We start from the raw sequence: 95,238 nt of genomic DNA, 5'->3' as shown, positions 1-95,238 counted from the left end.
TACTGGGACAGTATTGCCAAGATAACCCACGGTTTTGCATAAAGGGGAGCTCATTTTCGTTCATAATAACTTATATATTCACCTGAATTAATTGACGCTCTGTAATCTGAAATTGTTGATCTGCTGTATTTTCAATAAACCTCAGATCATGAGATACATACAGAATCGTTCCTTCATAGGCCTTGATAAAACGCTCCAACGCTTCCAATGCATGCATATCAAGAAAGTTCGTCGGCTCATCCAACAATAGAATGTTATATTGTCCAAGAAACAAGTGACATAATTGAAGACGAATCGCTTCCCCTCCACTTAATGTCCCAACATCTTTTAGCAAATCATTACCTGTGAATTGCATCGCATGCAACGCACTTCTGAGCTCTGATTCCTCATATTCCGAACGATTCTTCAGGAATTGTAATACGGTCTCTTTTGTCGTGAAACGATAGCTCATTTGCTGAAAATAACCAAGCTTTGCTTTTGGAGACATTGTGATGTGATCCCCAGCATGGAAAACATGGTTAAGCAATGTGCTTTTCCCACTGCCATTGGCTCCGGTTATCGCTATTTTTTGTTTTAATGGAACCTGAAAACTTACATCCTCCAACAATACGTTACCTTCCACTTCAAGTGTAAGGCGATCTGCCATAATCGGAAATCGATTATGCAGCTCCAGTGTCTTCGGCTGACGGAAGATCATAGGCCGATCCTCTTGCACCGCTTTTACCTCATGAAGTTGTTGCATCCGCTGTTCAATCGCTTTGGCTGCGCGGTGCACCGCTTTTTGACTGGTACCTTTGGATTTCGTTTCAACCATACGATTTGTTTTTGCCTTGGATTCTTTCTTGGACATGCTTCCGGCCTGCGTTATTTTCTCGGCTTTCTTCATCTTTTCCCGGGCGGCCAGCTCCAATCGTCTTTTATCCTTCAAGAACTGTTCATGGGCCTGATTTTGCTGTTCACGCTCCAGCCTCTTCTGTGCCTGATATTCGCTATAGTTGCCGGAATATACGTGAACCTCACCTTGATGGATTTCCCAGATCGTGGTCACCAGTTCATCCAGAACCGCACGATCATGACTGATCAGCACAAGCGCCCCATAGTAATAACGCAATTCATCCAGCAAAAATGTAATGCCCTCTTGATCCAGGTGTGTTGTTGGTTCATCCAGTAACAGTACTTCATGGTAATGAGTGAACATTTGAGCCAGTTTCAAACGGGTTTGTTCTCCGCCGCTCCCTAGTTGGTCATGTTGAGGTATAGCTAATTTACTCAGTAAAGCCCCGTCAACTTCCAGATTTCCATTAGACTGGGGAGGTTCCACCTGTTCCAAATAGCCAAACTCCGCGTACCGTTTTACCTTTCCGGCTGTTGGCTGGATCTGTCCTGCAATGAGTTTCAATAACGTACTTTTACCTTGACCATTCCCACCTACTACACCGATGCGATCTAATTGATGCACAGCCAGTCGCTCAATGTTCAGTACTGCTCTATCCAAATAGGTCATCTCAACCTGTTCTAATTCAAAACATATCTTTTCCATATTCGCTACCTCCGAAATAAGATTTATTTCGTATCGATAGCGAAGCATGCTTCTATCGATACGAGCTTATCGTGCCAGCTCGTATCAATAGAACAGTAACGTCATCATAGCGGTACCTCCAGTAGTTTGTATTAAACGCTATATTTAATCAGTTAAGTGATAAGAAAAACAAAAAAAATCACAGGCCAGGGCCTGTGATTCAATGTAAACGGGAAAACGAGTAAAACCATTATTATAAGGTCAGAATGATTGAAAATGACAGACTGATCCCGTTTACTCTGAACCAACGGTCAGAGCCTTTGAACGTATTCAATTACCGGTTCAAAGTGAGGAAGTGCAGTCTCATCGCATGTGTCATGTTCAATAATCCACCTTTCATTATCATGTAATAGATGTACAACTCCAATTATAATTTTCCAATTCCACCATGTCAACGGAACCATGAAAATACGACAGCATCGGATTAGTACGTCAATCTACTTTTGTTCCTGACCATTCCCACTACTTAATTTTAATAGAAGCTCTTGGCTACTAACTTTCCCTGTAGCCTGCGGAATCACTTCTTCGTAGTTGGAGGAATTCGTTACGATGATAGGCGTTACCGTGTGATAACCTGCGGCCTTAATCTGTGCAATATCGAACTCAAGCAACAGATCTCCCGCTTGAACCCGATCGCCTTCTTTGATATGGGAGACAAAATGTTGTCCGTCCAATTTAACGGTATCGACTCCAACGTGAACCAATATTTCAGCACCCGTGTCTGATACAACAGCCAAGGCATGTTTTTTCTTGAATGCAACGGTAACTGTACCGTCAAAAGGCGCTACGACTCTGCCTACAGCTGGCTCGATCGCAATCCCTTTACCCATTGCTCCCGATGCAAATGCCGGATCTGGAACTTCCGACAATTCCACAATTGTTCCTTCAATTGGGCTAAATACATCTTCGTCTGAAGCATTCGTTGCACGAACAGATTGCTGAGCGGATGTCGTAGATTCGGTTTTTGTTTCTTCTTCAACCGGATCTTTGAAGCCCATGATGTACGTCAGTACAGCCGAAACAACAAAGGATACTACGATACCCAGAATCAATCCTGGGAAACCTTGTCCACCTGGCCCGTAGAAGATCGGCAAGGTCAGCAAGCCCGGTGCGCCGGATGCGAATGCCAATGTACCCGCTTGACCAATGATAGCTCCACCAACTGCACCACCGATAACTCCTGCAATGAATGGACGTTTCAGTGGTAATGTTACCCCATAGATGGCCGGTTCAGTAATACCGAATAATGCGGTCAACGTGGATGATCCAGCCAGCGTTTTCAGTTTTTTGTTCTTGGTTTTCAGCATAACCCCAAAAGCAGCGCCCGTTTGAGCAAAGATCGAAGCTGTCGCAGCCGGTTTAACACCATCCTGTCCATACACTGCAACGTTGTTGATAAATACCGGAATCAGACCCCAGTGTATTCCGAAAATAACGAGCAGCTGCCAGCTTGCACCCATAACGGCTCCTGCGAGCAATGGACTGAATCCAAATGCGGCAACCAGTCCAGCTGCAATTCCATTACCAACGTATACGCCAAATGGTCCGAATACAAGTAATGTCAGTGGTACCATAATCACTAGCAAAAACAATGGTGTAACAAAGTTTTTCACACTATCGTGAAGTGTTTTATTAAAGAACTTCTCCAACTTACTCATGACAATGACAGCTAAAATAATAGGAATAACTGTAGATGAATAGTTCATCAGGATTACAGGAATTCCGAAGAAATCTGTGGGTGTTCCCTCCGCTTTTAGCGTAACGATCGAAGGATAGATCAACGCACCCGCAATCGTCATCGCTACAAACATATTACCCTGGAATTTGCGAGCTGTTGTAACCGCTAACAACAGAGGCAGGAAATAAAACAGACTATCTGCTGCTGCATACAGGATCTTATACGTTGTTTCTGTCGTTTCCAGCCATCCGATATTGCTTGCAATCAACAATAACCCTTTAAGAATACCGGCTCCTGCCATAACACCAAGGAGCGGTGCAAATATGCTGGATATGATATCGATAATACCTCCGAGCCCTTTGGCTGCTTTGCGAGGTTTTTCTTTATCTGACGAATCGTCCAGAATGTTACTGATCTGTCCAATGGCACTGTAGACTTCAGGCACCTTGTTACCAACTACCACCTGGAACTGGCCGCCATTTTCTTTGACTGCGATGATGCCTTCTGTTCTCTCCAGTTTGGCTTTGTCTGCCTTGGCATCGTCCTTCAATACAAACCGTAATCGTGTTGCACAATGAACCAGTGATTCCACATTTTTCTCACCGCCGACCAGTTCTACAATCTCTTTGGCCAGTTTCTCTTGACTCATGATCTGCACCCCCACTTTTTCTCAAACAGGCCATTTACCGATTTTTTTGCACGCAAAAAACCTAAGCCTTGAGTGAGGAGACACAATGGTCCTGACCTTCTCATGACTTAGGTTTTGCCTGCATAACCAGTAACAATCCCAGTTAAATCGTATTCAATTCCTGTTAATCACATATTATTATAATTAAGACATTTTTGTCAACATTTAAATATTATCGATTAACCACTCGTTCGATATGAACCGTCAGATACAATTTTTCTTCATTGGTCAGCTCATGGTTGTATTCCTTTTTGACAAACAATTCAATTTTCTCCGTGCACGCTGCCGCATCCGGATGCTTCTCTTTAATCATGTCATAGAAATGATCATAGTTGTTGTCGTAATGCGTACCACTAAGCACACGCTGAGAGAAGAACTTCAGATGTGTGATGAAGCGAAAATAACTGAGGGAATCCTCGTCAAATTCCATTTTGAAATGATATTTCGCTATATTAATAATTTGCTGGATAAACTTCGTAATATTCATCGTCGTTATGACTTCTTCATTCATCTCTGCGTTGACAATGTGAAGAGCAATATAAGCGGCTTCATCGGGTGGAAGCTCAATATTCATGCGAGTGTTGATCTGTTCCAGCGTTCTCAGGCCAAGTCCGAATTCAGGCTTGTACAATTGCTTGATCTCCCACATTAATGCGTTCTTGATCTCCACCCCTTCCCGATAGCGTTCAATCGCGAAGTTAATATGGTCCGTAAGCGATACATAGATGTTCTCATTCAGCTTTCGGCCCAGATGGTCACGCGCATACGTGATGATCTCTTCCACAATTTCAATCAGTTCCATCGGAACTTCGCGCAGCAGCATTTTGAAATTATCGGATGTTTGTTTGTTTTTCAATGCAAATACTTTCTGGATGCGGGTCTCGTCTACTTTATCCCCCGGCTTTTTCTTAAAGGCAATCCCACGTCCCATCACCACAAGCTCTGCTCCATCCGCCTGATAGATGCTAATGACGTTATTGTTGATAACCTTTGCTATTTTCACTTCAATCCCCCCGTCACGTTCCACTCTCTTGGCAGTTATACATCGTCTTTTGGGCATACAAAAAAAACCTGAAGCATCACAAAATAAACAAGACATGGTGGTCTGCTTTTTTTGGTGCTTAGGTTTTGCCTACGTCATGTAGTAACAATCCCAGAAACGATATAATTGCGTCAAGTATAGCGCGAACCTGACTATATGTCAACGCTTTCAATGAGGGGACAACCGGAAGTCCCATGGTTATATAAATTGAACTAGAGAATATTTACACTAGCTACTCCGATGACAGAACAACCTTCCGATCGATGTTATCCCCAGATTTTTTCTGTCCTCTCCGTTTTGTGTAAATGTTTCGTTCAATTTATATAGATGAAACTTCCGATGTTTTATTGCCGTACAAGGCCATTTTAATTCAGAAAAATATAAACTACGCGTCGCCCAGGTTCGTTCCGTTAGATTCGATCACATTTTTGTACCACTCAAAACTCTTCTTCTTCAGTCGCGTCAGCTCACCTTGACCTTGACCTTCATTATTACGATCCACATAAATGTAGCCATAGCGTTTTCTCATCTCTCCTGAGGAAGCACTCACAATATCAATAGGTCCCCAGCTGGTGTAACCAATGATGTTGACCCCATCCTGAATGGCCTCACCCATTTCAGCTACATGCCGTTTCAAGTAGTCAATCCGGTACGCATCATCCACTTCACCTTCTGGTGTAACTTCGTCATTGGCGCCAAATCCATTCTCAACGACAAACAGCGGCTTCTGATAACGGTCATGCAGTTGATTGGCTGTAATACGGAAACCTTTAGGATCAATCGTCCAACCCCACTCGGACTTCGCCAGATATGGATTGGCAACCGAGCCAAATACATTACCGCTGGTCATATTTTTGATAACTTCCGGATCGGTGCTGGTTGTACGACTTGAATAATAGCTGAACCCGATATAATCTACGGTATGATTCTTCAAGATTTCTGCATCACCCGGCTGCATAACGATGTTCAATTCGTGATCCTTGAAGAAACGTTTGGCATAACCCGGATATTCCCCACGCGACTGCACATCGATGAAGAAATAGGACTCTCTATCTTTTTCCATGCCCTGGAACACATCTTCCGGATTACAGGTATACGGATAGAAGCTTCCTGCGGCGAGCATGCACCCAATCATGGCACCAGGAATAATCTCATGACATGCCTTGACTGCCAGTGCACTTGCAACCAGTTGGTGGTGAGCAGCCTGATATTGAATTTCCTTGATGTTATCCCCTTCATTGAACGCCAGTCCCGCCCCAAGGAACGGAAGATGTAGCAGCATGTTGATCTCATTGAATGTCATCCAGTATTTCACCTTGTCTTTGTACCGAGTGAATACCGTTTTAGCGTAAGTCTCGAATAAAGTTACCAGTTCACGACTTCTCCAGCTGCCATACTTCTCGATCAGGTGCACAGGCACATCAAAGTGAGCCAATGTAACCACAGGTTCAATGCCGTTTTTCAACAATTCATCAAACAGGTTATCGTAAAATTGTAATCCGGCTTCATTCGGCTGCGCATCTTCTCCTGTCGGGAAAATCCGTGCCCAGGCAATGGAGACACGCAGTGCTTTGAATCCCATTTCGGCAAATAAAGCAATGTCTTCAGGGTAACGGTGATAAAAATCGATTGCTTCATGCGAAGGATAGAACTCGGTAGCGAGCGGCGTAAAGGCCGGAACATGACCTTTCATAATACTTCTGCGGTTCTCTCCTGTCGGAAGCAAGTCAACGATACTCAGCCCTTTGCCATCTTCCAGATACGCGCCCTCCGCCTGATTGGCAGCAATGGCTCCACCCCACAGAAAGTCTTTAGGAAATTTAAAATTCGTCATCATCATTCTCCTTCCAAATATGTAATTCAGCTACCCGCTCCAATCGTTAGAATATTAAAAAGACAAAATAGAAAAAACCCGAACCAGCCTGGGTACACGATTACGTGTAAACAAGCCAGCTCAGGTTATGCCCATATCGGTAACATTCCCAGATCATGATTATGCGGATTGGATAAAACTTTAGCAAGAATCAGAACAGTTGTCAACTTCTTGAAACCGGTATAGCTTCGGATTGCCCACTACGATATTTGATAGAACGCAGCACATGTGCCGCCAAGAATCATCTGTTGATCTGCTATAGGTAGGGCATTAATGTGAGTTGTAATGAGACCGTATACATCAGAATACGTAGCTGAAACGTTGCTCACGGGCCAGTCGGACCCGAACATTAACCGTTCCGCACCAAAGGCTTCTATGGCGATATTCAGATAGGGTGTAAAATCCTTTGGAGTCCAATTTGTCCAGTCTGCTTCCGTCACTATCCCTGAAAGTTTACAGTATGCATTCGGTTGTGCGGCCAATGACTCAAGTGCTTCTTTCCAGGGTGAGAGTATACCTGATTTTATGTCGGGTTTGGCTAGATGATCAAGTACAAATCGCTGTTCAGGAAATGCCTTAACCAGTTCAACGGCATAAGGCAGTTGCTCCTTGGATACTAACAGGTCATATGCCAAATCATACTCTTTGAGTAATGAAATCCCCTGCTGAAAGTCTTCTCGCAATACATACTTCAGATCAGGTTCATCCTGTATGACATGACGTACGCCCTTCAGATACGGATTGGACGCGAACAATTCAAGCTGAGTCCGAACTTCATCCGAACAAAGGTCCACCCATCCGACTACACCTTTGATACATTCGTACCGATCTGCCAGCTGCAGAAGCCACTCGGTTTCTGTCAGTGATTGTCTGGCTTGTACTGCAATACATGCGTCCATTCCTGATTGGACCAATAAAGGTTCAAGATCTTCCGGGAGAAAAGATTGACGAATGACTTTCATCTCTTCTCCAATCCATCCGTAATCGGCGACATTGTATTCCCAGAAATGTTGATGTGCGTCCAGCTTCATATTACATCCCTCCCAGGGTATTTAAATCTAATTATCACTAAAAAGCAACCTTATGATTTTCATTTCCAATGAAATACACGATCACTACACAATCTATTCGTATGACAAAATCACTGATTTTCACATGATTTTTATTCCAATTGTGCAGGTATTGTCCAATATTAAATCATGATATAGTAAATTACGAAAACGCTTTCAGTACATAAATCGGTGGTGATTCCAGTATTAAACAAGTAAACTATTGTTTACGTTGAGCTCTATTTTCACCCCTGCTTAACCGCTATTCAAGTTCAACCATTTTATACTCGAAGGAGACTATATTGATGAAAAAAAACCGTAAATCAGTCCTTTCTCTTACGCTTGTGACTGCCATGATTCTATCTCTGTTCTCTTCAGCTATGGCTTCCGCTGCAACTGACAACAGCGAACAGGCCGATGCACCAGCTGCTCCAAGCAAAATGCAGGCCTATGTAAACGACATGGAGCCTGGCTGGAATCTGGGTAACTCTCTCGACGCCGTTGGTGAGGATGAGACAGCCTGGGGCAACCCGCGCATTACGAAGGAACTGATTCAATCGATCGCAGATGAGGGCTATAACAGTATCCGTATCCCTGTGACCTGGGAAGCCCATATCGGCGACGCACCAGACTACATAATTGATTCCGCTTACATGAATCGGGTTCAAGAAGTTGTAGATTGGGCGCTCGATGCAGATCTCTATGTCATGATCAATCTTCACCATGATTCCTGGCGTTGGATCAGTTACATGGAGAAAGACCATGACAACGTGCTTGCACGTTACAACGCTGCTTGGACTCAGATTGCTGACAAGTTCAAAGATGCATCCGATAAACTCATGTTCGAAAGTGTGAACGAACCCCGCTTTTCCGAAGGTGGCACAACGGATGCAGCGACTGGATATCGCATGCTGGACGAGTTGAATACTTCTTTTCACAAGATCGTAAGAACTTCGGGTGGAAACAACGAGACACGTCCACTTGTGCTTCCGACGATGCATACCTCTTCTGCTCAACCGGATCTGGATGCATTGAATAAAACCATTCAAAAATTGAATGACTCCAATATTATTGCAACCGTTCACTACTATGGGTTCTGGCCATTCAGTGTAAACATCGCAGGTAACACCACGTATAACGAGGAAGTACAGAAAGACATTACCGATACATTCGATCGGGTACACAATGCTTTCACAGCCAAAGGCATCCCGGTGATCGTTGGTGAGTATGGCTTGCTTGGGTTTGACCAGCACACAGGTGTCATTGAGCAAGGCGAAAAGCTAAAATTCTTCGAATTCGTTGGACATTATCTGCGTCAAAAACAGATGGCAACGATGTTATGGGACAATGGACAGCATTTCGGACGCACAAGCTTCACTTGGTCTGACCAAGAATTATTCAATACGATGCAAGCCAGCTGGACTGGTCGATCATCCACAGCCGAAACGGACCTCGTATATCTTAAACAAAATGAAGCCATTCAAGATAAAAAAGTAAAGCTCAATCTGAATGGAAACAAATTCAATTCTTTGAAGAACGGCAATACCCCTCTTGTCAGAGGTAAAGACTATACGATCAGAAAAGATGTACTTACGTTAAAATCCAATCTGTTAACCAAATTGACAACCTCTGGTGATTTAGGTGTAAATGCCACACTCACCGCTGGATTCAACGAAGGTGCTGACTGGAACTTCAATATCATTAAATATGACACACCTACGTTGAGCGATGCAACAGGTACAACTAGTGCATTTGCCATTCCGACTACGTTTAACGGTAACCAACTGGCAACGATGGAAGCAACATATGCCAACGGAGAAAACGCCGGTCCACAGAACTGGACTTCGTTCAAAGAGTTCTCCTATACATTTAGCCCAGATTACGACCGTAATGTGATTGAGCTGAAACCAAACTTCTTTAATGAAACCAATGATGGTGAAGTCACCCTCAAGTTCCACTTCTGGAACGGAGATGTGATTACGTACAAAATCACGAAAAATGGAACCAGCGTTGTTGGCGTAGCTTCCAAATAAGAACTCATCTAACGTTCTGCTCAGAGCCTAAAGCTCTGGCAGAACGTTTTTCTTTCACAAACGACCCAATAACGTACAAGTAACCCTGATTATCAGGACATTGCTCTGATCTGGAAAGGTGTACATCCAACCGATGGTGGTAAACTGGAAGCTTTTGCGGGCTTGCCGGGTTATGGAGGACCGGTGCCTGAGCTACCTGATCTGCCGGAAGAATTTGCGCCAGGGATATCTGCGGAAGATTTGATGCAGATCACCGATGATCTGTTTCTTTGATTTCATACGAGTGTACACAAAAAAAGGGAAACGGGAGAGATGAATCTCTACCATTTCCCTTATAACGTGCCACTATTGTGGTTCAGTAAATTTTACGACCAGTACTGCTTCCCCATTAGCTTGAACATGGCCTAGTGATGTTGCTGTAACGGTCGCAATCGTTTCATTTCCACTTGGAATCAGCACAGGTGTAATCACCGGCAGACCCGCAGCCTGAATGACATCCATATCGAATTCAATTAACAATTGTCCTGCAGTTACACGATCTCCGCTATTCACATGCGCGGTAAAACCGTTTCCTTTCAGTCCAACCGTATTAATTCCGATATGAATTAGCATCTGTACACCTGTCTCATGCTCCAGAATCACCGCATGTTTACTCTTGTTCATGATATGTGCGATGACACCATCAAACGGTGCATATACTTTACCTTCAGATGGCTCAATCGCAATGCCCTCACCCATGTGTTTTTCCGAGAATGCCGGGTCAGGAACCTGCTCCAGAGCAACGATGGTACCGTTCATTGGCGAAGCTATTTCGAGCAAATCTACCTTAGGAAGATTGCTTGTAATAACATTGGTAGCTGAATCAGTGCTCGGATTAGAATCCATTGCACTAACTTCAGCTGATGTTACTCCACTGTTGTCATGGCTCACCGACTCCTCTGCAACTGGTTGATCCTTATATCCGAAGAACCAGGTAAGTGCAAAAGCAATGGCCATGGCGACCACGTTGGACAAGATGTACAACGGCAGTTGGCTATTCAGATAGAGCAATGTTCCCGGAATAACCGTTACAGCCATGCCTGTACCTTGCAGATGGAACAATGAAGCGATGAAACCACCTACACCACCACCAACCAGTCCCATAATAAATGGCTTCATATAACGCAAGTTAACTCCGAAGATCGCTGGCTCCGTAATGCCCAGAAATGCGGACAAGGACGAAGGTAATGCAAGTGCTTTGAGTTTCATATTTTTGGTCTTCAGACCTACGGCAAGACAAGCGGCTCCTTGTGCAGCCATAGCACATGTGATAATCGCGTTGAATGGGTTGAATCCCGTCTTCTCCAGCAATTGAATCTCCAGGAAATTAAAGATGTGATGCACACCGGTAACCACAATAATCTGATGGAAGAAACCAATGATAATACCTGCGATTCCGAACGGCAGATCCAATACGGCCGTCGTTCCATGCAGCACCCACTCTTCAAGGGAATGGAATACAGGACCAATGGCGAAAAGTCCGAGCGTAATCATGACTGTCAACGTAATAAAAGGAGTCAGAATTAAATCCAGTGCCTCAGGCACTCGTCTTCTTAAAACCTTCTCGAACTTGGCTCCAATCAAACCTACAAAGAACGCGGGTAGAACAGATCCCTGATAACCCACGACAGGTATGAAGCCGAACATATGCAGCGGCTGTGCTGATCCATCTGCCACCGCGTAAGCATTTGGTAATGCCGGATTGACGAGCATTAGTCCTAGTACGATACCCAATACCGGACTTCCGCCGAATACCCGGAATGCGGACCACGCTACGAGCGCAGGCAGGAATGCAAAGGCCGTGTCCGTCAGGATCTGAGTGAACAACAGGAAATTGGCCGAGATATCATCAGGTGTTGCACCGAACAAAGCCAGTATCTCATTCTGGGTAAGTAATCCGCGCAATCCCATAAACAAACCTGTGGCAACCAGTACAGGAATAATAGGTACAAATACGTCACCAAACGTGCGGATAGCCCGTTGAAAAGCGTTTCCTTCTTTTTTCCCCTGACTCTTCACATCATCCTTGGACGATCCTTCGATTCCCAGCTTCTCGACCTCTTCAAAGATTCGATTCACCGTTCCCGTACCGAAGATAATCTGATATTGACCCGAGTTAAAAAACGCACCTTTAACCTTCTCGATATTCTCGATCGTTTTCTGATCAATCTTCTCTTTATCTTTCACCATGATCCGAAGACGTGTTGCACAATGTGCAAATGATGCAATATTCTCTTTGCCCCCGATAGCATGAATGACTTCCTGGGCAATGCGTTGATTCTCCGACATGTTATCTCATTCCTCTCACGTAATACTTAATAATGCCATTGAGTTGCTTCAAAATCAGCCTTGCCGCCGTGTGCAAAGAATCGAATGTCCACGCTGTCCCGACTTGGGAAAATCCGGCTGGTAAAGACCTCTTCCCCATCATTCACAAAGATCTCGACCGAAGACGAATCTACGAACAGATGGAACTTAATCACGTCTGCAGTAAGTGTGCACCGCCGTATCGTACCATTTTGCTCTGCCAACTCGGCACCCGACATGGTCCGATCCAGAACAACTTTTTGCTGAATCCGATCATACAGAAGAACCGTTTTCTCAGCTCCATCTGCCCGGAATTCGATGCCTACAGTCTCTGCATCTACATGGCTCATCTCACATATCAGCTCATAGGCAATCCCCTCAAAACCAGCGAAGGATCGACTCTCATTGTCAATCGTTGCAAGAATATGAGTCCCTTCCTCTTGCAGACGCAATTGCACCATCTCTGCAACAGGTTGTTGAATTAACTTCCCGTCTCGCAGTGAAAGTTGCCGAGGAATGGTCAGGCAATGAGCCCAGCCACTATCATCTGTCGGGTATCGCAGATCGGGAAGTCCCATCCAACCAACCAGAATCCGTCTTCCGTCCGGGCCATGCATGGTCTGCGGAGCATAGAAATCGAATCCACGATCCAGTTCCTGAAATTCACCATGATTGAACTCTCTCGTCTGTAGATTCAGCGGGTCACCGATCAGATAACCAGACTGAAAAATATTCTGATAGTGATCTCCTGCAGCGTCTATGCCTTGTGGGGAAAAGACAAGCACACCTTTCTCGTCCATCTCCATATAATCCGGGCATTCCCACATGTAGCCAAAGGAGGTTAGCTGCGTACGAATTTCACCAAGAAACTCCCAGTTTCTCAGATCTGATGAGCGATACAGCACCGTACATCCCGTCTCATCTGCTCGCTGTGCTCCGATTACACAATAATACGTGTCTCCTTGTTGCCACACTTTGGGATCTCTAAAGTGTTCCGTGTATCCGTGTGGAACCGAAGAGATTATCGGATGATTCAGCTTGCTTACTGAACCGCTTTCATCCATGACTGCCAAGCATTGATACGGATTTCTGACCCAAGCCTCATCTCTCGTATTGCCTGTGTACAGCAAATGCAGCTTGCCGTCTTTTTCAATCGCGCTACCGGAATAAGCTCCGTGCGAGTCATATGGGTCACCAGGTTGAATGCCAATGCCGACATTTTCCCAGTTCACCAGATTCTTCGAGCGGGTGTGATACCAGTATTTCATGCCGTGTTCTGTTCCAAGTGGAAACCACTGATAGAACAGATGATAATAGCCTTGATAATATGCAAAGCCGTTAGGATCATTAAGCAGACCTGTTACGGGCTGAATGTGATAACTCTGTCTCCATGGACATTCGGATATCTGTGCTTCAAGCTTCGCAATCTCTCCAGGCTCCGCTTGCTCAATTCGTCTGTAGCGTTGCTCTCTAGTCATCTTCATAGCTGTTCTCCATTCAAATTATAGGAACCGGTTCCGTTCAACGCAAAAAAATAATTCCATATGGCATTAGTGCCTGCCCGTGTTCGTATATCCGAATTGGATATATATAATGGAACCGGTTCGATGGAATTATCATAAAGGATGTTTTTATATTTTGTCAACGCTTTCTCGAGGAATAAGTTCTACATCAAGTGTTGTTCGTTCCTCCACCGACTCGCCTTTGACCAGACGTATAATATGATTCGCTGCTACTTTGCCTGCCTGCAGATAGTGATATTTCACGGTCGTTAGCGTGGGATGAATCATCTCTGTAATATCGTATCCGCCAAATCCGGTAACAGATAATTCTTGCGGTATGCGGATTTTATTGGAGAACGCAATCTTCATCACACCCAGTGCGATATTATCCGTAGCCCCTACAATGATCGTTGGTGTAATCTCTTTCAGTATGGCTTCAGCGGTAACGATGGCTTCAGACATCTTGAAGCTCGTCTCATAATACTTCACTTCGCATTCACCACACTCGGCGATCGCTCGCTGGAATCCCTGTTTGCGATGAATACCCACCGCCTGATCCTTCTCGCTAACTCCCATATACACGATCTTGCGGTGGCCCTGTCCGACGACGTATCTTCCCATCTCATAGCCTGCCTGATCATCATTGTGAACCAAACTGTGTAGTTGCTCATGCTGCTGCCCCACCAATAACACGGGAATACCTATATCCTTAACGGCCTTCAGATGTGCTTCAGTTACTTCAGCCGCCAGCAGAATAATACCCGACACCTTCTGTCTTGCAAAATCATATATGGCATCAATCTCGCGCTGCATGTCCTGGCTCGTATTCGCAATCAGCATCTGATACTGATTACTCCGCAGTTCTTCATCAATTCCGATCAATGTCTGGGATGTCGCAAAAGAATCGAGTCGTGGCACAACCGTACCGATAATACTGGTCTTCTTCGCCTTTAGACTCTGTGCAAATGTGTTGGGAACATAATTGTATTGTTTGATAATGCGCTCAATCTTCTGGGCTGTATCCTCACTAACAGATCCTCCATTCAGGAAGCGAGAGACCGTGCTCTTCGCCACACCTGCCATCTGAGCGATATCAGAAATCGTTTTATTCATAAAGACTCCTCTTATTTCTATAAGCTAGTTTACCTTTTATTATACTTCGAATCGCAAACCCATGGCGAATTTGATTCAACTCAATTTATCGCACACCTATGTACAATTTGAACGGTTCCTATTACACAGCAAAAGCCCGATAATAATGTGACGTTCATACATAAGTATGATCCGACATTCATCAGGCTGTTAAATTTCAATATACACGTTTGCTCAGACCATCAGCACAATAATGCTCCCTATTCCTTACAGTTTCAGACTTCGATTATGATCGGCAGTATCATAGGTCTTCTCTTTGTTTGAGCGTAAATGTAGTGACCGATCTCGTCTTTAAGTTTTCTTTTGATCACATTCCACTGATTCACACCAGCGCCGGTCAACTCCCCCATTCGGTTCAGAACCAGCTCATGAATCTCATGCATGAATTCTTCCGAGTCCTTGACGAATACGAACCCTCTGGAGATAATTTCGGGTGAGGTTACCAAGTGTTTCTCCGTTTTGCTCAGTGTAGTCACAATCACCAGCATGCCATCGGATGACAGCTGCCTGCGGTCACGAAGTACAATGTTACCGACATCGCCCATGATCAGACCGTCTACGAGACTGTTGCCTGACGCAATTTTGGGACCCAGAGAAGCAGTGCCGTCTTTGTATTGGACCATATCCCCATTATTCACAATAAACACATGATCACGCGCTATACCTACGGACTCGGCAAGCAGTCTGTGCTGATACAACATGCGGAACTCACCGTGGATCGGAATCAGATAATCCGGCTTCATCAGGGTCAACATCAATTTGAGTTCTTCCTGACTGCCGTGTCCAGAGACATGCATTCCTGCCGCACCACTAGAACCATATATCACACGTGCTCCGAGAACATACAGATTATCAATCACATGTGCAAGATTCCGTTCATTGCCCGGAATGGCTCCGGCGGCAATAATAACCGTATCCCCGGCGTTAATTCTTACGTGAGGATGCTTACCAGATGCCAAACGTGACAATGCTGCCATCGCCTCTCCCTGGCTACCGGTACATAATACAACAACTTGTTCTGGTGGAAACTGATCCGAATCAATGGCCTCAATCAACAGTCCGTCAGGAACTTGCAAATACCCCAATTCACTTGCCACCGATACCACATTCACCATACTTCTGCCCAACAGTGCCAGTTTGCGCCCTGTCTCGAATGCTGCATTCACAATCTGCTGTACCCTGCTAACATTTGACGCAAAGGTCGAGATAAATACTTTTTGTTTCGCACGGATAAAGGCATCCAGAATGTGGTCTCCTACAATACGCTCGGAAGGTGTAAATCCGGGTCTTTCTGCATTGGTACTTTCGGAGAGCAATATATGAACGCCTTGTTTTCCAATCTCGGCCATACGGTGCAGATCAGGGAAAGGTCCATGTACAGGAGACATGTCGAATTTGAAATCTCCGGTGTGCACGACATTACCGGCTGGGGTCTGAAAGAAAATCCCAAGACAATCTGGAATACTATGACTGGTTGCGAAAAAGGAAACTTCGATCCCTCCCAGCGTAATGCTGGAGTGAGCATCGATCGTGTGCAGGTCCGCCTGGCGCAGCAGCCCATGCTCTTTCAGTTTAAGTTCGATCAGCCCGCGCGTGAGCCTGGATGCATACACCGGAATGTTCATTTGTTTTAACAAATAAGGAATGCCACCGATGTGATCTTCGTGTCCGTGGGTAACCACAAGACCCCTTACTTTATCCAGATTCTCCAGCAGATACGTTACATCCGGAATGATCAGATCAATACCCGGCAAGGTCTCATCGGGAAACTTCGAACCACAGTCAATCACGATGATGTCCTGATTGTATTGGATGAAATACATATTCTTTCCTATTTCATTCACGCCGCCAAGTGCAGCGATATACAGTTTGTTATGGGCCAGATTCAACTCTATTAACCTCCTCTGCGTAAGCAAACGTATGCGATTCGGATCTATATTCCTAGTATGGAAACAATCGCCTCACTTATGCATTTAAGCTTGATTATGCCAAAAAAACCACCACGGAATTTTCATTCCATAGTGGTTTATACGAAAAATAAATGCGGTTACACCAATGATTTATCACGCTGTAGCAATACGTCTTGTTCATAGGTTTTGATATCGGTGATCCACTTTTCACGAACTGGAACGCCTTGCTGAGCACAATAGTAGTCCCAGATCGCGCCAAACGGATAGGATTTGAACTCTTCCGTCAATGCTAGACGCAGGGTGTAATCTCCGTCCAACTCGGCTTGTTTCAAGGCATCCACCGGTTCCAGCATCGCACGCAGAAGAGCTTTGACAGTATTACGTGTACCCACAACCCATGCAGCTACACGGTTAATACTTGCATCAAAGAAATCCAGTCCAATATGTGTGGTCGCAAGAAGATCATGTCGAACCAGTTCACGGGCAATTTCCAGCAACTCATCGTCCATAATTACCACATGGTCACTGTCCCATCGCATCGGGCGGCTTACGTGAAGCAGAATGCCGCTAGTAAACAAAGATAGGGACGACAGTTTATTGGAGATAACTTCTGTTGGATGAAAATGACCAGCATCCAGGCAGATTAACGTATCATTTTGCAAACCGTAACCCATATAGAATTCATGAGAACCCACCACATATGCTTCCGAACCGAGACCAAACAACTTACTCTCTACCGCGTCCAGATTGTGCTCCGGGTTAAGTGGTTCGCCGAATACTTCATCTAGCGATTCCTTAAGACGTTTACGTGGTGTCAACCGGTCAACCGGATTATCCTTGAATCCGTCCGGCACCCATACATTGGTTACACAAGTCTGACCAAGCTGTTCCCCGAAGTATGCACCAATCCGGCGAGAAGCCTTGCAGTGATCAATCCAGAACTTGCGAATCTCAGGGTCCGGATGACTGAGCGTGAATCCGTCACTTGATTTTTCATGGGAAAAACATGTTGGGTTGAAGTCCAGACCAAGTCCTTGTTCTTTAGCCCATTTCACCCAGTTCTCATAATGCTTCGGCTCAATCCGATCCAGTTCAACCTTCTCGTCTGTATCCGTGTAGATCGCATGCAGATTGACCTTATGTTTGCCGGGAATCAGAGCGAAAGCTTGCTCCAAATCGTTGCGAAGTTCAGCAGGTGTGGTCGCAGCACCCGGATACTGACCTGTCACGGAAATACCACCTGTTAACTCTCCATCTTTGTTCAGAAAGCCTTTGACATCGTCGCCTTGCCAACAGTGTACGGATACTTTGATATCCGCGAGTTTGTTCAGCACCTCATCCGTATCAATTCCGTGCTGGGCATACAATGCTTTGGCTGCTTCATACGCTTGCTTGACTTGGTTATCCATCCGCAAGAACCCTCCTATTTAACGTGTAAATGCTGCCGGTACACCGCCATCAATGGTCATCATGCAACCGGTTGTTTTTTCGGATTTCGAAGAAGCAAAGAATGCAATTCCTTCCGCAATATCTCTTGGATAGATATTCACGAGCAATGTCGTCCGTTTACGGTAATACTCTTCTAATTGATCTGGCTCAATACCGTATGCCGCTGCTCGTTCATTTCTCCAGGAACCGTTCCAGATCGCTGAACCCTGTAGAATGGCATCCGGAAGGATTGTGTTGACACGAATGCCATACTCTCCGCCTTCTGCTGCAATGCAACGTGCCAGATGTGCTTCCAGCGCTTTCGCTGAGCTATAAGCAGAGGCACTTTTACCCGCATACACCGAGTTCTTGGACCCGATAAATACCATGCTTCCACCAATACCCTGCTGTTTCATCAGCTTGAACGCTTCACGAGCCACAAGGAAATACCCTGTACCCAGTACATTCATGTTCAGGTTCCATTCTTTCAGGGACGTTTCGTCGAATGGGCTGGATGTCGCGAGTCCCGCATTGTTCACGATGATATCTACCCCGCCATATTGCACCGCAACATCTGCATATGCAGATTGAACGGCTTCCTCATCGGTCACATCCATTTTCAGCGCATACGCACGATTCGCACCGTACTGATCATTGATTTCCTGTGCTACCTTCTGTGCGCCCTCCAGGTTGAGATCAGCAAGCACGACATGAGCACCTTCAGATACCAATCTACGTGCTGTTTCACTTCCGATCCCGCCTGCGCCCCCTGTGATAAACGCCACTTTGCGGGAGAATTCAGTTTCTGCTGGAGCCAGGGACAATTTGTACAATTCGAGCGGCCAGTACTCCACATTGTAAGATTCGTTTGCACTGAGCGATACGAATTGACCCAAGCTTGTAGCTCCACGCATAACAGCAATGGCTCTATGATATAATGCACCGCTTACTTGAGAGAGCGCCCAGCTCTTGCCTGTGTTGATCATGCCCACACCCGGAATGAGGATAACACGAGGTGCGGCTTCGAACATGACATCACCTTCGTTTTTGTTGCTCTCAAAATACTGCTGATATTGTTCTTTGTAGGCGGCAACGCCTTCTACCAGCTTGGCTTTCAAGCCTTCGATATCTTCCGCATCCGGTGTCCAATCGATGAACAGAGGTACGACTTTGGTATGTACCAGATGATCCGGGCAAGCCGCACCCACCTGAGACAATTGCGGAGAGTCCGCTCCGCCTACAAAAGCAAGCACATCCGCCTGATCATCAAAGGACAAAATCATTTTTTTACTATCCGATACCGCTCCACGAATCGTTGGCATTACACGTGATACGATCTGACGACGAACATCAGCGGCCAATGCTGGGTGTTTCACACCACCGAACAAGCTTCCTTCGTCCACCCGTGCTTCGATGAATGCTTCTGCTTCATTGATAATCTTGATCGTTTGAGCGTAACATTCCTCGGATGTTTCTCCCCAAGTCACAAGTCCGTGTTTTTCCATCAGTACGAGTTCGGCATTAGGATTCGAGAATACGCTTTCAGCAATCATTTTAGATAACGTAAACCCTGGACGAACGTAAGGCACCCATACGAAACGATCACCGTAGATCTCTCTTGCCAATTCCTTGCCGTTATGCGCACAACACAAACTGATAATCGCATCCGGGTGAGTATGATCTACATGCTTATATGGAAGGAACGCATGCAGCAGAGTCTCGATGGAGGCACGCGGGTGCTTGGCATCAATCATGCAATGTCCCAGATATTCAACCATCTCTTCATCCGACATGGATTCACGTTCAATTAATGGTCGAATGTCTTCGAGCCCAAGTCCGGTAAAATGCTTCGCTTCCATAGAACCCAGATCGGAGCCGCTGCCTTTCACATACATTACTTCTACATCACGACCACGAAAATCCTTCACTGTCGTTTTGGTAGATGTATTACCACCGAAAATGTTACATACACTGCGATCGGTTCCAATCAGGTTGGATCGGTAAACCAATTGCTCCAGTCCTGTTGTGTTCTCAGATGCCTGTGATGCATTCCATAAACTCTGTACCATTCGTTTCCCTCCGATAATGTTTGTTTTATTCCTAATTCGAGTTTATCATCTTTGTTTTGTTTTGAAAACAAAAGATTTTAAATATAAACGGAAAAATTCAAAAACCAATATGGATTAAGCACTTTTATTTAAAAAAACACCCTGACGTGAACGTCAGAGTGTTCCTGTTTCATCAGCGGATTAGAAAATCCCCGCTTTTTGGGAAGTGTTTTTAATTCCATAGGTATCATTCACTACGGTGTTTCCGAAGCTCGTCAAACTTCCGTTCGGACCTGTAGCCATGTCCAGGTAGTTCAGACCAGAACTGTTTCCATACCAGGACCAGGCCAGCCAGCCCACCCCTTTTTCCTGACCATATCTCATGATGGCATACTCGTCCACATCACCATTCGTGTGGTATCCCCCGAACTCACCAATGATCAGAGCCAATCCTTTGTTCAGCACATTTTCCATATTGGCTTTGACGGTTGCAGCATCTTTGCCAGCATACTCATACATATGAATGGAGAACACGGTATTTTTCTGTGAGTCGGCTGCGAATACACTTTGTCCATAATCGACGATGGATTGAGGGAATTGTCCCCATCCTGCTGCATCCACAATCAGCGTATTTTTGATTCCCGCGTTTCTTAATTTCGGAATGGCTTTTTTGTAACCATCGGCCCACGCACTTCCATTCCACGTTCCATACCATTCATTCGCAATGTTCACGATTACCCGATCTTCTTTGCCAATCAAAGCTTCCTTAATGCTAATCCAGTAGTTCACCGCCGCGTCCAACGAATTATAGTCATCTTTCCCTGTGGCGTCATGGACTTCAAGTACAGCTATCATTTTATTTTGGTTGACCACGTTAATTATATTTTTAACAGCGTTCAGATCATCTTTGGTGTACTGGGCACCATTTGAAAGAACAATGCGTACTGTATTGGCACCTGTTTTAGCGATTGCAGGGATAGCGGTATTTAAATCATTTTTGAACCAAGAATGTCCGTGATTAACACCTCTCATGACAAAAGCTTTACCTGTGGAATCATATAACTTGTTACCGCTTACATAAAATCCTGTAGCAGCAGATGCTTTGGGGGCTGCACTTCCCAGTACCATGAACATGAGAGCAGCAATAACCGTGAAGATTGTACACTTTTTCAGATTAACCATTCGTTTGGAACCTCCTGTATTTGTTTTTTATTTCAATTAACCCTGCTCAAGGCAAGAAGTTAACTAAAATCGTTGGTAATAGAATTAACCTGCCCCTAATTAAACCTTGATTACACACCCTAATTAATTTGCGTAATTATGTTAAATTAACTTTATCGATAAGGTTATGAGGTTATAATAAAATGAAAACGCTTACTAGTCAAGATGTTTTTACCATGATTAGGAATCATTTGTTTTTACATCACACAGCAAAAAAAGGCTCTCTCCCCTCACAATTGCTCGGAGAAAGAACCCCTCTGTATCATAAACATCAGTTAACTCTTGTTTAAGTCTTGTTTATCTGTTGTTTAACTCCTGATTTAGACTAAGCGTCTTCCCTAACTCCCACCAGTACCAGCCCCACCCGGTACTGTGGTTTCACCCGAATCTCATTAAATTTTCCGATCTCCACGCCCTCAAACCGCTCCACATAAGCCTGATTCACATAACTCTCAGTCGTCCCTTTTCGAATTGGGGTTATAGACAGACGAAGCGCGTGATCAGCCAACAAATGACGGGATTGCTTCAAACCAAGTATCCAGCTGTGCCCATAGTGAATATGATCTGTTAACATCTGATGATGAATATGTGCTGCAGCAACGTCTCCTTCATAATCAATCTCAACCCACACGTCATCTACTTGTTCCGGCCACGCTGTGTCCAATCTCAGTGTTACTGCATACTCTTTCGGATAATCAACCTCTACAGCAGGCTCGTAAGGCGAAACTTGGAATGTATACGTATCGAATACTCCTTGCTTAGACTGGGTTGAGACGGCATATTCAGAAGCGGTAATCTGTCCTGCTCCGGGATAAACGGATACCTCAAACTCTGCTTGCTCTACGGATGTGCATATGAGCATCTCATTCTGTAGATACAGATGACTGTTGCTGATGATAAGTCTCTCTTCTCCGCCCACATGGAAACGGTAGGCGTGCAATGCCTCTTCACGGGTCAACGTAATGATTCGTATTTCCACACCATCCGATGTTGTGATTCGCAGATGATGGTCCTTGCCAGCAATCGGGTGTATCGCAACTTCATTTCCCTGCTCCGATACTGTGCCTTCGGGCATATCCACATTCGTAACAGATGATGTATCAATAACATACTCAGGCGCCATACCTTCATGGGCATAAAAGACAGCCGTAAGCTCCTGATTTACCATAAATCGGGTCAGTGGCTGAACGGTAGCACTAATGATCTTCATTCCACTCAGATTCATATGGAAAGGCAGAATGGCTGCCATGCCGGATTTCAGTTGCATCGTTCCTTCTCTTGGATAAGAAGCAGTCCCTTTGCTGGTATGCAGCTCCAATTGTATATCACGATCAGGCATCGCCACATGATCCTGATAATTATTCATGAACAGGAATCCCGAGCCATCTTGTTGGCGAACAGACCAACGCATATCCATCGTGTTCTCCGGTGTTATCGCATGTTGACCATCCGGTACAACACAGCCCATTGGTGCAAGTAAATCACCGTATCCTTCCAGGAACATGGACAAGGTACGAATGCGGTCATACGATTCACCAACACGTCCAAATTCTCCGAGCGGGGCTTGGTAGTCATACGTCATTTTCGGCAATGCCTGTTCGTTCATATAAGATTTTTGCCCTACGGGATTGGTACCACCATGATACATGTAATATCCAACGAGATTACTGCCATTTGCCAGCTTCACAATGGTCATCGCCTCAACACTGTCCGCGTCTACAACTGGTCGAGCGTGATAACTGACCTGCATGCCGCCAGCAAGTTCGCAATATGCAGCAGGATACTCCAGACTGTCATAATCCACTTCCTCCACAGGATTCATATGCAGATCCCGGAATAAATACTCCCGGCTTGGAGGCTGATTGGGAATCCATGGTGTGTACGCATACCCCGCAAGCATCGGCAACGTGCCTTCTTCGGGCACCGCAGCATTACCCCAAGCCGTGGCAGTATAGAACATGGGTTTCATGCCGACTTCTTCGGCAATACGGCGAAGCACCTTTAGATGTTCCCGCCCGTCCCGGCCGGAGGAAATATACTTTTCACGTATATATCCCCAGGCGTCCATGGGTGCGCCAGCGTGCATGTACTCATTTTCCAACTGTACGGCTATAACGGGCCCACCCTCCTGGTGAAAACAGCCATTAAGCTGACGGGCAATCTCCCTATATAATCGCTTGGCATAATACAGATACCCTTCATCATTCGATCTAACTTCAAATGGGTAACTAAATAACCAATCTGGCATCCCTCCATTACGAACTTCCCCATGACAGAATGGACCAATCCGTACAATCAGAGGCAGCTGATGTTTGCCACACAGATCCACAAAGTGCCGCAAGTTCAGGTTTCCTGACCAATTAAACTCGCCTTCCTGCTCCTCGTGAAAATTCCAGAAGACATAAGAAGCGACGATGTTCACCCCGCCTGCCTTCATCTTCAGTAATTCTTCTTCCCACTGCAAGTAAGCGAATCTGGAGAAGTGAAATTCACCAACCACAGGAATGTAGGGCTTATCGTTATGGACCATATAATAGTTGGTAAAGTCATACGACTCCCCTCTTGGATTCTTGCCACCACTACCAGTCATGCGACCCGCACGAATCTCTTTATCTTCCGCATCCAATATAAAGCGAATATGGCTACCTGCTATATTATCATTCATGGATTATATAACTCCTTCGATATAAATGGGATGTGTTGAAACGATTATCGATGGACGATTGCCCCTTGATGATTCGGGTTCTTCTCCAGTACTCGCTCCAACTCATCTTTTGCCTCATTCGTCCGACCCAGTCCCAGAAGACCCAATGCCCGCATATACCGGCAATGTTCTTCATTTCGCTGATCTAGATCGTCGTCGAATACTAGAAAATCGGGCAGAGAGACCGCAAAGTAATCCATTCGGATGTGATCTTGCATATGTCTTTCGGCATAATCAATCAGTTTGTTGAAGCGCCTGTTTGCTTCCTTAACATTGCCAAGCTTATGCCAGGCCAGTCCCTGATAATAGATCGATTCCGGCGGCTGATCATTATAGAACATCGCGCTTGCCGGTTCGTTTAGACCAATTGATGCTCTGTGGAAATTCTCCTCTGCAGCCTGATTATTCTTCAGTTGCTGGTAGGCACAGCCCAGATAAAAGTACAATGGATTGTCTACAGCTCCCTCCAGTTTACCTTCACCTAAGTTCTCCGGGTAAACCAAAGCCTTCTGCAACAGCTCCAATGCTAGTTCAGGTTGTTGTTTCTCCAGATTTTGCTTCGCCAGTTCCGTCAGTGCCGTAACATATTGTCCTGTAACTTTGCCTTCTCCACCCTCCCAGGGATGAAACCGCCGTGCCTGAAGAGCATCCCATGCTTCCTGATGACTACCCTGCATATTTAATAGAGTCACCCACTCGATATACAGATCATCACGGTGATGAACCAACTCTATATGTTGTTCCAACAATTTAATTCGACGCTCACAAGAATATCCCATCTTCTTGCGCAATTGATCCAACTCGTAGAAGATTCGGGCATCCTGTGAATCCAACCGGAAAGCTTCCTCTAAAGATGCCAGTGCAAGATCGGGCCGATTCAGCTTGTTATAATAAGCCAGTCCCAGATTCCGATGTACAGTCGAATAGGCATCATCCGCCTCACGCGAAGTTTCCCAATGAGTGATCGCTTCCTCGTAGCGTTTATGATCATACAGCCAATTTCCCAGGTAATAGTGAGCACGCGCATCATTCGAATCCACTGCCAATACATCCTGAAGCACCAGGAATTCAAATAGCGTGTTAGGAAAACAATAATCGGTTGGAGCAGCTTTCCCCTGCTTTTGATATTCTCGTGCCTGTTCCACATCCCCCAACTGACGATACAAGTAGGCCTCCGCATAACCAACCATGGGATACTGTTGTGAAACTTCGGATTCAACATAGGAGAGTACCGTCAGTGCTTCTTCCCATAATCCACTCTCGGTATAATCCGCGGCCAGATTCAGATAATTATGAACGTCTCCTCGCATCAGACGATGGAAATGCTCACGAGCTTGCTCCACTTGCTCTTTCTCTGAAGGTACAGTCGCTTTGCTGTAGATCAGGGCTAATTCATGTGCAGCTCCAAATTCAACCTGGTCCAGTTCCAACGTTTCATGCGCATATTGAATGGCCCGTTTATCCTGACCCAATCTACGCAGCAGAGCCACCTTCAGATGACGAGCCTTGTAGTTTCTGGCGTTACGGACCAGCGAACGTTCAATGTGATCCAGCGCTTCGATATACCGATGTTGCCCCGTATCGATCTGAGCAAGCATGTAATAACCCGTATCCTGATACTGTGCAGACCATACGGCTTTATAGAGAGCTGCATAGGATTCTTCCTGTCTCCCCTGTAGTTTCAAACTGAGACCGAGCTGATAATAAGCTTCACTATCATATGGATTCGTATTTTTCCACGTCAGCGATTGTACGGCCTGTCTGAAATGCTTCTCAGCATCTTGTAACAATCCTCTACGCAGCAGTAATGTGCCATACGCAATGTTTAGACGGATATCCGTTGCATCACGCTTCAAGCCTTCCAAATAATAAGGTTCCGGTTCATACGTGGCATGCCGATATTGCTCCAGATGCAGACCAGCCAGATATAGTTGTTCATTCGTACGAATCTCGGATGGGAGCGGGAGTGGTTTTGCCGGATCGGGAACTTCCTGAATCTCGGACCGTTCAGGTTGATAGGCCACAAGCAGTCTTCCGTCCGCAGTTCGAACACTTAACTTCAACTGATGCCATTCATCTTGTCCGCTCCACGGGAATGAAGACTTATATAATTGCGTAGGTGAAATATTGCATCTCTCATGAATATATACCGCAGTTGGTCCTATCACTTCAACGGTCACTTGTTCAAAAACCGACGTCGCATATACCATCACAGTTACCGTTCCTGTCGTTTCGTCCATTTCCAGATTAACCGCTGCATCAATCGTTGCATTTTTGACCATGCCAATTCCTTTATACGGCATAAAATACTGCGAAAATGATTTCGCTTCATAGGGCTGTAACCATGTAAAATCAGGCTGATTATCGGTATAGATGCCTGTCATTAATTCAATATAAGGTCCATCCTCGTCCGTTAACTGTCGATCCCAGGCTTGCCCGAATGCCCCGTTCCCCCAGGTCCATTGTTTCTTGCCGGGTGAGATATGGTGATTGGCTACATGTAACAAACCTGCCTGAACTCCGTGGTCATAGCCGCCTACGAAATTATAATCCGACTTATACGCCATGTAGGATGTTGGAACCGGTATGTTTTTGTATCGCGAGATATCCACACCTTCGGAATAGTCCATCTTATAATAGGTTCCGGTTGCAATCGGAAACCGGGATACGTCCCGTTTGCCATGATCCAATACAGCCGTTACATCAGGTGGAAACACCGATTGCGTATGATCGTTGACGGCTACAGCCGGATTGGCCCACCATAGAAAAGTTTGAGGTGTGCTGGTGCGATTGTATACCTCAGCATGGATTTCAAGATAGGCTTTGCCGGGATGTAATGTGAAGCCCGCGGTCATTTTGGTACCATACATACGATCAATCTCACCCACCCATAAGGTAGCGCTTCCATCTTCATTACTGTCAAATGTATAATCGACTGGACCAAACGTGTTCGGCCGATGATGCTGTGGCCAGTTGAATTCAATTCCGCCTGAAATCCATGGCCCTGCCAGACCCACAAGCGCAGGTTTAATCACCCGGTTATAATATACAAAATCGTAGTCGTTAGTCCGATCCAACGCACGATAGATACGTCCACCCAGTTCAGGCATCATCTCGATACGAACGTATTCATTTTCGAGAATAATTAATCGATACGATTTCATTTTTACTTCATCTTCAATGCTGTCGATCACGGGATACGGGTACACCTTACCCGAACTGCCCTGATAGATTCGCTTTTCGAGAAACATCGGATTTTTGTCCGGTTTACCAGTACCATAGGTTGGAATGTCTCTGGTTTCTTCCCATATGCGTACGTTCGATTTCGCTGTCACGTGATTCAATTCCCTCACTCCTTGGCCTCGTGTATATGATGATCATACGCTCCAGCATGAAGGAAGAACATTGACATTAAGCGGTTCTTGATGGACGATCTTCGGATTTCCCCATAACCAAAGAGAGTACCGATCCACCAAATAATGCAGTGAAAGGTACTCTCTGATTGATCTTGATTAACTTATCTGCGACGTGCAAAATCTACAAATCTGAACTTGTCCGGTCGATGTCTCGACTCCGTATACTGAAATTGACTGGCATCCTCCAGATACACTTGGCTCCTCACCACAACTACATTGTGGAAACCTTCAAGGTCAAGTAATTCCCTGTCCTCAGCGGTGGGTTCTTCCACCAAAATCTCTTTCTTGGCAAACGAAATGGAAAGCCCTAACTCCTGTTCAATGTACTCATAGATGGAATCATTACAGATTTCTTTGCTGAGCCCAGGAACAAGCCGCTGGCTGATGTAATCTTTGTCCAGAATGACGTGCTCTCCATCCACTTTGCGCACACGTCTGATCTCCCAGACCTGTTCATTCAGACCAAAGTTGATTTTCTTGTGCAGCACCTGATCTACTTTTTGCTCCTCGAAAACCTTCACATACGTTTGAGCCCGATGCCCCATTTTTTTGGCTAATTCCTTGAAGCTAACCAAACCTGAGATGGGAAAATCGATCTTGCGTATGTCCAGTACAATCGAGCCCTTGCCTTGAATCTTCTGAATATAACCTTCTTCGTACAACATTTTCAGCGCTTTGCGAATAGTCTCTCGAGACGTTTGATAACTTTCCGATAGATCAAGTTCCGATTGAAGTAGCGTACCTGCCTCAATCTCTCCAGTCCGAATACGATCTGCAATATCTTCATATATCCGGATAAATTTATTATTCATTATTCATCACCATTGTTCATTACCCTTTTTTATCATATTGGCAACCTATTATAGCATTAAAAACCAATCAAGCGGTAATGACTTGCATCAGCTTATTTAAGCGGAAGATCAGCGCTGCAGCTTCGGATCGGCTCAAGTGCTGCATGGGACGGAAGCTGCCGTCTTCATATCCTGTAATCATGTACAAACCTGCAAGCTCTTCTACTTCTTCTTTGGCCCAATCGGATACATCAGTCTGGTCGGTAAATGCTTTTGGAGAAATCAGCCGTTCCGGTCTGATTTTACGAACAACGTTCGCTATAATCTTGGATGCCTGTTCACGTGTCACCAGCGCATGCGGAGCGAATTTTCCATTCCCCATGCCTTGAACCATCTCATGATGAACTGCTGCCTTGATCTCAGGAGCGAACCAATCATCGTCGTTAACATCCTGAAATCCATGCTGCTCATTTGCTGATGTGTCCACACCCATCAATCTTACGATCAGTGCGGTGAACTCTGCACGTGTGATTGGACGGCGCGGTTCGAAGTGAGTTTCGCTTACACCTTGAATGATATTTTGTTCTGCGAGCCAGGTGATCTGGTCTTTATTGAACGTTTGACCGATATCGATAAAATTGATATTTTTTGTCGTTGCTATCTCAGGTTGCTCAGAGGGTTCAGGTTGTGAACTCACCTCATCGGCTTTGACCGAAGTACCTGTTGGATTTGGGGCTATACTGCCACCGCCCCAGGTAGATGGTGGATACGGTAGAGTCGTAGCTGCTGCCCGTTTGCTTTCACTTTTTTCACCTGCTGAATTCTCCGTCCATACTTCCACCTCATACTGCTGCTCGGCATTCAGCCCCGTCCATATATAACTACGCTCCATGCCACGGTAGATCTCACGATCTTTATGGGTGATCACAATCACTTCATTCATCGATTCCAGTTCCCAAGTTAGCTTAATCGTGTTAGTACCTTGCGCTATGGCTGCTACTGCCAGTTCCTCGGAAGGTAGCGTCTCGAATTCCGGTACTTGAAGCGCCTCCCCCTCTCCTGCCTCGTTAAATGGAATAATGATGAAGTCAGGATAATGCTCTGCACTGTTCAAATCAGACACATGTATGGATGTCTCCGTGGTCGTTCCTACAAGCTCTTCATTTCGATAAACTCGATAACCCGCAGCACCAGGAACCAGTTCCCATACAATGTCTGCACCAGACATCGAACGCCCCTCTATTACAGCAGATGAAGCAGCACCACCGGGCAAAGTCATTGCATGAAGGTAATAACCACCATCACTACTGCCCGAGACATTTATGGTCTTGACCGTATAAATGTAGTTCACGCCTGGTTCGAGTCCCTCATCATCATAGAACAGTTCGTCTGCCGGAACACGAGCAATCTCCACACCATCCCGCTCAATAATAAACTGATCGGCACCTTCGACCCGGCTCTGTTCCAATAAAAGACGAATGTGGTCCTTCGCTGAATGAAACTCTACTTTGACAGGAGCTACTGGTTTGGTCAGAACGGAATACGCCAGCTTCTCCGACGCTTCTCCCTGATCATTTTCCGTGTAGATTTCAATTTGATACCGATTGCCTGCATCCAGTTGATTTAAAATAAACTCTCTTTGTTTGCCGCGGTATACTTCAGTACCATCTAGCATTACAACGAATGTTTCGTTCACATAAGGAAAGTCCCATTCCAATTTAGCGTGATCTGTCTCCGGATATATCTTCATTTCCAGTGAATCAACATGAGGTAGAGTGTAAAAAGCGGTCACAGTCATTGGGCTGCCTGAACCAGCCGTATTGTATGGAATAACCTGCACCTGATCATATCGGGTCGCACTCGCCAGATGGGTTAATCTCACCTCTGTGATATCCCCTTCTTCAATCGTGGTGATGATCTGATCTCCGATACGTATCGTATATCCCTCCGCACCTTGTACCTTTGGCCAAGAGATTAATCCTTCCTTTTCCCCAATCATGCTTGGATGTATAGGTTCAATAATGGTCGCAGGCAATGTCCGCAATTGAACTTCAAAACCGGAATCACTCTCCCCCGCTGCATTGGATGTTTTGATGGTATATGTGTAATGCTCTCCAGGTGTCAGTCCATGATCTTCAAATGAAGCTTGATCTGCTGGAATCCTCGCGACTTGCACGCCATCCCTCATAATGATGAATTGCTCTGCTCCCCGTGTGGAGCTTCCCGTCAGGTCAACTACCGCCGACTGATCTGTGATGTAGGCTATACCTGCCGTCTGAGGCGCGATGGGTTTCGTTAAAACCTGAATTTGAATGGGCTCCGACCGATGACCATCTTCGTTAATGGCAACGAGTTCGAATTCATACACTGTGCCATCCAGCATACTTTTGAGATGTACAGACGGGTCAGATACGCTCTGTACCTCTCCCGTTACCTGATTGTGAATTTCATAAGCAGCCGCTCCTTTTACAGCATCCCAAGCCATATCCAACGTATGTGTTCCAACTTTCACCGTGATATCATCTGCAACCAGTGGCAACGTTTGAGTCATTACACTGAAAGTAAGCGGCGCACTCGTTCCACTCCCATTGACTGCCCGAATCGCATAAGTATATTTCGTTCCTGGAGACAGATCCTTGTCTTCAAATTGGGTTTCACTTGAATCCATCTGAGCGATCTCTCTTCCATCCCGTTCAATGACGTAATGATCTGCCCCTTGGACACCAGTGTTGCTGAAATCCAGACCCAGGCTGTTTTTTGCCACATCATATATTGCTACCTTATCGGGTTTCTCAGGCAAAGTCAGCAGAGATACATCCGTCGCTTCAGAACGAGTCCCCTGTCTGTTGACAGCCCATAGTTGATAGTGATGCCACGTTCCATCCTGGAGACCAGTGATCGTTGCTTCATTCTCCATTCCCCTATAGATCTCCTTGCCATCCTGCTCAATCACGTATTCAACAGCACCTTCAACGACAGGCCAGGAAACTTTTGCACGATGTACTCCTGGATCAGCAAATACTTCGGCAGGCGACACAGGTTTGGACAATCGAATGAGCTGAGCTGTTTCACCTGATCCAGAAGCATTCACAGCCTGAACTTCCAAAGCGTACTCTGTACCTGGCAACAATTCCTCAGCCGTGTAGGTAAGCTCTGATGTTCTGCCCACTTCTGTTCCATTGATTTTCACAATATAGAGATTTGCCGTATCTACAGCTTGCCATGCAAGTCCCATACTCGTTTCACCAGTCGATGTGACATTCAGTCCTTCCGGCCTGCTGGGTAGCGTAAGAATTGTACTACTGTTTGATGCACCGTACCCAGCAGCATTGCCTGCATGTACTTCATAGGTATATTCACGACTGCTTGTCAGATGGTTGACTGCAAGTTGTGTATCTGATATCTCACGACTCTGCCCATCGATGACCACCCGATATTTTGTTGCCCCAACGACAGGCTCCCAGCTCAAGATCCCTCCCTGTTCAGTTACTTGAACAACGTGAAGTCCCGACGGGCTCTCCGGTCGTGTTGTTCCTGATACTGAACTTCGCACACCTTGCCCACTTCCGTTCACCGCTTGAACATCCAGTTGATATGATGTTCCTGAACTCAGTCCCGCAAAGACCCATTCTAGGGTTCCGGCAGGAACCGTTCCCGACTTCTCTCCATTCAACCATAACTCATAACGATCAGCTCCTCGTACTGCTTCCCAATTCAGACGAAGGCTCGCTGTTGAAGCATCTGATACCTGTAAGCCGGACACCTGCCCAGGTAACGTCTTGAGCAAAGGTAATCCTGCCAACGGCCCTGGTCCTGTCTCATTTCCGGCAATTAACGCATAGCTGTACTCCGTTCCGCTATCCAGACCCGAGTCCAGATACTCCGTCTGCTCTCCTTCATATATAGCTGTTCCATCGCGTGAAAGATCATAATACGTTGCAGAGGTCACGGTCTCCCACGTTAATGAAATATCATGCTCCCGAATCTGAACCGCCATAAACTCACCGGGCACTGCCGGCAATGTGAGAAATCCAGTTCTACTGCTACCGCCTGCTCCGCTTTCATTCATTGCCGTTACCGAAATGCTATGAATGGTTCCTGGAACGAGGTTGCTGACATAGGGAAGGCTACCAGGATCAGATACCGTCTGATCAAATACAGTGGCACCGTCCGAAGTAGTCGCGATGATGCGGTAAGCATCTGCTCCTCGTACTGAATCAAATTGAATTTCGGCCAAAGTGGGCTGGGAATCTACTTTTCGAACGTGCAACGTTCCTGGAGCTGCCGGGGTGGTCAATACATTAGCGGTGGCTGCATCACTTACTCCGGTATGGTTTCTCACTCTAACTTCATATTCATAGACCTGACCACCACTTAAGGAGTGATCAATTATACTGTGGTTAGGATAATCCAGTGTCCATGTCTGTCCTGTCGTTTTATTCGTTATCTCATACTGATATCCATCCGTATACCTTTCACCGGTCGGCAAGTCCACTGTAAGTTCAGCTGATGTCTCTCCGATCTGCGTCATTCTCACACCACTCGGTTGCTCGGGCTTACGTTGAATCTGATAAGTTGAGGATGTTGTCTCATATGTATTACCAGCTCTGTCCATGGTTTTGGCATGGATGTACCAGATACCTTCCGATTCAATGGATAATTTATGCTCGTCAGAACGGGCTTCAAGCCAGTGATCCGGTGATTCTGCACTGTTCGTAACCTGATAGAATCGTTCCAGCTCCTGAATGCCTGAGTGAGCGTCAGCATACTGAATGGTAGTGGATATGTCCGTGTCCGTCCAGGCATGTCCGTTCGGTGCCAATGTAATCGTGGGAGCGATCTGATCCACATAGGCGATTCGACTAACTTCCTTGCTCACATTACCAACGGCATCTTTTGCTCGCGCCCGAATGGTGGTAGCGCCGTTTGTACTAACTGTACCTGTATTTCCTGTCATATACGGGGCATCATTCATGCTATATTCATAGGATATCGCTCGTTCATCCACACTACCAGCGATCGTGAATTGCACATGTTCTTTACTCCATCCTGAAGAACTCAAACGAATTACCGGCTCGGTTGGAGCAGTCGTATCGATTCGAACCGTAGCCTGTGCGGGTATGCTTACATTGCCTACACGGTCAAGTGAGCGTGCATATACGATCGTTTCTCCCTCATCGGTAACCGTCACTTCGCCCGTGTAATCGATCCAGGGACCTTCTTTGTTAAGTCGATATTGGCTCTTGGCAAGCCCGCTGCCTATATCTTCACCACTGCTTATTGCAAAAGTTACATCCTGATTCGTCCAATGTTCTACACTTAACGTAATCGTTGGTTGCTCAGGCCCAGTCTTGTCGATTCTGGCTGTTGCCGAGGTGGAAGCACTGACATTGGCCGCCCGATCAACACTTCGTGCATAAATCTCGATTATCCCTTCTTTGTTCAGTGTAAAAGGGGTCCTGTAGTCGATCCATTCTCCCTCGCTTCCAAGCTTATACTGTGTCAGACCAATGCCACTCGCTTCGTCCGTACCCTCTGTCAATGTCACGATTACCGCAGCTTTTGTCCATTCTGTCGGATTTAGCGAGATGACAGGTGGCGTTGGTGCCGTCCGATCTACCCTGGCTGTCACAGCTGTTTCCTGTCCCGTATTACCGAACGCATCAATACTGCGTGCCATAACAGTTGTGTTGCCTTCACTGTTTACGGTAAACGGAGCGCTGTATTCACGCCATTCTCCTGCCGGACCGACTTTAACTTCAGTCTTCTGAGTTCCGCTCAAAGCATCCTTTCCTTCTTCAACCGTGACGAGAACATCTTCCTTTGTCCATGTGGATGGAGTGACTGTAACGGAAGGAGCAGTCGGACCCGTCGTATCTTTAATCATCTCTCCAGCGGATATAAATGGGGTCTGTATCCCTTCACCATTCATTGCCGCTACAAATACTTCATATTTTCCGTCCGCGAGTCCAGTCAGGGCAAACTCTGTACGTGTGGAGGTTGTTGTTCCTGATGCAAGGACCTGCCCGCCTGAACTGCGTATTTCCGTTTTGTATTGGGTGCCTGCAGGGTTGCTATTATTATTCCAACTCGCTGTAACGGAGTTGCCTGATTGTGTCACAGCCGCCGCAGCGGGTGGATTGGCCAATGTATATTTGGTGGATGGACTGGAATATCCGGTGAAGGAAGCACTTGAATTTTTGGCACGTACAGCAAAAGAATAATTGGTATTCGGAGTGAGCCCAGTCACCTGCCTACTGTTTGATATCCCTGTATCCACGATCTGATTCGTCGTCATATTCTTCAGTTCATACGTAACGGATGCATCATTGGCTTTCTTATCCCAGTTCACTGTCAAGTTATTAGGGTTAACCAATGTATATGTCGGCGTTCCCGGCACAACAAAACTTCGTACCGTAAAGTTAACGGTTCCTGCTGAGGACACCCCACCTTTGTCATCCATGACCCATACTTGCAACGTGTGTGTACCATCTGGCAGGGTGTCAGGCAAGGTGTAATTGGTGTTGAACGACTGATTCGAACCTGTCGCAGTCATCTGTGTCAGAATGTTCTCTGACCCACCATCAATGGACCATTTCACGGTCAACAGGTCACCTACATCCGTATCTCGCGTTGTACCGGAGATCTGAAGTTGCTCGCCCTTGTAATAGGTTTGACCCGAAGAGGGTGCTGTTAGTGAAAATGAAGGCGGAACATTTTTGGGGCCAATCCCCACAATGGTCGAAAATTTGCGCGAAGCCTGATTCGCTGTTGCCTTGGCATTCCACCAGAATTGAGCAGCTGTATCACTCGCCGTTACGGTCTGGCCTGGACTGAATGTCGAAGGTGAAGAACCCCCTGTAAGTTGCGCGCTGTCCGGACTGCTGTACTGGCCCATATATATGCGATCTGCATTCACAACATTGTACGTATTCGCATAAAAAGCCGTGACCTGAACACCACCACTATAATTGCGCCATCCATTCTCAATGACTTCAAACGGAGAAGCATCATTGCCATTCACCATCGTGTCCCAATAAAATGTTCCACCCAAATTCAGTGCCGACCCGCTGCGATTGATGGCTTCCAGTTCCACTTTCATGTAACCGCCCTGTGATGTGGCGTTGACGATGGATACTCGCAAAATATATTCGACATTGTCCTTTTGCCGGGACATTTCAATCACATTATTGTTAATTCGGTAATAATTAAGCGGTAATGTTTTGAAGTTCACGGGTGATCCATTGTGGTCGATAATCGTAGATACATTCCCTGTATCGCCACCGTAAAATACATTCGTGTTCGGTAGTAATACAATTCTGTATTTACCGTCACTGTTCATCTCCACTTTCACTTTGGAGGACTGTACAGCCTTCATGCTGGATGTATCGGCTACAACCCCAATCGTTTCAACCGTTTCAGCCATTACCGTGGCTACACCCCATTCAAGTAACAGGGCTTGAGGCGACAATAATGCAAATGCCAGCACCACTTTGGTTAACTGTTCCGCTTGTTTCTTCACTCGTTTTCCTGATTTCTTCAACGTCTGCTCTCCTTTTTGGCACACCAAAAAAGGGAGGCACCCCAACAAAGGAACGATGTCCTAAGTTGGGGTGCCTCCCCTAACAAGTGTCATTTTTTCTTGATTATAACGATTCAGCTCATGAATGTAAACAGTTGATCATGAACGTCTTACTTCTCATTTCTCATCTCTGATCTTCAATAACGCCTCGTCCAACGCGCCAACGACCTTGTCACACCACACATCAAATTCCGGATCTTCGGTCTGTAATTCAGGATGCTCCAGAATGTGCTCAATCGTACTTCGAATGCCCTGATCAGCTCTTGTAGTCGCTACAAATTCCGGAACAAGCCGTTTCAGCTTACTGTTATCGAATACAACGGTATTGGCTTTGTCACCTAGCAACCCGCCGCGCAAATCCTGGTCACTGCATGCTGCCAAGAACTCGGAGGGTACATGTACCGCATGAAGCTTAACGCCCAGCACGCTGGCTATAATCTCATGAATCTGATTCCACGTGACGGATTCATCTGAGGTGATATGTACTGATTCACCAATGGCATGGATATTTCCCATAAGCCCGATAAACCCTTTGGCAAAATCAGTATTGTGCGTAATGGTCCACAGTGATGTGCCATCTCCATGAATGATAACGGGTTTTCCTTCACTTATGCGCTTGAGAACCTGCCAACTGCCTTGAGCACCATGAACTCCGAGAGGTACGGATTGGTTCCCATACGTATGGCTCGGACGCACAATAGTCACCGGAAAGCCTTGCTCGCGGTATTGTTTCATCAGATAGTCTTCACACGCAATCTTGTTGCGAGAATACTCCCAATATGGATTCGATAATGGCGTCCCTTCCGTGATCCGGTAATCAGCCAAAGGAGTCTGATACGCCGATGCTGAACTTATAAAAATAAACTGCTTCGTTTTATCCTTAAACAAACGGTAATCTCTCTCCAATTGAGACGGTACAAAGGCGATAAAGTCTGCCACAACATCGAATTCCAGATCAGCAATCAGTTCCGCTACACGTGCCTCGTCATTAATATCGGCTTGAAGTACGTTGACTTCTGCCGGCAACTCATCGTTCCGATTACCGCGATTAATCAAATAAAGCTCACAGCCTTGCTGTGCAAGCATCTCCGTAATGGCCGTACTGATGGTGCCTGTCCCTCCAATAAATAGCGCTTTCATTTCGCCACCTCCTGATCGATTTTACCCACTTTTCCATGATATCACGCACCAAAAAAAGGAGCAAAGCTCGGTGACCCGAAACTTTGCTCCTTCTGCTTATACGACCTTAATCGTTGCGTATATCATGTACATACCGCAGTGAATCTCGTATTCGCCCTTCGGCAGATCTTTGTCGACCGTATAATAATTAGGCCCCTTTTGCATGTATAGATCCATGCCAAGCTTTTGTGATCCCACCGATTTGACATGTGTCACGGACCGGGTCAGAATAAAGTTGATTTTGGTCGGTACACCAGCTTTCACCTCGATAACGTCTGGTCCAAAACCATCGTTGCTCACGTCCACATCAATGACTTCATATCCCTTCAAATCCTCCGGAGTCTCAGCTTGTGCAGTTACCGCACTTCCCGATCCCGGGGATAGGTCTTTGCCCATAAAATAAACCAAAAATGATCCAAGCAGTACAACAACGGTCAGACCCAGCGTCAACCAAGGCCATGTTTTTCCAAACCAGCTTTTCATATAAACACTCCTCATTCGATGTCCCATCAATATTCAATTCACAGACGGATGTATTCTTTAAGCATACCTGATTCGCATGACAATGAAAATGACCCCTCTGGGCTATTGTGGTGAGCTATATAAGTGGAACTAAAGAATATTTACACTGGACACTCCGATGACAGAACAACCTTTCGATCGCTGTTATCCCCAGATTTTTTGATTTCCTTTTCAAAGGGTAAAATCCGAGAATAAAGGCACAGTATATGCTTCCGATGCAGCTTTCTTTCAGAAAGCTTTTAGCTTCGCTTCTTCAGGTTATTTCTGTCCTCTCCGTTTCGTGTAAATGTTTAGTTCAATTTATATAGAAAATTTAAATAAAAAAAGCCTGATTTCTCAGGCTTTACTACGGTTATTCCCGTTCATGTTTCGCCATATCCCTTTTCGTATAACTCAGGAATAGATCGGGGTACTTCGACTTCGTCTCATGCGTAATTTGTACAACTCTGGCAGGGCTACACCAATGAGCACAATGATAACCCCGAACCATTGCAATCCGCTGACATGCTCATGGAGCACGATAGAGGATAGCAGTACTGCAATTGGAAGCTCCACTGCACCCAGGATTCCGGCCATGTCACCACCAATATGTGGAACGCCGATAGCGAACAATACTGGCGGAATGAAAGCCCCGAAGAATCCAAGCAGCAATCCAAATACAAGCAACTGGCTCCAGATCAATCCGTTAAAGAGGAATGTCGGTGGGAACAAAATGCACAGCAGGATCAATCCGCCTGTAACCATCCACGCACTGCGGAAGGCCGGATGTGCCGAAGGAACTGCTTTGCCGCTGAACAATACAAACAGGGAATAACTAACGGCTGCCATTAGTCCAAGAGCAATACCTAGACCGTTGAACTCACCCAGTCCCTGTTCCAGGAAACCGGCTGCCAGCAAAGTTCCGCCGAACAGAATGATCAACGTCAGGAACGTGACTTTATCTGGACGTTGACGTTTGCTAATCGCCTGAATCAATACGCTAATCCATGTGAACTGGAACAACAGGATTATGGCAAGTGAAGCCGGGATATAACGTAAAGACTGATAATACACGAGACCTGTGATTACTGTTGGTGTTCCGGCAGCCATCAATAACAGACGTTGTTTCCACGTCAACCGTTTGAATACCTGTGCCACGGCTCCTGATGATTTGCCGTTTGCCTGTGACTTGCGTTTGGTTCTAAACCGTGTGTAAAGCGCCAGCATCCAGGATAGGAGAAAACCCGTAATCAGCTGTGTTCCCACAACTTCTCCAAGTTTGTACCCTTCGCCGTACGCCAGAACCACAATCGTGGATAATATGCCATAGCTCATCGCTCCTGCGAGAACGGACAGATAATATTTCATTTGTGAATAAACCTCCTGATGATCAAAAAAGTACGTCCGCATGTTTGGTTCATGCCAAGGTCACAGACACCATGCAAATGCAAAAAATCCTAACTACGAGCAAGGAATACATCGATTCCTTGGCATCGTAGTTAGGAAGTATAGGCTTCCCGTAGAGACCCTCGCCCTGTGTACACTTTCGGCCTGCGAGGTTATACGAAATGATATATGCAATTTGATGTAATTCGTGTGTGACGACTTTTCATATATTACATGGGAGGTGAGATGGTGTCAACCCTATTCCGTATAAAAATATTATTACGCAAAAACGTCATGTTCACTTGGAGCCTGAAGAGTCCCACTCCAATGTTTGCTGTAAACCTGCCTTCAATCCATCCAAATCCAGCCCATCCACGGCAAAAGCCTCACGGATCAAAGGAGGCGCGACGAATTCATCATACTTGCCCAGATAAGGTGCTTCGTCTTCAGCAAGTAACGCAGATGCGTCTTCAGCCGTCCGACACTCACTCATAATCTCGGCTAACAATGTTCGTTCATCGACCTTGCCCGACACCGCAAAATAATAGGGCTCCATAGGCACAACCGAACGCAAGGCAAGTTTCTTGGACAGGTTATGCTTCATCAGTCGTTCCAATGTACGGAACGATTTACTTCCCACCCAAGGAAGAACATACATCGAATCTCCCCCTGCCGGAATGACGACCTGCTTCAGCAGACCGCTTTCACGAGCGAGTCGGCGTGCCCGTTCCAGTCGATTGACGGCTTGCGGTGACAGGTAGGGATAGATGGTCGAGTCGGATAACACTTCACGCATTTTCTGTACTACCGACGTATGAATATCTCCTCCCGCGCCAAGCCATAACGTATCTACCTTACCTTTTGCAGACTTCACATACACAGCCTTGTGCTTGTGATCGACCTCTTCCACTTTCCACAGTTTGCCTGCGAGCGAGAAGCAATAGCCAGGTGGGGGCACAGTTGTAATCGAACCAATCTCTTCAGATCCGTTCAGTACTTTATGCTCTTCATCATCCTTGAAGACTGCGTAGAAGCGATAATTATTCACGATTTTCTCACCGGTCAGACCGATGATCAACGTTCGATCCTCTGTCCATTGCAGATGATCTGTATCGATGAGGTAATTCAGGAATACCTGATATTGATCAGGTCTAATCAACGCAAATGGGGCCAGCGAAAGGATAGCTTCCTCAAGGTCCCTCGGCTCCGCCTCTCCCATGCTTTTCAGCATGCTCATCGTCTGATGATAGAGTACACCTATGGGCATTTTGCGAGCTTCAAGCGGTTCGACCCATTTCGTTTTTACATAGAGTTCAATAACAGCAATCGCACGCATCAACGTCCACGGCATACGTGCTGGCAATTGTGCCTCTTCATCTTCTTCCTCTGGACATACAAAAAGCATCTCCGATGCCATGTCCTCTCGTCTCCCCGAACGTCCCAGACGCTGTACAAAGCTAGACGCACTATACGGTGCACCGAGCTGAACCACACGTTCCAGCTCGCCCAGATCAATCCCCAGTTCAAGCGTGACGGTTGCCGCAGCAACAGCTGGCCCCGATCCGGTCCGCAGGGCTGCTTCCGTCTCTTCCCTCAGCATGGCCGAGATACTTCCATGATGCACATGGAACACATCACGCTCTTGCCTGCGAGCCGCGACCCGTCGCATCTCAAGAATGGTGACTTCAGCATCTGTACGGCTGTTGGTGAAGATCAGTGCTTTTTTACGATGTGTGCTCTCATAGATGAAGTCATAGTACGCTTTACGTGCGTTATGAAGCTGCTCCGCCTGCTCCTCGTCCTGTGCATCTGGAAAAGAGAAATGTTCCACCCGCAATCGCAGCTTGCGACCACCTGGGGAAGAGACTACATCGACACCTTGCTTCGTTCCCGCAGCCAGCCAAGATGTAGCCGCATCATAGTCACTAAGTGTAGCGGACAAGCCCACTCTTCGCGGTGTACAGCCAGCCATACGCTCGATTCTCGCAAGTTCGCTGAGCACCTGAATGCCCCGATCTGCTCCCATAAAGGCATGTACCTCATCGATGATGACATACCGCAGGTCATGAAACAGCGCCGGGATCGCATTCGGTCGATTCATGAGCAGACCTTCCAGCGATTCTGGCGTTATCTGAAGCACACCGGAGGGGTTCTTCATCAGTTTTGTTTTCTCTGCCTGAGGTACGTCCCCGTGCCAATGCCAAACCGGAATATTTCCTTCGGATAGCAGATCCTTAAGACGTTCAAATTGGTCATTAATCAGGGCTTTCAGAGGTCCAATATACAAAATACCAACCGATTTGGAAGGCCGTTCATGCAGCTCGGTCAATGCAGGAAAAAAAGCCGCCTCCGTCTTGCCGGAGGCCGTTCCTGCCGCAATCAGCATATGATGCGGGGTATGAAAGCAAATATTGCAGGCTTCAATCTGGGCAGGCCGAAGCGATTCCCATCTTTTTTTATAAATAAATTCCTGAACAAACGGCGCCAGCCGATAGAACGGATTATCACTCATAATTCAAACTCCGCCAGAAAGTCGTCCAGATCATCCGTATTTGCTGAAGCACCTGCCCCTTTACCCGTTTCCTGAGGTTTCACAACCCGCTCGCCAAGTAATTGAGTATAAGTCACTTCAGGATTCTGGTGTAACGTATGCAGTACATCCATAAAATCTCGTACCACTTCACGCGTGGTCAGCAATTCATCCGCCCCCAGTCGGTTCACCGCCGTTTGCATAAAATCAACCAATTGTTCATCCGTCAGACTTGCACTGTATCCAAAATGCAGGGCATGAATCTGTCGCAGCTTCTGGAGCAGAATCAGAATCTCTTCATGCGATAACATCGCCAGTTTCAGGATCGGACCTGTATAATTCGCGTACGCTTTGGTTGCATAACGACCATCAATAAGCCTGGAGCGAAGCGCTTCATAGCTGTATAGTCCGCGTCGTTCATCCTCCACAAATTGCGGCGTACCGCCCACAAATATGCCCAGGTGCTCTACCTTGCCCTGCATCGTATCATTGAACATGGTCAGCAATTTCTCATAGTTGCTTTGACGGGAGACGCTGTTTGTAATTTTGTACAGATTCACCGCTTCATCAATGAACAACAGCAATCCTTTGTACCCAATGCGCGCTGTGAATTCAGACCATAATTTGAAGTAGTCATACCAGTTGTCATCGTCGATAATGACCCCAACAGCCAGTTCTTTTTTCGCTTCCGTTTTGGTTGCAAATTCTCCTCGAAGCCAGCGAAGCGCCGCCTGTTTGCGATCATCATCAGCCAGCTTGTACCCATTCCAATAAGATGCCAGCACCTTGGCAAAATCAAATCCGTGAACCAGATTCTGCATCTCACCCGTCACCGCATAGATCTGTTTCTCTACTTCCAGCGGCAGAGCGGGATCATCCGGGCGCAGGTTCTGAGTCTGCATCGTGGATTGTTGTAGCCCTGCGATCCATTTTTGCAAAATCGGTTCCAACGCTCCCCCATCCGGGCGTGTGCGTGTAGACAGACGAGTCATCAGTTCGCGGTATGTGGCAAGTCCCTGACCTTTGGTACCCACCAATCGTCGCTCCGGTGACAGATCCGCATCTGCCACAACGAAATCACGATCCATGGCATAGTTACGAATCATCTGCAAAAGAAAGCTTTTACCACTGCCGTAACGGCCCGTAATGAGTTTAAATGCTGCACCGCCCTCGGCAATATTGTCCATATCCCGCAAGATGGCTTCCACTTCCGGTTTCCGGCCGACAGCAATCTGCTCCAGTCCAATTCGCGGGACAACACCAGCTGTCAATGAATTTACAAGTGCGGTGGTCAGCCGCTTTGGTATTTTAAGTTCTGTCACTGCGTATCACCTCTTCACATGTTCGAACACATCTATATAATCAGGAACAATCCGATCACCATCAATCAGAAGATCACCGATCGTTTCCATAGCCACATCATTAATTTCATCCAGCAGAAGCGTAGGCATCGTTCCATATTGCTCAGCCAGACGCATCAGCTCCGTATCTGGACTTGCACCAAGTAGAACATGAATCGTTTGCACCTGCTGAGGGGAGAGTTCCTTGGCAAAGAGCAGCCATTCTTCATCCAGATCAGCCTCAGCAGACTCGTCCCACTGCAACAAAACTGATTTTCCTGATGCTTCAGACGGTGCTGTATCATCAACGAATGGAACTGGCTCTTTAGATTCCTCTGGTACACTTGCCAGATTTATTTCGATCGTTGTGCTGTTTACGTCCTTATCTTCAAAAGTGGAATCATCCTCAATCGTAAGTGCCAATCGTACGTACTCACTTTCCTGCTGTAACGATGCCAATTTCTCCGTATCAATACGAATCACCGGTTGCTCCATAGCCTCAGCCTGCTCGGTCGCATATGCTTTGTCCAGGTAACGTTCAATCAGATTTGCAAGTTCGGGTTCAAGAGTCTGTCCTCGCAATCGGCCTCTGAATCCGAGCCGTTCACGAAGTTTATTTTCAGTACATCGATAGATCCGCGTAACCATCTGCACAAAATGAGCCTGCTCACCTATGGGCATATATCTGAACGATACCGATCTTCCATAGATCGAATCATCATAGACTGCTTTGCGGAACAGGATCCGCTCCACCGTACGTTCATCGTTGGGATCCCACTCAGGCAACAATCCAACTTGTCGCGTACGTTCCAGATACGAATCAACCAAGGCCATGACCCGTGGGATGTACTGCTCCATCACTTCTTTGCCGCCATCTCTGTAGAACTTACTGAGTGTAATATCGTAATCATAGTATCTTTGCAGCATATTCAGCGAGATATGCGATGCCTTATCCTGTAAAATACGTTGCAGCTCCATATCCAGCATCTCTGCTGGCAGGTATCCGTCCGAAAGGCCCATGACCTCGGATAAGGACACCTCCATCTGATGGACCAGCACATAATCGACCATCCACTCTTGCATATATATATTTAATTGGGGCAGCCGTTCACGGTAGTTCACCCATAGCTGCTTCAATTGATCATAACCATCCTGAGGATTCTGCCAGCCAATGCCGTTAATTAGCTCGTAAATATGAACAAATAGATAGGACAGATCGGTATCCGGGTATCTCCCCTGACGTACTTCCTTCCTCCAAAACATATACCACTTGCGCTGGACTTCGTTCATCACGCCATACGTTGGCCAGTAACTCATAAAGGGAACCCACGGGCAAACACCCCCCTCCATCTCTGCCCACTGCTTTGCTTCTTCTACAAAACGTTTCTCCGAGGACAATATGCCTCCACGATGCTGCATCGTATCATGTGCAGACTGCACAATTGTTGAACGATCAGGAACCGGAACAGCTGCTGTTTCAGGTTCTTCACTCAGATCTATCTCCATAAATTCCAGTTGTCTTGAATTGTCTTTCATAGAACGTTGTCTCACCCTCCTCCAAGACAGAATACGAACAAGTGTATCCATAGGGAACATTATAACACTTGTCCTGTGTCTGCGGTGACGAAATTAAGACATTCCTGGGCACAAAAAAAGAGAGCATTTCTGCCCTCTTTTTGGTTCATCTCTATAAGACTTTGATAATACAGGTGTATTCCTTTCAGCAGTAAGGGTACATACCCTAAAATTAGACAACGATCGCCCGATTCTTCCCTTCACTTTTCGCTTGAGCCAATGCTCGACTCGCTTTTTCGATCAGTTCGGATGCATTGGAATTCTCATCTGGTACCAGTACTGCACCACCGACACTAACAGTGACGACTCCACTCGGACCGGATGATTCCCTTTGAATCTGTAGAGCCAGCACATGTTGTCTGATCTCTTCCGCAAGTTTGGCTGAATATTGTGACGTTGTGCTCTTCAATTTCAGCATAAATGTACCTCCGCGAAGACGAGAGATCTGCGCTTCATGCTGTTCGCTAACCACGGTAAGCACCTCACCGATCCATTGCAGACACAGGTCGCCTCCTTGAAGGCCGTAAGCTGCATTATACGAACGGAAATCATCAATATCTATAATGAGCAGTCCCAGACTGCATTTTTCCTGTAAACAGTCATCCCAGTCAGCCTGAAGCTGTGACTTGAACACTGTCTGGATCGGCATATCCGTTAACGGATCTGTCGTCAGATAACTCTGCAGCTGGCTCGTCGTTTCGGTGTAATTGTCCTGTTCATGGTGGGACGTTCCACTGTGCAGTAGGACCATCACAGATGGCTTGCCCGCATGCGTAACAGAAGCAAGTGTAATTTCAAGCAACAATGAGGTACCTGCCGCTGTGGTAAAATACGACTGGCTGGTGATCAAACTTGTGTTATTGTGCTTTAATTCCTCAAAATTCTGTTGCAACGTGACTCTCGTTTTATCCGGTACAAACTCTCTGAAGTCCTTGCCCGTCAGGCTTTTGGCACTCTCGAACCCGAGCAGCTCAGCAGCCTTCGTATTACAGTAGATAATCTGACCGTCAGTCAAAGTAAAGAATGCCACGGGCGAGTAATCCATTAACTGCAAGTAACGCTGTTCATTTTGTCGCAAAATACGAGCATTCTGCAGCGCTTGTTCTTCGGCCTGAACCAACTGGTTCTCTGTCTGCCGACGTACAATGGTTTTGAGTAAAGGTAACACGCTCAGCTCTTTGGATGTCCATGGATACGAAGTTGATTTTACAACCTCACGCCATTTCTCGAATGATTTACGCGGAGATAACCGCATGCCATCATCCGTCTTGAGCACTGCCTTCGCGGGGTCACCTGCCCAATCAACAACCTGTACGACTTCAGGTCGGAACCAGAGCATGTAGTTATGCTGTCCAGGCGAAATGGCAACATAAATAACCCCGGATGCCTTATCTTGATAAGCTTTGGACGTCTCATACTCTAAACTCAGCTTCGACGTATGATAACTATAATCCTCGGACTTTCCTGCAAGCCAACCTGCCAGTTCACGAATCTGTCCGCTGTTTGGCGTTTCACCATACAACAACAACTTGTCCTGGTAACAGATTGCTGCTCCTGCAGCACCCATCAGATTTAACACCGTCTCTTCTTCTCCCTGTAATTCCTCAAGTACTCGGGCAGGACTTGTGTTACCGATAAATATATTGGCAATTCGTGAAGCGGCTTCACGTGATTGGATCTCTGCTTGATAATCATCGAGTTGCTGACGCTGGAACAATTCATTCGAGAAGAACGCACCCAGAAAATTGCACAGATTCCGTACGCGATGGGGTACATATCTGGCCGAATAATGATGGCATGTGATGAGTCCCCACAGTTGATTGTTATGAATAAGAGAGATCGTAACGGTCGCACCTACACCCATATTATGCAAATATTCGATATGAAGAGGAGATACGCTGCGCAGGACCGAAAGACTCAAATTTAGCGGTTTGCCTGTGAGCGGTTGGAGCATAGGCACAATCTCGACGGGTGTATAATCGACATTCACAATGGTTCGCAGCCAATTGCGAAGATACAATTCCCGAGCCTGTTTTGGAATATCCGAAGCCGGATAGTGGTGTCCAAGGAATGGTTCGAGTTCTTGTTCACGTGCTTCAGCAATAACTTTACCGTTCCATTGCTCGTCAAACTCATAGATCATGACTCGGTCATAACCGAGCATTTCCTTCACCTGTTCAGCCGCAATCTGACTTGCTTCCACGCGACTGTCTGTACTTTTGATCCGACCGAAAAATCGGGATATCCATTCAAAGTCGGTGGTTTCCATGTTTTCTTTTTCATAGAAAGGTTCGATCTCCAGAATAAGCAGGCCTTCACTTTCATGAAGAACAGAAGAAAAGATCCGGTCTTCACCGGATACCCTAATGGTCAGATCCATGTAATGCAAATCAGAGGTTACAGCTGCATTGAAGCTGCTACCCAACAGTTTGCGTACATCATGCTCGCCGATCAGATTTTCCAAAGGCATGCCCAAAACGTCCTCATAGGCAATACTCAGATGGTCCTCCGTATTTTGGCTACACTGAACAATGGTTGGCGTATGACTGGTATTGATGGCCAAAAGCACACCATGAGGTTGAATAAAGCCGGGGATATGAATCGGTTCTTTATCACAGTTATTCAGGTCTATCGGATCATTCGTGTATGTTCCCTGATGAAGCAATGTGCGGTTCAATAAATTTTGTTCTTTCTTGGACTTTGGTTCGGCCATAGCCAGGAAAATCCCCTCTCATGATGTTATATAAGTTGAATTAATGATTACTTCAACTTATATAGATACCTTTTAAAATATGAAAAAAAAGTCCGCCCTACGTATTAATCCATTGATCTAACAGTCGGAATGTCTCTGATGCACTGTGTACCATGTTGTCATGATCTTCTGGAGTACTGATGGACTGCTGCAGCAAACCCATAAACTCGCTCCATCTTGTTCTAGTCTCTGTACCATAGGCATTGAAATATTCCAATCCACGATCAGCTTCAATGGGCAGGAACTGCGACAAACGTTTGGTCATAATCTGTCCACCGTTCGTGGACCCCTCAATTACATACAGATATCCGAACAAACCGGCAGGTGTTGAAATATCCGGCAGTTCTTCACAGAGCGGAAGTTGGCTGATTTCCTCTTCACTTGCACCCAGATTTCGTAAATCTTTTTCCAACAGTCCAGCCTTGCCTCTAATATCGATATCCAATCCCGTACTTCCCCAGAAAGGCTGCTGTACAGCCTGATCTTCCAGCGGTTTCAGGAATCCATAAAATTTCTCTAAATATGTTCTATATTCTTCTATAGTCACAGTTTGATTCATAATGGCTTTCGCATAAGGGTTCTGTTCTACTTGTCTGTGATAATGAGCTGTCTCGCTCTTCAGACGTTCCATAATATTTGTTGATGTCATCGTAGTTATCCCCTTTCACAATCTGTTCTGTATATGCAAATTCATGCTTATCCTCAATCGAATCTCATTGTGCCTGAAAATAGAACTACTTGCGCTGCAATCAGCTCCATTAATGAAGACAAAGACTCTATGTAAGTATACTTATTCTTGTTAGAGAAAACTATATGAATCCTACATGTCTACGTCCCCAATACTTTCCTTCGTTGTTATCTTAACTGACCTGATGTCTCTATGTACTAGTATTAACCGCAAACCGTAAAAATGACCCCTATAATCTGGAAGGCAGTAGATTTCAGATGTCAACATGGTACACTACCTTTATATCCTGTCATTGGAGGAATGCATCCTATGGACCTTACTGTTCAAGACATTGTACTTCATCTCACAGCTAACATTGAATTGCCGGAAAACACGGTGGATCAGCTGATTACGGGCTCACTTGATCGAAAGGTCACAGGTATTATCATTGCTTTTATGCCCACACATTATGTTATTGAACAAGCCATACAGCACGGTGCTAACTTGATCATTGCGCATGAATCTCCGTTTTATAACCATCACAGTCATACAGATTGGCTTGCAAATGATTCGGTATATGTGGACAAAAGGAAATTGATCGACGAAGCAGACATTTCCATCTATCGCTGTCATGATATCATCCACCGGTTTCAACCGGATGGCATTACCGAAGGATTGATTCAGGCATTGGGGTGGTCCTCTTATGTGAAGGAACGACTACCGGAAGCAGACATCCTTTCTTTTCTGGAAGGAAGCACCGTTGAAGCTATTGCTCACCATGTGAAAAGTTGCCTTGGGATCGAGTATGTACGCGTTGCAGGCAATGCAGAAATAGTCTGTAGACGCGCAGCGGTATTGGTAGGTTTTCGTGGCAATGGTCATGTGACGATTCCCCTGATTCAGAATAGCCAATTGGATCTCATCATCGCTGGAGAAGGATTCGAATGGGAGACACCGGAATATATCCGAGATGCCGTGCAACAGGGCAAGTCCAAGGCACTGATCATGATCGGACATGCCGAGAGCGAGGCTTCGGGAATGAAGCTTTTGGCACATAGTTTGGCAGAACGTCTTCCTGAATTGTCAGTTCGTTTTGTGGGCGAGAAGCCTTTGTACACTGTGATCTAATATTATGATTGGTTTGTACGGAGAGGATCTAACTGATTCGTTCTAATCTCATTGCCCCGCGTACCTCGGAGCTTTGCATACTTTCTACGCTCCGGGGTCAAGTCGGCAGATTCTCGTTTCATTTCTTGGATAGCTAACGAACCTGACACACTCTATGTAGCGAATATTTTCCGATTTTCAAAAGTAACGAATCGTAGACACCCTATTCCTCCATTTCCCCTGTTTTACCGCCCCTTTCTACCCGCCTGAGCATATATGCCGCGTATCTCTTCATGCCCCATCTGGATTTTCCGAGTTCTTTATTGTACTCTAAATGCTGTGACTTCAGAGCTCAGGACATTTGTCCTTGGCGTTCGGGGTGAGTTTATCATTAAATAGAAGTCGAAGTGATTGAATAAGGAGAGTACATATGAGAGGAATTATTTTTGCATTACTGGGTGGTGCTTGTATCACACTACAAGGGGTTGCCAATACTCGGATTAGCACCGACATGGGCACATGGCAAGCCGCTACGATTACACAACTGACGGGATTCATACTAGCGGCGCTCATCCTGTTGTTCGTTCGTGACACCAACCTTCAAGGACTCAAACAAGTAAAACCTATGTATCTGGCTGGAGGCGCTTTTGGCGCGGTCATTATTTTCAGCGAAGTAACGGCCATTCAGCAAATCGGGGTTACGTTCACGATCTCGGCCCTACTGATCGCTCAGCTGTTCCTGACTTTTCTGGTGGATAGTAACGGATGGTTTGGCGTGGTGAAACAAAAAATGAAACTGCCGCAATTTCTGGGCATTGCCTTAATGGTGGCTGGTGTTATCATTATGAAACTATAGTTTTTGAGAATGATTGGAACATATAGTCGGGGGTGAACAACAGCGTGGAAGAGATCCATAACGAGCAACAATTAATGCACTATCTGAAGCGATATCAACTCGAAACGGTATTTCACGAGCCCCTACGTCCACATATGACGTTATGCCACTTCGAGAAGTGTGAACTGATCTGTCGTGAAGGAGAAGCTTCCGAATATTTGTACGTACTGGTCGAGGGTAAAATCAAGATTTTCACCACCTCGGCTCAGGATAAAACGCTAGTGCTTTGCTTCAAGACACCGCTCGAAGTCGTCGGGGACATAGAGTATGTCCGTGAAAGCGATATTGTCAATACGGTTCAGGCCGTATCGCCTGTGGTGATGCTTCGCATTCATTATCAATGGCTCGCTGAGCTTGCCAGCGATTATGCACCCTTGCTTAAATTTTTACTGAAAATCATCTCACACAAATTCTACATTGACTCGAACTTTTCCAATTTCAATCTGATGTATCCCGTTGAGGTTCGTCTAGTCAGCTACCTGCTCTCCATCTCGACAGAAGAAGCGGGCAACGTCGTTCATGAAGAGCTGGACGCGTTCAATCTGACCGACATTGCGAATCTGATCGGCACCAGTTACCGACATCTGAACCGAGTCATCCAGAAGCTCTGTGCAGACGGATTAATTGAACGACATCAAGGATTGATTATGATCAAGGATCGGGCGGGTCTGCGTGAAATAGCAGGTCACAATATTTATGAATAAGGAGTTCGACAACCATGTTAATTACAGGGATTTCACTTGCGTTGCTGGCAGGTGCACTTGTCAGTCTGCAAACGATTTTTAATAGCAAAGTCAATGAACGCACCGGTTCATGGTCTACCACAACGATGGTGTTGTTCACCGGATTCATTGCCTCATTCCTCATCTCTCTGCTAGTGGAAGGTAAAAATACATTCAGCTTTCAGCATATGCAACCTTGGTACTGGCTCAGCGGAGCCATCGGCGTTGGCGTAGTCTTCTGTCTGGTGCAAGGGATGAAACTACTTGGCCCCACATATGCCATCTCGATCGTGCTGACGTCCCAACTGAGCTTTGCTCTATTGTTTGATTCCATGGGATGGCTCGGTCTGGAGCAAATTCCTTTTTCGTGGAATCAACTGCTCGGTGTGCTTGTCATTGTGGGTGGAATTGTGTTATTCAAGTTCGGTGGAAGTAAATCGGAAAAATCAGATCAGTCCACTGGAACGTTGCAGTCTGACTCGTAAACAAACAAAAAAAGAGTGTCCGTCCAATCGCGTAGATTGGTCAGACACTCTTTTTTTGCAATCAAACCACGTATCGCCTCGTTATCTTACACGAACTCTACGTTATGGTAAACTTGTTGAACATCTTCAAGGTCCTCAAGCGCATCGATCAGTTTCTCGAACTGAGCTTGTGCGTCCTCTGGAAGTTCAATATGGTTTTGCGCAAGCATCGTCAGCTCGGCTACTGTGAACTCAGTAACACCCGCAGCTTTGAATGCTTCTTGTACAGCGTGGAATTGATCCGGATCTGCATATACGATCACAGCATCGTCTTCGTCCACGATATCACGTACATCTACATCTGCTTCGAGCAGAAGTTCAAGCACTTCTTCGGAATTCTTGCCTTCTACACCGATAACCGCTGTTGAATCAAACATGTAAGCAACAGAACCACTGACACCCATGTTACCAGCGTTTTTGTTAAACGCAGAGCGCACTTCCGGCGCTGTACGATTCACATTGTTAGTGAGTGCATCTACGATGACCATCGCACCATTCGGTCCGAAGCCTTCATAACGCAGCTCTTCATAGTTCTCATCCCCGCTGCCTTTTGCTTTTTCCATCGCACGGTCAATGATGGCTTTGGGTACATTATACGTTTTGGCACGTTCCAGCACGACTTTCAGTGCACGGTTCGCTTCCGGGTCTGGTTCGCCCTTCTTGGCAGCTACATAGATCTCAACGCCGAATTTAGCGTAGACCCGGCTCGTGTTTGCATCTTTTGAAGCTTTTTTTTCCTTGATATTATTCCACTTACGACCCATATCGTTTCCGCTCACTTTCAACATGTAATCTGCTTTCTACTATGCCATTATATCTTGTTGAGCGTACTTCAACAAGTTAATACACACGAAAAAATGGGAATAACTCCGGTGATTATCCATCTCCGTTTAAAGTTTAGCCACAGTTTATCCTCTCATCAATCTCTCTGTAGCAACTACCGTTATCTCTAATCCCATCATATATAGAAAACAAGAAGCACTCCGCAAGGAATGCTTCCGCCCTAAATCAGTCTTAACTTCCGTTCATCTTACCCGGTCATTTAAGCATGAAATTGTCGACCATCCAGCACTTCAGGAACATATCCTGCACGAATGACAAAGTCTCCGAAATGCTCACCTTCGTTGCGCTCTTTGGCATATTGGTTCACCATTGGAGTCAACGTGTCCAAAATCTCGGTTTCGCCAATGTTTTCTTTGTACAGCTTGTTCAAGCGATGTCCGGTGAAGCTGCCTCCGAGATACATGTTGTATTTCCCCGGCGCTTTACCGATAAACGAAATCTCCGCCAGCATCGGTCTTGCACATCCGTTCGGGCAGCCGGTCATCCGAATGACAATCTCTTTGTCTCTCAGCCCTGCTTCGTCCAGTACTGGCTCCAGTTTATCGATCAAGGATGGCAAGTAACGTTCGGACTCAGCCATTGCCAGACCACAAGTCGGAAGTGCAACACAAGCCATCGAACTTCTGCGCAGCGCAGAGTAATGCGCACCATCGGTCAGGTTGTACTGTTGAATGAGTGCTTCAATCTTTTTCTTCTTCTGGCTGCTGATATTACCGATAATCAGATTCTGGTTCGCCGTCAGACGGAAATCACCCGTATGCACTTTGGCAATTTCACGCAGACCCGTCATGAGCGGATAGCCGTCAACATCCTTTACACGACCATTCTGAATGAACAGCGTGTAGTGCCATCTACCATTATTGCCTTTTACCCAACCATATCGATCTCCGTTAGTCTCAAAATGATACGGACGTGCAACATCCAGCTTCCATCCCAGACGGCTGGTCAGCTCTTCGACAAACCACTCCACACCACGGTCATCCAGCGTATATTTGAAACGAGCATGTTTACGAACCGCACGATCACCATGATCGCGCTGAATCATGACTGTTTTCTCTGCAACATCAATCATTTGCTCTGGTGTACAGAACCCAATAACTTTGGACACCTGAGGATAGGTTTTGGAGTCACCATGAGACATCCCCATGCCACCGCCAACGGAAACGTTGAAGCCCTGCAGCTTGCCGTTCTCCACAATAGCAATAAAGCCAAGATCCTGTGAAAAGACGTCCACATCATTGGATGGCGGTACAGCAATGCCGATTTTGAACTTACGTGGCAAATATACTTTGCCATAAATCGGTTCAACTTCTTCGTCGGAATCCTGGGAATCAATCACTTTCTCTCCGTCCAGCCACAGTTCATGGTACGCCCGCGTGCGAGGATCCAGATGATTGCTCACCTGACATGCCCACTCATACACTTCGGCATGCACATCGGATTGATTCGGATTCGGGTTACACATCACGTTACGGTTCACGTCACCACATGCAGCCAGTGTGCTTAGCAATGAATCGTTCACTTCGCGAATGGTGTTTTTGAGATCCCACTTGAGTACGCCATGCAGTTGAAAAGACTGACGGGTGGTCAAACGAATCGTCTCGTTCGCATATTTATGTGCAACACTGTCCATCATTAACCATTGCTCTGGCGTTACAATGCCCCCGGAAGCACGCACACGCAACATGAATTGGTATGCAGGCTCCAGTTTTGATTTGTGACGCTCGTTACGCAGGTCACGATCATCCTGCATGTAGCTGCCGTGGTGTTTCATTAGACGGTTGTCGTCCTCGGGAATTGCACCCGTGATACGATCAGCCAACGTTTCGGTCAGACTTCCGCGCAAGTAATCACTTTTGATCTTTATATCTTCTACATCGCTATTCGTGCGCTGTGGGTTAAGTAAGTTATTATAAGCCATGTTGCTTTCTCCTCTCGTCTCTGCGGGATGATGCAATCCGGCTAGACCGGTAATTTTAATAGACGTCCCGCTGATAACGTTTATCCTGTTGCAACCGTGTCAGATATTCCGATGCCTGCTCAGGCGATAAGCCGCCTTCTTGTTCAAGAATCGTGGTAAGCGCAGCATGCACATCATGTGCCATTTTTTTCTCGTCACCACAGATATATACGCTTGCACCTTCCTGGAGCCACTGGTACAACTCTTTGCTGTGTTCAAGCATGCGATGTTGTACATACACTTTTTGTTCAGTATCACGGGAGAAGGCTACATCCATCTTCGTGAGCACACCATCTTTGAGCCAGCGCTGCCACTCCGTCTGGTACAAGAAGTCCGTGGCGAAATGCTGATCTCCATAGAACAGCCATGTTTTGCCTTCTGCGCCAGTTTCCTCACGTTCACCAAGGAAAGATCTGAACGGCGCTACACCTGTACCTGGGCCAACCATGATGATCGGCGTGTCCGGGTTCTCAGGCAGCTTGAAATTCGGGTTATGTTGTATATATACAGGCAGAGTGTCGCCAGCTTCGATTCGCTCAGCCAGATGAACTGAGCATACACCGTAACGCTCTCTGCCACGTGCTTCATAACGTACCGTACGAACGGTGAGATGAACTTCGTCCGGGAAAGACTTCGAACTACTCGCTATGGAGTATAGTCGTGCCGGAATTTTGCGAAGAGCAGCTACGAATTCTCCGGCAGGAGTACCTTTCAGATTATAATCCTGAACCAGATCCAGCAGATCACAGCTGTGCATGACTGTACGGAATTCGGAATCATCTGCGAGTAATGCTGTTAAGCCACTCCCAGGATTCAGTTTCGCAAGTTGTTCCACGACCGGTTTCGTCACAGCTGTGATCTCGAAATAACGTAGCAACGCTTCGTGCACAGATGTCTGATCGCCGTTTTTGTTCACGGTCACACGCTCATCGGCATTCCACCCCATAGCTGCAATCAATTCATCGACAAGGCGCGGATGGTTCTCAGGAAATACCCCAAGGCTGTCACCAGGCTCGTAATCCAGGTTGGACCCTTCCAAGGATAACTCAATATGACGTGTTTCACGGTCCGAGCCTCTGCCATTCAGATTAAGATTTTCCAACACTTCACTCTTGAATGGATTCGTGCGATCATATTCGGATTCCCCGCCGCTCACCGCAGCAATAACTGCTTCAGTCGTTACTGTGCCCGCAGCAGCTGATGTGCTGCTTAATGACGCCAGTACTTCATTCATCCACTCCGCAGCTGCTTCATCAAAATCAACATCACAGTCCACGCGCGGTACAAGAGCTGTACCACCCAACTCCTGCAATCGTTTATCGAAGTCCTTACCTGTCTGACAAAAGAACTCATAGGAGGTATCTCCGAGAGCCAACACCGAGTAACGAAGTCCTTCGAGCTTCGGAGCTCGTTTGCTGTTCAGGAATTCATGCAGCGGAATCGCATTATCCGGTGGTTCACCTTCGCCATGGGTACTGACGATGATAAGGAGATTTTCAATTTTCTTGAGTCCGTTCGGTTTGAAATCTCCCATAGATGATAACGTTACCTGAAGACCTTGCTCTTCAAGTTTCTTGGCCAGCTTCTTCGATAGGCCACTGGAATTCCCGGTTTGTGAACCGAAGAGCACGGTCACTTCCCTAGACACTGGCGCAGCACTGACAGGCGCAATACCTGTAGTTGGTGCAGCCTGTACCAGGTTAGCCGGAGCCGCTATTGTCGCGCTTGCTTGGATTGCTGCAATATATCCACTCAACCAAGTCCGTTGTCCATCGGTCAACGTAGGAATAAGACGATTAAGCAGTTCAACTTGTTCTTGATTAAAAGGGCTGTTTGTCACTTGAAGTTCCACTGTTTGCCACCTCGCGCATTGCTTCGATTTTAATTCCGACTAAAATGATCACATTAATTTAATTTCTTCTCTCTAAAACCTAACACACCGGGTGTTTAGGGTCAATTTCAATGATTTTATGACATTTATCAGTTTCGCTGATAAAGGAACAATATGTGCGAATCCACCTCTGTTAAGGTAACGCAAAAAGACTTACTCCGACCTGTGTTTCAGGTCAAAGTAAGCCTTCTTTTTCACACGCTGCGATTCTGGTGTATCATCACTTATTCCATACGAGTTTGCTCATCATCGCATGTAGCAACGTAGCCGATTCAGCTCGGGTCGCTTCGGCAAGAGGTTTCACCTCACCATTGTACCCGTTGGCGATGCCCAAATTCACAAGTAATGCCACGCTATCCCGGGCATAGGAGCGAATCTCGGAAGCATCGCGGAAACGTGTGAGACTATCTGTTGCATCCATCTCGGAGTCAACCATTCCAGCCGCTGCAAGAGCTCTCACTGTCAACGTCATCATTTCCTGACGGGTGATCGTGGACTCTGGCAAGAACCGCCCGTCACCGGTACCACCGGTGATGCCGAGCGAACGCGCAGCTGTAACTGCTTCATAGTACGAAGCTTTTTCGTTTACATCAGAGAACGCATTCCCGGAAGCTGTATTCAAGCCCAGTGCTGTCATCAGCCACTGCATGTATTGCCCGCGGGTCATCTCCTGTTTTGGATGCAACTGGCTGGAATCTCCGCTTACCTCGGCAGCAATCACGCCTCGGACAGCCAATGCCTCCATCGCTTTCTTGGCCCACTGCACTTCTGCAAGATCTGCGAATGTCTGCTCTACAGACACAACGGCATAATTTCCTGTAAATGACGTTACGGAAAATACAATCTCCCCGCTATTGGAATCGTAGTGACTTTGCGGCAACGGGGTTGCCACACCGTTCGCGTCAATGGCAAACGCTACAATCCGATCCTGCTGAGCATTTGGCGATGATTGATAAGGCAGACGAAGCACCAATTCGCTTCCTGATGGCCAAGCCTTACCATCCAGTTGGAGTTCAAGTTGAACCCCATGCTGCGTGCCAAGCCGACCTGCTAACGTTTGCGGTAACTCCGTTCTCATCAATCGGATTGATGTAGTCCCATCACCAACCACATCCTTGGTTAACAGTGTTGCAGGAAGCTCCAACGTCCCCAGCTCAGTAACGATGTTGAACACATGTGATTCACCTTGATCCAACAACGCAGAGGCAGGCAGAGACACTTCATATGCATTTGCTCCCGAGACTGGCTTCAGCCGAAGTTCGACCAAGCGCTGACCCGCATCCGTTGCAGGGGCAACTTTAAAAGCCTCTTTAATCATGGGATCATCCACTTTCGACTGCACTACACCCTTCTGGTCAGACTGACCCTGCAACTCCAGAACAGAACGATCCTTCTGTGCCTCAGGTTGTGATGCAGGATTCTCCCCACCCGGGCTACCACTTCCTGATTGCCCACCATTGCTGCTTGAGCCAGAACCATTTGATGGATTACCACCTGAATTACCGCCCGAACCAGGGTTGCCTCCGGAGGAAGGCACAGATGCGGGCACCTTCACCGTCAAAGGCTCAGTCAGAGCTTTACTGTCGTCAGAAGTTCGGGTAATTTCCAACGCAAGTAGTACCGTTGTTTCCTTTGATGGCGGGACGATCGTTCCATCAGTTTGAATGACAGACGGTACCGAACTGGAAGCGATCGTCACCGTGAAACCTTTCGGCACTACCGGTAACTTCAGTTTCTTCGCACCTGCGGAAGGCTGTTCCAGTGCCGTAATGCCTGTAGCTATATCGGCAGCGGTCTGCTGTTCCGTAAGCACAGGATAAGCGGAAGATAAACCACTCACGGATTGCCCCGAAGCATCGAAAGCTTCAACTTTGTAATAGTAATCCGTGCCGGGATTCAGCTCACTATCCTTGTATTCTCTCAAATTTCCACTATAGACCACGTTATATTCTCCTTGTTCACGGTCTGAGCGGTAGAGCTTGTAGCTTGCTGCACCAAGACGTGCATCCCAGTGAAGCGTTGCGCTCGTTGAATCCAATACACTAGCATTCAGGCCAGCACTGTCATTGGCAGGTGGTGCCGCATCTGGTTTAACGATCATAATCCAACTAATCATCGGGTCCTGCGATGCCGTGTTGCGAACGGTTAGTTCCAGCTTGTTGTCCGACACGCTAATGCCTTTGTGCGCTCTCACACTGGCAGGTGTAAAAGTGACTGCACCCGTATTGATGCCATTGATAAGGAAGTTTGCTCTGCGCGATGCATTGGTCCACGGATCGTTGAATCCTGCGTACACATCGTATGTCCCGTTCGGCACATCAAATGTATAGATTAAGTCCGTGCCTTTAGGAGAATTGCTGACATTGCCACCGTTCAGATAACGTACGGTCGAGAATATATCTCCGCCATTCGAACCGGATGCCAACGCATCAGCACCAACGTAACCCCAATTGCGTCCCTCTGCCGGAGCGTACATCTGATCAGCCGTTCCCGGGTTCGCAAGTGTCCCTTTCATATAAGCACCCATGAGACTATAATCAGCCGTTTCGTAACCCCCGCTATTCACAAAATATAATGTATTCTCTGGAATGACGTTTACACGAACCGCCTGTTTTTTGTTGTTATATTCCGGTGTCGTTACCTGTATCGTGAGCGGTCCTGGCTTAGCAAAATCTTCTGCCGTCATGGCCCGATTATCAATGGTCCACACCGCTGGCGTTGACACCAGTTCACCACCGTCGCGCACATTCAATGTCGTTGGCAGGGATGGCAATTTGCCAAGCGCCACATTTTCTGGCAACGGATCAGCGATATCGACTTTGCCCATCGAATTCAGCAAATCAGGTGTCCAGCTGTTATACCACTTGATTGCGATGTCGGAGCCTATTCCAAACTCAATTGGCAAGAACACGTATTTTGCAGCGTCATTCGAGAAATTGCCACCGTTCCATGTATCCCCTACGTAAATGAACTTGCCTTTTTCCGGGTCGACTGGAATAACCGCTGTGGTCTGCGTGCCGAATGCTTTGCCTGGATCGGGATCGGTTGGTAACATGCGCACGAACGGATTGGTCTGCGTTGACCAAGGGCCAAAGATATTGTCCGCAACCGTCACTTTGTTTTCGTTAGGGGCCCAGCCAGAAGCTCCAGAGGTCAAAATATAATATTTACCCTGATACTTGAACATCGCTGGCGCTTCGCGTTGCCCTCCCGGAAACACTCGCACGTAATCGACGCCGTATTGCGCCTGATAGGTGGAATCACGCACCGGATTGCCTTTGTCATCCATTCGTCCTTCCTTATGCCACCCTGTTACGTCACTGTAGTCTTCATTCAATTTGGAGATATAGAGCGTCAGGTTTTCCTCGCTGGAATAGATCAGGTATCCGGTCCCGTCATCATCCTTGAACAACGTCATATCACGGGCCATACCCAGATCGCTTGGGAAATAGTCTTTCTCCCCTTCCGGAGTTCTGTCCATTCGGTAACTCTTCTGATATACAAAAGGTCCTGTTGGAGAGTCGCTGATCGCGTAACCCGCCCGCGCTTTACCGTAGTTTGCATTATTGTTGTATGGGTCCTTGTCACCGTCCATGTGGGCCCACATCACGTATTTCTTCGTTTTGTCGTTGTAGATGACCTTCGGCCGTTCAATGATTCGCCCTCTGCGAATATCTGCCCAGATATCCACCTTGTCTTCGCGTCCTGCATACAATTCGGAAATCAACGGGTCATTGTCAAAATCATCCATGGATTGGAGCGTCGTTAGAGCCATACCTCCATCTGTCCAGTTCATCAGATCCTTGGATGAATACACGCGCACACCAACCGCTGGCCAGCCGCCCTTGTGGTATTCACCATACCAGTAATACATATCCGTCTGTTCATCATAGAAAAAGCCTGCCCCATGCGCATCAATCGGCTTACCGTCCAGATCCGGCCACAGTTGCCCTGGTGTAATGCTTGTACGAATCGTGGCAACACCCAACGGTGCAGAAGCTGGAGATACGACGCCATCCACGGTTGCCTGGATGATGTAAAAATATCCCGTACCCATCGTCAGACCACTATCGTTAAACGTGCTTTCATTGCCACTGTACACCTGCTGATATGTACCTGTAGCACTGGTAGATCTGGAAACCGTATACGTTACATCAGAACCAGAAAGGTCGTTCCACCCCAGAGAGATCGATGTATCCGTCACAGCTGTGGCAGCAAATGCTGCAGGAGAGTCAATGGAATACGTAGTGGCTTCTGCAACAGTGAATGCTGACTCCCCAGCTGCGTTATAGGCTGTTACACGATAGCTGTAGCTGTTACCGGGCTCAAGCCTCTCATCTATGAAAACAAGCCCCTTCCCTTCGTATACCTGCTCATACTGGTCACTTCCAGATTCGGCCCGAACCACGCGATAGCCAGTTGACTTGTCCACGGCGGGCCAAGATAGCTTCACACTCGTGGCATTGAGTGCTTCGGCCTTTAATTCGCCCGGAGCCTGTGGTGCTGCGGCTGTCGTTCGAACTTCCAGCGGAGCAGTCCATAATGACTCGGTGAGGCCTCCGTATTCATAAGCGAGCTTGTAATAATACATCGTATCCCCACTTAATCCTTCATCCGTGTGTCCCAAAGTTCCAGTGTTGGTTACCAGGGAATAACCGCCTTCAGGGGCAGTGGAACGATAGAGGCGATAGCTCGATGCACCTGAGAGTTCAGACCATTGCAGGGAAACCGAAGATGCCGTCTGCTCGGCAATGGAGAGCTGAATATCGTTCCCTGGCGGCTGCTCGGCGATGGTCACGTCATCTGCATGGACCGACTGCCACTTATTTCGAATGCCAACTGTACCTGACCCGTATGTAGGATCGATCAGATCAAATACCAACCGATCGGAGCCATTTTCAACAACATACCCGCGAATGGAGGTACCCGACAGCACCACTTTGAGCGTGTACCACGTATTTTTGGTAAACGCATAGTCCACCGTTTTCAAAGTGGTATCTGTCCCGTTCACCCTTTTCGAGAAAACGAGTTTATGGTTAGGTACTTGCATTTGAAAATAGTAAAAGTTGCTCTTATCCTGAAACCGCGGCAATATTCCCGGATACCCTTGACCGGCTCCCGTGTAAAAGCGCATGGACACGGTCATGTCCGACATGGAGTCTCCGGTGGAGATGATGCCTTCATTGGTATCGTTCTGGAAAAGCGTGAAGTTGGACGCATCTGTCGGGTCAGCGAGCACTTCCCAATTGCCTGAGCTAACGTTCCACGCAGGTGATGCCGTGAAATCCCCATCCGTAAAATCGTCCTGCAACAACGTGGCGGGTATACTGTTCATATCAGCATATGCCTTACTCGGCAGCATCAGCGGTCCGGAGGATAGCGCAAGTGTTGCAGATAACATGAATATCATGGGTTTCCTGAGTTTATCCAATGTTCATTCTCTCCTTTGGCTTGGAAGATGAAAGCATGGTTCTTGAAGGCACGGTGTTGTTGTCCGGCCTGTCCTCAGCAGCCAGCGGTCAGTAACGAGCTAGGTCCACCTCCTTATTTTAATGAAACCGGTTTCATTCGAGCGCAAAAAAAGACCCGTCTTCCCTTCTAAGTGCAATGATACCCATTTGGAATACCGTATCTTCCTTGCCCCTATGCAGTGAAACAGGTTTCTAATATGTAAATGTAATCGCTTTCCTGAATTATATTATTGCCTTATTAAAGCTGTCAACTATGAATTCTTCTCAAACATTTTTCGTTAAAACCATGCAAAAAAGGCGCGAGTTCTGCCTGTTTTGCAAGCAAAATTCGCGCCTTATTCACGCTTCGAGCTTGTTCGCAAGCTCGAAGCGTGAATACCTTAGAATACTTTCGTTGTCCACGACTCACAGTTCCACGTCTCCGTAACCACGTCACGATAGAATTCTGGTTCGTGGGAAATCAGAAGAATACTGCCTTTGTAAGCCTTGAGCGCACGTTTCAACTCTTCCTTGGCATCAACGTCCAGATGGTTCGTCGGCTCATCGAGTACAAGCAGGTTGGTTTCGTTATTGATCAGCTTACAGAGACGCACTTTAGCTTTCTCGCCACCACTTAGTACAGCAACCTTGCTCTCAATGTGTTTTGTAGTCAAACCACATTTCGCAAGTGCAGCACGCACCTCGAATTGGGTATAAGAAGGGAACTCCTGCCAGATCTCTTCAATACACGTATTGTAGTTGGCATCCTTCATCTCTTGCTGGAAGTAACCAATCTCCAGATGTTCACCGCGTTGAACGGTTCCTTCCAGAGCCTGAATTTCACCCAGAATACTACGCATCAGGGTTGTTTTACCGATTCCGTTCGCACCAACGAGGGCAATCTTCTGTCCCCGCTCCATACGCAGATCCAGTGGTCTGGACAACGGTTCGTTGTATCCAATTACAAGACCTTTGGTTTCGAAAATGAGCTTGCCGGATGTTCTTGCATCACGGAAGTTGAACTGCGGTTTCGGTTTCTCCTTGGCGATCTCGATGACATCCATTTTGTCGAGTTTCTTCTGTCTGGACATCGCCATATTGCGTGTAGCAACACTTGCTTTGTTCCGCGCTACAAAATCCTTGAGGTCAGCAATCTCTTGTTGTTGGCGCTTGTAAGCCGACTCCAGTTGCTGTTTTCTCATCTCATGCACTTCCTGGAAATGATCATAATCGCCCACATAGCGAGTTAAGTTCTGGTTCTCCATGTGATAGATCAAGTTGATAACACTGTTCAGGAACGGAATATCGTGAGAGATCAGAATAAAAGCATTCTCATATTCCTGCAAATAGCGTTTCAGCCATTCGATATGCAATTCATCCAGATAGTTCGTAGGCTCATCGAGCAGCAAAATATCAGGTTTTTCCAGCAGCAGCTTGGCAAGCAGGACTTTGGTACGCTGTCCACCACTCAGGTCATTAACGTCTTTATCCAGACCGATATCCGTCAGACCCAGACCACGTGCGGTTTCATCCACTTTGGCATCGATCATGTAGAAATCCTGGTTTGTCAATGTATCCTGAATCGTACCCACATCTTCAAGAAGTTGTTCGAGTTCCTCTGGGGTAACATCGCCCATTTTGCCATACATATCATTCATTTCCTGTTCCATGTCGAACAAATACTGGAACGCACCGCGAAGTATGTCACGGATCGATTGGCCTTTGTTCAATACAGCATGCTGGTCCAGATAACCAACACGCATCCGTTTGGACCACTCTACCTTGCCTTCATCCGGCTGAAGCTTGCCTGTAATAATGTTCATGAAGGTGGATTTACCTTCACCATTGGCCCCGATCAGACCAATATGTTCGCCCTTCAAGAGGCGGAATGAAACGTCGTTAAAGATAGCACGGTCACCAAAACCGTGACTTAATTTTTCTACATTTAATATGCTCATTCATGACACCTTTTCTATATAGACTTAATTCTTTGTATATTATAAGCGTTATATCCTGCACAACTCAACGCCATATTAAAAATTATTCCACCTTTTTGGCGGAAATTTGCCTTATATGAAAGTATGGGTTAAAATTTTGCCTTAACGAATTACTACTATTAATAGAACGGAGCTCTTAGAAGAGCATCAGGTGAAGATTATGATTGAAGTAAAACAATCCAAGTTGGGTGATGGTGGTGAGTTTAACCGCGGGGTATTTGCTACCGTTGATATTGCCAAAGGAACGCTGATCCATCAGGCACCCGTTGTGCCTTACCCGAATGAAGATCATGAGCATGTCGAAAAAACGATTCTAGAAGATTACGTGTTCGAATATGGGGCGAATCATACCGCCATTCTGCTCGGCTACGGCAGTCTGATCAACCACTCCTATGAACCTAATGCTACCTATGATATCAATTTTGATAACCACACCTTTGACTTCTACGCGTATACAGACATCAAAGCTGGCGAAGAAATCGTGATCAATTACAACGGTGAGGAAGACAGCATGGATCCATTATGGTTCCTGGATGATTACGAGGAGCGTATGCTTGAGTTCAATAAATCCAATGATGATGAGGAAAAAAAAGAGACTGAAGCCCAGTCCCTGGATACGGACACGAGTAAATAAACGTACGTTAAATTCAACAAGGTTCGCAAGGACCTTCGTTGTAGATGCGAAAGAACTCGATTCACACGTTGAAGTATGAATATGGAGTACCTAGAGTACTCTATCAAGTACACTTCATAATCCGATGTTCAAACACGAAAATAAGCAAGTCCTCCACAGATGGAAGACTTGCTTATTTGTGTTGTTTTACTTTTAAGGCAGATTTGCTTGTTAGTGTTTCATTGTTTATCGTGCATCTTAACTTGTTTTAATCCGTAATCGGAGGATCTGTGTGCAAGTCTTCATCGGGTGCCGTGGATTTCCACTTGGTAAAGGCTACCTCGAACCCTGCACGCTTTGGTGAACACAGAAACGGACCTGCTTGTTTGTTCGTCGCATGGGCAAACCGTGCAACCCGAATCGTACGCCATGGATGCTCATCTGTGCGAGCACGAATGACAACGGCTTCGTTACTGTAGGAGGCTCTAATCGTTACGATTCGCCCACCCCACTCTGGCACAGGAGACAGTGACCAATCGGAATATGTATCCGTTACAACCGCTCCAACATGAACGACACCATCATTGACCTCAACTCCAGCCTTGATCCATTGATCTTCTCCGTACCATAACATTAATCCCGCCTGATCATACAATTCGGTAAATGAACTCAGATCAAAAGATACTTCAATGGCTTCCGTTCCGTCCCATGGTGCAAGCATGGCGTGTCCATCCCGATGACAGAACCCGTAGAATGTTTTCTCCCAGAAGTCACTGCCTTCTCGAGCTTCCACGACGAAACGATCCCCATCCATCCGCGTAGCAACGGGTTCCTTAGTCCACTTGCCTTCATGTAGCCCTATAAAATGCGCTGACATCGATATCCTCATCCTTCCTTCCGTCCCAAAGGGGAGTTCCTCATCACTTCTACAATAGAGAACCCAAGTCCGAAGCAGCAGTAGGATATGCAAAATTCATGGTGTTTAGCTGATCGGTCGTTAGATTGAACTGGATCGCCATTGCAAAAAGGTTAATCAATTCTTCTGTTTTGCTGCCGAGCACATGCGCACCCAGAATGCGGCCGCTTGATTTATCGATCACCACTTTGGCCATGGCAACTTTTTCATGCGTTCGCTTGTAAGTATACCATTTCGACATATCATTTACCTGCACATCATAGCCCTCTTTCTCGGCTTGTTCCGTACTCGTCCCTACAGAACCAAGTGCAGGGACAGTAAACACAATGGAAGGCATGACTTTATAATTCGGTTTGTGTTGATTTCCCTCCAACAAATTAAACGAAACCGCGCGGGATTCCTGTCCTGCTAGCGGGGTCAAAGGTAGCCCCTGCGTGTCGGTCACATCGCCAGCAGCATACACTCGTGGATTGCTTTCACTTTGCAAATACTCGTTCACCGTAATTCCCTTTTTGCTGTAGCTGACGTTGCCTTTCTCCAATTCTAGCCCATCCACATTAGGAATGCGCCCGGCTCCGTGCACGACAAGTCCACACTGCCACTGGTGATCTGCACCATTGCGTGTGCCATGAACGACATAGGCGTTCCCTTCTTGCCGTATGGACTTCACCTCCGCGTTCAGATGAACGTGAATGCCGATCTCTTTTGATTTTTGCAACAAACATTCTACCAGCTCCGCATCAAACGACTTCAGAGGCTGCTCACTTCGATGCAGGATATGGACTTCCGTCCCGGCTCTGGCCGCAATATGCGCAAACTCAAATGCAATGTATCCACCGCCTACCAGCACTAATCGATCCGGCAGCTGTTCCAGATCCAGAAAGTCATCACTATATATAAGATGCTCTGAGCCCTCAATCTGAAGTGGTGCAGGTCTTGCACCTGTAGCAATCAAAATATTTTTGCCATGAAGCACTTCTTCTCCAACTTGAATATGGTCCTCGTCAACAAATGAAGCTTTACCAAGATACGTGTCCATTCCAGCCTGTTTGAATTTGTCTTCACTCGCTCTAGGAATACTCTCGGTAAAAGTCCGCTTAAATGCCATCAGATCAGACCAGTCTATTCTCGCCTGTCCTTGAATTCCTTTCCCTTGCATCCGTTCATTCCAGTCGATCAGTTCAGCCGCTCCAGCCAGCACTTTCTTGGGATCACAGCCGCGCAGTGCACAGGTCCCTCCGAACTCACGTTCATCAATCACAGCAATTTTCCAGCCAGCTTCAGCGCAGCGGGTGATTACAGAGCTTGCGGCGCTTCCTGTTCCAATCGCAATCAAGTCATAGGTTTCTTGTGTCATCACGGTTCCTCCTCGTCCTCTTGGTACATCAATTGTAGAGACGCCTAAAGTTACAGCAATCCCGCCTGTTTGAGGTACTCCGTAGCCACCTGCTCAGGATTCGCTCCATCTACATTCACGTCATAGTTCATCTGACGCATCTCGTCATCCGTAATTTTTCCAGCAAGCTGATTCAGCACCTCAACCAGTTGTGGATATTGATCTGCCGTTTCTTGACGAAGCATCGGCGCGCCTTGATACGGTGGGAATAACTCCTGATCATCCTCCAGTACAACGAGTTCATATTGTCTCAACTCACTATCTGTGGAGTAGGCATCTACGAGATTGATATCACCACGTTGAACAGCTCCATAGCGAAGCTTGGGTTCCATTGTTGCAACGTTCGGAAATTCAATCCCATACTTCTTCTGGATGCCAAGGTATCCGTCTTCCCGATCCGAGAATTCAAGTGTGAATCCCGCCTTCATCTGCTGCTCCACCGGTTTGAGGTCGGAAATGGTCTTGAGATTGTATTGATCTGCGATACTCTGAGGTACCGCCAACGTATACGTGTTGTTGTATTCCATAGGGTTCAAAAGCACCATGTTGAATTGACTCAGCATTCCGTCTCTTGCCTGCTCGTAAACCTCTGTCCGATCGGTGCTCACTGCCGTTTCTTTCATGAATTCGGAGATCGCTGTCCCGGTGAATTCGGGATAGATGTCAATATCACCTGAATTGAGTGCATTGAAAAGGAATGGTGTTTTGCCTAATCCGGGTTTTAGTTCAACGGTCAGGTCTGTATCTTTTTCAATCAGCAATTTGTACATGTTAATCAGAATTTCAGGTTCCGCCCCCAGTTTCCCGGAAATGACGAGATCCTTCTGTCCTCCCCTCGCAAAAAAGGGAATGGTGATCACAAGTATCGCGATCAGAGCAAGCGAACCCAAAGTAACCAATGTTTTCTTGAAGGACAACCGCTGGAACTGCCGCAATAACACATCAAACAAAATAGCCAGCAATGCGGCTGGGATAGCTCCAAGGATGATCAGTGCCGTATCATTCCGATCAATGCCCAGCAAGATTAATGCACCCAAGCCTCCTGCGCCGATCAAGGCGGCAAGTGTCGCCGTTCCTACGATCAGGACCATTGCGGTCCGAATTCCGGCCATAATAACAGGCATCGCCAGTGGCAGCTCCACTTTGATCAGCCGTTGTCGACTATTCATGCCCATCGCATTCGCCGCTTCGACCATGGAAGGATCGACTTCCGATATGCCTGTGTACGTGTTCCGAAGTACCGGAAGCAGCGCATACACCACCAGTGCAATAATTGCAGGGAGTGTGCCTATGCCGAATAAAGGGATAAGCAATCCGAGAAGCGCCAAAGACGGGATGGTTTGCAGTACAGCCGTAACCCCGATAATCGGTTCAGCGACTCTTGGCTTGCGTGTCAAGTAGATACCAAGCGGAATAGCAATGAGGACAGCAAAGAACAACGCGATAAATGAGATCTGAATATGTTCAAGAAGAGCAGACAACAACTGACCTTTACGCTCGCTGAACACCTCCGTGAATCTACTCATGTCCATCACCTCGCTCCTGTAACTGACCGGACCAATATTTCATCAGATCAGCACGACTGATCTCGCCAATAATCTGGCGGTTACGTTCAACCAGTAGATGGTCATGGAAAGCCATGATATCAACTAACTCCGTCAACGTAATGGATACCGGAACAGCGGTTTTGGCCGATTTTGGCACATGACCAGGTGAGATGGGTAACATGATGGATTCGAGATCAAATGTAGACTGTTCGCTCATATCGGAACTTGGACTGCCAACAAACTCGCGTACGAAGTCATTAACTGGCTGCCGGATGAGTTCTTCCGGAGTGCCTACCTGCAAAACCTGTCCATCCTTCATAATGCAGATGCGATCCCCGAGCTTCATCGCTTCCTGAATATCATGGGTGACAAACACAATTGTTTTCTTCATCTGACGCTGGATATCCAGAATATCGTCCTGCAATTTCTCGCGGCTCATCGGATCGAGAGCACTGAACGGTTCATCCATCAATACAATCTCGGGATCGGCAGCGAGTGCACGCAACACACCAATTCTCTGCTGTTGTCCTCCGGATAACTCGGCAGGTTTACGCTCACTGTACGTATCTCCGTGCAATCCAACCATGTCCAGCAGCTTATGTACGCGTTCCTTGATTTGATCCGACTTCCATTTTCGGAGTTCAGGAACAACCGCAATATTCTCGGCAATCGTCATATGCGGGAACAATGCAATCTGTTGCAGCACATATCCGATATTCCAGCGCAATTCGTGAATGTTGTAATCATCGATTGGGCGTTCATTAATGCGCACTGTTCCATCTGTTCGTTCAATCAGGCGATTGATCATTTTGAGCATGGTGGTTTTGCCACATCCACTCGGCCCAATCATGACGAACAGTTCTCCTTTGTTAATGTTGAGGTTAACCTGACGCAAAGCCGTAGTTCCATCAGGATATTGTTTTGATACATTTTCAAACTGAATCATCCGCACTCTTCGCCCCTTTATCTAGGGCGTGTCTCAAAACTCGCCCTAACATTCATCCTCATCTATTTCCCCAAAAGTGTGTTCGTATAATCACTGCTCCCGATAATGGCGTTGCTTCAATCATTTTCACTACAGCTATCTGTTCACGAAAAAATAATGCGTTGATTTATGTCGATAGTGGTATAATAATGATAGTCATTGAGAGTATGAATTATCCTTTCACCACTTTTTTCATTTATAAAGGAGTGTACCCATATGTATATTCAAATTACTGATCTGGCTGCAAAACGCTTGACCGAAAGCCTGAATGACCAACCCGGATATTTCAAAGTGATCTATGACCTGGAAGGTTGCGGATGTAACGGAGTTATCGCGATTATCATTGTTGACGAACTTGCGGCTCTCGACGCGCAGATTGAAACCAATCTGGTTCCGTTCTATGTTGATCCGAAGCAGCAGCTGAATCTTGAACAACACATGAAGCTGGATACGGAAGAAAATTATCCTTCTTTCAAATTAAGCAGTGATTCCGGTGTACTCAGCGCTAATGTTCGTGTTCGTGATACGCGTGCCGTAACTGTAGGAAGCTCCGGTGGATCTGACGCCTGCATGTTGTAATACAGTCTCCAGCATACTTGAAGTAATCTAGCATTATCTCTTCACATCATCAAAAGTCGTTGCATCTAATGCAACGACTTTTTTAACGTTCTTTTCCTTATATGCCTCTATCAGAGTTGCAAAAAAGACTCTAACAAACTTTGTTTACAACTCGGAAACAATTGGAGAACCTATGGATATAATCCTCTAGTATACTCGGTATATAGATTCATATAATCCGAGGAGGAACACACATCATGAAATCTTTTACTCGTAAATCCATCATATCCACAATTCTCATAGGTTCTGTTGTAGCAGGTTCTGCTTTTACTACACTTCCCATTACTTCAAGCCTGAATCCTGTCGCATCTGCTGCGAGTTCCAGCTTCACTCAATTTCTGCATGATAATGCACCTGGTCGTACGATCAAAACGATCAAAAATGTAGCAACGGTGACCAATGTGTCCAGTACTGTCGTGCTTGTCAATAAAAAGAGAAATCTGCCTTCGACTTATGCACCTCAAGATTTAGTCGTCCCTAATATTCCTTTTAGCTTCTCAGGCTCCAGTCCGAAGAAACAGATGCGTAAAGTGGCTGCAACCGCTATTGAAAAATTATTCGCTGCCGCCAAAAAAGACGGCATTGATATCAAAGCGGTGTCCGGCTATCGCTCTTATGCGACCCAAAAATCGATCTTTGACCGTAATGCCAGTATCAAAGGTGAAGCTGTTGCCAATAAGACAAGTGCTCGTCCAGGACAAAGCGAACATCAGACTGGCCTAGCCATGGATATCTCCAGCGCTTCAGCCGGTTATGATCTACAACAAAGCTTCGGCAACACCAAAGAAGGCAAATGGCTGAAAGCCAATGCCCACAAGTACGGATTCATCATCCGTTACGGAAAAGATCAGGAGAAATTAACCGGCTACTCTTATGAGCCATGGCATGTACGTTATGTAGGTGTATATATTGCTGGTGAGATTACTAACCAGAAACTTACGCTGGAGCAGTATTTGGAACGTGCCAAATAAGGTAGGTTCCGACTCCAAAGTTTAGAGAGATATCGGATCAGATTAAGAAGCGTGACTAAAGCAGAGCTGAAGCAAAAGATGGGGCCGAAACTGGCCCTCTTATGCTCCAATCTTTCTTTGTACATCTCATCATGTACCCGCAATTCTTCTAAAAACCAGTGGCAATCTCTTCAGACTTTCTGTTCCAGCCCAAGAGCCTACGCCAGCAAGTAGTGCATTATGGAACAAATACAGTGCGACATTGTAAACGATTGATCCCAGAATGATCTCCATTACCACAAAACGTTTTAACGTCGAAGATTGGATCACATATACCCGAAATTCATGCGGGTCATGTCCTCCCTTATACCTTGTGATGAATGTTCTCATGAATCACCTCTAGTGTTTTATTTTAGCGTATGGCAGGCAATCCTTGTCTTATTCTAAAATAATACTTACATAAAGTAACTAAGTGTGTTATAGTCAGTTTATAAATCATACATAAGCGAGGGAAACTATCATGAGTGAGTTAGAGAATCTGGTCAAAAACCGTAGATCGGCCGTTATTTTTGAAGAAGGAATTGAAATTTCGGATTCGGAACTACAAGAGATGTTTGCCCTGAACAAATTTGCACCTTCTGCCTTCAACCTGCAGCACACGCACTATCTTGTGCTTAAAGATGAAGAACAGATTGAGAAAGTCTATGAAGCTTCCCAGCAATATAAAGTAAAAACAGCTTCTGCGGTCATCGTGGTTTTGGGCGATGTCAACGCGCATCATCATATCCGCACCATTAACGAAGGCTTGCTGAACCTGGGCGCACTCACTCCGTTTCAATACGAGCAGGAATCCCAAAGTGTCACTGAGTTTTATGAATCTCGCGGCAGATTCTTCCAACGTGAGGATGCGATTCGCAATGCCAGCCTGTCTGCCATGCAATTGATGTTGATCGCTCAGGATCGTGGTTGGGATACCTGTCCAATGATTGGTTTTGACTCGGAAGAACTGCAACGGAGTTTGGATATTCCCGACCATTATGTACCTGTTATGCTGATCACCATCGGCAAAAAGTCGGAAGCCAAACAGCGCCCACGCGGTTACCGCAAACCGATTAACGAATATGTTAGCTTCAACAAAATGCACGCTGAATAACATCAAAGTAGTTAAATGACACAGCAAAAAAGCCACGATCTCGTGGCTTTAATACGTTTCATAGATCAACGTATCCAACATTTGAAATTCATCGTCGAACTCCGCATATATGTACAGTCGGCCTGCCGGTGTATCCCCCGCATCATAACCCAATCGGAAATATTGATCTTCCTGAAATTCTGCATCAGCCAAAACCAGTTCGTTGATATCCTCGTCCGGATGGGCCTCGGCAATGGTTCTAAGCGCTTGCTCACCAAGCATGTCCCACCGTTTCCACGTCGCCTCCATGTATGGTGTCAAAGCTTCCATCTCTGTCTTGGTTGAAACCTGTGCAGTGACTACAAGCTCATTGCCCTGAACCAGCAAGCGCATCTGATAGTTGGACATCGAGCCATCATACTGAAAAACTCCCATACCCGGAACCTCATGATTGGATTCAAACATTAGATTGTCGGCATACTGCAATCTTTCCAGCTTGGGATTAAGACTATAATCCAACTCCGCCAACTTGTTCTCGGAACAGTACAGCTCTTTCAGTTGCACGTTATGGCGAATATCCAGCTCGCTAATATGATTGTTAAAACACCGAACACTCTCCAAAACCAAATTCGAACGAAGATCCAACTGTTTGATATGGTTGTGGTGGCAACGAATTTCAATCAAGTTTGGACAACGGGTTACATCAAGTTCCAACATGTAATTGTTGGCGCAATCAAGTCGCCGCAGTTGCTTATTGTGTTCAAGTTCAAGTGAGAAAAGAGCGTTATAACTGCAACTAAGTTCCTCTAACTGCTCAAGGGACTCCGATGCCAGCTCCGACAACATGTTCCAATGACACTCCACCGTTAGAAGTTTGGAATTATGAGAAAGATCCAATTTGCGAAGTCGATTAAAACTGCAGTCAAGCACCTGCAATTCCGTATTGGGACCGAGGTCCAGTGTAAGAAGTTGATTCTCTCTACAACGTAACGTAGTCAGCTTGTCGTTCTTAGCTAGACCCAGACTTGTCAATTGATTATAGGTACAATCCAACTCTTGAAGATCCCTGAAATATTCGATTCCGTCAAGATTGCTAATATTGTGATTGGAAAGTTGTAATATCTCAACCTCACGAACGTCACTCTCCTGAATGAAATCCCGCTGATCACAAAAACGATCTAACACAACTTGCCTGAAACGTTCATCCGTGAAGGCATAAGTAATATCCATGTCTAACGCCTCCCCCTCTCGTTTTGCTCTATTGGAACAGACTTCCAACATATTATTCCTATTCTATGAGTTTCATCGTAGGGAATCAATATTACCTATGCAATTTTTTTTATACCATGATAGCATCCAACATGTAAGAGAAATCGTACAGAGAGGATGATCTTCATGGAAATGTATATCGAAAACCTCCCGTCATACCAGCTCGCTTATGTTCGACAAATTGGTCCCTACGGTTCAGCCAATGCCCAAGCGATGAATACGCTGAAACAATGGGCAGACAAAAAGCAATTGCTTAACGAATCAGCAACATTACTGGGTATTCCCCAAGATGATCCAGCTACTACACCAACCCAGAAATGCAGATATGATGCCTGTATAGTTGCTACTGAATCTGAACGTCTGGAAGATGATTCTATTGAGTTTGGCGAGCTATCAGGCGGAGATTATCTCATCTGTAAGGTGAGACACACGGCAGAAGATATTCAACAGGCATGGAATGTGATCATTCCTCATTTGCAAACTAGTGGTTACAGGATGGATAACAAGCCGGTTTTGGAAAGGTACCGATGGGAACTGCTCAATCAACATTGGTGCGAGATATGTGTGCCTGTGAAACCTGTGTAAACCATGTTATTAAGAAACGAAAAAAGTGACTTCAACTTGAAGTCACTTTTTCGTTAAATACTATTACTGCTACTATATAAGAAACTAATCATTTACACGATAACGGAGAGGACAGAAAAAACCTGAAAAAGCGAAGCGTTCGCCTTTATCGCCGGATTTTCCCCTTCGAAAAAGGGAATCCAAAAAAATCTGGGGATAACAGCGATTGGAAGGTTATTCTGTCATCGTAGTGTCAGTGTAAATAACCTTTAGTTCAAGTTATATAGCCAGATTAGAAATTAAAATGCCCAGTTGCCTTTACGGAATACCGGCTCGATTGTACCGTCTTGTAACTCACCGTCGATATCCAGCTCTGCGGAACCGATCATGAAATCGACGTGGGTCAAACTCACATTGCACTCATGCTTCAGCAACTCTTCGTTGGACATGGTTGTGCCATCTTTCATATTGAAAGGATACGCACTTCCCACGGCCAAATGGCAGGATGCATTTTCGTCAATACCCGTATTGTAGAAAATGCGATTCAGGTTGGAAATCGGGGAGTCATGCGGTACGAGTGCCACTTCACCCAGATAACGAGCTCCTTCATCAGTAGCAAACAGATTCTTCAGATGCTCTTCGCCAGAGGCTGCCGTAAAGGCTACAACCTGTCCATCCTTGAATGTGATTCTCATCTGATCTACCAGTTGCCCGTTCAGGTTCAAAGGCATGGTGCTGCTAACATACCCATTCACTCCGCTGCGCTTGGGCATGGTGAATACTTCTTCAGTCGGCATATTAGCGACCGTGTATACACCTTGTTTATTTTCGCTGCCACCGCCGCCCCAGATATGGTCATGGACCAATTCAATTTTCAGGTCTGTACCTGGCGCACGGTAATGCAGGCTCTTATAGTTCTTCTTGTTCAGGAGATCACTCATGTTATTCAAGGTATCCAGATGCTCTCTCCAATTTTGTACGGCATCTCCGCCATCTACACGATTCATTTTGAAGATCGTTTCCCACATCACGTTGATTCGGTCTTCTTCCGGGATGTCGGCAAATACTTTGTTCGCCCAAGCCTTGGTCGGGGCCTTGATCAGACACCAGCTAATTTCATGATTGCGTGTGTATTTGGCATATCCGCGACGTGCGTGTGCAGCTGCCTTGGTAGCACGGGAAACGCTATCGGAGTCAATTCCGTTATATAGTTCAGGATCTGGAACTTTGATCGTCAGGGTAGCGCCGCCTGCTTCCGCAAACTTTTCCATCATATCCGCTTTCCATGCTGGATAATAGTCAAAGCTGTCATTGGAGCCATGTTCAAAACGACTGCGGGTAATGTTGTCGTCATCGAAGTCCACTTGTACATAGTTCGCACCAGCCGCATAGGCTTTTTGCACAATCAGACGCGTGAATTCTAGCGTTTCGATGGGTGCAGTGACGAGCAGATCCTGCCCTTTTTGAATATTCACTCCGACTTTGACAACCAGTTCTGCGTATTGTTCCAATGACTTTTCAAAGGTTTGTTCAAATTGACTCATGGTTGTGTTCACTCCTGTTTCATATATTAATGGCCTTTAACCATTACGTTTTTCTTGTTCACGTAACTCAATCCGGCGGATTTTACCGGAGTTGGTCTTCGGTAGATCAGTAACGAATTCGATCTTGCGTGGATATTTATAAGGTGCTGTGATTTCTTTGACGTGGTGTTGCAATTCACGCATTAATTCCGGTGAAGCCAGTGAATCGTCTCTCAATACGACAAATGCTTTGACAATATTGCCGCGGATCTCATCCGGACTCGCAACCACGGCGCATTCCTTCACGCTAGCGTGTTTCATGAGTGCTTCTTCCACTTCGAATGGTCCAATCGTGTAGCCCGAACTGATGATGATGTCATCACTGCGTCCTTCAAACCAGAAGTAGCCTTCTTCATCTTGGCGTGCACGGTCTCCTGTTACAAAATAATCACCACGCTGACTCGATTCCTTCCGTCCCTCATCCTGATAATAGGACCGGAACAAAGCCGGCATCTCTTTGTGCACCGCGATATCTCCTACTTCACCGGCAGGAACAGGCTGTCCGTCTTCGTCAATAATTTCAATCAATCCAGGTGTGATCGACTGACCCATGGAGCCAATACGTACCGGCGCGTCTTTGAGACTGCCGATTAACAATGTACTCTCCGTCTGTCCATATCCGTCCCTAATAGTCAGGTCGAAGTGACGCTGGAAGATTTCAATAACTTCCTGGTTGAGCGGTTCACCCGCTGAAACAGCACTGCGCAGATGAGACAGGTCATAATGTCCAAGATCATCCGCTTTGGCCATCAATCGATATTCCGTTGGTGTACAGCAAAGCACATTAATTTGATGTTCCTGCATCAGTTCCAGATAACGCTTGGGCTGGAATGATCCATTGTAGACCAGTCCAGTCGCGCCTCTTCCGAGTACCGACAGGAACGGGCTCCAGATCCATTTTTGCCAACCAGGTGCAGCCGTTGCCCATACCGTATCTGATGGCTGAATATCCAACCATAATGTAGAAGCGATCCGCAGGTGGGCATATCCCCAACCGTGGCTATGTACAACGCCTTTGGGATTACCAGTTGTGCCTGAAGTGTAAGCAAGAATAGCCGTATCATCACGGTGAGTTTCCACCGCAGCCATCTCGTCAGGTTGATTTTGCATTAACTCATGCACATTAACCCAACCTTCAGCAGGTACGCCAACTTCACCATTCGGTGATGCTACGATGCGATGTGCCAGTGATGGCAGATCGGCGTCCATCTTTTCCACTTCCGAGGTCGTCTCGGACCATACAATAACAGCCCGCGCCTCAGAGTGACGCAGACGGTATTCCAGATCTTTTGCCCGTAACATCTCGGAAGAAGGAATCACGGCAATCCCCAGTTTCAGACAAGCAATGTAAATAACATAGGCAATTATACGGCGTGGTACCATGACCAACACCCGATCACCCTTCTCTAGTCCAAGTTCACGTAAACCTCCAGCAAGACGATTCGCCTGCTTAAATAGATCACCATATGTGATCTCTTCCAATTCTCGATGATCGCTGAGCCATCTAAGTGCAATCCGGTCTGATGGATGATTCTCCATCTCGGATGTCAGGTTATAGCTTTCAGGCGAAATCCACTGTTCAAAGTTCAAATGGAGCCTCTCCTTCATAGTTCAAATGTAAAGCTTCTATATATTATACCCTAAATCCTAGGACCAGGTGCTATGAACTAGGTTCATTCTGAAAAAAATAAACATAGGTCAATTAATGTTAACTATTATAATAGATCTTTTCCTATAAAGAAAATGACATATAAAAAAACGGCACCAACCCGGACATCTGGGAGGCACCATTTTATTTATTTGAACCTTATTTCATGAAAATTTTAACCTAACTATAATTTTCCAGTTACCAAGGATAATTACCCATGCCGTCCAAAATGCTCTCAATTTCATTGAGTTCTTCCGTTGTCAGATCCGGTGCCTGCAACGCAGCTACGTTTTCTTCGATCTGGGATACCCGGCTTGCACCAATCAGTGCGGAGGTTACACGGTTACCACGCAAGATCCAGTTCAGAGCCAGTTGAGAGATCGTCTGTCCTCTTCGCTCGGCAACTGCCTGAAGTGCATCGAACTTGGCAATCCGTTCGTCCGTGTAAGCTTCTTTTTTCAAATTGCCTGTTGGATTGGCGCGTTCTTCCTTGATCTTGTCGACATATTTATTGGTCAACTGACCGCGGCCGAGTGGACAGAACGCTATGGAACCGACGCCCTGCTCATCCAGTACGTCCTGCAAACCGTCTTCAATCCAGCGATTCAGCATTGAGTAGTTTGGCTGATGAACCAGACATGGCGTACCCAGACGACGGAGAATGGTTACCGCTTCTTGTGTCTGTTCTGCATTATAATTGGACAAGCCCACATACAGTGCTTTACCTTGGCGCACGATATGATCCAGCGCCGTCATCGTTTCTTCCAATGGTGTGTCCGGATCTGGACGGTGATGATAGAAAATGTCCACATAGTCCAGCCCCATCCGACCAAGACTTTGATCCAGACTGGCAATCAGGTTTTTGCGGGAGCCCCACTCGCCGTAAGGCCCACTCCACATATGGTAGCCTGCCTTGGACGAGATGAGCAGCTCATCCCGGTAAGGACGCAGATGTTTCTTGTAAATCACACCAAAGTTCTCTTCCGCTGATCCTGGAGGTGGACCATAGTTATTCGCCAGATCGAAATGGTTAATTCCGAGGTCGAAGGCACGTAAAATCATCTCTTCCTGAATATCCAAAGTACGGTTGCCACCAAAGTTCTGCCATAAACCCAGCGCAATTTGCGGCAGTCTGATTCCAGATTTACCGGAACGTACATATTTCATCTCATCATATCGTTGTTCACTCGCAGTATAGGGCATCGTTATTCTCACTTTCCTGTAAGGTTTGTTGAATTCCTTTTCATCTTAGACATTTTTCTGGAAAAACGATATGGCATTTCACTTTGAACATATGGAATAATGATTGTTATCTATATAAACTAATCTTAAATCATTCATCTTTTACACTTATTAATATGTTAAAATGCAAGATGAGACGAAATCGTACAGGAGTGAATACCCTTGATTACGTATATGTTTAAGAACAATCATTTTCAGGAGCTACAGCTCCTTCATTATGGCACGGAAGCCTGTACACCAGGTCACCACTTTGGCCCTGCCATGAGAGACTATTACAAGATTCATTATATTTTGAATGGCAAAGGCACCTTCGAAGTCGGTGGCAAAACGTATACCCTGCACAAAGGCCAAGGATTTCTAATCGTTCCGCATTCTGTTGTTCATTACGAAGCAGATCAAGATGATCCTTGGGAATACAGCTGGGTTGCTTTTCAAGGCAGCAATAGTTCATCTTTTCTACAGATGGCCTGTCTGTCAGAGCATCACCCGATCTTTGAGCTGGGTAATGAGGATGACGAGATGCGATCCTGCCTGCATCGAATGGTCAATTCCCGCAATACCCACAAAGGTTGGGAGATGAGCATGACTGGTTTGCTGTATCAATTCTTCTCTATTTTGATTGATCAGGCCAACTCCGAGCATCTTCACCCCATACAGGATTATTCGAAGGAAACGTACGTAACGCAGGTAATGGACTTCATTGAAATGAACTATGCCAATGCCATTACCGTACAATCCATTGCGGCCCATGTCGGTTTGCAGCGCAGTTATCTGTGCTCTCTCTTCAAGGACCAGATGGGAAGCAGTATTCAGTCGTATCTGGTCCATTATCGGATGCGCAGGGCAGCCGAACTGACACTTGATCCCGGTCTGACCATTGGCGATATTGCCCGTTCTGTGGGCTATACGGATCAATTGCTCTTCTCTAAAATGTTCAAAAAAGTGATGGGCGAAGCGCCCACCTACTACCGCAAACATAAAACAGCACCCTCCCAGTTAAGTTGTTAATTGGGAAGGTGCTGTTTGTGCCAATCGTTTATCCTATAATCGTAATTCCATAGATTCGTTTATATCGTTTCCGGCATGGATACACCGACGACTTGTACTTTAATTTCATTCACCATAACGCCGGCTAATTGTTCTACAGCCTGTTGAACATTATGTTGAAGTTCACGGCAGACCTCGTGCATCTTGTTGCCATATTGAATGTTGATGCGCAGCTGGATGGTTGCCTGATCGTCTTTGACATGTACGTCAATCCCTTTTTGCAGACTTTTGCCGCTAATACTCTTGGCAATCCCTTCAGTCAGTCCAACGGACATGGAGGATACGCCAGCCGTTGATTGAGCGGCCATCCCCACGATCTTGGATAACACATCGTTCGAGATGTGAATGGTACCCATTTGAACAGATTGAGGTGCGATATATTCAGGTTCATTGTATTGTTTTTCGATAATTTCAGACATGTGCTCCACTCCTTCGAATAATTAAATTCTATGCATTCTGCCATTTGTCCTTAAAGAACATGTTATAGATTCGAACCAAAAGAATTTTAACAATCATATAAACCGGGATAATAATCAGGATAGCAATAATTCCACCCAGGTCGCCTGCACCCAACACCAGAATGATGGTCGTGAGCGGGTGAATGTCCAGCTTTTTGCCGAATACGTAAGGTGCAACCAGGTTGTCCTGAATCTGCTGAGCGACAAGAATAATAATCAGAGACCAGATGGCAACCGATGGTGATACCACGAGACCCATGATCACAATAGGTACGGACGACACAATCGCTCCGATAAACGGAACAAAGTTCATGATGACCGCGATCACTGTCAACAGTAATGCGTACGGCAGTCCAATGATCAAGAAACCGATATACATCAGTACACCCAGTGCCAGATTCACCAAAACTCTTCCCACAATAAAACCACTCAACGCCTGATCAATCTCAATTACGACTTCACGGCTGTCATTTTGGAAACGTTTTGGAGCGATATGTGCCAGTTTACGACCAAATTTCTCACCTTGTAACAGCATATAGAACAAAAGGATCGGTAATGTAAACAAGATGATCGCAAAACTGGACACGAGTGAGAAAAATCCACTTACATAGTTGGTCACAAAGTTAAATCCTTTGTTGATATACTCCGTGATCTGGGAGAAAGGTGTAGATCCCTCAGGGAACAAGGCCTGAATGGCACCGTTTTGCTCCAGTTCTCTTAGCTGTTCACTTAAAGAATTAATTAGACTTGGTGCGTTATCGACCAGATTGATCAGTTGCTCACGTAACGATGGCCATAATCCAATGATGAAGAACACACCCAGAATAGCAATAACCAGATAGATTAGCAAAATACTTAGCGTGCGATTTATTTTCTTTTTCTCCATATAATTCACGAGCGGCCGGAGCAGATAATAAAAGAACACCGATAACATCATCGGCACGGTAATTACCGTGATCATGGTGACGAGCGGCTGAAAGATGAAGCTCACACGTGATAATAAATAGATATTAACCAATATCAGCGCCAGTGCAATACTGAACCGGACAAACGTATTTCCTTTGAACAAAATATTCCCCTCCACATGGACATTTCTTCTCTTATTTAATTTGGAATCTGAATGGTAAACACGGTGGTCTCTCGCCCACGCCGGGAAAGGATCAGCCGTCCGCCCATTTTCTCCGTATTACGCCGTGCGATGGACAATCCAAGTCCCGTACCTCCGGTCGCTGTCCTCGCCTCATCCCCTCGTACAAACGGATCAAAGATGGTTGACCACAGTTCCTGAGGTATGCCCACTCCGGTATCTGCCACTTCAATCACCACATGGGTATGAAGCGAAATGAGTTCCACGCGCAGTTCTGTTCCGAGCGCATTATAGGAAAGGGCATTGGTGATCAGATTCTGAATGACTCTGGATAGCAGTTCCGGATCATACCTTGCGTAGATCTCCTGATCAGGAACACGTACATGAAGGACAAACTGTTTCTGCTCAATCTCCCCATAGGTATCTGCCATAATCTCGCGCACGAATTCTCCAATTTCTCTTCTCTCAATCTGCATGCGGAAATCGGGTGAATCCACCTTGAGTAGCTCCAGCATATTTTGTATCATGCGTGCAACTTGAACGGACTTGTTATAGATGTATCCCAGATATCTTTGCTGCCTGTCCTTGTCCTCTCCACGTCCTTCCACTAAAGCCTGCGCATATCCCTGTATGGATGTTATCGGTGTCTTCAAATCATGTGATAAGTCTACAATCAGTCGCTGTTTGCTCTCTTCCGCGTAACGTTTCTCCGCAGAGGTGTTCTCAATGACGTCCGCCATGTAGTTAAAGGTCTCACCAATCTGAACAAACTCTCTCTCGGCCGAGATCGACATCCGTGTACTATAATTTCCTTGTATCATCTGCGTAAGACCCGAGGAGAGAATGCTGAGTGGTTTTTTGATTCTCCGTGCGACCCAATAGCTATATACGAAGATCAATGACAACACTAAACCGATGCCAATCATAATGTAAAAAGATAACGGGTGCTTCAGATTGGTAATCAACTGATTATCATTAATTCTTACGCTTACCAGATCACGAGGGATCTTCAGCAACACATAGGCTGCTGCTCCTTCTGTCGAAAACGGAGTGATGGAGTAATAGTACGGCTGGTCGCTTCGGTTCTCCAATCCAGCATACAGATCGGCTTCACTGTATTGGGTGAAAGCATCTTGCTTGTCTCCCACATGATGAATGACGGTGCGATTCGCATCCAGAATCTCAATCCAGCCACCGCTATCCTTGAGACGTTGAATCTCTGTGTCTTTGTCTTTCGACACCGAACCTCCACCGGAGTATAATTCGTTCTCCAACTCTGCCACATACACATGGGCTTCAACATTCAGATCCGGGTCTACCACCTGATCCGAAATGCGAAAATCCACGACATCCAGTGAAACCATAAGGTACACAATCAATACCAGTAACAGCAAAAAGAAGTTGAACAGCAAGAAATCCAGTGTCAGGGATGTCTGCAACAGTCGCTTTTCTCTAGCTTTCCATGGGCGCTTCAATTTTGTATCCCAGTCCCCTTATCGTTTTGAGATATTCCGGTTGTCTGGAGTCACGCTCGATCTTCTCCCGAATGTTGCTGATATGTACCATGATGGTGCTGTCCTCGTGCGCATAATAGTCGCCCCAGACCGCTTCGTATATTTTTTTGCGGGTGAACACTCGGCCAGGCTGATCGAGCAACAATTCCATGATTTTATACTCTGTAGAGGTCAATGTTACCGGACTTCCTGAACGAAAAAGGATACATTGAGAGCGATCCAGCGTCAGATCGCCTAATACCAGATTCTGTTCTTTAGCTACAGGAACCTCAGCTGCATCAAAATGATTGACCCTTCTGAGCAACGCCTCTACCCTGGCGACAATCTCAAGCGGGTTGAATGGCTTCGCTATATAATCATCTGCACCGAGTCCGAGTCCCAGGATTTTATCGTGATCCTGACTTTTGGCGGATAGGAACAGAACAGGCATGTGATGTGTAGCCCGAATCTGTTTGATCAACTGCAATCCGTCCATTACAGGCATCATGATGTCCAGTATGACCAGATCAATCTGTGTTGAACGTATGGTTTGCAGCGCCTCGGCTCCATTCACTGCAGTCTTAATGCTATAGTCCTTCTCCAGATAGAGCTGAAGCAGTTCCACAATCTCTGGTTCGTCATCTGCAATTAATACGGTGTATCTCATGTTATTCCTCTCATTTCCTATACTCTATGCCTATCTCTACATTATTACTATATACTACGTCTCTTAATTCAACCTAAATCATTTCTAAAGATAATCTAAATAAATAGAAATAGAGCCCTGGCGCAGGCCAAGGCTTTAAGAAAATAGGACCGTTTTCATTCTTGATTCAGGCTTTTCATTCTTCATCCGGACCATTCATATTAGATTATTCCTTAACCGAACGAAGCCACGGTTCAACTTTCGCCGATAAACGTTCCTTGTCATACTGCACATATTGGCTCGCCCGGTTGCGCACCGGATCACCTGCGTAGAAGCGTTCATACAGGTCATGCCTTGCTCCGAGTGGACTTCCGGTCAGCTCCCATGCAAGTTGGAAGAGACGAATCTTCTCCGGGGCTTGCATCGTTACTCCGCCAAGGTATTTGCCCATCATGGAGCCCATCATTTCATTCATCTCAAACGCACCTGAAGGAATCTGAATCAGACCACCCGCAGCAATCGTCTTCAAAATCTCCACAGCGCGAGGATAATAGCGATTGCCCAGATTACGGGCGGTTTCAATATATTTGAATTCCGGCAGCCAGTTGCCGAATGTATCCGGCTTGGACTGTGCTTCAGCAGCAATAATCAGTCCCTCGATGGTCTGCATCTGACTGATCAGCTCTCCGAGCTGTTCCTGCACATTCAGGAAGGAGTCCACCCCGATCTCCTTGGCAATGGCTGAGGTCACAGCTGTAACGAACTCCAGTTTCGAGTGTAAGCGAATGACGCTCTGATGATAGGCCAGACTGGCCGAAGCTGTGTTGCAGCGAATTTGCCATACGGCTTCAGGGTTATTGTGCAGCAATACACGTTCCCAGGGCACAAATACATCGTCAAAAAATAACACGGCATCCATCTCATCATACTGCGCACTGAGTGGATGTGATTGATCCGAATCTTTTGTGGCAAAAGATTCACGACACATCATGTGCAAGCCCGGACTGTCCGCGGCTACAATCACCATATGGGCCAGTTCTGGCAGGTGGCCTGGAATTCGTTGAACGGGATAAGCGATGATATCATCCGCATAAGGCGCTGCTGTTGCCACCATTTTTGCCCCGCGAATGACTACGCCCTCCGTATTGCTTCTGACAATCCGCAGCATGGCATCCTCATCTTCTCCAACAGGCAAGGAACGATTAATTTGCGGGTCGCGCTGGACAATCGTCAGGAAAGCATCTTTTCGTTTGGCTTGTTCAAAGTAATCGGATATTTTACCCGCAAAAGCCGGGTCATGTGCTGTCATCTCATGTCGTGTTGCATACCAGCCCGTGAGGCGGGATCGAGCATAATCAGACAATCGGCTCATCACTCCATACGTACGATCGGCCCAAAGACGAAAAGCATCTGCCCTGCTGTTCACGTCAGAAAGTGAACGAGGCACAAGAAAGGAGCGGTGCACGTAACTTCCCGTCTGTTCGTCCCAATAGGCCACAGTTTCCCTTGTCTCCGGGTCATCCACCAGATTGAACAAACTCTCAATCGTTTGAAGTGTTCCCTGAAAGGCTTGATGCCCAGTTACCTGGATACGTTCTCCGTCCAGCCATACATTCCGCTCATCATTCAAACGTTGAATGTAAGCTTGTCCACGAGACATCGTGATACTCATATATGTCCTCCCTCTCAGGCATCTGCCTGACATGTCTGTAATCCCATTCTTCTAACTGCTTGAGAAACTATGTAATGATACATTCTGTATCTAATGAAATAGTACTGTGCCTGGGATAGAAAAGTCAACAGACACCGAGCCATAAGTCCGGTGTCTGTTGGGGCATGCTATTTTAGACTAATTTGGAATACATGTGACGCAGATACCGCCAGCGCACAAGTGCAAAATACAGAATCTGCATGGAAGCAAACACCATGAAAATACGCAGACTGTATCCGATAACCGAGAAATCGACCAACTGCTGTAACGCTATAAAGGCAACCGAACTATGGATGAGCGCCACCAAGAGTGGCAGGAAGAACATAAGCAATAGCTGCCTTGTTACGATCTTACGGAGTTCGGGACGACTCAGTCCCATTTTGCCAATCATGCGATACTGCGCTTCATCCCGTTCTAGATCTGCGTAGAGTCTGAAATACGTGAAACTTGCTGCAAAGGTGAAGAAAACAATGCCGATCAGGCCGCTCAAAATTAGAATGATGCCATTGGTCTGCTTGGAATTAAGCCAGTCCACCACAAGCGCGCTGACCTCGTAATAACCTCTGTCGGAATGATCATCTTGAATGGATTTGATCAATTCAGGAGCGAAGCTGCGTGTACCCATCCAATCTTTCACGATAAATTGTATCGTTTGACTCGAATAGAAACCTTCAGGCATGCCAACTTCCTCGTTGTACGCAGGTCTCATCTTATTAAACAGTTCGTCGGTTACGACGTAGAGATAAATTTCATATTGAAAAGGAATCACAATATCGGTACCAGGTGTCGATAGCTGGACAGGTACGCGCTGATTATCAACCTCCAGATTGATCTTTCCTCCCGAGACTCCTTGTTCAACCTGTTCACGGTACGCCTTGCGAATCGCCAAATTGCTTGGTGTCATAAATGACTCATCGATCTGTTTCAACGTACGTTCTTCATACCCCAGTGCCTTCGCAAGACGGTTATAATCACTCAGTTTGATAATCTTCCCATTATTATTTTCACCTATAGGAGCATAACTGCCCTTCACGTAGGGAACTTGATTATCAATCAACGTTTCTTCAATCTGCCGAATATGTCGCTCTGACTGGGGAGTATCCCATGAATTCATATAGCTGAATGCGTACGGATTAGACATGGACGATAACCCAGGGTCAGCAATCGCGAGCATGGTGCCAATTCCCGTAAATGAAGATGCCGAGATGATGCTTACCATGAAAAACATAATCGCGTTATCTTTCATTCGATACGTAAGTTCCGATAAGAAGAGCAGATTGGTTTTGCGGAAAAACAATCTTGGGTTTCTTTTGAGTGCCCGGATCACGTACACACTGAGCTGTGTGAACAGTAAATACGTACCTGCAATGACGACCACGACACTTGCCAGTAATAGCGGAAACGAGAAGCTTATCCATACAAAAGTGAATACTCCTGCATAACCCCCGCCAATCAACAATACGGATAACAAGGCAAGTAGACGTGAGGCTTTGGGTTCCGGTTTCGGTTTTTCCTCTGATTTCACAAGGTCAATGAGAGTTCCTTTGCGGATGAGCAAGGATGATGACATCGCGATCACAACAAACAGCAGCAGAAATGTACCTGCCGTCAAGGCAATGCCTTTTAGCGGAAAATAGAATCGAAGGCTGTTCTCAACAGCCAGCATGGAGCCGCAGATGAGCAGAATCAATTTGCCGAAAATAAGCCCGAGTCCAATACCGGTAATAATGGAAGCTAATCCGATACACATGTTCTCCATAAACAACAGCCGGTTCATTTGTTTACGTGTCATGCCAATGATCAGGAATATACCAAACTCCTTCTTGCGTGTCTTCAGAAATGAACCAACAGAGTAGAGCAAGAACAGGAATGAAAAGATGAATATAATGACCTCTGCAATCATAAACCCCTGGTTGGCAAGCAACGTAACCGTACCACTTGATCCCTTTAACCCTTCTTTCAGATCGGGATGGAACAGGAGCAATGCGTAGGTGAAAAAGATCATGACGGAAAATGTACTGCTCAGAAAATGAGCCAGATAAATTCGTTTGTTGCGAACAACGTTATTAATGGCGAACTGGCGAAAATTCATGTCCTGACCCTCCCATTAGGGATAATACATTAATAATCTTCTGATAAAAGGCTGCGCGATTATCGCCGTAATGAATTTCATTGTACAATTTGCCATCCTTGATAAAGACGACCCGACTGCAATAACTCGCCGCAACCGCATCATGGGTGACCAACAGCATTGTAGCTTGATCCTCCTGATTGCGTGTTTCAAGAATCTCCATCACATCTCTGGCCGCCTTCGAATCCAGATTACCTGTTGGCTCATCGGCCAGAATCAGCTTCGGGGAATGGATCAGGGCTCTGGCAATGGCCGTACGCTGTGCTTGTCCTCCTGATATCTCATATGTCCGCTTGTTCAGAATACTCTCGATCCCCAGCTTGCTTGCCAGTTGTTCAACACGTGTGTTCATCACTGCTAGCGAAACGCCGTCAAGAGTCAGTGGCAGTACAATGTTTTCCTTGACTGTCAGTGTATTTAACAGATTGAACGATTGAAAAACGAATCCAAGCTCTTTGCGCCGGAACAGCGCGAGTTCATCCTGATTCAATTCAAACGGATTCTTCCCTGCAATCCGAAGTTCGCCTGATGTTGGATGATCAATTGTAGAGATCATGTTCAGCAAGGTTGTTTTACCACTACCGGATGGTCCCATGATGCCAACAAACTCTCCTTCTTGAATGCTGAGGTCGATGCCGGATAATGCTTCATACGATACGATGCCTTTATAGATTTTACTGATCTGTTTTACAGAACAAATCTCCATGGTTACAACTCCTTAGTGATGTATGAATTCAAAATCAAGTTACTTTCATGCTGTGTGCATGCGTATTGTACGTGGCCTTTCCTGCACTCTTATGACTACAGTCTAACGAAGTTTCGGCCATTCTCCTATGGTTTAACCTTTCACCAACATGACAATGTTGTAAGGTTGCATGATGGTAAGCAAAAAAGACGTCTTTGCCCTAACCAGGCAATAGACGTCTAAACTTAAACCTACACTGTAATTCATACTCTACTCACACTTCTTCAACAAAAATACAGACTTCACGCCCCAATCTTAACTTCAACCTGCGACTTCAGGATTTGAATGTAATTCGGACGGTCGTTCCTTCGCCGTACACGGATTCAAGATCGATCCGATGATTCATCCGCGTTAACACTTCTTTGGCAATATACAGTCCCATGCCTGTGGACTCCTTGAAATACCGCCCGTTCTCCCCGGTGAAGAAAGGCTGGAATACCCGGTTCAAATCAGACTTCGGAATCCCGATGCCTTGATCCTTGACTTCCAGCATGATGGAGCGTTCTGCTTCATATGCCCGCAGATGGATCTTTTGTCCGCTGCCCGCTGAATATTTGATCGCATTAGACAGTAACTGTACCAAGACGAAACGAATCCACTTGGCATCGGATTGCACAACCAGCGAAGATTCTATATGCATCTCTGGATAGACGTGATTGCGGATGAAGAATCGTTTCAGCTCATGGATCGCCTCTTCACCAGCATTCTTCAGTAACACAGGTTCAACACTAAAATCCTGTTCAAAGGTATCCAAGCGCGCCACATACAGCACAGTCTCCAATCCCCGTCTCATCTGGTCCGCTTCCTCTCGAATGCTTATGAGCCTGGGATCATCATCTTCCTGATCTTCCACGGTCAACTCAATGACGGATAACGGTGTCTTCATCTGATGTACCCACTGGTTCATAAACGTCAGATATTCTTGCTGTCGCTGTTCCAGCCGATGCAGATGAGCATGATACTGTCCGTATTGTGAATCCAGCAGCTTCTCCAGCGCCAATGATAAAGGACTTGTTTCGTTCAATGGTACAAATTCCTTCAGCGAATCCATCGATCGTGTCATCCGGGCATAAAAAGAGCGATGTGAATAATAACGATAGACCAAATATGCAACGTATAAAAATAATCCCAACGCTACGGCATAAGCAGCCGTGACCCAATCGTTGTAACCGTCATACCAGAACACTGCAATAACGGTGAACAAGATGGCAACAACCCAGCAAGTTAAAGCGAGATGTTCTCGTATAAACAATCTCATGATGGAGAAAAAGCTTTCCAGTTATTGTTCAGTCGGTAACCCGATCCTCTGACCGTCTCCAGTGCATCCGTAATGCCAAGCTCGGCTAATCGCTTTCGCACCCGAGTAACGTTAACACTGAGTGTATTGTCATCCACAAAAGAGTCGTCCCACAACTTCTCCAAGATTGTCTCTCTGCTCACAAGCTTTGGACTGCGGCGCAGTAACGTTTCCAGCAGAATCGTTTCCTTCTTCGTCAGCTGCACTTTGCGATCACCAAGCTGAATCTCCTGTCTTTCCAGATACACGATCAAACCGTCCAATTCCACCTTGCGTTCTTCGTCACGTACAGCATAGTCCCCATACACCCTGCGCAGCTGACTCCGAATTTTAGCTATAACAATCTCATGTTCAAACGGCTTCGTGATATAATCATCCGCCCCGTTCTCCAGTGCCATGACCTGATCCATCTTCCCACTCCGCGCGGAGATAAACAAAATGGGGCAAGTGGACAGCGTACGAATCTGGCGGCACCAATAGAAACCATCGTAACTGGGCAAGTTGATATCCAGAAGTACCACATGTGGCTGTACCTGCTCAAACTGTTGCACAATCATCTCAAAATCCTCGACCAGAACGGCCCGGTCCCCGTAGCGTTCAATATGTGATTTCAATAATCCCGCAATCTTGGGGTCGTCCTCTATAATCATAATGGTATACATGATTGGGTCTCACCTCTGCCAAAATCATATCACAGGATTGATTATCGAGCATCGACTTGCTTACGCCAATCCACAATATCTGCATTCAATTGTTTCAGATCTCCGGAAGCTTTCTGGTCATCGGATAACTTGTATTGTTGCTTCAATGCCAGGATTCGATATACACTTTCATCAATTCGGGATTCGGAGATTTCACCTGACTTCACTGCACTCATTAGCGTGTCAAAAATCGTCTTGGCACTTTCATAACTATGAGCTACCAAAAGAATGTCACTTCCTGCTTTAACCGTTGCTAGAGCAGCTTCGTCCAACTTGAAATTCTTCGCTATTGCTCCCATACTCAGATCATCTGTGATGACGACACCGTCATACTTAAATTTGCCGCGCAAATGTTCACCAATAATGACATCCGATAAGGAAGCCGGATGATCCGGATCAAGCTTCGGGAACAAAATGTGTGCAACCATGACTGCTTCAACTTGTTCCTTCACCGCGGCCTGGAACGGAATCCATTCCAGCTCAGCCAGTTGTTTTTCCGTTTTGTTCACGACAGGCAGGTCAAGATGGGAGTCCACGGACGTATCCCCATGCCCCGGGAAATGTTTCACTACCGGAATAATGCCTTCACTACGTAGTCCCTTCATCTCCGCAATCCCCATACGTGACACTAGTTCTGCCGAGCTGCCGAATGAACGATCTCCAATCACTGGGTTCTTCGGGTTACTGTTCACATCCAGCACAGGAGCGAAGTCCACATTAAAACCCGCAAGCTGAACTTGTCTGGCCAGCAATTGGCCCATTGTTTCAGCAAGCGCGCTATCTTTCGTCTCGCCTACTTTTCTACTGGAAGGAATGGATTCCACCGTCTCTGGCATACGACTGACTTTGCCGCCCTCCTGATCTACACTCATGAAGATTGGTACCGGGTTAGACTGATTTGCTTCCTTGATGGATTGCACAAACTTGGCTGTTCCATCGAGTGTCGATACATTGTTGGCATAGAAAATAATGCCCCCTACCTTTTGAGCCGTAATCATCTGTTTGGCTTGAGCATCCAGAGTCGTACCCTGAACACCAGCGAGTATCATCTGTCCAATCTTCTCTTCTAACGTCAGTGAACTGAGTTGCTCCTGCACCAGGTCGGCTTCTTCTTGCGGTTCCTCTTGCGCTTGTTCCTGTGGTGGAACGGTATTCTGCTCCGGCGATGAAGAAGATTGCCCAGTGTTGGAGTCAGTGTTTGAATCGATGTTAGAGTCCGTTGCAGAGGAAGGTTTCTGAGCTTGGCTACATGCCGATAAAACTAGAACGATCCCCAGCAGAAGACACATTATATACAGTGGTTTTCTCCATTTATTGTTCGAGGTGTACCTATAGTTGTACAAGGATATTCATCCTCCTTATGTAATGTCGTCATGATAAACCATGGGTTTAGGCCTAACCTTATCACAAGGTGAATGATTTTCAAAATGAGCGCTTCTGAGGATTGAATCGTTGTGCTGACATATATGCAGCGAAAAAAATGGTTGCTATAGAACCTGAAATATGGAACTAAATGGTGTTGTGACCAAGCGCGTGCGGGACGTGTGGGGATAATCAATAGGAGCAACGGTGCAGGAAAGCGTTTTACTATTGTGAATTTTTCATATGTTGAAATTATTAGTATAGGTAGGTCAAAAAGCCGCCCAAAGGCGGCTCATTTGTTTGTTTTTGTTTCATTTTTCGTTGTAAATCGTTGTCATTCAAGATTGGTATACCCTTTGCCTAACGTTCTTTCCCTTCAATTATTGGAGTGTTTTCAATACTTCCGTTGTAAAAGGAATGATTTCGGATGTGCGATCTTCACGAACTTTGACAGGCCACTCGGGATCACTCAGCAGAACGCGGCCCAAGGCGATCAGGTCAAATTCATTATTCTCCAGCTTCTCATTCAATAGATCCAGATGGGCATCCCCTGTTCCCTGGTTCTCGGTTGCTCTGTCCACAAACTCAGCTTCCAGCCCTACCGATCCAACTGAAATAGCTGGTTTGCCTGTTATTTTTTGTGTCCAACCCGCGAGATTCAGCTCGGAACCTTCAAATTCAGGCAACCAGAACCGGCGGGTAGAGCAATGGAATATATCTACGCCAGCAGCACTGAGTGGTGCCAGGAATTGTTCCAATTGTTCTGGTGTTTCCACCAGACGTGCATCATAATTCCCCATCTTCCATTGGGAGAACCGGAGCACAATTGGGAAATCAGGGCCAACTTCCGCACGACAAGCTTCAATCACTTCAACTGCAAATTGGGTTCGCTGTACCAAATCACCGCCATACTTGTCGGTCCGTCGGTTCGTCTGCTCCCAGAAGAATTGATCAATCAGATATCCATGAGCTCCGTGCAGCTCAATGCCGTCAAACCCAATTCGCTGTGCATCCGCTGCGGCTTGGGCAAATGCTTGAACAAGACCTTGAATCTCCTCTTCCGTCAAGGGTTCACGTGATGGTTCTCCTGCCATGCTAACGCCTGACGGACTTACCGGTTCAGCTTCAGCATTAGGCAAGTCGCCGGAACGACGCGCTGTACCCACATGCCACAATTGTGGCATGATTTTGCCACCTGCTTCATGTACTGCTTTCACTACGTTAGCCCATCCTTGCAGCGAATCTTCACCATGGAACAATGGAATACTCGCCCCACTGACCGAAGACGGATGATTAATGCCTGTACCTTCCGTAATGATAAGCCCCACTCCGCCAGCTGCTCTGCGTCGGTAGTATTCAACTACCTCTGGTCCAGGTACGCCCTCTGGTGAGAAGCCACGTGTCATAGGTGCCATCACAATTCGGTTAGACAAGGTTAGCTTGTCCGAGGTAAAGGGTTTGAATAATGCTGAAGGTACGTTCATCGTATATTGCTCCTTTGCAATTGGAAGTATGGAACTCCGCATTCACGGGAAATGCGACTTGCTTCTGTATATCGTAACAGGTTAATCCAGTTGACTGGTTTAAGGTTATTTCTCTATCCATTTTATAGTTTCTTAATTTTATTTTCAAATTTTCGAAGTTAGGCATTCATACTAATCTTATGGACAAAAAAAGAAAGCTACCTTGTGGCAGCCTCCCTTAGAACAAACTGCCACAGCAGTCCGCCCCGTATTCTACTACATCTTCAGGTATTTTCCCGGTCACCAATAATGTGGATGTAGCATAGTATATAATCCATAATCTTCCTTCCAATTTAATTAGCATTTACGGGGATATCACCGCGATTTACACGAAGTAATTTGCCTGACGAAGTCGATAATACATCTGGATCCGTACCGAGACCGAAATAGAAATCTCCGTCATTCTCTTCGAATGACTTGGCGTACGTGTCCTGGTTAAAGCGCAAAATCTCATTCCATGTTGTGAGATCAGTCGATTGATAGACCCTGTTGATATAGAGATTGGCACTTTGCCGGGTGTACGTAAGCACATATACCTTGCCATCCCGCAACAGCACATCCGTAGGAAGCGCCTTGGCATCTGGCAGATTAACTCGTCTTGCCTGATTAATGTCGGTCATGACATTCAAGGATTTGGGCAACAGCTGTCCATCATTGAACACGCCTCCGGCTATATAGAGCAACTTATTATTAAAGTTAACATTTTTGCCTATTTTATTATAAGGAATTGTGCCCGTTTGATAGGTTAACCCAGGCAGCATTTTGTTGCCATAGATGACAACGTCCCGTTTCTGAAGCTGTTCATTAATCTCCAGGATATTGGTTTTATCATTCCATATGTTATTGGCAGGATACATCATGCCAGAGGCATATAATTTGCCATTAAGATGGAACATCGTATACGCTCGGAAGCCAAACGTATTAATGGTCGCATATTTCTGCCAAGTTTCACCTTCATTATGAGAGATTAATATGGTTGGTTTGGAGTCCGTACCCAGCGCGGCAAACATCTTTCCTTGATAGGATGCCAGATCGTATACGTGCACACCGAGCGGAAGATTGCGATATTTGGTCCATTCCTCTCCATCCAGACGATAGAAGTTGCCCAAAGCCCAATTCTCACTATCTGAATCGTTGCCAGGAATATATAACTTGTCGTTCAGCACTCGGTAGATATCAATCTGTTCCTCATCCACATACATCTTCGTCGATGGCATAATGCCCGGATTGCTGTTGGTCACCGACTGGGTCTTGAATTTCGCATTCGCTGTATCATAATAAATGACTGGAATAGGACCTGAATTCGGCGCTACGCCCAGATTACTACTGTTCCCGTGACCCAAATATATTTTGCCATTATACAGTTGCATGTCCCAGACGTTATTGGCATAGGGTGTTTTGCTAAAAGGTTTCCCCAGCAGTTCAATCTTCGATGTTACATCCGCTGAACTGATCGGTACGTTCGACACCTTGGCAAGCCCACGTTCAGTCGCAGGTGGTTGACTCGTTGACGTGTTGTTTCTCGGCTTGGAGCTGCCCATAAGCATCCAGCTCACTCCTGCAACGATGGTCAAAATGACGGCTGTCCATTTTGCATGTCTCTGCATGTCCGCTTCCTCCTTCATATTTTCATAATAAATCCCTTCATACCAAGATGATACAAATTGTATCTTTTTATACTATGTAAAACCACCCGTACATGCAACAAATTCCGCCCGATCTATACAAAAAAAATAGACAATCGCATCGAAAGATACGTTGTCTATTTTTAATCATCTATTGCCGCAGTCTACTGGATTTTTAGTAATTTCAACTCGGCTTCATCTTCTTTTTCGTTTGCCGCTCTATTATTCTGCTTTCACCAGAATCTTAACCTGGTTTTTCTCTTTCAGCAGCGCTTCAAATCCATGTTCTACTACTTCATCCAGCGAAATTCGTTTGGTCACCAACTTGTCTGCCGGGAAGAAACCTTTATCCATCAGACTAATGACTGCCGGGAAGACATCGCGATAACCGATAATGCCATTGACCGTACGTTCTTTCATGACAATGGAGTTCGGATGAATCGGTGCTTCCTGTTCGAAAATGCTGACGATCATCAGTTCTCCGCCAATACGTGTCGAATCGATAGCTTGTTGCAGTACACGTGGAACACCCGTTACTTCATAGGCTACGTTAACGCCGCCTTGTGTACGTTGATGGATCTCTTCCACCACATTGAACTGTGCTGGATCAATCACAATGGCTCCTAGCTCTTCGGCTTTTGCTTTCCGTTCGTCCGATAACTCCACCACATAAATATCCGACGCCCCCGAAGCCTTGAGTGCTTCGATCACCAACAGTCCAATCGGGCCTGCGCCAAACACTGCTGCCGTATCGCCCACTTTCAGTTTGCTTTGGCGCACGGCGTGAAGTGCTACAGCCGAAGGTTCAACCAATGCACCTTGCTCATAAGAGATTGAATCTGGTATAGCATGGACCATGGATTCTGCAGCAGTTACATACTCGGAGAATCCTCCTCCGCCTCCAGCGAGTCCAAGGAAACCCATCTGGTCGCACAGATTGTATCTGCCCTGTTTACAAGCTTCGCAGTGTCCACATGCATAGATTGGTTCTACCACAACACGATCGCCCGCTTTGAAACGGGTAACGCCTTCGCCTACTTCAACGACCTGTCCTGAGAATTCATGGCCCATAACTACAGGTGCTTTTTCCCCTGTTAGCGGATGTGGAGCTTGAACCGGGATAAAGATCGGCCCTGCTGTGTACTCGTGCAAATCACTACCGCAGATGCCGCACCATTCCACTTTTATTTTGACCTTACCTTCTTCAGGATGAGGTTCATTAATATTTTCGAGACGTAAATCTTTGACTCCATGCCAACGTAATGCTTTCATTCAATTCATCTCCCAGATCATAAGTTATGATATAATCGGAAACGTTTCCGTAAATTAAATATGTCACATTTTAGATACGCTGTCAAACAAATTTCTCCACTAATATGTCTATCTCGTGATCATATCAAGTTCAATTTTAAGTGCTTCTACTTTAATTTTAGTTGTCTTTGCTGTATCACAAACGATGTGATCCATGCTATTAACATATATATGGCAGCTGATATGACTGATTTCATCACAAAGCGATTGAAATTTAATCAACCCTCAGTAAAAATCTGGTCCTTTCACGGGATACTTCATGCCTCAAATGTTATAA

Annotated in this window: 62 protein-coding genes, 1 pseudogene and 1 riboswitch; of the genes and pseudogenes, 12 read left to right on the top strand and 51 right to left on the bottom strand. The window is 46.2% G+C overall.

Translation table 11 applies throughout. The annotated features are described in order from the left end of the window. Positions 1 to 70: 70 nt before the first annotated feature. The 5 genes from HF638_RS20330 to HF638_RS20310 all read right to left on the bottom strand — a co-directional run bounded on the left by HF638_RS20330 (position 71) and on the right by HF638_RS20310 (position 7,891). The gene (locus HF638_RS20330; RefSeq protein ID WP_169481791.1) at positions 71 to 1,540 is read right to left on the bottom strand and encodes an Msr family ABC-F type ribosomal protection protein; all 1,470 of its coding nucleotides are present in this window, start codon (positions 1,538 to 1,540) and stop codon (positions 71 to 73) included. Positions 1,541 to 2,016: 476 nt separating this feature from the next. Further along, positions 2,017 to 3,906: a beta-glucoside-specific PTS transporter subunit IIABC gene (locus tag HF638_RS20325; RefSeq protein WP_169481790.1), complete on the bottom strand. Its 1,890-nt coding sequence runs from the start codon at positions 3,904 to 3,906 to the stop codon at positions 2,017 to 2,019. A 211-nt stretch (positions 3,907 to 4,117) separates the two neighbouring features. After that, positions 4,118 to 4,948 (bottom strand): BglG family transcription antiterminator LicT, encoded by an 831-nt coding sequence (licT, locus tag HF638_RS20320; protein ID WP_169481789.1) that lies wholly within the window; start codon positions 4,946 to 4,948, stop codon positions 4,118 to 4,120. A gap of 424 nt (positions 4,949 to 5,372) precedes the next feature. Then, positions 5,373 to 6,821, bottom strand: coding sequence for a 6-phospho-beta-glucosidase (locus HF638_RS20315; RefSeq protein WP_169481788.1), 1,449 nt, complete (start codon positions 6,819 to 6,821; stop codon positions 5,373 to 5,375). 239 nt (positions 6,822 to 7,060) lie between these two features. Beyond that, positions 7,061 to 7,891 carry an amidohydrolase family protein gene (locus tag HF638_RS20310; RefSeq protein ID WP_169481787.1) on the bottom strand — a complete coding sequence of 277 codons (831 nt, stop codon included), beginning with the start codon at positions 7,889 to 7,891 and terminating at the stop codon, positions 7,061 to 7,063. A 320-nt stretch (positions 7,892 to 8,211) separates the two neighbouring features. Between HF638_RS20310 and HF638_RS20305 the strand changes: the two genes are divergently transcribed. Both HF638_RS20305 and HF638_RS28645 read left to right on the top strand, forming a co-directional pair. Then, a complete protein-coding gene (locus HF638_RS20305; RefSeq protein ID WP_169481786.1) occupies positions 8,212 to 9,942 on the top strand; it encodes a cellulase family glycosylhydrolase in 1,731 nt (576 codons plus the stop codon). A 78-nt stretch (positions 9,943 to 10,020) separates the two neighbouring features. Then, a pseudogene (locus HF638_RS28645) lies at positions 10,021 to 10,215 on the top strand (manganese catalase family protein); the annotation flags it as partial. A gap of 72 nt (positions 10,216 to 10,287) precedes the next feature. Here the strand turns inward: HF638_RS28645 and HF638_RS20295 are convergent. From HF638_RS20295 to HF638_RS20205, 19 genes are all read right to left on the bottom strand, one after another. Next, positions 10,288 to 12,270, bottom strand: coding sequence for a sucrose-specific PTS transporter subunit IIBC (locus HF638_RS20295; protein WP_169481785.1), 1,983 nt, complete (start codon positions 12,268 to 12,270; stop codon positions 10,288 to 10,290). Between the two features lie 26 nt (positions 12,271 to 12,296). Continuing rightward, complete coding sequence (locus HF638_RS20290) at positions 12,297 to 13,772, bottom strand: glycoside hydrolase family 32 protein (protein ID WP_169481784.1); 1,476 nt, start codon at positions 13,770 to 13,772, stop codon at positions 12,297 to 12,299. Positions 13,773 to 13,919: 147 nt separating this feature from the next. After that, positions 13,920 to 14,903, bottom strand: coding sequence for a LacI family DNA-binding transcriptional regulator (locus HF638_RS20285; RefSeq protein ID WP_169481783.1), 984 nt, complete (start codon positions 14,901 to 14,903; stop codon positions 13,920 to 13,922). Positions 14,904 to 15,157: 254 nt separating this feature from the next. Then, positions 15,158 to 16,831, bottom strand: a complete 1,674-nt coding sequence (locus HF638_RS20280) for a ribonuclease J (protein WP_169481782.1) — start codon at positions 16,829 to 16,831, stop codon at positions 15,158 to 15,160. 158 nt (positions 16,832 to 16,989) lie between these two features. Next, positions 16,990 to 18,261 (bottom strand): L-rhamnose isomerase, encoded by a 1,272-nt coding sequence (rhaA, locus tag HF638_RS20275; RefSeq protein WP_169481781.1) that lies wholly within the window; start codon positions 18,259 to 18,261, stop codon positions 16,990 to 16,992. A gap of 18 nt (positions 18,262 to 18,279) precedes the next feature. Next, positions 18,280 to 20,349 (bottom strand): bifunctional aldolase/short-chain dehydrogenase, encoded by a 2,070-nt coding sequence (locus HF638_RS20270; protein WP_169481780.1) that lies wholly within the window; start codon positions 20,347 to 20,349, stop codon positions 18,280 to 18,282. 180 nt (positions 20,350 to 20,529) lie between these two features. Then, on the bottom strand, positions 20,530 to 21,462 hold the full coding sequence (locus tag HF638_RS20265; RefSeq protein WP_445255408.1) for a glycoside hydrolase family 5 protein: 933 nt from the start codon (positions 21,460 to 21,462) through the stop codon (positions 20,530 to 20,532). Between the two features lie 412 nt (positions 21,463 to 21,874). Then, positions 21,875 to 24,214 carry a beta-galactosidase gene (locus HF638_RS20260; RefSeq protein WP_169481778.1) on the bottom strand — a complete coding sequence of 780 codons (2,340 nt, stop codon included), beginning with the start codon at positions 24,212 to 24,214 and terminating at the stop codon, positions 21,875 to 21,877. 44 nt (positions 24,215 to 24,258) lie between these two features. Further along, on the bottom strand, positions 24,259 to 27,597 hold the full coding sequence (locus HF638_RS20255) for a DUF5107 domain-containing protein (RefSeq protein WP_169481777.1): 3,339 nt from the start codon (positions 27,595 to 27,597) through the stop codon (positions 24,259 to 24,261). A gap of 173 nt (positions 27,598 to 27,770) precedes the next feature. Further along, positions 27,771 to 28,481 carry a trehalose operon repressor gene (gene treR, locus HF638_RS20250; protein ID WP_169481776.1) on the bottom strand — a complete coding sequence of 237 codons (711 nt, stop codon included), beginning with the start codon at positions 28,479 to 28,481 and terminating at the stop codon, positions 27,771 to 27,773. A 67-nt stretch (positions 28,482 to 28,548) separates the two neighbouring features. Then, positions 28,549 to 36,003 carry a fibronectin type III domain-containing protein gene (locus tag HF638_RS20245; protein ID WP_169481775.1) on the bottom strand — a complete coding sequence of 2,485 codons (7,455 nt, stop codon included), beginning with the start codon at positions 36,001 to 36,003 and terminating at the stop codon, positions 28,549 to 28,551. Between the two features lie 156 nt (positions 36,004 to 36,159). Beyond that, positions 36,160 to 37,182, bottom strand: coding sequence for an SDR family oxidoreductase (locus tag HF638_RS20240; RefSeq protein ID WP_169481774.1), 1,023 nt, complete (start codon positions 37,180 to 37,182; stop codon positions 36,160 to 36,162). 96 nt (positions 37,183 to 37,278) lie between these two features. Continuing rightward, positions 37,279 to 37,704, bottom strand: coding sequence for a cupredoxin domain-containing protein (locus HF638_RS20235; RefSeq protein ID WP_169481773.1), 426 nt, complete (start codon positions 37,702 to 37,704; stop codon positions 37,279 to 37,281). Positions 37,705 to 38,136: 432 nt separating this feature from the next. After that, positions 38,137 to 39,090, bottom strand: coding sequence for an EamA family transporter (locus tag HF638_RS20230; RefSeq protein WP_169481772.1), 954 nt, complete (start codon positions 39,088 to 39,090; stop codon positions 38,137 to 38,139). Positions 39,091 to 39,198: 108 nt separating this feature from the next. Further along, positions 39,199 to 39,309, bottom strand: a riboswitch (purine riboswitch). 97 nt (positions 39,310 to 39,406) lie between these two features. Then, positions 39,407 to 41,620 (bottom strand): DEAD/DEAH box helicase, encoded by a 2,214-nt coding sequence (locus HF638_RS20225; protein WP_169481771.1) that lies wholly within the window; start codon positions 41,618 to 41,620, stop codon positions 39,407 to 39,409. Then, the gene (locus HF638_RS20220) at positions 41,617 to 42,960 is read right to left on the bottom strand and encodes a BREX system ATP-binding domain-containing protein (RefSeq protein ID WP_169481770.1); all 1,344 of its coding nucleotides are present in this window, start codon (positions 42,958 to 42,960) and stop codon (positions 41,617 to 41,619) included. Before HF638_RS20220 ends, HF638_RS20225 begins: the two co-directional genes overlap by 4 nt. A 6-nt stretch (positions 42,961 to 42,966) precedes the next feature. Continuing rightward, positions 42,967 to 44,514 carry a TerB N-terminal domain-containing protein gene (locus HF638_RS20215; RefSeq protein WP_169481769.1) on the bottom strand — a complete coding sequence of 516 codons (1,548 nt, stop codon included), beginning with the start codon at positions 44,512 to 44,514 and terminating at the stop codon, positions 42,967 to 42,969. Positions 44,515 to 44,725: 211 nt separating this feature from the next. After that, complete coding sequence (locus tag HF638_RS20210; RefSeq protein ID WP_169481768.1) at positions 44,726 to 47,266, bottom strand: diguanylate cyclase domain-containing protein; 2,541 nt, start codon at positions 47,264 to 47,266, stop codon at positions 44,726 to 44,728. A 97-nt stretch (positions 47,267 to 47,363) separates the two neighbouring features. After that, positions 47,364 to 47,954, bottom strand: a complete 591-nt coding sequence (locus HF638_RS20205; RefSeq protein WP_169481767.1) for a biliverdin-producing heme oxygenase — start codon at positions 47,952 to 47,954, stop codon at positions 47,364 to 47,366. 348 nt (positions 47,955 to 48,302) lie between these two features. On the opposite strand from HF638_RS20205, the gene HF638_RS20200 reads away from it, so the two are divergent. From HF638_RS20200 to HF638_RS20185, 4 genes are all read left to right on the top strand, one after another. Next, positions 48,303 to 49,100, top strand: coding sequence for a Nif3-like dinuclear metal center hexameric protein (locus tag HF638_RS20200; RefSeq protein WP_169481766.1), 798 nt, complete (start codon positions 48,303 to 48,305; stop codon positions 49,098 to 49,100). A gap of 409 nt (positions 49,101 to 49,509) precedes the next feature. Next, positions 49,510 to 49,935 (top strand): DMT family transporter, encoded by a 426-nt coding sequence (locus HF638_RS20195; protein WP_169481765.1) that lies wholly within the window; start codon positions 49,510 to 49,512, stop codon positions 49,933 to 49,935. A 44-nt stretch (positions 49,936 to 49,979) separates the two neighbouring features. Further along, complete coding sequence (locus HF638_RS20190) at positions 49,980 to 50,678, top strand: cyclic nucleotide-binding domain-containing protein (protein WP_169481764.1); 699 nt, start codon at positions 49,980 to 49,982, stop codon at positions 50,676 to 50,678. 14 nt (positions 50,679 to 50,692) lie between these two features. After that, positions 50,693 to 51,181 (top strand): DMT family transporter, encoded by a 489-nt coding sequence (locus HF638_RS20185; protein WP_169481763.1) that lies wholly within the window; start codon positions 50,693 to 50,695, stop codon positions 51,179 to 51,181. An 86-nt stretch (positions 51,182 to 51,267) separates the two neighbouring features. Here HF638_RS20185 and HF638_RS20180 read toward each other — a convergent pair whose 3' ends face one another. From HF638_RS20180 to HF638_RS20160, 5 genes are all read right to left on the bottom strand, one after another. Next, entirely contained in the window at positions 51,268 to 51,984 is a 717-nt protein-coding gene (locus HF638_RS20180) for a YebC/PmpR family DNA-binding transcriptional regulator (RefSeq protein ID WP_169481804.1), read from the bottom strand. Positions 51,985 to 52,262: 278 nt separating this feature from the next. Next, positions 52,263 to 53,984: an assimilatory sulfite reductase (NADPH) hemoprotein subunit gene (cysI, locus tag HF638_RS20175; protein ID WP_169481762.1), complete on the bottom strand. Its 1,722-nt coding sequence runs from the start codon at positions 53,982 to 53,984 to the stop codon at positions 52,263 to 52,265. 55 nt (positions 53,985 to 54,039) lie between these two features. Next, positions 54,040 to 55,875 (bottom strand): assimilatory sulfite reductase (NADPH) flavoprotein subunit, encoded by a 1,836-nt coding sequence (locus HF638_RS20170; protein WP_169481761.1) that lies wholly within the window; start codon positions 55,873 to 55,875, stop codon positions 54,040 to 54,042. Between the two features lie 259 nt (positions 55,876 to 56,134). Next, positions 56,135 to 61,345 (bottom strand): S-layer homology domain-containing protein, encoded by a 5,211-nt coding sequence (locus tag HF638_RS20165; RefSeq protein ID WP_169481760.1) that lies wholly within the window; start codon positions 61,343 to 61,345, stop codon positions 56,135 to 56,137. Between the two features lie 420 nt (positions 61,346 to 61,765). Next, the gene (locus HF638_RS20160; protein ID WP_169481759.1) at positions 61,766 to 63,322 is read right to left on the bottom strand and encodes an ABC-F family ATP-binding cassette domain-containing protein; all 1,557 of its coding nucleotides are present in this window, start codon (positions 63,320 to 63,322) and stop codon (positions 61,766 to 61,768) included. Positions 63,323 to 63,521: 199 nt separating this feature from the next. Here HF638_RS20160 and HF638_RS20155 point away from each other — a divergent pair, with 199 nt between their 5' ends. Then, the gene (locus HF638_RS20155) at positions 63,522 to 63,995 is read left to right on the top strand and encodes an SET domain-containing protein (RefSeq protein WP_169481758.1); all 474 of its coding nucleotides are present in this window, start codon (positions 63,522 to 63,524) and stop codon (positions 63,993 to 63,995) included. 247 nt (positions 63,996 to 64,242) lie between these two features. Here HF638_RS20155 and HF638_RS20150 read toward each other — a convergent pair whose 3' ends face one another. Genes HF638_RS20150 through HF638_RS20135 form a run of 4 tightly spaced genes read right to left on the bottom strand, consistent with a single transcriptional unit; the run spans position 64,243 to position 68,779 of the window. Further along, a complete protein-coding gene (locus tag HF638_RS20150) occupies positions 64,243 to 64,851 on the bottom strand; it encodes a DUF1349 domain-containing protein (RefSeq protein WP_169481757.1) in 609 nt (202 codons plus the stop codon). Positions 64,852 to 64,900: 49 nt separating this feature from the next. Next, positions 64,901 to 66,247, bottom strand: coding sequence for a dihydrolipoyl dehydrogenase family protein (locus tag HF638_RS20145; protein WP_169481756.1), 1,347 nt, complete (start codon positions 66,245 to 66,247; stop codon positions 64,901 to 64,903). Positions 66,248 to 66,297: 50 nt separating this feature from the next. Beyond that, the gene (gene opuFB, locus HF638_RS20140) at positions 66,298 to 67,812 is read right to left on the bottom strand and encodes an osmoprotectant update ABC transporter permease/substrate-binding subunit OpuFB (protein WP_169481755.1); all 1,515 of its coding nucleotides are present in this window, start codon (positions 67,810 to 67,812) and stop codon (positions 66,298 to 66,300) included. Beyond that, a complete protein-coding gene (locus HF638_RS20135; protein ID WP_169481754.1) occupies positions 67,805 to 68,779 on the bottom strand; it encodes an ABC transporter ATP-binding protein in 975 nt (324 codons plus the stop codon). The genes opuFB and HF638_RS20135 overlap by 8 nt, the downstream gene beginning before the upstream one ends. 255 nt (positions 68,780 to 69,034) lie before the next feature. Between HF638_RS20135 and HF638_RS20130 the strand changes: the two genes are divergently transcribed. Continuing rightward, the gene (locus tag HF638_RS20130) at positions 69,035 to 69,397 is read left to right on the top strand and encodes an iron-sulfur cluster biosynthesis family protein (RefSeq protein WP_017688778.1); all 363 of its coding nucleotides are present in this window, start codon (positions 69,035 to 69,037) and stop codon (positions 69,395 to 69,397) included. Between the two features lie 236 nt (positions 69,398 to 69,633). Then, complete coding sequence (locus HF638_RS20125) at positions 69,634 to 70,407, top strand: M15 family metallopeptidase (protein ID WP_169481753.1); 774 nt, start codon at positions 69,634 to 69,636, stop codon at positions 70,405 to 70,407. 129 nt (positions 70,408 to 70,536) lie between these two features. Here the strand turns inward: HF638_RS20125 and HF638_RS20120 are convergent, their stop codons facing one another. Next, positions 70,537 to 70,776: a hypothetical protein gene (locus tag HF638_RS20120; RefSeq protein WP_169481752.1), complete on the bottom strand. Its 240-nt coding sequence runs from the start codon at positions 70,774 to 70,776 to the stop codon at positions 70,537 to 70,539. Positions 70,777 to 70,906: 130 nt separating this feature from the next. Between HF638_RS20120 and HF638_RS20115 the strand changes: the two genes are divergently transcribed. Then, positions 70,907 to 71,539 carry a nitroreductase family protein gene (locus HF638_RS20115; RefSeq protein WP_169481751.1) on the top strand — a complete coding sequence of 211 codons (633 nt, stop codon included), beginning with the start codon at positions 70,907 to 70,909 and terminating at the stop codon, positions 71,537 to 71,539. Between the two features lie 48 nt (positions 71,540 to 71,587). Here the strand turns inward: HF638_RS20115 and HF638_RS20110 are convergent, their stop codons facing one another. Next, positions 71,588 to 72,748: a leucine-rich repeat domain-containing protein gene (locus tag HF638_RS20110; RefSeq protein ID WP_169481750.1), complete on the bottom strand. Its 1,161-nt coding sequence runs from the start codon at positions 72,746 to 72,748 to the stop codon at positions 71,588 to 71,590. 165 nt (positions 72,749 to 72,913) lie between these two features. On the opposite strand from HF638_RS20110, the gene HF638_RS20105 reads away from it, so the two are divergent. Further along, positions 72,914 to 73,372 (top strand): AraC family transcriptional regulator, encoded by a 459-nt coding sequence (locus HF638_RS20105; protein ID WP_169481749.1) that lies wholly within the window; start codon positions 72,914 to 72,916, stop codon positions 73,370 to 73,372. A 278-nt stretch (positions 73,373 to 73,650) separates the two neighbouring features. Here the strand turns inward: HF638_RS20105 and HF638_RS20100 are convergent, their stop codons facing one another. From HF638_RS20100 to HF638_RS20090, 3 genes are all read right to left on the bottom strand, one after another. Then, positions 73,651 to 74,895 carry an aminopeptidase gene (locus tag HF638_RS20100; protein WP_169481748.1) on the bottom strand — a complete coding sequence of 415 codons (1,245 nt, stop codon included), beginning with the start codon at positions 74,893 to 74,895 and terminating at the stop codon, positions 73,651 to 73,653. A gap of 36 nt (positions 74,896 to 74,931) precedes the next feature. Continuing rightward, the gene (mbcS, locus tag HF638_RS20095; protein WP_169481747.1) at positions 74,932 to 76,542 is read right to left on the bottom strand and encodes an acyl-CoA synthetase MbcS; all 1,611 of its coding nucleotides are present in this window, start codon (positions 76,540 to 76,542) and stop codon (positions 74,932 to 74,934) included. A gap of 238 nt (positions 76,543 to 76,780) precedes the next feature. Next, positions 76,781 to 77,785, bottom strand: a complete 1,005-nt coding sequence (locus HF638_RS20090) for an aldo/keto reductase (RefSeq protein WP_091016774.1) — start codon at positions 77,783 to 77,785, stop codon at positions 76,781 to 76,783. A 201-nt stretch (positions 77,786 to 77,986) separates the two neighbouring features. Here HF638_RS20090 and HF638_RS20085 point away from each other — a divergent pair, with 201 nt between their 5' ends. Beyond that, positions 77,987 to 78,832, top strand: coding sequence for an AraC family transcriptional regulator (locus tag HF638_RS20085; protein ID WP_169481746.1), 846 nt, complete (start codon positions 77,987 to 77,989; stop codon positions 78,830 to 78,832). A 59-nt stretch (positions 78,833 to 78,891) separates the two neighbouring features. Here the strand turns inward: HF638_RS20085 and HF638_RS20080 are convergent, their stop codons facing one another. From HF638_RS20080 to HF638_RS20020, 13 genes are all read right to left on the bottom strand, one after another. Next, the gene (locus HF638_RS20080; RefSeq protein ID WP_211175707.1) at positions 78,892 to 79,290 is read right to left on the bottom strand and encodes an Asp23/Gls24 family envelope stress response protein; all 399 of its coding nucleotides are present in this window, start codon (positions 79,288 to 79,290) and stop codon (positions 78,892 to 78,894) included. Between the two features lie 28 nt (positions 79,291 to 79,318). Continuing rightward, positions 79,319 to 80,398 carry an AI-2E family transporter gene (locus HF638_RS20075; protein WP_169481745.1) on the bottom strand — a complete coding sequence of 360 codons (1,080 nt, stop codon included), beginning with the start codon at positions 80,396 to 80,398 and terminating at the stop codon, positions 79,319 to 79,321. A 35-nt stretch (positions 80,399 to 80,433) separates the two neighbouring features. Continuing rightward, positions 80,434 to 81,891 carry a sensor histidine kinase gene (locus HF638_RS20070; protein WP_169481744.1) on the bottom strand — a complete coding sequence of 486 codons (1,458 nt, stop codon included), beginning with the start codon at positions 81,889 to 81,891 and terminating at the stop codon, positions 80,434 to 80,436. After that, positions 81,869 to 82,576 (bottom strand): response regulator transcription factor, encoded by a 708-nt coding sequence (locus HF638_RS20065; RefSeq protein ID WP_169481743.1) that lies wholly within the window; start codon positions 82,574 to 82,576, stop codon positions 81,869 to 81,871. The genes HF638_RS20070 and HF638_RS20065 overlap by 23 nt, the downstream gene beginning before the upstream one ends. 205 nt (positions 82,577 to 82,781) lie before the next feature. Then, positions 82,782 to 84,227 (bottom strand): 4-hydroxyphenylacetate 3-hydroxylase family protein, encoded by a 1,446-nt coding sequence (locus tag HF638_RS20060; RefSeq protein WP_169481742.1) that lies wholly within the window; start codon positions 84,225 to 84,227, stop codon positions 82,782 to 82,784. Between the two features lie 172 nt (positions 84,228 to 84,399). After that, entirely contained in the window at positions 84,400 to 86,358 is a 1,959-nt protein-coding gene (locus HF638_RS20055) for an ABC transporter permease (protein WP_169481741.1), read from the bottom strand. Beyond that, positions 86,333 to 87,103 (bottom strand): ABC transporter ATP-binding protein, encoded by a 771-nt coding sequence (locus HF638_RS20050; protein ID WP_169481740.1) that lies wholly within the window; start codon positions 87,101 to 87,103, stop codon positions 86,333 to 86,335. The genes HF638_RS20055 and HF638_RS20050 overlap by 26 nt, the downstream gene beginning before the upstream one ends. A gap of 313 nt (positions 87,104 to 87,416) precedes the next feature. Further along, positions 87,417 to 88,400, bottom strand: a complete 984-nt coding sequence (locus HF638_RS20045) for a sensor histidine kinase (protein ID WP_211175706.1) — start codon at positions 88,398 to 88,400, stop codon at positions 87,417 to 87,419. Further along, positions 88,397 to 89,101, bottom strand: coding sequence for a response regulator transcription factor (locus tag HF638_RS20040; protein WP_169481739.1), 705 nt, complete (start codon positions 89,099 to 89,101; stop codon positions 88,397 to 88,399). The genes HF638_RS20045 and HF638_RS20040 overlap by 4 nt, the downstream gene beginning before the upstream one ends. Before the next feature lie 41 nt (positions 89,102 to 89,142). Continuing rightward, entirely contained in the window at positions 89,143 to 90,483 is a 1,341-nt protein-coding gene (gene nagZ / locus HF638_RS20035) for a beta-N-acetylhexosaminidase (protein WP_248278210.1), read from the bottom strand. Between the two features lie 399 nt (positions 90,484 to 90,882). After that, on the bottom strand, positions 90,883 to 91,986 hold the full coding sequence (locus HF638_RS20030; protein ID WP_169481738.1) for an NADH:flavin oxidoreductase: 1,104 nt from the start codon (positions 91,984 to 91,986) through the stop codon (positions 90,883 to 90,885). Positions 91,987 to 92,318: 332 nt separating this feature from the next. Then, complete coding sequence (locus HF638_RS20025) at positions 92,319 to 93,632, bottom strand: hypothetical protein (protein ID WP_169481737.1); 1,314 nt, start codon at positions 93,630 to 93,632, stop codon at positions 92,319 to 92,321. Between the two features lie 240 nt (positions 93,633 to 93,872). Continuing rightward, positions 93,873 to 94,922: a 2,3-butanediol dehydrogenase gene (locus HF638_RS20020; protein ID WP_169481736.1), complete on the bottom strand. Its 1,050-nt coding sequence runs from the start codon at positions 94,920 to 94,922 to the stop codon at positions 93,873 to 93,875. Positions 94,923 to 95,238 lie beyond the last annotated feature (316 nt).

This window comes from Paenibacillus sp. SZ31, assembly GCF_012912005.1.
In the GTDB taxonomy this organism is placed as follows: domain Bacteria; phylum Bacillota; class Bacilli; order Paenibacillales; family Paenibacillaceae; genus Paenibacillus.
This window is presented reverse-complemented; position numbering and strand designations above follow the sequence as displayed.

What these genes read in the sequence shown, in the direction of transcription:
- HF638_RS20330 (WP_169481791.1), bottom strand. Translation starts at nt 1,540, where the DNA reads ATGGAAAAGATATGTTTTGAATTAGAACAGGTTGAGATGACCTATTTG.
- HF638_RS20325 (WP_169481790.1), bottom strand. Translation starts at nt 3,906, where the DNA reads ATGAGTCAAGAGAAACTGGCCAAAGAGATTGTAGAACTGGTCGGCGGT.
- HF638_RS20315 (WP_169481788.1), bottom strand. Translation starts at nt 6,821, where the DNA reads ATGACGAATTTTAAATTTCCTAAAGACTTTCTGTGGGGTGGAGCCATT.
- HF638_RS20310 (WP_169481787.1), bottom strand. Translation starts at nt 7,891, where the DNA reads ATGAAGCTGGACGCACATCAACATTTCTGGGAATACAATGTCGCCGAT.
- HF638_RS20295 (WP_169481785.1), bottom strand. Translation starts at nt 12,270, where the DNA reads ATGTCGGAGAATCAACGCATTGCCCAGGAAGTCATTCATGCTATCGGG.
- HF638_RS20290 (WP_169481784.1), bottom strand. Translation starts at nt 13,772, where the DNA reads ATGAAGATGACTAGAGAGCAACGCTACAGACGAATTGAGCAAGCGGAG.
- HF638_RS20285 (WP_169481783.1), bottom strand. Translation starts at nt 14,903, where the DNA reads ATGAATAAAACGATTTCTGATATCGCTCAGATGGCAGGTGTGGCGAAG.
- rhaA (WP_169481781.1), bottom strand. Translation starts at nt 18,261, where the DNA reads ATGGATAACCAAGTCAAGCAAGCGTATGAAGCAGCCAAAGCATTGTAT.
- HF638_RS20270 (WP_169481780.1), bottom strand. Translation starts at nt 20,349, where the DNA reads ATGGTACAGAGTTTATGGAATGCATCACAGGCATCTGAGAACACAACA.
- HF638_RS20265 (WP_445255408.1), bottom strand. Translation starts at nt 21,462, where the DNA reads ATGTTCATGGTACTGGGAAGTGCAGCCCCCAAAGCATCTGCTGCTACA.
- HF638_RS20260 (WP_169481778.1), bottom strand. Translation starts at nt 24,214, where the DNA reads ATGAATGATAATATAGCAGGTAGCCATATTCGCTTTATATTGGATGCG.
- treR (WP_169481776.1), bottom strand. Translation starts at nt 28,481, where the DNA reads ATGAATAATAAATTTATCCGGATATATGAAGATATTGCAGATCGTATT.
- HF638_RS20240 (WP_169481774.1), bottom strand. Translation starts at nt 37,182, where the DNA reads ATGAAAGCGCTATTTATTGGAGGGACAGGCACCATCAGTACGGCCATT.
- HF638_RS20235 (WP_169481773.1), bottom strand. Translation starts at nt 37,704, where the DNA reads ATGAAAAGCTGGTTTGGAAAAACATGGCCTTGGTTGACGCTGGGTCTG.
- HF638_RS20230 (WP_169481772.1), bottom strand. Translation starts at nt 39,090, where the DNA reads ATGAAATATTATCTGTCCGTTCTCGCAGGAGCGATGAGCTATGGCATA.
- HF638_RS20225 (WP_169481771.1), bottom strand. Translation starts at nt 41,620, where the DNA reads ATGAGTGATAATCCGTTCTATCGGCTGGCGCCGTTTGTTCAGGAATTT.
- HF638_RS20215 (WP_169481769.1), bottom strand. Translation starts at nt 44,514, where the DNA reads ATGAAAGACAATTCAAGACAACTGGAATTTATGGAGATAGATCTGAGT.
- HF638_RS20210 (WP_169481768.1), bottom strand. Translation starts at nt 47,266, where the DNA reads ATGGCCGAACCAAAGTCCAAGAAAGAACAAAATTTATTGAACCGCACA.
- HF638_RS20205 (WP_169481767.1), bottom strand. Translation starts at nt 47,954, where the DNA reads ATGACATCAACAAATATTATGGAACGTCTGAAGAGCGAGACAGCTCAT.
- HF638_RS20200 (WP_169481766.1), top strand. Translation starts at nt 48,303, where the DNA reads ATGGACCTTACTGTTCAAGACATTGTACTTCATCTCACAGCTAACATT.
- HF638_RS20195 (WP_169481765.1), top strand. Translation starts at nt 49,510, where the DNA reads ATGAGAGGAATTATTTTTGCATTACTGGGTGGTGCTTGTATCACACTA.
- HF638_RS20185 (WP_169481763.1), top strand. Translation starts at nt 50,693, where the DNA reads ATGTTAATTACAGGGATTTCACTTGCGTTGCTGGCAGGTGCACTTGTC.
- HF638_RS20180 (WP_169481804.1), bottom strand. Translation starts at nt 51,984, where the DNA reads ATGGGTCGTAAGTGGAATAATATCAAGGAAAAAAAAGCTTCAAAAGAT.
- cysI (WP_169481762.1), bottom strand. Translation starts at nt 53,984, where the DNA reads ATGGCTTATAATAACTTACTTAACCCACAGCGCACGAATAGCGATGTA.
- HF638_RS20160 (WP_169481759.1), bottom strand. Translation starts at nt 63,322, where the DNA reads ATGAGCATATTAAATGTAGAAAAATTAAGTCACGGTTTTGGTGACCGT.
- HF638_RS20155 (WP_169481758.1), top strand. Translation starts at nt 63,522, where the DNA reads ATGATTGAAGTAAAACAATCCAAGTTGGGTGATGGTGGTGAGTTTAAC.
- HF638_RS20150 (WP_169481757.1), bottom strand. Translation starts at nt 64,851, where the DNA reads ATGTCAGCGCATTTTATAGGGCTACATGAAGGCAAGTGGACTAAGGAA.
- HF638_RS20145 (WP_169481756.1), bottom strand. Translation starts at nt 66,247, where the DNA reads ATGACACAAGAAACCTATGACTTGATTGCGATTGGAACAGGAAGCGCC.
- opuFB (WP_169481755.1), bottom strand. Translation starts at nt 67,812, where the DNA reads ATGAGTAGATTCACGGAGGTGTTCAGCGAGCGTAAAGGTCAGTTGTTG.
- HF638_RS20135 (WP_169481754.1), bottom strand. Translation starts at nt 68,779, where the DNA reads ATGATTCAGTTTGAAAATGTATCAAAACAATATCCTGATGGAACTACG.
- HF638_RS20130 (WP_017688778.1), top strand. Translation starts at nt 69,035, where the DNA reads ATGTATATTCAAATTACTGATCTGGCTGCAAAACGCTTGACCGAAAGC.
- HF638_RS20125 (WP_169481753.1), top strand. Translation starts at nt 69,634, where the DNA reads ATGAAATCTTTTACTCGTAAATCCATCATATCCACAATTCTCATAGGT.
- HF638_RS20120 (WP_169481752.1), bottom strand. Translation starts at nt 70,776, where the DNA reads ATGAGAACATTCATCACAAGGTATAAGGGAGGACATGACCCGCATGAA.
- HF638_RS20115 (WP_169481751.1), top strand. Translation starts at nt 70,907, where the DNA reads ATGAGTGAGTTAGAGAATCTGGTCAAAAACCGTAGATCGGCCGTTATT.
- HF638_RS20110 (WP_169481750.1), bottom strand. Translation starts at nt 72,748, where the DNA reads ATGGATATTACTTATGCCTTCACGGATGAACGTTTCAGGCAAGTTGTG.
- HF638_RS20105 (WP_169481749.1), top strand. Translation starts at nt 72,914, where the DNA reads ATGGAAATGTATATCGAAAACCTCCCGTCATACCAGCTCGCTTATGTT.
- HF638_RS20100 (WP_169481748.1), bottom strand. Translation starts at nt 74,895, where the DNA reads ATGAGTCAATTTGAACAAACCTTTGAAAAGTCATTGGAACAATACGCA.
- mbcS (WP_169481747.1), bottom strand. Translation starts at nt 76,542, where the DNA reads ATGAAGGAGAGGCTCCATTTGAACTTTGAACAGTGGATTTCGCCTGAA.
- HF638_RS20090 (WP_091016774.1), bottom strand. Translation starts at nt 77,785, where the DNA reads ATGCCCTATACTGCGAGTGAACAACGATATGATGAGATGAAATATGTA.
- HF638_RS20080 (WP_211175707.1), bottom strand. Translation starts at nt 79,290, where the DNA reads ATGTCTGAAATTATCGAAAAACAATACAATGAACCTGAATATATCGCA.
- HF638_RS20065 (WP_169481743.1), bottom strand. Translation starts at nt 82,576, where the DNA reads ATGAGATACACCGTATTAATTGCAGATGACGAACCAGAGATTGTGGAA.
- HF638_RS20060 (WP_169481742.1), bottom strand. Translation starts at nt 84,227, where the DNA reads ATGAGTATCACGATGTCTCGTGGACAAGCTTACATTCAACGTTTGAAT.
- HF638_RS20055 (WP_169481741.1), bottom strand. Translation starts at nt 86,358, where the DNA reads ATGAATTTTCGCCAGTTCGCCATTAATAACGTTGTTCGCAACAAACGA.
- HF638_RS20050 (WP_169481740.1), bottom strand. Translation starts at nt 87,103, where the DNA reads ATGGAGATTTGTTCTGTAAAACAGATCAGTAAAATCTATAAAGGCATC.
- HF638_RS20045 (WP_211175706.1), bottom strand. Translation starts at nt 88,400, where the DNA reads ATGAGATTGTTTATACGAGAACATCTCGCTTTAACTTGCTGGGTTGTT.
- HF638_RS20040 (WP_169481739.1), bottom strand. Translation starts at nt 89,101, where the DNA reads ATGTATACCATTATGATTATAGAGGACGACCCCAAGATTGCGGGATTA.
- HF638_RS20030 (WP_169481738.1), bottom strand. Translation starts at nt 91,986, where the DNA reads ATGAACGTACCTTCAGCATTATTCAAACCCTTTACCTCGGACAAGCTA.
- HF638_RS20025 (WP_169481737.1), bottom strand. Translation starts at nt 93,632, where the DNA reads ATGCAGAGACATGCAAAATGGACAGCCGTCATTTTGACCATCGTTGCA.
- HF638_RS20020 (WP_169481736.1), bottom strand. Translation starts at nt 94,922, where the DNA reads ATGAAAGCATTACGTTGGCATGGAGTCAAAGATTTACGTCTCGAAAAT.